General features: G+C 62.3%; 110 protein-coding genes and 6 tRNA genes (2 of these 116 cut by a window edge). 50 read left to right on the top strand and 66 right to left on the bottom strand.

The genetic code is table 11. From position 1 onward, the window contains the following. The 17 genes from R8871_RS13870 to R8871_RS13790 all read right to left on the bottom strand — a co-directional run. On the bottom strand, nucleotides 1–1100 hold the 5' portion of the coding sequence (locus R8871_RS13870; RefSeq protein WP_175050975.1) for a beta-ketoacyl-[acyl-carrier-protein] synthase family protein. It extends 130 nt beyond the left edge of the window; 1100 of the gene's 1230 nt are visible here — the first part of the coding sequence; the start codon lies at nucleotides 1098–1100; its stop codon lies beyond the left edge, outside the window. Beyond that, nucleotides 1097–2323: a beta-ketoacyl-ACP synthase gene (locus R8871_RS13865; RefSeq protein WP_175050974.1), complete on the bottom strand. Its 1227-nt coding sequence runs from the start codon at nucleotides 2321–2323 to the stop codon at nucleotides 1097–1099. The genes R8871_RS13870 and R8871_RS13865 overlap by 4 nt, the downstream gene beginning before the upstream one ends. After that, nucleotides 2323–3048, bottom strand: a complete 726-nt coding sequence (locus R8871_RS13860; protein ID WP_093639119.1) for a 3-ketoacyl-ACP reductase FabG2 — start codon at nucleotides 3046–3048, stop codon at nucleotides 2323–2325. Before R8871_RS13860 ends, R8871_RS13865 begins: the two co-directional genes overlap by 1 nt. Continuing rightward, complete coding sequence (locus R8871_RS13855) at nucleotides 3045–3530, bottom strand: hotdog family protein (RefSeq protein WP_175050973.1); 486 nt, start codon at nucleotides 3528–3530, stop codon at nucleotides 3045–3047. Before R8871_RS13855 ends, R8871_RS13860 begins: the two co-directional genes overlap by 4 nt. 8 nt (nucleotides 3531–3538) lie before the next feature. Next, nucleotides 3539–4735 (bottom strand): beta-ketoacyl-[acyl-carrier-protein] synthase family protein, encoded by a 1197-nt coding sequence (locus R8871_RS13850; protein WP_175050972.1) that lies wholly within the window; start codon nucleotides 4733–4735, stop codon nucleotides 3539–3541. After that, entirely contained in the window at nucleotides 4732–7143 is a 2412-nt protein-coding gene (locus R8871_RS13845) for an MMPL family transporter (RefSeq protein ID WP_175050971.1), read from the bottom strand. The genes R8871_RS13850 and R8871_RS13845 overlap by 4 nt, the downstream gene beginning before the upstream one ends. Next, nucleotides 7143–7826, bottom strand: a complete 684-nt coding sequence (locus R8871_RS13840; RefSeq protein ID WP_175050970.1) for a LolA family protein — start codon at nucleotides 7824–7826, stop codon at nucleotides 7143–7145. Before R8871_RS13840 ends, R8871_RS13845 begins: the two co-directional genes overlap by 1 nt. Next, the gene (locus R8871_RS13835) at nucleotides 7814–8245 is read right to left on the bottom strand and encodes an acyl-CoA thioesterase (RefSeq protein ID WP_175050969.1); all 432 of its coding nucleotides are present in this window, start codon (nucleotides 8243–8245) and stop codon (nucleotides 7814–7816) included. Before R8871_RS13835 ends, R8871_RS13840 begins: the two co-directional genes overlap by 13 nt. Next, nucleotides 8242–9849 (bottom strand): HAL/PAL/TAL family ammonia-lyase, encoded by a 1608-nt coding sequence (locus tag R8871_RS13830; protein WP_175050968.1) that lies wholly within the window; start codon nucleotides 9847–9849, stop codon nucleotides 8242–8244. Before R8871_RS13830 ends, R8871_RS13835 begins: the two co-directional genes overlap by 4 nt. Then, nucleotides 9836–11605 (bottom strand): glycosyltransferase family 2 protein, encoded by a 1770-nt coding sequence (locus tag R8871_RS13825; protein ID WP_175051305.1) that lies wholly within the window; start codon nucleotides 11603–11605, stop codon nucleotides 9836–9838. Before R8871_RS13825 ends, R8871_RS13830 begins: the two co-directional genes overlap by 14 nt. Then, complete coding sequence (locus tag R8871_RS13820; RefSeq protein WP_175050967.1) at nucleotides 11605–13329, bottom strand: AMP-binding protein; 1725 nt, start codon at nucleotides 13327–13329, stop codon at nucleotides 11605–11607. The genes R8871_RS13825 and R8871_RS13820 overlap by 1 nt, the downstream gene beginning before the upstream one ends. Further along, nucleotides 13326–13988, bottom strand: coding sequence for a COG4648 family protein (locus R8871_RS13815; RefSeq protein WP_175050966.1), 663 nt, complete (start codon nucleotides 13986–13988; stop codon nucleotides 13326–13328). Before R8871_RS13815 ends, R8871_RS13820 begins: the two co-directional genes overlap by 4 nt. Further along, a complete protein-coding gene (locus R8871_RS13810; RefSeq protein WP_093639096.1) occupies nucleotides 13988–14239 on the bottom strand; it encodes an acyl carrier protein in 252 nt (83 codons plus the stop codon). Before R8871_RS13810 ends, R8871_RS13815 begins: the two co-directional genes overlap by 1 nt. Nucleotides 14240–14241: 2 nt before the next feature. Then, a complete protein-coding gene (locus R8871_RS13805) occupies nucleotides 14242–14541 on the bottom strand; it encodes a phosphopantetheine-binding protein (protein ID WP_054037294.1) in 300 nt (99 codons plus the stop codon). Further along, nucleotides 14516–15310 (bottom strand): lysophospholipid acyltransferase family protein, encoded by a 795-nt coding sequence (locus R8871_RS13800; protein WP_093639093.1) that lies wholly within the window; start codon nucleotides 15308–15310, stop codon nucleotides 14516–14518. The genes R8871_RS13805 and R8871_RS13800 overlap by 26 nt, the downstream gene beginning before the upstream one ends. Then, complete coding sequence (locus R8871_RS13795; RefSeq protein ID WP_175050965.1) at nucleotides 15294–16010, bottom strand: beta-ketoacyl synthase chain length factor; 717 nt, start codon at nucleotides 16008–16010, stop codon at nucleotides 15294–15296. Before R8871_RS13795 ends, R8871_RS13800 begins: the two co-directional genes overlap by 17 nt. Nucleotides 16011–16753: 743 nt before the next feature. Continuing rightward, a complete protein-coding gene (locus tag R8871_RS13790; RefSeq protein ID WP_175050964.1) occupies nucleotides 16754–17452 on the bottom strand; it encodes a DUF4136 domain-containing protein in 699 nt (232 codons plus the stop codon). Between the two features lie 216 nt (nucleotides 17453–17668). On the opposite strand from R8871_RS13790, the gene pepN reads away from it, so the two are divergent. The 5 genes from pepN to R8871_RS13765 all read left to right on the top strand — a co-directional run bounded on the left by pepN (nucleotide 17669) and on the right by R8871_RS13765 (nucleotide 22585). Continuing rightward, complete coding sequence (gene pepN / locus R8871_RS13785) at nucleotides 17669–20365, top strand: aminopeptidase N (RefSeq protein ID WP_175050963.1); 2697 nt, start codon at nucleotides 17669–17671, stop codon at nucleotides 20363–20365. Between the two features lie 196 nt (nucleotides 20366–20561). After that, the gene (locus R8871_RS13780; RefSeq protein WP_175050962.1) at nucleotides 20562–20843 is read left to right on the top strand and encodes a type II toxin-antitoxin system RelE/ParE family toxin; all 282 of its coding nucleotides are present in this window, start codon (nucleotides 20562–20564) and stop codon (nucleotides 20841–20843) included. A 16-nt stretch (nucleotides 20844–20859) separates the two neighbouring features. Next, complete coding sequence (locus R8871_RS13775) at nucleotides 20860–21315, top strand: HigA family addiction module antitoxin (RefSeq protein ID WP_175050961.1); 456 nt, start codon at nucleotides 20860–20862, stop codon at nucleotides 21313–21315. A 122-nt stretch (nucleotides 21316–21437) separates the two neighbouring features. Next, nucleotides 21438–22454: a class 1 fructose-bisphosphatase gene (locus R8871_RS13770; protein WP_054037301.1), complete on the top strand. Its 1017-nt coding sequence runs from the start codon at nucleotides 21438–21440 to the stop codon at nucleotides 22452–22454. Between the two features lie 55 nt (nucleotides 22455–22509). Then, nucleotides 22510–22585, top strand: a tRNA-Thr gene (locus R8871_RS13765). A gap of 115 nt (nucleotides 22586–22700) precedes the next feature. Here the strand turns inward: R8871_RS13765 and R8871_RS13760 are convergent. Beyond that, nucleotides 22701–22901: a hypothetical protein gene (locus R8871_RS13760; protein WP_175050960.1), complete on the bottom strand. Its 201-nt coding sequence runs from the start codon at nucleotides 22899–22901 to the stop codon at nucleotides 22701–22703. Nucleotides 22902–23125: 224 nt separating this feature from the next. Beyond that, nucleotides 23126–24037, bottom strand: coding sequence for a LysR family transcriptional regulator (locus R8871_RS13755; RefSeq protein ID WP_175050959.1), 912 nt, complete (start codon nucleotides 24035–24037; stop codon nucleotides 23126–23128). 128 nt (nucleotides 24038–24165) lie between these two features. Between R8871_RS13755 and R8871_RS13750 the strand changes: the two genes are divergently transcribed. The 3 genes from R8871_RS13750 to R8871_RS13740 all read left to right on the top strand — a co-directional run bounded on the left by R8871_RS13750 (nucleotide 24166) and on the right by R8871_RS13740 (nucleotide 26834). Continuing rightward, nucleotides 24166–25281, top strand: coding sequence for an aldo/keto reductase (locus R8871_RS13750; RefSeq protein ID WP_175050958.1), 1116 nt, complete (start codon nucleotides 24166–24168; stop codon nucleotides 25279–25281). A gap of 509 nt (nucleotides 25282–25790) precedes the next feature. Continuing rightward, the gene (locus R8871_RS13745) at nucleotides 25791–25940 is read left to right on the top strand and encodes a hypothetical protein (RefSeq protein ID WP_028200145.1); all 150 of its coding nucleotides are present in this window, start codon (nucleotides 25791–25793) and stop codon (nucleotides 25938–25940) included. A 297-nt stretch (nucleotides 25941–26237) separates the two neighbouring features. Continuing rightward, nucleotides 26238–26834 carry a chorismate mutase gene (locus R8871_RS13740; protein ID WP_175050957.1) on the top strand — a complete coding sequence of 199 codons (597 nt, stop codon included), beginning with the start codon at nucleotides 26238–26240 and terminating at the stop codon, nucleotides 26832–26834. Nucleotides 26835–26937: 103 nt separating this feature from the next. On the opposite strand, the gene R8871_RS13735 is transcribed toward R8871_RS13740, so the two are convergent. Together R8871_RS13735 and R8871_RS13730 are read right to left on the bottom strand one after the other, a co-directional pair. Further along, complete coding sequence (locus R8871_RS13735; protein WP_175050956.1) at nucleotides 26938–28092, bottom strand: exonuclease domain-containing protein; 1155 nt, start codon at nucleotides 28090–28092, stop codon at nucleotides 26938–26940. A gap of 351 nt (nucleotides 28093–28443) precedes the next feature. Then, a complete protein-coding gene (locus R8871_RS13730) occupies nucleotides 28444–28647 on the bottom strand; it encodes a cold-shock protein (protein ID WP_054037310.1) in 204 nt (67 codons plus the stop codon). Between the two features lie 445 nt (nucleotides 28648–29092). Between R8871_RS13730 and R8871_RS13725 the strand changes: the two genes are divergently transcribed. Then, complete coding sequence (locus R8871_RS13725; protein ID WP_175050955.1) at nucleotides 29093–29341, top strand: hypothetical protein; 249 nt, start codon at nucleotides 29093–29095, stop codon at nucleotides 29339–29341. A 531-nt stretch (nucleotides 29342–29872) separates the two neighbouring features. Beyond that, nucleotides 29873–31021, top strand: a complete 1149-nt coding sequence (locus tag R8871_RS13720; RefSeq protein ID WP_175050954.1) for a porin — start codon at nucleotides 29873–29875, stop codon at nucleotides 31019–31021. A 51-nt stretch (nucleotides 31022–31072) separates the two neighbouring features. Here the strand turns inward: R8871_RS13720 and greB are convergent, their stop codons facing one another. After that, entirely contained in the window at nucleotides 31073–31651 is a 579-nt protein-coding gene (gene greB / locus R8871_RS13715) for a transcription elongation factor GreB (RefSeq protein WP_175050953.1), read from the bottom strand. A gap of 120 nt (nucleotides 31652–31771) precedes the next feature. Between greB and R8871_RS13710 the strand changes: the two genes are divergently transcribed. Together R8871_RS13710 and R8871_RS13705 are read left to right on the top strand one after the other, a co-directional pair. Continuing rightward, a tRNA-Arg gene (locus R8871_RS13710) sits at nucleotides 31772–31848 on the top strand. Between the two features lie 89 nt (nucleotides 31849–31937). Next, a tRNA-Arg gene (locus R8871_RS13705) sits at nucleotides 31938–32014 on the top strand. Nucleotides 32015–32122: 108 nt separating this feature from the next. On the opposite strand, the gene R8871_RS13700 is transcribed toward R8871_RS13705, so the two are convergent. The 5 genes from R8871_RS13700 to R8871_RS13680 all read right to left on the bottom strand — a co-directional run bounded on the left by R8871_RS13700 (nucleotide 32123) and on the right by R8871_RS13680 (nucleotide 37163). Then, complete coding sequence (locus R8871_RS13700; RefSeq protein ID WP_175050952.1) at nucleotides 32123–32614, bottom strand: phage protein NinX family protein; 492 nt, start codon at nucleotides 32612–32614, stop codon at nucleotides 32123–32125. A gap of 135 nt (nucleotides 32615–32749) precedes the next feature. Beyond that, a complete protein-coding gene (locus tag R8871_RS13695) occupies nucleotides 32750–35104 on the bottom strand; it encodes a RelA/SpoT family protein (RefSeq protein WP_175050951.1) in 2355 nt (784 codons plus the stop codon). A 91-nt stretch (nucleotides 35105–35195) separates the two neighbouring features. After that, the gene (gene rpoZ / locus R8871_RS13690; protein ID WP_006025620.1) at nucleotides 35196–35399 is read right to left on the bottom strand and encodes a DNA-directed RNA polymerase subunit omega; all 204 of its coding nucleotides are present in this window, start codon (nucleotides 35397–35399) and stop codon (nucleotides 35196–35198) included. A gap of 141 nt (nucleotides 35400–35540) precedes the next feature. Then, nucleotides 35541–36221: a guanylate kinase gene (gmk, locus tag R8871_RS13685; RefSeq protein WP_175050950.1), complete on the bottom strand. Its 681-nt coding sequence runs from the start codon at nucleotides 36219–36221 to the stop codon at nucleotides 35541–35543. An 18-nt stretch (nucleotides 36222–36239) separates the two neighbouring features. Further along, nucleotides 36240–37163 carry a YicC/YloC family endoribonuclease gene (locus R8871_RS13680; protein ID WP_097390147.1) on the bottom strand — a complete coding sequence of 308 codons (924 nt, stop codon included), beginning with the start codon at nucleotides 37161–37163 and terminating at the stop codon, nucleotides 36240–36242. 292 nt (nucleotides 37164–37455) lie between these two features. Here R8871_RS13680 and rph point away from each other — a divergent pair, with 292 nt between their 5' ends. The 5 genes from rph to R8871_RS13655 all read left to right on the top strand — a co-directional run bounded on the left by rph (nucleotide 37456) and on the right by R8871_RS13655 (nucleotide 41189). After that, nucleotides 37456–38196 carry a ribonuclease PH gene (rph, locus tag R8871_RS13675; protein WP_054037414.1) on the top strand — a complete coding sequence of 247 codons (741 nt, stop codon included), beginning with the start codon at nucleotides 37456–37458 and terminating at the stop codon, nucleotides 38194–38196. Next, a complete protein-coding gene (gene rdgB / locus R8871_RS13670) occupies nucleotides 38189–38836 on the top strand; it encodes an RdgB/HAM1 family non-canonical purine NTP pyrophosphatase (protein WP_175050949.1) in 648 nt (215 codons plus the stop codon). The genes rph and rdgB overlap by 8 nt, the downstream gene beginning before the upstream one ends. Further along, complete coding sequence (hemW, locus tag R8871_RS13665; RefSeq protein ID WP_175050948.1) at nucleotides 38833–40062, top strand: radical SAM family heme chaperone HemW; 1230 nt, start codon at nucleotides 38833–38835, stop codon at nucleotides 40060–40062. Before rdgB ends, hemW begins: the two co-directional genes overlap by 4 nt. A 55-nt stretch (nucleotides 40063–40117) precedes the next feature. Beyond that, nucleotides 40118–40207, top strand: a tRNA-Ser gene (locus tag R8871_RS13660). Between the two features lie 523 nt (nucleotides 40208–40730). Then, a complete protein-coding gene (locus tag R8871_RS13655; protein WP_175050947.1) occupies nucleotides 40731–41189 on the top strand; it encodes a hypothetical protein in 459 nt (152 codons plus the stop codon). 38 nt (nucleotides 41190–41227) lie between these two features. Here R8871_RS13655 and R8871_RS13650 read toward each other — a convergent pair whose 3' ends face one another. The 3 genes from R8871_RS13650 to R8871_RS13640 all read right to left on the bottom strand — a co-directional run bounded on the left by R8871_RS13650 (nucleotide 41228) and on the right by R8871_RS13640 (nucleotide 43359). Further along, the gene (locus tag R8871_RS13650; RefSeq protein WP_175050946.1) at nucleotides 41228–41632 is read right to left on the bottom strand and encodes a RidA family protein; all 405 of its coding nucleotides are present in this window, start codon (nucleotides 41630–41632) and stop codon (nucleotides 41228–41230) included. A gap of 87 nt (nucleotides 41633–41719) precedes the next feature. Continuing rightward, on the bottom strand, nucleotides 41720–41950 hold the full coding sequence (locus R8871_RS13645; protein WP_054037416.1) for a hypothetical protein: 231 nt from the start codon (nucleotides 41948–41950) through the stop codon (nucleotides 41720–41722). Nucleotides 41951–42138: 188 nt separating this feature from the next. Continuing rightward, nucleotides 42139–43359: a Bcr/CflA family multidrug efflux MFS transporter gene (locus R8871_RS13640; protein ID WP_154559923.1), complete on the bottom strand. Its 1221-nt coding sequence runs from the start codon at nucleotides 43357–43359 to the stop codon at nucleotides 42139–42141. Between the two features lie 251 nt (nucleotides 43360–43610). On the opposite strand from R8871_RS13640, the gene R8871_RS13635 reads away from it, so the two are divergent. The 4 genes from R8871_RS13635 (at nucleotide 43611) to R8871_RS13620 (ending at nucleotide 47386) form a co-directional block, all read left to right on the top strand. Further along, nucleotides 43611–44108 carry a hypothetical protein gene (locus R8871_RS13635; protein ID WP_175050945.1) on the top strand — a complete coding sequence of 166 codons (498 nt, stop codon included), beginning with the start codon at nucleotides 43611–43613 and terminating at the stop codon, nucleotides 44106–44108. A 101-nt stretch (nucleotides 44109–44209) separates the two neighbouring features. Beyond that, entirely contained in the window at nucleotides 44210–45493 is a 1284-nt protein-coding gene (gene hemL, locus R8871_RS13630) for a glutamate-1-semialdehyde 2,1-aminomutase (RefSeq protein ID WP_175050944.1), read from the top strand. A 72-nt stretch (nucleotides 45494–45565) separates the two neighbouring features. Beyond that, nucleotides 45566–46735 (top strand): bifunctional diaminohydroxyphosphoribosylaminopyrimidine deaminase/5-amino-6-(5-phosphoribosylamino)uracil reductase RibD, encoded by a 1170-nt coding sequence (gene ribD / locus R8871_RS13625; RefSeq protein ID WP_175050943.1) that lies wholly within the window; start codon nucleotides 45566–45568, stop codon nucleotides 46733–46735. A gap of 15 nt (nucleotides 46736–46750) precedes the next feature. Continuing rightward, nucleotides 46751–47386, top strand: a complete 636-nt coding sequence (locus R8871_RS13620) for a riboflavin synthase (protein WP_054037332.1) — start codon at nucleotides 46751–46753, stop codon at nucleotides 47384–47386. 92 nt (nucleotides 47387–47478) lie between these two features. Here R8871_RS13620 and ilvD read toward each other — a convergent pair whose 3' ends face one another. Continuing rightward, on the bottom strand, nucleotides 47479–49341 hold the full coding sequence (gene ilvD, locus R8871_RS13615; protein WP_175050942.1) for a dihydroxy-acid dehydratase: 1863 nt from the start codon (nucleotides 49339–49341) through the stop codon (nucleotides 47479–47481). A gap of 203 nt (nucleotides 49342–49544) precedes the next feature. Between ilvD and ribBA the strand changes: the two genes are divergently transcribed. From ribBA to R8871_RS13595, 4 genes are all read left to right on the top strand, one after another. Next, entirely contained in the window at nucleotides 49545–50681 is a 1137-nt protein-coding gene (ribBA, locus tag R8871_RS13610; protein ID WP_175050941.1) for a bifunctional 3,4-dihydroxy-2-butanone-4-phosphate synthase/GTP cyclohydrolase II, read from the top strand. A 50-nt stretch (nucleotides 50682–50731) separates the two neighbouring features. Beyond that, nucleotides 50732–51238, top strand: a complete 507-nt coding sequence (ribH, locus tag R8871_RS13605) for a 6,7-dimethyl-8-ribityllumazine synthase (protein WP_054037335.1) — start codon at nucleotides 50732–50734, stop codon at nucleotides 51236–51238. After that, nucleotides 51235–51669 carry a transcription antitermination factor NusB gene (gene nusB / locus R8871_RS13600; protein ID WP_054037337.1) on the top strand — a complete coding sequence of 145 codons (435 nt, stop codon included), beginning with the start codon at nucleotides 51235–51237 and terminating at the stop codon, nucleotides 51667–51669. The genes ribH and nusB overlap by 4 nt, the downstream gene beginning before the upstream one ends. 64 nt (nucleotides 51670–51733) lie before the next feature. Then, a complete protein-coding gene (locus tag R8871_RS13595; RefSeq protein WP_175050940.1) occupies nucleotides 51734–52939 on the top strand; it encodes a pyridoxal phosphate-dependent aminotransferase in 1206 nt (401 codons plus the stop codon). A gap of 116 nt (nucleotides 52940–53055) precedes the next feature. Here R8871_RS13595 and R8871_RS13590 read toward each other — a convergent pair whose 3' ends face one another. Continuing rightward, entirely contained in the window at nucleotides 53056–54237 is a 1182-nt protein-coding gene (locus tag R8871_RS13590; protein ID WP_175050939.1) for a lytic transglycosylase domain-containing protein, read from the bottom strand. A gap of 607 nt (nucleotides 54238–54844) precedes the next feature. On the opposite strand from R8871_RS13590, the gene R8871_RS13585 reads away from it, so the two are divergent. Both R8871_RS13585 and R8871_RS13580 read left to right on the top strand, forming a co-directional pair. Continuing rightward, nucleotides 54845–56413, top strand: a complete 1569-nt coding sequence (locus R8871_RS13585; protein WP_175050938.1) for a UbiD family decarboxylase — start codon at nucleotides 54845–54847, stop codon at nucleotides 56411–56413. Nucleotides 56414–56546: 133 nt separating this feature from the next. Further along, on the top strand, nucleotides 56547–57224 hold the full coding sequence (locus tag R8871_RS13580; RefSeq protein WP_175050937.1) for a LysE family translocator: 678 nt from the start codon (nucleotides 56547–56549) through the stop codon (nucleotides 57222–57224). Nucleotides 57225–57304: 80 nt separating this feature from the next. Here R8871_RS13580 and R8871_RS13575 read toward each other — a convergent pair whose 3' ends face one another. Together R8871_RS13575 and R8871_RS13570 are read right to left on the bottom strand one after the other, a co-directional pair. Then, entirely contained in the window at nucleotides 57305–58270 is a 966-nt protein-coding gene (locus R8871_RS13575; RefSeq protein WP_175050936.1) for a threo-3-hydroxy-L-aspartate ammonia-lyase, read from the bottom strand. A gap of 162 nt (nucleotides 58271–58432) precedes the next feature. Next, nucleotides 58433–58738: a hypothetical protein gene (locus R8871_RS13570; protein WP_175050935.1), complete on the bottom strand. Its 306-nt coding sequence runs from the start codon at nucleotides 58736–58738 to the stop codon at nucleotides 58433–58435. Between the two features lie 768 nt (nucleotides 58739–59506). On the opposite strand from R8871_RS13570, the gene R8871_RS13565 reads away from it, so the two are divergent. The 4 genes from R8871_RS13565 to R8871_RS13550 all read left to right on the top strand — a co-directional run bounded on the left by R8871_RS13565 (nucleotide 59507) and on the right by R8871_RS13550 (nucleotide 61783). Beyond that, entirely contained in the window at nucleotides 59507–60445 is a 939-nt protein-coding gene (locus R8871_RS13565) for a Rossmann-like and DUF2520 domain-containing protein (RefSeq protein WP_175050934.1), read from the top strand. A 77-nt stretch (nucleotides 60446–60522) separates the two neighbouring features. Continuing rightward, nucleotides 60523–60843: an EthD family reductase gene (locus R8871_RS13560; protein ID WP_054037420.1), complete on the top strand. Its 321-nt coding sequence runs from the start codon at nucleotides 60523–60525 to the stop codon at nucleotides 60841–60843. A 216-nt stretch (nucleotides 60844–61059) separates the two neighbouring features. Further along, a complete protein-coding gene (locus R8871_RS13555) occupies nucleotides 61060–61623 on the top strand; it encodes a YggT family protein (RefSeq protein WP_093638987.1) in 564 nt (187 codons plus the stop codon). An 86-nt stretch (nucleotides 61624–61709) separates the two neighbouring features. Then, nucleotides 61710–61783, top strand: a tRNA-Gly gene (locus tag R8871_RS13550). A 181-nt stretch (nucleotides 61784–61964) separates the two neighbouring features. Here the strand turns inward: R8871_RS13550 and R8871_RS13545 are convergent. Both R8871_RS13545 and R8871_RS13540 read right to left on the bottom strand, forming a co-directional pair. Further along, on the bottom strand, nucleotides 61965–62444 hold the full coding sequence (locus R8871_RS13545; RefSeq protein WP_175050933.1) for a hypothetical protein: 480 nt from the start codon (nucleotides 62442–62444) through the stop codon (nucleotides 61965–61967). A 3-nt stretch (nucleotides 62445–62447) separates the two neighbouring features. Next, the gene (locus R8871_RS13540; protein WP_175050932.1) at nucleotides 62448–62831 is read right to left on the bottom strand and encodes an aggregation-promoting factor C-terminal-like domain-containing protein; all 384 of its coding nucleotides are present in this window, start codon (nucleotides 62829–62831) and stop codon (nucleotides 62448–62450) included. A 397-nt stretch (nucleotides 62832–63228) separates the two neighbouring features. Here R8871_RS13540 and trmB point away from each other — a divergent pair, with 397 nt between their 5' ends. Further along, nucleotides 63229–64023, top strand: a complete 795-nt coding sequence (gene trmB / locus R8871_RS13535; RefSeq protein WP_175050931.1) for a tRNA (guanosine(46)-N7)-methyltransferase TrmB — start codon at nucleotides 63229–63231, stop codon at nucleotides 64021–64023. A gap of 84 nt (nucleotides 64024–64107) precedes the next feature. On the opposite strand, the gene R8871_RS13530 is transcribed toward trmB, so the two are convergent. The 3 genes from R8871_RS13530 to R8871_RS13520 form a co-directional block, all read right to left on the bottom strand. Further along, entirely contained in the window at nucleotides 64108–64944 is an 837-nt protein-coding gene (locus R8871_RS13530; protein WP_175050930.1) for an undecaprenyl-diphosphate phosphatase, read from the bottom strand. A gap of 79 nt (nucleotides 64945–65023) precedes the next feature. Then, nucleotides 65024–65617 (bottom strand): DUF1439 domain-containing protein, encoded by a 594-nt coding sequence (locus R8871_RS13525; RefSeq protein ID WP_054037362.1) that lies wholly within the window; start codon nucleotides 65615–65617, stop codon nucleotides 65024–65026. A gap of 94 nt (nucleotides 65618–65711) precedes the next feature. Then, nucleotides 65712–66041, bottom strand: coding sequence for a YkgJ family cysteine cluster protein (locus R8871_RS13520; RefSeq protein WP_175050929.1), 330 nt, complete (start codon nucleotides 66039–66041; stop codon nucleotides 65712–65714). Between the two features lie 234 nt (nucleotides 66042–66275). Here R8871_RS13520 and hemN point away from each other — a divergent pair, with 234 nt between their 5' ends. Beyond that, a complete protein-coding gene (gene hemN / locus R8871_RS13515; RefSeq protein WP_175050928.1) occupies nucleotides 66276–67661 on the top strand; it encodes an oxygen-independent coproporphyrinogen III oxidase in 1386 nt (461 codons plus the stop codon). Nucleotides 67662–67767: 106 nt separating this feature from the next. Then, nucleotides 67768–67852 (top strand) — tRNA-Leu (locus tag R8871_RS13510). A gap of 97 nt (nucleotides 67853–67949) precedes the next feature. Here R8871_RS13510 and R8871_RS13505 read toward each other — a convergent pair. Together R8871_RS13505 and R8871_RS13500 are read right to left on the bottom strand one after the other, a co-directional pair. Continuing rightward, complete coding sequence (locus R8871_RS13505) at nucleotides 67950–68174, bottom strand: DUF6900 domain-containing protein (protein WP_175050927.1); 225 nt, start codon at nucleotides 68172–68174, stop codon at nucleotides 67950–67952. Nucleotides 68175–68315: 141 nt separating this feature from the next. After that, nucleotides 68316–69701: an amino acid permease gene (locus tag R8871_RS13500; RefSeq protein ID WP_175050926.1), complete on the bottom strand. Its 1386-nt coding sequence runs from the start codon at nucleotides 69699–69701 to the stop codon at nucleotides 68316–68318. A gap of 214 nt (nucleotides 69702–69915) precedes the next feature. Between R8871_RS13500 and R8871_RS13495 the strand changes: the two genes are divergently transcribed. Then, the gene (locus tag R8871_RS13495) at nucleotides 69916–70869 is read left to right on the top strand and encodes an alpha/beta fold hydrolase (RefSeq protein ID WP_175050925.1); all 954 of its coding nucleotides are present in this window, start codon (nucleotides 69916–69918) and stop codon (nucleotides 70867–70869) included. Between the two features lie 32 nt (nucleotides 70870–70901). Here the strand turns inward: R8871_RS13495 and R8871_RS13490 are convergent, their stop codons facing one another. From R8871_RS13490 to R8871_RS13450, 9 genes are all read right to left on the bottom strand, one after another. After that, nucleotides 70902–71735 carry a M55 family metallopeptidase gene (locus R8871_RS13490; RefSeq protein WP_175050924.1) on the bottom strand — a complete coding sequence of 278 codons (834 nt, stop codon included), beginning with the start codon at nucleotides 71733–71735 and terminating at the stop codon, nucleotides 70902–70904. Next, nucleotides 71735–72871, bottom strand: coding sequence for a DmpA family aminopeptidase (locus R8871_RS13485; protein ID WP_175050923.1), 1137 nt, complete (start codon nucleotides 72869–72871; stop codon nucleotides 71735–71737). The genes R8871_RS13490 and R8871_RS13485 overlap by 1 nt, the downstream gene beginning before the upstream one ends. Beyond that, nucleotides 72868–73773 carry a glutathione ABC transporter permease GsiD gene (gene gsiD, locus R8871_RS13480; protein ID WP_054037373.1) on the bottom strand — a complete coding sequence of 302 codons (906 nt, stop codon included), beginning with the start codon at nucleotides 73771–73773 and terminating at the stop codon, nucleotides 72868–72870. Before gsiD ends, R8871_RS13485 begins: the two co-directional genes overlap by 4 nt. A 7-nt stretch (nucleotides 73774–73780) precedes the next feature. After that, nucleotides 73781–74701 (bottom strand): glutathione ABC transporter permease GsiC, encoded by a 921-nt coding sequence (gsiC, locus tag R8871_RS13475; protein ID WP_054037376.1) that lies wholly within the window; start codon nucleotides 74699–74701, stop codon nucleotides 73781–73783. Between the two features lie 108 nt (nucleotides 74702–74809). Then, nucleotides 74810–76372, bottom strand: coding sequence for a glutathione ABC transporter substrate-binding protein GsiB (gsiB, locus tag R8871_RS13470; protein ID WP_175050922.1), 1563 nt, complete (start codon nucleotides 76370–76372; stop codon nucleotides 74810–74812). Between the two features lie 117 nt (nucleotides 76373–76489). Further along, nucleotides 76490–78412 (bottom strand): dipeptide ABC transporter ATP-binding protein, encoded by a 1923-nt coding sequence (locus R8871_RS13465; RefSeq protein WP_175050921.1) that lies wholly within the window; start codon nucleotides 78410–78412, stop codon nucleotides 76490–76492. A gap of 100 nt (nucleotides 78413–78512) precedes the next feature. Beyond that, nucleotides 78513–79505, bottom strand: a complete 993-nt coding sequence (locus R8871_RS13460) for an isoaspartyl peptidase/L-asparaginase family protein (RefSeq protein ID WP_175050920.1) — start codon at nucleotides 79503–79505, stop codon at nucleotides 78513–78515. Beyond that, nucleotides 79502–80467: a MurR/RpiR family transcriptional regulator gene (locus R8871_RS13455; RefSeq protein ID WP_175050919.1), complete on the bottom strand. Its 966-nt coding sequence runs from the start codon at nucleotides 80465–80467 to the stop codon at nucleotides 79502–79504. The genes R8871_RS13460 and R8871_RS13455 overlap by 4 nt, the downstream gene beginning before the upstream one ends. 208 nt (nucleotides 80468–80675) lie before the next feature. Continuing rightward, nucleotides 80676–81935, bottom strand: coding sequence for an MFS transporter (locus R8871_RS13450; protein WP_175050918.1), 1260 nt, complete (start codon nucleotides 81933–81935; stop codon nucleotides 80676–80678). 94 nt (nucleotides 81936–82029) lie between these two features. On the opposite strand from R8871_RS13450, the gene R8871_RS13445 reads away from it, so the two are divergent. Further along, nucleotides 82030–82740, top strand: coding sequence for a pseudouridine synthase (locus tag R8871_RS13445; RefSeq protein WP_175050917.1), 711 nt, complete (start codon nucleotides 82030–82032; stop codon nucleotides 82738–82740). Between the two features lie 168 nt (nucleotides 82741–82908). Next, nucleotides 82909–83097 (top strand): hypothetical protein, encoded by a 189-nt coding sequence (locus tag R8871_RS13440; RefSeq protein WP_175050916.1) that lies wholly within the window; start codon nucleotides 82909–82911, stop codon nucleotides 83095–83097. Between the two features lie 115 nt (nucleotides 83098–83212). On the opposite strand, the gene R8871_RS13435 is transcribed toward R8871_RS13440, so the two are convergent. Then, entirely contained in the window at nucleotides 83213–84247 is a 1035-nt protein-coding gene (locus tag R8871_RS13435; RefSeq protein ID WP_175050915.1) for a Rossmann-fold NAD(P)-binding domain-containing protein, read from the bottom strand. A gap of 94 nt (nucleotides 84248–84341) precedes the next feature. Between R8871_RS13435 and R8871_RS13430 the strand changes: the two genes are divergently transcribed. After that, entirely contained in the window at nucleotides 84342–85373 is a 1032-nt protein-coding gene (locus R8871_RS13430) for a CDP-6-deoxy-delta-3,4-glucoseen reductase (protein WP_175050914.1), read from the top strand. 40 nt (nucleotides 85374–85413) lie between these two features. On the opposite strand, the gene R8871_RS13425 is transcribed toward R8871_RS13430, so the two are convergent. Further along, a complete protein-coding gene (locus tag R8871_RS13425) occupies nucleotides 85414–85680 on the bottom strand; it encodes a hypothetical protein (RefSeq protein ID WP_175050913.1) in 267 nt (88 codons plus the stop codon). A 67-nt stretch (nucleotides 85681–85747) separates the two neighbouring features. Between R8871_RS13425 and R8871_RS13420 the strand changes: the two genes are divergently transcribed. Continuing rightward, entirely contained in the window at nucleotides 85748–86932 is a 1185-nt protein-coding gene (locus R8871_RS13420) for an acetylornithine transaminase (RefSeq protein WP_175050912.1), read from the top strand. Between the two features lie 18 nt (nucleotides 86933–86950). Next, entirely contained in the window at nucleotides 86951–87418 is a 468-nt protein-coding gene (locus R8871_RS13415) for a GNAT family acetyltransferase (protein ID WP_175050911.1), read from the top strand. A gap of 102 nt (nucleotides 87419–87520) precedes the next feature. On the opposite strand, the gene R8871_RS13410 is transcribed toward R8871_RS13415, so the two are convergent. The 7 genes from R8871_RS13410 to R8871_RS13380 all read right to left on the bottom strand — a co-directional run bounded on the left by R8871_RS13410 (nucleotide 87521) and on the right by R8871_RS13380 (nucleotide 94550). Beyond that, nucleotides 87521–88237 (bottom strand): ABC transporter ATP-binding protein, encoded by a 717-nt coding sequence (locus tag R8871_RS13410; RefSeq protein ID WP_063497113.1) that lies wholly within the window; start codon nucleotides 88235–88237, stop codon nucleotides 87521–87523. Beyond that, on the bottom strand, nucleotides 88237–89010 hold the full coding sequence (locus R8871_RS13405; protein WP_175050910.1) for an ABC transporter ATP-binding protein: 774 nt from the start codon (nucleotides 89008–89010) through the stop codon (nucleotides 88237–88239). The genes R8871_RS13410 and R8871_RS13405 overlap by 1 nt, the downstream gene beginning before the upstream one ends. A gap of 16 nt (nucleotides 89011–89026) precedes the next feature. Beyond that, nucleotides 89027–90196 carry an ABC transporter permease subunit gene (locus R8871_RS13400; protein ID WP_175050909.1) on the bottom strand — a complete coding sequence of 390 codons (1170 nt, stop codon included), beginning with the start codon at nucleotides 90194–90196 and terminating at the stop codon, nucleotides 89027–89029. Nucleotides 90197–90209: 13 nt separating this feature from the next. Further along, nucleotides 90210–91160, bottom strand: a complete 951-nt coding sequence (locus R8871_RS13395; RefSeq protein ID WP_074282431.1) for a branched-chain amino acid ABC transporter permease — start codon at nucleotides 91158–91160, stop codon at nucleotides 90210–90212. Nucleotides 91161–91390: 230 nt separating this feature from the next. Then, on the bottom strand, nucleotides 91391–92590 hold the full coding sequence (locus tag R8871_RS13390) for a branched-chain amino acid ABC transporter substrate-binding protein (RefSeq protein ID WP_175050908.1): 1200 nt from the start codon (nucleotides 92588–92590) through the stop codon (nucleotides 91391–91393). 542 nt (nucleotides 92591–93132) lie between these two features. Then, on the bottom strand, nucleotides 93133–94092 hold the full coding sequence (gene ispH, locus R8871_RS13385; RefSeq protein ID WP_097390218.1) for a 4-hydroxy-3-methylbut-2-enyl diphosphate reductase: 960 nt from the start codon (nucleotides 94090–94092) through the stop codon (nucleotides 93133–93135). A gap of 2 nt (nucleotides 94093–94094) precedes the next feature. Next, nucleotides 94095–94550 carry an FKBP-type peptidyl-prolyl cis-trans isomerase gene (locus R8871_RS13380; protein WP_054042637.1) on the bottom strand — a complete coding sequence of 152 codons (456 nt, stop codon included), beginning with the start codon at nucleotides 94548–94550 and terminating at the stop codon, nucleotides 94095–94097. Between the two features lie 210 nt (nucleotides 94551–94760). Between R8871_RS13380 and radC the strand changes: the two genes are divergently transcribed. The 4 genes from radC to nadB all read left to right on the top strand — a co-directional run bounded on the left by radC (nucleotide 94761) and on the right by nadB (nucleotide 98123). Continuing rightward, complete coding sequence (gene radC, locus R8871_RS13375) at nucleotides 94761–95636, top strand: RadC family protein (protein WP_246287558.1); 876 nt, start codon at nucleotides 94761–94763, stop codon at nucleotides 95634–95636. A gap of 242 nt (nucleotides 95637–95878) precedes the next feature. Continuing rightward, nucleotides 95879–96112, top strand: a complete 234-nt coding sequence (rpmB, locus tag R8871_RS13370; protein WP_007180631.1) for a 50S ribosomal protein L28 — start codon at nucleotides 95879–95881, stop codon at nucleotides 96110–96112. 10 nt (nucleotides 96113–96122) lie between these two features. Next, on the top strand, nucleotides 96123–96290 hold the full coding sequence (rpmG, locus tag R8871_RS13365; RefSeq protein ID WP_006050116.1) for a 50S ribosomal protein L33: 168 nt from the start codon (nucleotides 96123–96125) through the stop codon (nucleotides 96288–96290). Nucleotides 96291–96524: 234 nt separating this feature from the next. Beyond that, entirely contained in the window at nucleotides 96525–98123 is a 1599-nt protein-coding gene (gene nadB / locus R8871_RS13360; protein WP_175050907.1) for an L-aspartate oxidase, read from the top strand. A gap of 85 nt (nucleotides 98124–98208) precedes the next feature. Here the strand turns inward: nadB and nadC are convergent, their stop codons facing one another. The 6 genes from nadC to purN form a co-directional block, all read right to left on the bottom strand. Beyond that, nucleotides 98209–99120 (bottom strand): carboxylating nicotinate-nucleotide diphosphorylase, encoded by a 912-nt coding sequence (gene nadC / locus R8871_RS13355; RefSeq protein ID WP_175050906.1) that lies wholly within the window; start codon nucleotides 99118–99120, stop codon nucleotides 98209–98211. Beyond that, nucleotides 99120–100259 (bottom strand): quinolinate synthase NadA, encoded by a 1140-nt coding sequence (nadA, locus tag R8871_RS13350; protein WP_175050905.1) that lies wholly within the window; start codon nucleotides 100257–100259, stop codon nucleotides 99120–99122. Before nadA ends, nadC begins: the two co-directional genes overlap by 1 nt. A 142-nt stretch (nucleotides 100260–100401) precedes the next feature. Next, nucleotides 100402–101538, bottom strand: a complete 1137-nt coding sequence (locus R8871_RS13345) for a DesA family fatty acid desaturase (RefSeq protein ID WP_175050904.1) — start codon at nucleotides 101536–101538, stop codon at nucleotides 100402–100404. A gap of 202 nt (nucleotides 101539–101740) precedes the next feature. After that, the gene (locus R8871_RS13340; protein ID WP_175050903.1) at nucleotides 101741–103096 is read right to left on the bottom strand and encodes a mechanosensitive ion channel family protein; all 1356 of its coding nucleotides are present in this window, start codon (nucleotides 103094–103096) and stop codon (nucleotides 101741–101743) included. Between the two features lie 74 nt (nucleotides 103097–103170). Then, complete coding sequence (locus R8871_RS13335; protein WP_093638896.1) at nucleotides 103171–104430, bottom strand: RsmB/NOP family class I SAM-dependent RNA methyltransferase; 1260 nt, start codon at nucleotides 104428–104430, stop codon at nucleotides 103171–103173. After that, a complete protein-coding gene (gene purN, locus R8871_RS13330; protein WP_093638893.1) occupies nucleotides 104427–105080 on the bottom strand; it encodes a phosphoribosylglycinamide formyltransferase in 654 nt (217 codons plus the stop codon). The genes R8871_RS13335 and purN overlap by 4 nt, the downstream gene beginning before the upstream one ends. A gap of 118 nt (nucleotides 105081–105198) precedes the next feature. Here purN and R8871_RS13325 point away from each other — a divergent pair, with 118 nt between their 5' ends. From R8871_RS13325 to dut, 6 genes are all read left to right on the top strand, one after another. After that, nucleotides 105199–106194 (top strand): bifunctional riboflavin kinase/FAD synthetase, encoded by a 996-nt coding sequence (locus R8871_RS13325; RefSeq protein ID WP_175050902.1) that lies wholly within the window; start codon nucleotides 105199–105201, stop codon nucleotides 106192–106194. Nucleotides 106195–106363: 169 nt separating this feature from the next. Then, entirely contained in the window at nucleotides 106364–109201 is a 2838-nt protein-coding gene (gene ileS / locus R8871_RS13320; protein ID WP_175050901.1) for an isoleucine--tRNA ligase, read from the top strand. Next, nucleotides 109201–109707, top strand: a complete 507-nt coding sequence (gene lspA, locus R8871_RS13315) for a signal peptidase II (RefSeq protein ID WP_175050900.1) — start codon at nucleotides 109201–109203, stop codon at nucleotides 109705–109707. The genes ileS and lspA overlap by 1 nt, the downstream gene beginning before the upstream one ends. A gap of 63 nt (nucleotides 109708–109770) precedes the next feature. Then, nucleotides 109771–110985 carry a bifunctional phosphopantothenoylcysteine decarboxylase/phosphopantothenate--cysteine ligase CoaBC gene (coaBC, locus tag R8871_RS13310; RefSeq protein ID WP_175050899.1) on the top strand — a complete coding sequence of 405 codons (1215 nt, stop codon included), beginning with the start codon at nucleotides 109771–109773 and terminating at the stop codon, nucleotides 110983–110985. Between the two features lie 75 nt (nucleotides 110986–111060). Further along, on the top strand, nucleotides 111061–112080 hold the full coding sequence (locus R8871_RS13305; RefSeq protein WP_175050898.1) for an LLM class flavin-dependent oxidoreductase: 1020 nt from the start codon (nucleotides 111061–111063) through the stop codon (nucleotides 112078–112080). Between the two features lie 14 nt (nucleotides 112081–112094). After that, nucleotides 112095–112541, top strand: coding sequence for a dUTP diphosphatase (dut, locus tag R8871_RS13300; protein WP_175050897.1), 447 nt, complete (start codon nucleotides 112095–112097; stop codon nucleotides 112539–112541). A gap of 128 nt (nucleotides 112542–112669) precedes the next feature. On the opposite strand, the gene clpA is transcribed toward dut, so the two are convergent. Further along, nucleotides 112670–113513, bottom strand: partial view of an ATP-dependent Clp protease ATP-binding subunit ClpA gene (gene clpA / locus R8871_RS13295; protein ID WP_074282414.1) — the 3' portion only. 1454 nt of this gene lie beyond the right edge of the window; only the last 844 of its 2298 coding nucleotides appear in the window; its start codon lies beyond the right edge, outside the window — the gene reads right to left on this strand; the stop codon is at nucleotides 112670–112672.

Here is a 113513-nt window from a genome sequence, read left to right as displayed (position 1 = left end):
TCCGGCGTCTCGATGCCCGCCGTACCCGCGATAAAACCGTCGCGCATCATCAGCAATGTGTAGATCGCCTCGTGCGCGCCGCATGCGCCGAGCGGATGCCCGGTCATACCCTTGGTCGACGAAAACGCCGGGACATCTGCGCCAAATACGTCAGTCAATGCGCGCAATTCCTCGACGTCGCCAAGCGGCGTAGACGGTGCGTGCGTGTTGACGTAGTCCGGACGCTTGCCCGCTTCGCCCAACGCGCCACGCATCGCCCGCGCGATGCCGGCCGCATGCGGCGTGACCATGCCCGCGCGGTCCGTGCAGTCGCCGAAACCGGTCAGCTCGGCGTAAATGCGGGCTCCACGCGCCAACGCATGATCGAGCGATTCGAGCACCAGCACGCCGCCGCCCGAGGCGATCACGAAGCCGTCGCGCGCCGTGTCGTAGGGCCGCGAAGCACGCTGCGGCGTATCGTTGAAGCCGCGCGACAGTGCACCCATCGCGTCGAACATCAGCGTCATGTTGTCGTGCAAGGACTCGCTGCCACCGGCCAGCACGATCTTCTGGCGACCGGTCCGGATCAGCTGCATCGCCTGGCCAATCGCGAGCGCCGAGGTCGTGCATGCCGACGACGGCGAATAGCTCACACCCTCGAGTCCGAACACCTGCGCGACATTGGCCGACGCGGTGCTGCTCATCGCATGCGGAACCGTATATGGCGGCACTTTGTCAACGCCGCGGGAATTCGCAATCGACATGGACACGTCGTAACTCGACATCGTGCCGACGCCTGAGCCGATCACCGTGCCGGCGTGCGGCGAGCGCAACACGGCGAGGTCGAGCCCGGCATCGTCGATCGCTTTCTTCGCTGCGTGGCACGCAAAGCGCGCCGTGTCGCCCATGAAGCGTTCGAGCTTGCGATCGAACGGCGGCTCCTCTCCGACCGACGCGACGCCCGCCACCTGTGAGCCGAAACCGCGCTCACGCCACGCGTCGATCCGCTCGATGCGCGAGCGGCCCGCGCGCAGCGCGGCGGACACATCGCCGAGCGTATTGCCGAGGCACGACACGATCCCCATGCCGGTGACGACCACGCGTTGCATCGGCACGCTCATCGAACGCGCCTGAAAATCAGCGACGTGTTGATGCCGCCGAACGCAAAGTTGTTGCTCATCACATGTTCGGCGTCGATCTCACGACCCGCGCCGACGATGTAATCGAGCGGCGCGCAGGCCGGATCGACATTCTCCAGATTCAAGGTCGGCGCATACCAGTTACGCTTCATCATCTCGATGGTCCACCACGCCTCCAGCGCACCGCATGCACCGAGCGTATGGCCGACATAGCTCTTGAGCGAACTGATCGGCATGCGCGCGCCGAAGGTCTGCGCGGTCGCATGGCTCTCGGCGATGTCGCCGCGGTCCGTGGAGGTGCCGTGCGCGTTCACGTAGGCAATCGCTTCGGGCGGCAGTTGCGCATCTTTCAAAGCAAGCTGCATGGCCAGCGCCATGGTTTCGGCAGTCGGCTGGGTCATATGCGCGCCGTCCGAATTGCAGCCGAAGCCAACGATCTCCGCATGAATCCGCGCGCCGCGCGCCATCGCATGTTCGTATTCTTCGAGCACCAGCGTCGCCGCGCCTTCGCCAACCACGAGGCCGTCGCGCGCGGCGTCGAACGGACGCGGCGTGAGATGCGGCTCGTCGTTACGCGTGCTGGTGGCGTACAGCGTGTCGAATACGGCGACCGCCGGACCCGACATTTCTTCCGCGCCGCCTGCCAGCATCAGCGTCTGCTTGCCGGCCTGGATCGCCTCATACGCGTAGCCGATCGCCTGACTGCCCGATGCGCACGCGCACGAGGTCGGGATGATCCGCCCTTTCAGATCCCAGAACAGGCTGACGTTGACGGCCGTGGTGTGCGGCATCATCTGCACATAGCTGTTCGACGTGACGTCGCTCATCGAGCCGGTTTCGAGCATCGTGCCGAACGCACGAATCGGCTGCACCGAGCCCGACGATGAGCCGTAGGCGACGCCCATGCGACCGTCCTTGATGGATGCGTCGTCGGCGAGGCCCGCGTCGGCGAGCGCCAGTTCGCTTGCTCGCACCGAGTACATGGACACCGGCCCCATCGAGCGGGTTTTCTTGCGCGGGTAATGCACAGGCGCCGTGAAGCCCGGCAACGGACACGCGAGCCGCGTATGCAGCGACTCGAAGTAATCCCACTCGGGCATGCGGCGCACCGCATTCACGCCGCGCTTCAGGCGTGCTTCGATTGCGTCCCAGTCGTCACCGAACGCCGTGACGCCCCCCATGCCGGTAATGACGACGCGTTTCATTACACCATCCCACCATTGACGCCGATCACCTGACGCGTGACATACGAGGCCGCATCCGACATCAGGAAGCTGACCACGGACGCCACTTCGGCAGGCTGGCCGACGCGGTTCATCGGCACCGTCTTCAATGCCTGCTCGAGCGGCATGTCGTCGAGCATGCCGGTATCGATCAAACCCGGCGCGACGCAATTGACGGTGATGTTGCGCGTCGCCAGTTCGACGGCGAGCGCCTTGGACGCGCCGATCAGGCCGGCCTTCGCCGCGCTGTAGTTGACCTGGCCGCGATTGCCCATCACGCCGGAGACCGACGCGATCGTGACGATGCGCCCGCCCTTCTTCGCCCGCACCATCGGCATGGTCAGCGGATGGACGACGTTGTAGAACGAGTCGAGACCGGTTTCGATGACGATGTCCCAGTCTTCTTCGGTGAGCGCAGGGAACGCGGCGTCGCGCGTTACGCCCGCGCTGCATACGATGCCGTAATAGGCGCCGTGCGCCACGACATCTACTTCGAGCACTTCACGGCACGCGGCGCGATCGCGCACGTCGAATTGCAGCACGCGCGCCGTCCCGCCTTGCGCTGCGATGCCCGTTGCCACGGCTTCGGCTTCGGTGCGGCCCGTGCGGCAATGCACGGACACCGCGAAGCCGTCGGCGGCCAACTTGTACGCAATCGCGCGGCCGATGCCGCGGCTTGCGCCGGTAACGAGAACACGCCGGCTCATGAACTGAAACTCCCTTCGATGAATGACTGAAAATCGCGCGGCTGAAAGACCTTGATGACCGCCTCGGCGCAACACACGTCGCCATGGTGGATCGTGCATTCGTAGGCGCCGTGGCCTTCTTCGCTACGCAGCAATTCTGTTGCGCGGACCAGTAACTGTGCACCGCCGGCAAACGACGGTTGCAAAGCGCGATAGCTGCGCGAGCCGAGCAGCACACCGGGGCGCGCCTGGCCACCGCCGCGCATGGCCAGCAGCGCGACGTGCGCCGCGATAGTCTGCGCCATCAACTCGATACCGATCCATGCAGGCATCGCGCCGTCGGTGTCGGCATACCAGGCGTCGGCATGGACGGTGGCGCGCGCACTCAGTGCCTCTTCGCTGAACGCGCTCACGGCGTCGATCAGCAGCATGGTGCCGCGATGCGGGATGATCGTTTCGATCGGTTGCAGGATGAGATCCTGAATGGAGAACGTCTGGGTCATCGCGCGCGTCACCGTCCGAGAATCAGGCTGACATTGCTGCCGCCGAACGCAAACGAGTTGCTCATCACATACTGCGGTCCCGCGCCTTGCGGCAGGAAGCGCTCGGTTTCGACCAGGTCGAGCACCGGCAAAGCGGGATCCGCCTCGCCGTCCCATAGATGACGCGGCAGCGGCACGGGTTGCGAGCCATTCGCGCCCGCCAGCGTGAGCCATGCGAAGGCGAGCTCGGTCGCGCCCGCCGCGCCGAGCTGGTGACCCGTCAGCGGCTTGGTGCCGCTCGTCGCCACGCCGTTGGGGAAGACACGCGCCATCAGCTTCGCTTCCATCTCGTCGTTCTTGCGTGTAGCGGTGGCGTGCAGATTCACATAGCCGATGGCTGACGGTGCGACGCCCGCGTCGGCCAATGCGGCCTGCAGGGCGAGTTCGCCGCCCACCCCTTTGGGGTCCGGCGAGGAAATATGATGGGCATCGCTCGATTCGCCAACACCCGCAAGCCGTACTGCCGCTTCTTCGCGGCTCATCAGGAACACGGCTGCGCCTTCGCCGACATTGATCCCGCAGCGATTGCGGCTCATCGGATTGGTGCGTACGCCACTGGTCGATTCGAGCGAAGCGAAACCCTGCACCGTCAACTCGCACAACGAATCGACGCCACCCACCACCACCGCGTCGCACAGCCGTAATTGCAGCAGACGGCGCGCCGACGCAAAAGCCTTCGCGCTCGAGGTGCACGCGGTCGAGATCGTGAAGGCCGGGCCTTGCACGCCGAGCGCGGCGGCGGCGAACGGCGCGGCGGTCCCGATCTCCATCTGCCGGTAATTGAAGTTTGCGGGCAGATTGCCCGCTTGCGCCTGATAGACGAACGCGGCTTCGGCCGCTTCGATACCCGACGTGCTGGTGCCGAGCACCACGCCGATCCGATGCGCGCCGTAACGCTCGCGCGCCGCGTCGACTGACGGCGCGATCTGCGTCAGCGCGGCCAGCAGCAAGCGGTTATTGCGGCAGTCGTAGCGTGCGAGCCCGGCGGGCGGCGCCAGATCGAGCGGCGCGAGCACGCTGCCGACAAACGCTTCGCCAATGCCGGTATGCGCGTGCGCCATACCCGGTGCGTGACCGGCGACAAGCGCCGGGACGATTGCATCGAGGTCGCCGCCGAGCGCATTGATCATGCCGAGCGCGTGCAAATAAACTGATGGCGCCTTCATGCGGCCCTCCTTGATTCCGATGGCATGCCGATCGGCGCGAGCAGCACCGATACGAGGATGCCGAGCGCAAGCGTGGCACCGAAACTCTTCAGCGCAGGCATCGCGCTCATGCCGAGCATGCCGAACGACAACAGCGTGGTGGCCGACGATAGCAGCACACCGGTCCACACCGCGCCGAGATCGGCGTCCGCGCGCAAGCAGCCTTCGCGCAGAAACACCGCATAGTTTGCGCCAACGCCGAGCACCAGCATCAGCGCGAGCCAGTTGAACAGATTGAGCGGCACGTGAGCGTAACCAAACACCGCAAGCGTGACGACGACCGCGAGCAGCACCGGTAACGTCACGGCAATGCCGCCGCGCGCGCGGTAGCGCAGCATCAGCAGGACGAGCACGAGCGCGAGCGCACCGCCGAGCCACCAGCCGCTATCCACGCGATACGCGCCGAATAGCTTCGAGACGCTCGCCGCCTTGTCGACGAATACGACGCCGGGCAGCGCCTGCGCCGTGGCGATCAGCGCGGGTTCGTTCTGCGGCGTCACGCCTTGTGGAATCACGACTGACGCATACGCTTTGGTGGCCGGATCGACTTCACCCAGCCACAGATGCCTGTAGGGCTGCGACCACGGTGCGCCGAGCCACGTCTCGACCGTAAGCAGCGGCTGCGGTTTTGCATACGCGGCGAGCCAGGCATCGGCGACTTCGTCTTTAAAGCCCGCTTGCAGCAGCGTGTCACGCAACGCCGCGGGATCGTTGAATACGTGCTGCGCCAGCAATGCACGGTCTGCGTTTTGCTGCTTCGCAGACGGCACGAATTGCGCCACGGACTGATAGCTGCCGACCTTGTTCGCGGTGCCGTTCAATCCGTCCAGCTTCACGCCCAGCGCTTCGGCGCGTTGCAAGACGATTTCCGGCGTCTCGCCGCGAACCACAAAAAATTGCGCGCTGTTATCGACACCCACCGCCGCGCGCACTTTGTCTTCCTGCGCGACCAGCGAAGGATCACGCTGGATCAGCAGATGGATATCGTCGTCGCTCGTCAGACGCAACCAGCCGGGAATCGCCACGATCAGCAACAACGCTGCGACGAACCACGCGCGCTTGCCGCCGATCGTGCGATGCCAGACTGTCAGCAGACGCGCGGCACCCGCGAACAGGTGCCGCGGGCCGCGCTTCGGCGGGCGCGTGAGCAACGCGGGCAGCAACCACAGCACGGAGGCATACGCCGTCACAATGCCTGCCATCGCGAAGCATGCAATCTGCTTGAGCGCGGGGAACGGCACCCACGTGAGAATCGCGTAGCCGAGCAGGCTGGTGGCAAGCGCGACCGTCAAGGCCGGGCGCACGGCACGCGCGCCACGACGCGAATCCCAATCGCGCTCCGCGCCGAGATAGACCACGAAATACTGAATCGAATAATCGACCGCTTCGCCGATCAGGCTCGCGCCAAACACCAGCGTCAGCAGATGCAATTGACCGAACACCAGCATCGTGACCGCAAGCGCACAGACGATACCGAGCGCCGTCGAAACGAAACCGAGCAGCAACAGACGAGGTGAGCGGAACACCCACATCATCAGCAACGCAATCCCGCACAGCGACGCGACGCCGATCAGATGCACCTCATGTTCCGACGCGCTACGGGCCGACTCCGCGTAGAACACCGCCCCGGTCCTCGCCACCGACACATCAGGGAACGCCTGCTTCAAGCTGCTTTCACCTTGCGCAAGCGCGGCGAGCACGGCGTGCTGCGTTTTCGACTCGTAGGCGGAGCCCGGCAACGTGGCGACGATCAGCACGCTGGTCGCGCTGCCGCGATGCGACACCAGCATGTTGTCTTCGAGTTCGAGATTCGACGTGGCGAGCGGCAAAGCGCCGAGCCAGTGTTCGAGCCAGCCGAACGGATCGTCGGCGAGCGGCGTGGTCAGGCCGCCGCGCAATGGACTGTAGATACGCTGCGCAAGTGCGTCGTGCAGCGTAGTGCTTGAAGCATTGCTTTGCGCGAGTGCCGTACGGTCAGCGGGCGCCAGCAAACCGAACCGATACGGCATATACAACGCGGCGATCTGCGACAGATCGAACGGCGGCAACTCCGCCGTCACCGAGCCGAACGCCCCGCTCTTCTGCAACGATGCGCTGAGTTGTTTCGCCGCCGTTTTGGCGTGCGCGTCATCGTTGCTGGTGACGAGAAAAACCGTGCGGTCGCCCAGCGCACTCGCGAGCGTATCGACCGCCTTCTCGGCGACCGGATCCGCTTCCGTGGCAGGCAGCAACGCCAACAGATTGGTCTGCAGCGGCGAGGGTCCCGCGAAACGCCAGCCGCAGTACAGCGCTGCGGCGAGCGCGAGCAGCAGCCACGCGGCGCGCATGCCCCACGCCTGTTTCGCGGATCGCTGTTGCAGCACGTGCATTACGGCGCTCCGAGCAGGCTGCGCTCAGCCGGCGTCGGTTCGGTCACTGCCGCGCTTTTCGCAAAGTCGAGTTTCGTGATGTCGCCGTTCGCGAGCGTGATGCGCAAGCCTTGGAGATAGTCGCCGCCGTTCATTTGCAAACCTTTGATCGACTGCGCGATCTGCGGCTGGTTCGGCGTGAGTTGCATGCGCCACTGCGCGGCGCTGCCTTCGGCCTGCACGTCGAATTGCGAGTACAGCGCCGACAGATCGCCGCCGAGCATCGCGCGCATCATCTTCGATACCTGCGCGACGCCGCGTGTGCCCTGGGCACTGTGCGCCGTCACGCGCTGGCCGTTGGCGTCGACTTCGGCGACGCCTGCGTCGGTGATCACGTAGGTGGCTTTGTACGGTGTGTCGATCTGCCAGATCACGCCACGATCGCGGAAGAACAGCAGCGAACCCGTGCTGACGAGCGGCTGCTTCATCGCGGCGAGCGTTTGCGTTTGCGTGAATTGCGCGCGAACACCCTTGGCCTGGGCGAGATGGGAGGCGATCTGCGAGACAAGCGCCGGGTTGCCGGCGGACTGTGCGGTTTCAGCCGCAGACGCCACTGTCGGCCATGCTGCCAGGCTCGTTACGCTTAGTGTGCCTAGCGCGAGCAACGCTACCGCTGCCACACCGCGCAAGCTCATCGTCCCCATACACGCTCCAGCTTTTCGAATACGACGGGCGGCGACACGAACTGCAATTCCTGCGTCGCGGCATCGACCGCGACCTGGATCGTGTAGCCCTTCGTCAATCGCGTACCGGATGCGCAGTCGACAATTTCATAGCCTATTTTCAGGCGGTTTTCGTGTTCGAGCAGTTGTGTGCGCACTTCGAGCGCCTGGCCGTAAGTCGCCGGGCGCACATACTTCAGATGCGCCTCGACGATCGGCCATACGTAACCTGAAGCCTGCATCTCGCGGTAGTCGTAGTCGAACGTGCGCAGGAGCGCCGCGCGGCCGATCTCGAAGTACTTCAGGTAGTGGCCATGCCAGCACACGTTCATCGCGTCGACGTCGTGAAACGGCACTTCGACCATCGCGCTGGCTGTCAGCACTTTAGGGGAGCCGCTCATGCGTTCGGGCCTCCGCGATAGTCGTCCAACAGATCGCAGGCGGCGATGCGCGCAGTCAGCGCGCGCAGGTCGCTTTCCAGCGCGCGGTCTTCGTCGACGAACGGCGACTGCGCCGTCACGCTATCGATGAAGGCCTGCAGCGGTGCGGGAACCGGCGTGGTGCTGTCGATCTTCAAGCGCAGACGCGCGGCTTGCACCGTCGCCAGCGTATGCGCGGCGGCGACCTGCTCGGTCAATTCCAGCACACGCAAACAGTCGCGCGCGGCGATCGTGCCCATGCTGACCTTGTCCTGATTGTGCGCCTCGGTCGAACGCGAGAACACGCTGGCGGGCAGCGTGTTCTTCAACGCTTCCGCCGTCCATGCAGACGACGAAATCTGCACCGCCTTGAAACCGTGATTGATCGCGGCACGCGCGGGAGCAGCGCCCGACAGGTTGCGCGGCAAACCGTTGTTGAAATTCACGTCGACCAGCAGCGCGAGCTGCCGGTCCATCAGATCGGCGAGATTGGCGACCGCGACTTTCAGCGAGTCCATCGCGAACGCGATATGGCCGCCGTAGAAGTTACCGCCGTGCAGCACGCGCTCGTTGTCGGGATCGATCAACGGGTTGTCGTTCGCGCTGTTCAGTTCGTTCTCGATATCGCGGCGCACCCACGACAAGGCATCGCGCGCAACGCCGATCACATGCGGCGCACAGCGAATCGAATAGCGATCCTGCAGACGATGCCCCGGCGTATCGTCGCGCCCGCTCAGATCGTCGCGAATCCACGCTGCGGCTTCGGCCTGGCCTGCATGCGGCTTCACTTCGAACAACATCGCGTCGAAGTGCGCGGCACGGCCGTCGAGCGCCACGGTAGAGAGCGCGGTGAGACGTGCGGTGAGGCGCGTGAGATGATCGGCACGCGCGAACGCGAGACAGGCGAGGCCCGTCATCACGGCGGTGCCGTTCATCAGCGCAAGACCTTCCTTCGGCGCGAGCGTCAGTGGCTCGTGACCCAGTTCGGTCCAGACCTCGCGCACGTTGCGCAGACTGTCTTCGAACATCACATCGCGCTCACCTGCGAGCGCGGCGGCCACGTACGAGAGCGGCGTCAGGTCGCCGCTTGCACCAACCGAGCCTTCCGACGGAATGCGCGGCAACACGCGATGATTGATCAGATCGGCAAGGCGTTCGAGCAACACCGGGCGCACACCGGAGAAACCGTAGGCCAGCGAGTTGAGTCGCGCGGCGATCACCGCGAGCGTTTGCGCGTCGTCGAGATACTGGCCCATGCCGCAGCCGTGGTAACGCGTCAACTGTAACGGCAACGCTTCGACGAGTTCCATCGGCACGTCGACCACGCACGCGTCGCCATAGCCGGTGTTGACGCCGTACACAGTCGCGCCCGACGCCAGATGCCGGCGCAGAAAATCCGCGCCGCGCTGAATGCGCGCGCGCCACGCCGGATCGGCGCTCAACGCAACCGGTGCGCGATGGTGGGCGATCGCGACAACTTCCTCGATCGTCAGTTTGCGGCCGCCGATCGTTACCGCCGCCGACTTTGTACCGGCGTTTTTTTGTGCGCTAACGTTCGGCGCCTCGATCAGATCATGTTCGGCCATGTGTGCCTCGCTTGGGGCTGGCCCAGAAATCGAAGAAATTGAACCATTGATAAGGTGCCTTGCGGCAATAGTGTTCGAGGCGCGCGGCGTAACGCTGCGCCCACGCGGCGAGATGCTGCGCGCGTTCGCGGCGCGGCAGTTCAATGCGCTCGGCGAACGGCTCGAAATACAGGCGATAGCCGTCGCGCTCTTTCAGGCAGAAGAACAGATAGACAGGGCAGCCCAACGCGTGCGCGAGCACATAGGGACCTTGCGCGAATGGCGCGGTCGAGCCGAGAAACTGCGCTTCGGTCGTGCGGCCCGCTTCGTGGGCCGGCACGCGGTCGCCGACGATCACCAGCAGCTCGCCCGCATCGACGCGCTCCTGCATCATCATCGCGGTCTCGGGACCGAAGTCGCTGACTTCGAGCAGATGCCGCGCGAACTGGCTATTCGCCGACGCGAGCACGCTGTTGAAACGCCGCGCGTGTTCGGTGTAGACGACGGCAGTGACTTTCGCGTAGGCGCCCTGCGCGGCGAGCGCGCGGGTCATTTCCAGATTGCCGAGATGCGCGCCGATCACGAGCGCACCTTTACCGCTTGCCACCAATGCTTCGAATGCCGAAGGATCTTCGAATTTGACGTCGGCATTGTTGACACGGCCGGACCATGCCGCGAGCTTGTCGAAACCCGATTGAGCGAACGCCAGCATGTGGCGATAGGCGGACAACCAACCCGGGCGCGGCGTATCGCCGTGCGGTGCGGCCTCGCCAAGACGCCTGAAGTAGTTGCTCGACGCCTCGCGTGCAGCGCGGCCCGTCAACAAAAAATACGCGACGATCGGATGCAGCCAGAGCGCCGTGAAACGGCGGCCGAACAGCTTGCAACTGAGCGCGAGCAAGGACATGCCCAGATGGCTGCCGCGTTCGGCGATTCGCCACCAGTCCTGAGGGCTGTGTTCGTTTTTTTCAGCGTGCTGGCCGGGTGCGTTCTGGTCGCCCTGCTTGACCGCCTCACTGGCGATCGCCGAACGGCGTGGCATCACTTTGTGCGCGAGCAGCATCGGCAAACGCAACAGCATGCCGAACACGAGGCGCGTGTGGCTGCGGCTGATGCGCACGTTGTCCCACAGCACGTCGAAATGCGAGACGCCATCGCTTGCATAGGTGACGCGCGTCGGAATCGAGCGGAACGCGGCGCGCCGCCAGTACAGGCGCACAAGAATTTCGATGTCGAAGTCCATGCGCGTCGGCAGTTGCACGCTGTCGATCAGCTCGCAGGCCAGCGCAAGCGGATACAGACGGAAGCCGCACATCGAATCGCGGATTGTCAGCGAGAGCGTTTCGATCCACACCCACACGTGTGTCAGATAACGGCCGTAGAGGCGCGATTTCGGCACGCTCTCGTCGTAGACCGGGCGGCCGAGAATCACCGCGCCCGGCTCGGCAAGCGCTGCATCGATAAAGCGCGGCACGTCAGCTGCATCGTGCTGGCCGTCGGCATCGATCTGCAGAGCGTGCGTGTACTTCGCCGCGCGTGCGGCGCGCAGTCCCGCCATCACCGCCGCGCCCTTGCCGCCGTTAACCGGCAAACGCAGCAGCGTGAGCTGCCCTGCGTATTGTTGCGCGAGCGAAGCGAGCACCTGCTGGGTCGCCTCATCGCTGCCGTCGTCGACCACAAAGATCGGCAAGCCGTGCACCGCGAGATGGGCAACGGTCGCGCCGATCGCGTCCTTGTGGTTATAAATCGGAATGACGATGCAAGGAGCGAAGCGCATCATGCGGGCTCCCGATACACGATCACGCCGGATGCGCATTCACGGCCGCTCAGCTGGTACGCGAACTGCACGCGGCCACGCGCGGCGTCGTGTGCGAGTGTGAGATTCAGCACCGCGCCCGGCGGCACCGGCGCCATGAATTTGAGGCGGTCGACCGATGCCAGCGTGCGCACGGCGGGCACGTGTTCAGCCGCCAGATGCATCGCCCAGTGCACCTGGACCACGCCCGGCAGAATCGGCAGACCGGGAAAGTGGCCGGCGAAATGCACGAGGGTCGGCGGCACGCGCAGTTCGTAGTGCAACGTGTCGGCACTGCGGGCTTCGGCGAGCACTTCCACGCCATCCGCGCGCGGCTCGAATGCCGCCGCGACGGCGGCCACCGGCAGCTTGCCTCGCGCGTCGAACGGCAACGTGAGGCGAAAACGCCAATGACGCGGCAGCACCACCACGTCGAAATATTCAGCGAGATGCCGGCGCAGGGTTTTCGCGATTTGCACGCGGCCTTCGTCGCGCAATGCCTCGCAGCCGGCTTCGGTCAGCGCCACGACGGCGCCGACGCGTTCGCGAGACGCGCCTTCCAGCGGCACAATCGCCGCTTGCGCGACATACGGATGCAGCGCGAGACGCGCTTCGAGTTCCGGCAGCGACACGCGCTTGCCGTCCAGCTTGAGCACGCGATCGAGGCGGCCTTGCAGGCGGAAGCGGCCATCGGCGTCGAACGCGATCTTGTCGTCCGTGCGATGCCAGCCAGTGTGATCGAGATGCGGCGAGCGGACATTCAGCGCGCCGTCGTCGTCGCGGCGCACTTCAATGCCGACCACCGGCTGCCAGGCATCAGTTTGATCCTGCCGACGCCACGCGATGCCACCGGTTTCCGTACTGCCGTAGATTTCGAGCGGCGCCGCGCCATAAGCAGCGGCATATTCCTGCGCGGCTTCCAGGGCGAGCGGGCCGCCCGAAGAAAAGAATGCGCGCGGCGCCGGCGTCAACGCGGCGAAGCCGGGCAACGCGGGCCAGCGCGACAGTTGCGCGGGCGTCGAGACAACCACCGTCGCGCCGCATTGCTCGATCTGCGTTTGTAGATGCAAAGGCTCGATGCTGATCGTGCGGTCGAACGCACGGCCCGCCGCAAGCGGCCACAACACGCGAAACAGCAAACCGTAGATGTGATGATGCGGCACGCTCGCGAGCATCGTCGCATCACCGACCAGAGCGCCCCACTGCTTTTCGAGCGTATGCACTTCGGCGTTGAATTGCGCGAGGGTCTTGCGGATCGGCTTGGGGGCGCCGCTGCTGCCGGAGGTGTAGAGCGTCAACGGAGCTTGCGGATCGATCGTGTGTGAGATGCCTCGGGTGTGTGTGGCGTCGGCGTCGGCTTCAGCGTCTTGCGCATCTTCTCGCACACCGCGCGGCAGATCGGCGTCGGTCAGCACGGCGTCGTACGCATCGGCCAGATCGGCGAGATAGCCAGGCGTCGCGTTGGCCGGAATCACCGGCTCCTTGCCGCACGCGAACAGCGCAAACAGCGCGCAGGCGAAATCGAACGGATCGTCGATACACAACGCATAGCGGCGCGCGTCCTGCGTTTGCATCAGCGTGACCAGCGCCGACACGCGGGCGCGAAACGCTGCGCGGTCGAGCACCGTAGCGCCGTCGCGGCACACCGGTGCATTCAAGACGGCGGCCCCATGGCCCGCCGACAACAGATCGTGCAAGGCAATCATGCCGCCTCCGAACGCGCGGCTCGCGGCAGCACCACCAGATAACGCCAGATGACCTCGGCGACCAGCAGCACGCCGATCAGCCCATAGGCGATCGCGCCGTTGTAGAGCGACCAGTTTGCGCGGCTCCAATAGAGCGCCGTATAAGCGGAGAACGCGCCGTTCAGCGCGAAGAATACGCACCACACCTGAGTCACGCGCCACGTATGGCGCACGGCGCCAGGCGGCAAATCCGGATTGCCCAGCCGCGCGAATTTTTCGATCATCGACGGCCCGCGCACGAGCGTCGCACCGAACGCGATCAGCAGCCCCAGATTGACGAGCGACGGATAGAGGCGCAGCAGCAACTCGCTGTTGGTGAACACGATTGCTGCCGATGCGCAGCTCAGCAAGCCGACCACGGTCCAGTCGATCGAGGAGAGCCGACGCAGCGAGGTCGCGACCGGACCGCTGCCGGCCCAGCGTTGCAGCCACAGAATCGCAAACAGCATGCAACCGACATAGCGCGGCGTGTCCCAGCGCCAGGCACACAGAATCAACGCGGGATACGCGAGTTTCAGCAGAACCTGCACCACCGTTTTGGCCCAGTGGCGCTCAGTGCCGGGCGATGCCCCGGCGGGCTGGCTCGCCTCCGCTTGCATTCGCGAGCGCACGGATGGCATCAGCCTTGTGCCGCCAACAGGGATTCGACCGCACCGATCACATCGCCGACCGTGCGCACCGACTTGAATTCTTCCGGCTTGATGCGGCGGCCGGTCATTTCCTGCAGTTTGATCGCGAGGTCGACGGCGTCGATGCTGTCGAGATCGAGGTCCTCGAAGAGATGCGCGTCTGGCGTCACGCGCTCCGGCTCGATCGCGAAGTTCTCTTTGAAGATGGCGCGGATGCGCTCAAGAATCTCTGCCTCGTTCACGATTAATCCCCTTTTCTTGTGGTTTCGTTCACAGCATGCGCCGTTTCGCGTTGACTCGCGACCAGCGCGGCCAGCGTGCTGATCGAGCGGAAATGCTCGCGGGTGCGTTCGTCGTTTGCGGCGATGGTCAGCTGGTATTGTTTGCGCAGCACGATGCCGATCTCGAGCGCGTCGATCGAGTCAAGACCGATGCCGTCGGTATCGAACAACGGTGCGTCGTCGTCGATATCGGCCGGGCTCAGGTCTTCCAGATCGAGGGCTTCGATCAGAAGCTGTTTAATTTCCAGTTTTAAAGAATCCATAATCGAACAGGTGCTGAGTAATGTGAGCTTCGATGGCGCTGGTCACGCTGCGCGCCGCGAGAGACGGTGAAGTGTCGTGGTCGGCGAGTTGCTCGACGCCAAGCGGCTCGAGCACGTTCACGCGGATCCGGAAAGCGCGCGCCGGCACGTCGTACCAGCGCATCTGCTTCGTGAACGCCGGCGGATCGCAGTCCATCAGCACCGGCACGATCGGCGCGCCGACCTTCAACGCCATGTGCGCGAACCCGCGTGAGAACGCATGCAGCCGGTTCGGCGCGGGGCTGCGCGTGCCCTCGGGAAAAATAATCATCGTGTAGCCCGCTGCCAGCTGCCGTGCGCCGGCTTCGACGAGCTCCGACGGATCGGCATTGCTCACATACTCTGCCGAGCGCACGATCCCCCAGAAACACGGGTTGCCCCAATGCGCGTTTTTCACCACGCAACAGGCGCGCGGCGTGAGCGACAACAACACCATCACGTCCAGGTAAGTCGGGTGATTGGCGACCACGATCGCCGGGCCGCCGGCGCGCAATGCCTGCCCACCCGATACCTCCAGCTCCATCACGCCGATGCGCTGCAACACCGCGACCAGCGCACGGAAAAACCAGTGAATCACAGTCGTCACCACGCGCTGACGCGACGCCCGGTGCGGCCACAGCCACGCGAGCGGGAACACCAGCACCGAAAACAGCACGCCGCAGATGCCGAACACCACGAAGGCCATGCCTGTCGCGCAGAACCGCCAAACGTAATCAAGCCGCGCGTTCATGCCACCTCCAATGCCAGGCCGCGCCAGCGGCTTGCCAGACGGCGGCCCTACCCGTTTCCAGACAGTGCTGCAGCGCCTGACTCTGGGTCGCGAAACTCTCTTCCGTGCCTGCTTCCTGCACGGCCAAGGCTACCTCCGGCTCACCTGCGCCGGACAACGTGCAGACCAGCTGCCCCGTCGCCGCTTCGTCGTTCAGCAGAATCGCGATCGCGCCGCCCTGCACTTCGTCTTCAATCGTGCCGTACGTCTGATCGGCCGGTTCGTCAGCGTACACCAGCAAGACTGGTGCCCCGGGCTGCGTCGCGTATTGCGCGTACGCTTCCAGCAGCGCATAGCCGAGCGTCTCAGCGCCGGCCGAGATCGCGCTGGCAGCGGAACGGTCGCCGCGCGCGATGCCGAACACGCCGGTCATGGCGTTCAGCACCGAGAGGCTGAAGGCGGTCGGCGAGACCGGCTCGCCCGCGCTGATGGTACGCAGGATGTCCGTGGTGCGCCGCAATTCGCCGTGGCGTGAAGCGAACACGACCCGGACCTCGTCTTGCGCCACGCAATCGTGTGCGACCTTCAGGGCGACTCTGGACAGCGTGCTCAGGCGACGCCGCACGATCGGCTCGATAAAGCCGATGTCGGGTGCGGCAGAAGCGGCAGCAGGCCAGCTAGACCAGCGAGCGACCGGAATGGTCCAGTGCAGATCGGGCATATCGGTGTTCGCGCGTAGAAGCGAGGAGAGGCTGAGGGCGCCTGACGGAATACGCAGCCGTCACAGCGTATGCGCGCCGCGCGGAACGACAATCTCCAGCCGGGGGTCAATCCAATCTTCTTATATAGGGTTCAGCGATTTAACGGCACTTGGCCCCGATTATTTAGGTGCCTTTGCCAATTAGTCTGATGGATTGACTCAGGCTCCCTGTAGTCGCCGGAATCATACTGAATATTGTGGATTAAATCAGCCACAAAAGACGTATCCATCTGTATCCGTATCGCGGGTGCGACGGAACCCTGGACAACGTCAAAATATAGGCCCGGCGGCCTTTGCGCGTCCATGAGCAGCCCGTAAAGCCGTTTGCAGCGAGCTCCGCGGGCCCGGTGGGCACAGCCACATCAGCAAACAGACACGAATACTTTCAATTAACTTTCTAAAAAAGTGTTTCGTTTCGGAACACTTCAACGCTTAGGGGCCGTTCTTAGGCCGTTCTGCTGAGTTAGATGCCGTGCATCTCTCAAATCTCACCCGCGACTTACGCTGGCTTACCGAAGCGCCGTTTTTTCCATATCGCGGCAGAGCCATCGGCTTCCGGTCAAAAATACGCTCGCGCGGACTGCAAAACAAAACGGCCTGGCAGGATGACCTGCCGGGCCGTTTTTGTTGCGCCGCAGCGTGAGCGGTTCGCCGTGAAGGCGCAGTGCCTATCGCACTTGTCGCACTTATTGCACCTACTGCACCTACTGCACGACCTTCGCACCCGGCGCCGAAGCCGGTGCGGCCGCGGGCGCGGGGCCCGTCGTCGCGACTTCGTTCGAGGCCCCGCCGTTCTTGTCGACGGGAAGCTTCACGGTATGGACCACGCCGTTACCGAGCGGGAAGTCCGCCAGCGCGCTACGCGCCAGATACGGCATGGCCCTCACCAGCGACGATTCTTCGTCCGAGTTGCGCGCCGTCACGTTATAGACCTCTTTACCACTGGCGCGCTCGGTGATCCGCACGCCGAGCAGGTGGGTGAAGATCGGGTAGCTCTGATTCACATAGGCGGTCGGAAACGCGCCCCACGGCCCCCACGGATCGAACGGCCGGCCCCAGTACGGCGCCGGCCAGGGGTTGTAATACACCGGCTGCGCGACCGTCACCATGTCGGAGCGAATTCCGTACGAAAGGCCCACCAGATAACGCGCCTGAGATTTGTCGACCTGACGGAACGCATGCGTGGCAAGCTCGTTGCCGACGAGGCGCTCGTAGGTGGTGAGTTCGAGATTGTTCTGCTGATCCCCCGCCCGCGTGAAGGCATAGGTACGGGTGGCGTCGTTGCCGCTCCAGTCGGAGAACGCCGTGACCTGGGAAGTCACGTAGCTCGTGCAGCCGGACAGCAGCACCGTCAGCGTGGCCAGCAGCAGCGTGGCGCGGCGGGTCCATCGATCGATTTTCATGGTCTACCTCGTGATGCCTGTTGTTGCCATTCTTGAGCGGGTTGGCTCATGCGCACCCTTTGCTGCGCAGAGCGGCCCCGATAATACGCTGACCAGGCGAATCGGTAAAAAGTTCGAGCCGCACAATCCGCCGAGCCTTTGTACAATGGCTCGACAAGCCCGGCTCGCGCGCCATAAGCACGCTTGACGGCTCGAGTCCCATCACTACAGAACGCCATGGCCGATACCGCAACGCCCAATGTGATCCGCCGCGCCGATTACGCGCCGCCTGCCTTCCTGATCGACACCGTCGCACTGGAGTTCGATCTGATCCCCGAACGCACCGTCGTCAGGAACACGATGCGGGTGCGCCGCAACCCGGACGCGTCCCACGCCGCGAATTTCGAACTGATGGGCGAACAACTCGAGTTCGTCAGCGCCACGATAGACGGCGCCCCGTTCGCCCACGCGCATGCGCACGAACACGGCCTCACGCTCGACAACGTGCCGGACAACTTCGAGCTTACGCTCACCAGCATCTGCAATCCGGCAGAAAACACCACGCTGTCGGGCCTGTATGTGTCGGGCGGCAACTTCTTCACGCAGTGCGAGGCCGAGGGCTTTCGCCGCATCACCTATTTCCTCGACCGCCCCGACGTGATGGCGACCTTCACGGTCACGCTGCGCGCCAGCAAGACGGATTACCCGGTGCTGCTGTCGAACGGCAATCTGCTCGAAGAAGGCGATCTGCCGGACGGCCGCCATTTCGCCCGTTGGGAAGATCCGTTCAGGAAGCCGAGCTATCTGTTCGCGCTGGTCGCGGGCAAGCTGGTCGCGCTCGAAGAACGCGTGAAGAGCGGTTCGGGCAAGGAAAAGCTGCTGCAGGTGTGGGTCGAACCGCACGATCTCGACAAGACGCAGCACGCGATGGATTCGCTGAAGCATTCGATCCGCTGGGACGAGGAACGCTTCGGGCTGGAACTGGATCTGGACCGCTTCATGATCGTCGCGGTGAGCGACTTCAATATGGGCGCAATGGAGAACAAGGGGCTCAACATCTTCAACACGAAGTACGTGCTGGCGAACCCCGAAACGGCAACGGACACCGACTTCGCGAACATCGAGGCGGTGGTCGGCCACGAGTACTTCCACAACTGGACCGGCAACCGCGTGACCTGCCGCGACTGGTTCCAGTTGAGCCTGAAAGAAGGCCTGACAGTGTTCCGCGATCAGGAGTTCTCGGCCGACATGGCAGGCGGTGCGACAGACGAAGCCGCGCGCGCCACCAAACGCATCGAAGACGTGCGCGTGTTACGCCAGATGCAGTTCGCCGAAGACGCGGGTCCGATGGCGCATCCGGTGCGCCCGGAGAGCTACGTCGAGATCAACAATTTCTACACGATGACGGTCTACGAAAAAGGCTCCGAAGTCGTGCGGATGTATCAGACGCTGTTCGGCCGCGACGGTTTCCGCAAGGGCATGGACCTGTACTTCAAGCGTCATGACGGTCAGGCCGTGACCTGCGACGACTTCCGTCACGCGCTCGCCGATGCGAACGGGCGCGATCTCGCGCAATTCGAGCGCTGGTACAGCCAGGCCGGCACACCGCGCGTGTCCGTGCGCACACAATACGACGCCGCACAGCAGCGCTACAGCGTGACGCTCACGCAAGGCTATGGCGATACCGCACCCGCCGCGCGTGAAACGCAAAAGGGCCCGCTGCTGATTCCGTTCGCGATCGGTTTGATCGGCAAGGACGGCCACGACCTGCCGCTGCAGCTGGATGGCGAAGCTAAAGCATCGGCCTCCACCACGCGTGTGCTGGAATTCACGCAGACCGAACAGACCTTCACGTTCGTCAACGTCGAGCAGGAACCGCTGCCGTCGTTGCTGCGTAATTTCTCGGCGCCGGTGATCGTCGAATACGACTACTCGGCCGATCAGCTCGCGTTCCTGCTCGCGCACGACAGCGATCCGTTCAACCGCTGGGAAGCCGGTCAGCGGCTCGCCACGCGCGAGTTGCTGACGCTCGCCGGGCGCGCCGCCACGGGCGTGCCGCTGCAGCTCGACGACTCGGTGGTCGCGGCGTTCGCGCGCGTGCTGACCGACGAGACGCTCTCGCCTGCTTTCCGCGAACTGGCGTTGATGCTGCCGTCGGAAGCGTATCTGGCCGAACAGATGGCCGAGTCGAATCCGGCTGCCGTACACGCCGCACGACAGTTCGTACGCAAGCGCCTCGCAAATGCGCTCAGAAAGGACTGGCTTGCCGTGTACGAAAAGCACCGCACGCCGGGCGCCTATGAAGCGACGCCGGAGGCTTCCGGTCATCGTGCGTTGAAGAATCTTGCGTTGTCGTATCTCGCGGAACTGGACGACCCGGCCGAAGCCGTGCGTCTTGCATCCGCGCAATACGACGCCGCCAACAACATGACCGACCGCTCGGCGGCGCTCTCGGCGTTGCTCAATGCGTCGGCGGCGAATGGCGGCAGCGTTGAGGCGCAGCAGGCGCTGGACGACTTCTACCGGCGCTTCGAAAAGGAGCCGCTCGTCATCGACAAGTGGTTCGCCTTGCAAGCCACGCAGCGCGGCAGCGCGCAGCGTCCGGTGATCGAGATCGTGCGCAAGCTGATGGCGCATCCCGCGTTCAACCTGAAGAACCCCAACCGCGCGCGCTCGCTGATTTTCAGCTTCTGCGCCGCGAACCCCGCGCAGTTCCACGCCGAAGACGGCTCGGGCTACGCGTTCTGGGCCGAGCAGGTGATCGCGCTCGACGCCATCAATCCGCAAGTGGCCGCCCGCCTCGCCCGCTCGCTGGAACTGTGGCGCCGCTTCACGCCGACTCTACGAGACGGCATGCGCGCGGCGCTGGAGAAAGTGGCTTCGCAGGTGAAGTCACGCGACGTGCGCGAGATCGTAGAGAAAGCGTTGGCGTGATGCTCATCTGAAAGCGCTTCGCGCATCGAAAAGCCGGCACGAGTTGCCGGCTTTTTTTCGTTCTGAATTTCGTGATGATGCGGCGTGCGGACGTCAACGTTAGCCGTCTGGACGACTGTTCGTATCGGCCTGGCGGGGTGAAAGTAAACGCATTCATTTAACGGTTTACGTTTAACGCGACGCGTTATATCATCCCATGATCACGACATTCGGCGACAAGGCAACGGCAGCAATCTTTCAGGGCAAGTTCGTGTATTCACTGCCGCTTCATATGCAGGCACTCGCACGGCGCAAGCTGCTCATGATCGACGCTGCCAGGTCCATCCGCAACCTGCACGCGCCGCCGGGCAACCGGCTCGAATCCTTGCAAGGCCAGCGCAGCGGGCAGTGGAGTATTCGCATCAACGCACAGTGGCGCATCTGTTTTCACTTTGTCGACGGTGAGGCGCTGAATGTCGAAATTGTCGACTATCACTGATTATTGGGAGACCGGCATGGTCATCAAACGCTCCGATCTGGGCAGCATCGATTTCTCCGACATCAGCACCGGCGAAAGCATCCCGGAAATTCACCCCGGCGAGATTCTGCGGTGCGAGTTCCTCGAGCCGCTCGGCATGTCCGTCAACGCGCTCGCCCTTGCGCTGCGCGTACCGGCGCCGCGCATCAACGACATCGTGCGCGGCAAACGCGCCATCTCGGCGGACACTGCGCTGCGGCTCGAACGCTACTTCGGCGCGAGTGCGCAGTTCTGGCTGAATCTGCAGATCGCCTACGACCTGCGGGTCGCCACCGCAGCGGCCGGCGAGCAGATCGAACGCGAGATCGAGCCGATGCCCAAGGCGAACCGGCCCAAAATGCCGAAGGTTCCCGCCGAACACGCCCGTGCCGCGGCGCTTGCCACCCGCGTGGCCGGCCATGTCACGGCCATCAAGGCTCGCCGCAAAGCCTGAATTTCGCGCGCCTTTACGGCGCCTGGCGAGACGGGCGCACGCCCTCGTATCTCAAAAGCACGGAACCGACACAGCGAGCGGTTAAAATCGAGACATTCCCCAAGCCTTCCCGGAGTACAGCAATGGCTTTGCAACGTCGTACCACTCTCACGAAGTACCTGATCGAGCAGCAGCGCGAAACCAACAACCTGCCGGCCGACCTGCGCCTTTTGATCGAAGTCGTCGCGCGCGCGTGCAAGGCGATCAGCTACCACGTCAGCAAGGGCGCGCTGGGCGATGCGCTCGGCACGGCAGGCAGCGAGAACGTTCAGGGCGAAGTGCAGAAGAAGCTCGACATCCTGTCGAACGAAATTCTGCTCGAAGCGAATGAATGGGGCGGCAACCTCGCGGGCATGGCGTCCGAGGAAATGGAGCAGTTCTTCCCGATCCCCGCCAACTACCCGAAGGGCGAATACCTGCTGGTGTTCGATCCGCTCGACGGCTCGTCGAACATCGACGTCAACGTGTCGATCGGCACGATCTTCTCGGTGCTGCGCTGCCCGGACGGCCAGCAGCCCACCGAACAGTCGTTCCTGCAACCCGGCACGCAGCAGGTCGCGGCAGGTTATGCGGTGTACGGCCCGCAAACGGTGCTGGTGCTGACCACCGGCAACGGCGTGAACTGCTTCACGCTCGACCGTGAACTGGGTTCGTGGGTGCTCACGCAAAGCGATATGCGCATTCCGGTCGAAACGCGTGAATACGCGATCAACGCGTCGAACGAGCGTCACTGGTATCCGCCGGTCGAGAAATACATCGGCGAGTTGAAGGACGGCAAGGACGGTTCGCGCCAGAGCGACTTCAACATGCGCTGGATCGCGTCGATGGTGGCCGATGTGCACCGCATTCTGAACCGCGGCGGCATCTTCATGTACCCGGCCGACAAGCGCACGCCGGACAAGCCGGGCAAGCTGCGCCTGATGTACGAGGCGAACCCGATGGCGTTCATCGTCGAGCAGGCAGGGGGCGCCGCGACCAATGGCGAGAAGCGGATTCTGGACATCCAGCCGAAAAGTCTGCACGAACGTGTAGCGGTGTTCCTCGGCTCGAAGAACGAAGTCGACCGCGTCACGCGCTACCATCTCGAAACAAAAAAGTGACCTCGGGGGCTTGCCAAGTTCCTGAAGAAGTCCCTATAATCTCGTTTCTCCTGATGCCGGAATAGCTCAGACGGTAGAGCAGCGCATTCGTAATGCGAAGGTCGGGGGTTCGATTCCTCTTTCCGGCACCACAAGATTCAAGCAAAAAGCCCAGTCCTTGCGACTGGGCTTTTTGCTTTCTGTTGGCGCTTTTCTGCGCGGTTCCCGCTTCAACCGACCGTCACAACGATCAACGGCAGCGCCCCTTCAGCCGCCAAAATCCAGTCGATCGCTTCGCGCGGTCACGCCGAGATTGCGAACGACCACTGCATCTTCGACGATCACGTTCTCAGCCGGCTTTGTGCCATATGCCAGCACGGCTTCCTGCGGCGCCGACGAAAACCACGAGATCCGGCCGGCGCATTCGATACCGACCTGACGTCCTTTCCAATAGACAGCGTTTTCCATGGCGAACTCTCTGAAGGGCGAAGACAGCCATCTTCCGCGCCGGTGCCGGCGCTTCCGTTATCCACCGCACCCTGTGCCGCAGATAGTCGCTTCAATGATAGTCGGCGGCGCGCTCGAGGCTAACGACAAACCAACGGCAGTTGCAGACACCACCCGGGGAGAGCCGCGCGACAGCCTGTCCGACGCAACGATTCGCAGCCTGAAGCTTCGGCAACACGCGAGGTCTATCGGACTTCGCGCTTCTCCCGTAGGAAATCGATCAGCGCGCGCAGCTTGAACGGCATCTGAGCACGGCTCGCCGTGTACAGATAAAAACCCGGAAAGCTCGGACACCACGCGTCCAGCACGCGGACCAGGCGACCGTCTTCGAGTTGCTCCTTCACGTAGTCGTCGATCACGTGAAGGAGACCTACGCCCTGCTCCGCCGCCCGCACCATCGTATGCAGATCGTTGGTGACGAGACTTCCGCGCGTCTCGACTTCGAACACACGCGACGGATCGTCAGGCTGCGAGAACTCCCATCGATAGATGCCGCCGCTCGTCGAGAAGCGGTAGCGCAGGCAATCGTGAGCGGCGAGATCGGCTGGCGTCGCCGGCGCTGGATAGCGTTCGAAGTAAGCCGGCGAGCCGGCTACGACAATGCGGATGTCGCCACCCAAGGGCACCGCCACCATGTCCTGCGCGACCCGTTCACCGAGCCGGATGCCTGCGTCGAAACCTTCGCCGACCACGTCAGCGAAACCATCGTCGAGTGTCAGATCGAGACGTATCTGCGGGTAACGGCTCGTGAACTCGGCCAGATGCGGCAACACCAGCAGCTCGCTTGCAACCCTGGGCAAATTGATGCGCAGCGTACCGGCAGGCTGGTCGCGGGTTTCATCGAGTGCCTCGAAGGCTGCCTCCAGTTCACCCAGCGCAGGCAGCACGCGGGCGAGAAATTGCGCGCCAGCTTCCGTCAGGGCAACACGCCGGGTGGTCCGGTTGAACAGGCGCACATTCAGCTGCGTCTCGAGCGAACGGATGCTTTGCGACAACGCCGAGGCCGTCACACCGGTTTCCGCGGCAGCGTGCGTGAAGCTGCCGTGGCGCGCCACGCTCGCGAACGCCATCAACGCCGGCAACTGGGCTGGGTCCATCGCGATCTCCATTATTAAGTCATACTTCACAATCCTTGCAGACAGACGGCATTTTTCCAAGTAAAGAATCAGCGCACGATAGCGCCATCGATTCAACGCTTCCCGCCTGACTGCTCAAGGAGACGGATATGACGATGGACCGCTACACCCTGCTCGGCCGCTCGGGCCTTCGCGTGAGCCCGATCGCACTCGGCACGATGACCTTCGGCACCGAATGGGGTTGGGGCACCGACGAACAATCGGCGCAACGCCTGTTCGATCTGTACGTGGATACCGGCGGCAACTTCGTCGACACCGCCGACCTGTACACCGAAGGCACCAGCGAGAAATGGCTCGGCAAATTCGTCGCAGCACGCGGTCTGCGCGACCGGCTCGTGATCGCCACCAAGTACGGCTACAACGCCGAGACCGGCAATCCGAATGCGGGCGGCAACCATCGCAAGAATCTTCTGCGCGCGCTCGACGGCTCGCTCAAGCGCCTGGGCACCGATTACATCGACCTGTATTACCTGCACACGTGGGACCGCGTCACCCCGGTGGACGAAGTAATGCGCGCGATGGACGACGCCGTGCGTGCCGGCAAGGTCCGCTACGTCGGCCTGTCGGATACGCCCGCGTGGTTCGCCGGGCGAGCGCAGACGCTGGCCGATTGGCGCGGCTTCGAACCGGTCGCGGCAATGCAGCTCGAATACTCGATGATCGAGCGCAACGCCGAAAACGAGTTCGCCGATCTCGCCGCCAATCTGGGCATGGGGCTCGTGCCGTGGAGTCCGCTGGGTATGGGCGTGTTGTCGGGCAAGTACCGTCCTTCGCAAGGCGGAGCGGCGAGCGCTGTTTCCGGCGACGGGCGCCTTGCGAGCATGGCCAGCGCGCCGCCGCCGGGATTCGACAAGCTGACCGAGCGCAACTTCCGCATCGTCGCGGAACTGGAGGCCGTTGCGAATCAGGCCGGGCGGCCGATGGCGCAAGTTGCGCTGAACTGGCTGCATCAGAAGCGCGGCGTGTCGAGCATCATCGTTGGCGCGACCCGGCCAGAGCAGTTGCAGGAGTCGCTCGGCTCGCTCGATTTCACGCTCGCGCCGGAATTGATCGCACGGCTCGACGCTGTCTCGGAACCTGCCCGTCCATTCCCGTACTACATGTTTGCCGACGGTCATCAGGCGCGGATTCACGGCCAGGTCGAAGTCGCCGACAAACCTGCGGCCTATTCCACACCCGTGAAAATTCCGGTACCGAACGCGTAAAAGTCGTCCACCTCGAGCGCCGCGCTTCGCTTCGCGCGCGGCGCTTTTTATTTGCGAAAAATATTCAAAAAAGTATTCCCATTCGTCAACGAAGTCGCGCAATCGTTCGTTTACAAACAATTAGGGGGCTGAATGAACGCGCTGAACCGATCGGTAATAAACGAACGTTCGGACTAACGCAGAGAAAATCCTTCCGATGCGGCAGTGCACAAAAACAACCGTGATTTGTTCATATCAACGGATATGAACACGCAATGCTGTGACGCAACAGAGATAATGCGCGGAAGGCGCATGGGGCAAGGCTGGGAGGGGAACGGAAGAGATATGGGACTGTTTTTGACTGGCCGCGGCAAATTCAGTTCTGCGCAGTCAACCGATAAATTCTATTCAAACATTCCGTTCCAATGTAAGGCTGTACCGTTAAAGCAACACACAACATGTGAGCCGCATCAGACGCTGGTGCAAAACGGGGACCGAGGCAGATAATCGGTTTGTAAAGGAGAGAGATCATGGATGCCAAACCACCGAAGATTCCGACCCCGGATAAAGTTTTTAGTCCGGATCCGGAACCCGCTGGCGTCGAGTTTCTGGGTGCCGAACTGCCTGAGCACGTTCGCGCATTTTTCGACGAACAACGTAAGTCGTGCGACTCGAAGTAATTGTGCAGTGGCGCGATGCAACATCGGCGTCCGCGCGTCCCGCGCGCGGCGAAGATTCGCACACGCCCCTACGATTGTCGTTTGCCACTTTCGCGGCGCGGGTTACGCCTGCCTGATTGCGACGCCTGGCTGATCCGGCCCGGCGCAAGTGATAGCGCTTGCCTCTGATAGGCGCCTTTGAGTCGCCTTTAAATATCCCCGCAGCCTGCTTTTCGATGGTTCAGCGCGCCCGCTTGATCCGCGCATCGTCTATTCTTCTGGTTTTTCTTCCGCGGCCACCGGCCACTCCCGCCTTCCATGAATCGCTCGTATCGCTTTGGAGCGTCATGCGCGCTCGCGTTGTTCGCCGCGCTTGCGTTCGCGCCCGCCCCTGCCGTCGCGGATGGCGACGACACCGCTCTCACCAATCTGATCGCACTGGCTTCGCAGCGCCTCGCGCTCGCGGAGCCCGTCGCGCGCTGGAAGTGGGCGAACCACCAGGCGATTACGGATACGCCGCGCGAGAATGCGTTGCTCGCCGATGTCGAAAAGCGCGCCGTCGCAGCGAACGTCGATCCAGCGTTTGCGCATGCCTTCTTCCAGGATCAGATCGACGCCAGCAAGGACGTGCAAAACGCGCTGTTTGACACATGGCGCAGCACGCGGCCACCCGAAGGCCCTGCGCCCGACCTCGCCAGCAGCACGAGGCCGCAGTTGGACCGGCTGACGCAGTCGCTCGTAGCCGGACTCGCACGGGTGCAACCGCTTCGCACGGCACAAGATTGTCCGTCGCGGGTGGCGCAATCGCTGGCTAACTGGAAATCGCTGACGCGCTATGACTCGGCCCATTCGAGCGCGTTGACGCGCGCTCTTGGCCATGTGTGCGAAGCCGGCGGTGTCGGTGCGACGGGCTGATCGGCTGGTGCGGTTGAACGGTGTCTGAAACGCCGATCGGTCCGCTGCTCTCAGGTGCGGATTAAAACCGCCCTGAGGAGCGGATAGCTGCACAAAACCCGCGTTAAGCCAGACTCGGCACAGGCGTGCCGCTGGAAACGCTCAACGGCATCACGCGCAAGCCGCGCGCCAGATGACTTTGCAGAAGCCGATAGGTCGAAAGTTCGAACGGTCCGCCCGTGCTCGACGCATACAGCTCCGCCGCTTGAGCGAGCGAGGGCGCATGCCCAAGGTAACGCCAGCGATCGACAACATGAAAAGCGCGCGCGTGCGACGCTTCTTCACGCTCCTCAAATACGATTGGACCTTCGAACGGCCAGGGGGCATCCACCGGATCGCTCTTCAAGACGCGCGGCACCCGGTTATGGCCGGGACGCAGCGTTGCGATCCATTGCGCCTCTGCGAGCATGGCGCCCAGCTCGCCACCGGTCGCGCGCCACTCGACACGGCGTACCTGTTGCGCAAGCCTCACGTCCTTCGACGAACGCCGCTCACCCGTTAAGTGCGAACGCAGCCGCTGACGCACACGCACGCTTCGCCCGACATAGAGCGGCAGATCGCCTTCTCCGTAGAACGCGTAGACACCGCATCCGGCCGGCGCCGTGTCGAGCAGATCTTCGGTGATGTCGCCTGCCAGCCGGTAGCGTCGCGTGGTGCGCTCGATCTGCGCCTGCAAAATGTCCAGCGGCACAAGACCGCCATGCAGACGTTGCCAGAACTGCCAGATCAGATCGGCGTCGGCCAGTGCGCGGTGACGATCGGACGGCACGAGACCATGACGCTCCACCAACGCATCGAGCCCATGGCGTTTTTCCGCGGGAAACAAGGCGCGCGACAGGCGCACGGTACACAGCACATCCGGATCGAAGGCTAGTCCAGCCCGGCGAAACTCCCCACGCAGAAAACCGCGATCGAAACTGGCGTTGTGCGCAACGAACAGTTTGCCGTTCAGGCGCTCGAACAAGGCCGGCGCGATGACGTCGAAAGTAGGCGCGCCTCGCACCATCGCGTTCGTGATACCGGTGAGCTGCTGAATGAAGGAAGGAATCGGCTGCTGCGGATCGACCAGGCTGCTCCAGCGCGACACGCCGGCCGGGCCTATTTCAACCACGCCGACTTCGGTGATGCGATGCTCACTGGTCGAGCCGCCGGTGGTTTCAAGGTCGACGAAGACGATCGGCACATCTAGGGCCGGTTGCGGCAGAAACTGTTCAGACATGGAAAAGGATACTTTGGACGCGTGGCTTTGCGGCAAGTATGCACCAGTTAGCCGCCGCGCACCCAGCCAGTATTGCTTTGCCCCTGTCGCCGTGCGGCACACAGACTGCATTTCTGCACGACTCGCGATTCACTCATAAAGCCGTTAATTATTATATTTTTATACTGATGGTTTTAGATTCCAGGTCGCAACTTTACCTTCTTGATGTTCCCCGGATTAATTCGAACCAGGTAGTTAATCGTTTCTGTCGCAATGATAATAACGAATGCCCATAAAAAAGCCTCCGCATCTTGCGAAGGCTTTTCGGCGATCAGGCTGCCAGGCGACGTACGCGAAGCAGCGCGGTGCGGCTTATAGCGGTTGAATGTTCGCCGCTTGCTTGCCCTTCGGGCCTGCCTTGACCTCGAAGGAGACCCGCTGGCTTTCCTTCAACGACTTGAACCCTTCGGTGCGGATCTCCGAAAAGTGCGCGAACAGGTCTTCGCCACCCGAATCCGATGTAATGAAGCCAAAGCCCTTAGCATCGTTGAACCATTTGACAATACCAGTTTCCATGTTCCAGCTTCCCTCGAGGATTTATCAAAATCGGGGCATTGCCCTCAAACTGCATTTCCTGGCCATTTCATCTGCGATCGGGCGTTTTTGAAGCCCTCAGCACTTTCATATCTGGCAATTGAAATTCAGCTTTGCTGTTATACGAGGAACGAAGAATCAACGTCAAGCGAATTTTGCATATTCACTTAGCACGCAGCGCGATAAGTCAATGCCAAATGAATCGGAAGAATTCCGACAGCATATTCAGCGGAAACCCGATAACTTTTCACGTCAAAATTACTCATTCGATATCAGCCACAAGCGATATCGGAAAAAATTTCGGCATATCCACGAGAATATGTAACAAAAGATGTTTTCAGTAAGTGTTTGTCCGAGTTGTTGCGCCGCACTCATGCCAGCATTATGGAAATCAGCACCGAGAAGTAATGCGCGTCAGGAGATCGCCATGCTGTTCAATGAATTCCGCCGCTTCGTCGCCCGTCTCATCCAATCGCACACAAAGACAATTCCCGCGCAATCCGAGTCGGTCGACTCGTCCCCCTCGGCCTTCGAGTTCGATCCGATGTGGCATGGGGACCACTGGCAAAACCTGCTCTCGTCCCCCATGGATGCGCGTCGCTACGTGATGGAAGATTGGAGCGTATCGGCGGCAACCGACTGGAGCGATGTGGATGGTGCGGCGCCGGCGCACTGACTAACGCCCGCGGATCAGCAACCGGCAGGCAAAAAAAAAGCGCGACTGGGAAGTCGCGCCGACAAAGGTTTGGAGATCTTTTTCGTCAACGAAAAAGTCTGCTTCGGAAAGCAGAGATTTCAGTATAACGGTTTGGTCGAAAACGATTATTCACATAATCGACAACCATCTATTGCTATAGCGACAACAATCCTTTTTTACGATTTATTGCGTTGTTTTTTTGCATCGATTACTGTAGCGAATGTGCAACGCGATTCAGTTGACTCATCTTCTCACGCCCCCTCAATAACGCCGCGAGCCTTTATCAGCAAGGCTTAAACGGTATTCGTATATCGTTTCATATCCAGTAATACTTTATTGCGAAAATCGGAACATCCGCTTTGCGAGCGTCTCTCTACACTCTGCGTAACCGGAAACCGGCGCGCGTGGCGTACAGCGCGCTTCTCATGCGGATTTCGCCTCTCGCAGCGCCCGCGTGATGGTCTCCTTAAGCCTGGGTTCAACGCCCACTCTAGCTCTCGGAGTTACAAGATGAAAAAGACTCTCATGGTCGCGGCCCTCACGGGCGTTTTTGCAACGGCAGCACATGCCCAAAGCAGCGTCACGCTGTATGGCTTGATCGACGCCGGCATCACCTATACCAATAACCAGCACGGCCACAGCAACTGGCAAGAAACGAGCGGCTCGGTGAACGGCAGCCGTTGGGGCCTGCGTGGTTCTGAGGATCTCGGTGGCGGTCTCAAGGCCATCTTCACGTTGGAAAACGGCTTCGGCATCAATGACGGCACGCTGAAACAAGGTGGCCGCGAATTCGGCCGTCAAGCGTTCGTCGGTTTGACGAGCGACCAGTTCGGCGCCGTGACCCTCGGTCGTCAATACGACAGCATGGTCGACTACGTGGGCCCGCTGGCACTGACCGGCACGCAATACGGCGGCACGCAGTTCGCGCACCCGTTCGATAACGACAACCTGAACAACTCGTTCCGCGTCAACAACTCGGTCAAGTACCAGAGCGTGAACTACGGCGGCTTCAAGTTCGGCGGCATGTACGGTTTCTCGAACCAGGCTGACGGCTTCGCCAACAACCGTGCGTACAGCGCGGGCGCATCGTATAACTGGGGCGGCCTGAACCTCGCTGCTGCTTACCTGCAACTGAACAGCAACGGCGCAACTGGCGCAGCTGCAGCGTTCAATTCGGGCGGCGCAGTGTCGAGCGACAACACCTTCTTTGCTGCTCGCCAGCAAACGTGGGGCGCAGGTGCTAACTATGCATTCGGCCCGGCTACTGTCGGCCTCGTGTACTCGCAAACGAATCTGTCGGGTCTGGCCGGCATCGGTGCAGGCGCATCGGGTCAATCGGCCGGTATCGGTGGCTTCGGCGGCAGCAGCGCGCACTTCCAGAACTTCGAAGCTAACGCTCGCTACGCGCTGACGCCGGCAGTGAGCATCGCCGGTTCGTACACGTACACCCGTGCAAGCCTGGCCGGCACGCGTCCGCACTGGAACCAGTTCAACCTGCAAACCGCGTATGCGCTGTCCAAGCGTACGGACGTGTACCTGCAAGGCGAATACCAGCAAGTCAACGAAAACGCCATCGTCGATGCCGACATCAACGGTCTGGGCGCTTCGAACAACAACAAGCAAATCGCTGTGACCGCAGGTCTGCGTCACCGCTTCTAAAGCAGCTGGCAACACCTGCAGTATCGAAGGCGCCGTTCGCGGCGCCTTTTTTTATGCTGCAGCGCCGCCGGTATCGGGCGGGGGATACTTGACGTCCAGGATGTCGATCGGCTGTGGGCCGGCCGGCGTGTACAACGTCACCGTATCGCCGATTTTGGCCTTGAGCAGCGCCCGCGCGATCGGCGAGATCCAGCTCACGTGGCCGACATCCAGATCAACCTCATCGACGCCGACAATCGTCAGGGAATGCACCTCGCCATCTTCCGTCGCATATTCGACGGTCGCGCCGAAGAAAACCTGATCGACGTTTTCCTGTTTGCTGCTGTCGACGATTTCAGCGATGTCGAGGCGCTTGGTCAGAAAGCGAATCCGCCGATCAATTTCTCGCAAACGGCGCTTGCCATAGATGTAGTCGCCGTTTTCCGAGCGGTCGCCGTTCGAGGCCGCCCACGACACCAGTCTGACCACCTCCGGCCGCTCGACATCGATCAGATGCAGCAGTTCGTCGCGCATCCGCCGGTAACCGGCAGGCGTGATGTAGTTTTTCGTACCCGGGGGGATTTCGGGCTGGGCGACGTCGAGATCGTCGTCATTCTCTTCGCTCGACTCTTTGACAAAGGCCTTGTTCATGATGGTCCGTTAACTGCAGCAAGCGACTGCCTATCAAGGGTACACGATCGGGGCAATGAGACAAATCGCAGTTACATGCTTCCCTTTTTGAAAACCTTTGCTATAATCTCGTTTCTGCGTGCGGCTGTAGCTCAGTTGGATAGAGTACTTGGCTACGAACCAAGGGGTCGTGGGTTCGAATCCTGCCAGCCGCACCACTTATTCGAGGGCCTCCCTCCGGGGAGGCCCTTACGTTTTACCGAGCCTCATTGCAGTATCATCGCATTTAGCGTCACCCGTTTCGCGTGCGGCTGTAGCTCAGTTGGATAGAGTACTTGGCTACGAACCAAGGGGTCGTGGGTTCGAATCCTGCCAGCCGCACCACCTATGAAGGGCCTTCCGATCGGAAGGCCCTTTGTTTTTGCGTGACCGGTTCCGCTTCAACCGGTCCACCCTGCCGCGGCCTCTCAGGCCTTGGCAGCGTCACCGCAGCTATCGCGGTATCGACTGAATATCACCGATCTGCCCATCGGGACTCGGCACATCCGCGAACGGCCTGTCCGCCGATTCCTCGCCGATCAGCACCGCGCGCTCGCCAGTCACAGCCTGCGCCTGCCGCAATACCTCGTCCACACTAGCGCCGAAACGGCTTTCAACAAACGCCCGCAGCAGCGCGATCCGCAACGAATCTCCCCGCCCTTCCACGGTTCGATGGCCGCCTTCGAACTCCGCGATGCAATGTGCCGCGCCATGCTCCTCGGTCCGCTCACGCACCTCCAGCCGTTGTGCGCGCTCCAGTACCGCAGCGGCAGCTTCCCATGACGAGGACGGCGTAAAGCGGCCATCCCACGGGCGGCCGCGGTCATTGCCTCGGATCGAAACGGTTTCGCCGCTGTCGGTAAAGTAGATTTCGCGCACGAAGTCGTGCAGGCTGCGGGCCACCCAATAATCGAGCGCCACGCCGGTGAGGTCAGCTACGTTCATAAGCGTTCTCCCTGAAGTTCCGGCGAGACTCGCTGGCTGGCAGGTGGGTTCAGATTCGAACGAAGGCCGCCTGATGTCGCCCGAGACGAGCAAACGTCCGAATGTGTAGTCGAGCAGACCCAGCCAGCCGTCAGATCAGTAATCCGCGCGCTCGCGGTCGATCCGCATCCCGCCGTCATGGCGGTGATGCCCGTCCTCGCTCGGCCGTTCGCGCGCAATACGCATCACGTCAGGATTCGTACGCACGCGGCGCATGACGTTGGCGAGATGGACGCGATCGCTGACCTGAATCACGAAGCGCAGCACCGTGGATTCCTGCGACAGGTCTTCGTCCATCGCGATGTGGACGATGTTCGCATCCGCCGATGTGATGTCGGCCGCCACGCGGGCAAATACGCCCTTGGTGTTCTTGACCAGCACCTTCACCGCGACGTCGAACAGACGCCCCGGCTGCGGCGCCCACGCCACATCGATCCAACGGCCCGGATCGCGGCGGTGGATACGCTGCGCAACGCGGCAGTCCGTGGTGTGGATCGCCATGCCGAGGCCGATACCGATGTAGCCCATGATGTCGTCGCCCGGAATCGGACGGCAGCACGCGGACAGTTGCACCGACATGCCTTCGGTACCGGTGATCACGACCGGCGGCGCATGCGAGGTTGTGCCGTCGCGCGAGCCATCGTCGTCCGCATCGCGGCCGCTCATCAGCACTTCGATACGCTTGGCCATGACCGCGGCGACACGGCGGCCGAGGCCGATATCCGCGAAGATTTCCTGACGGTTCTTGTTGCCCGTCCACTGCACCAGCTTTTCCCACGCCTCAGGCGTGACGTCTGACAACGCCAACCCATAGCCCTTCAGCGCCTGGTCGACGAGACGCTCGCCGAGCTGTACGGACTCGTTCAGACGCATGGTCTTCAGGTAGTGGCGGATCGCCGAACGCGCCTTGCCGGTGCGCACGAATCCCAGCCACGCCGGATTCGGCTTCGAATAGGGCGCCGTAATGACTTCGACGATATCGCCGCTCTTCAGCTCAGTGCGCAGCGGCAGCAGTTCGTTGTTGATCTTCACTGCGACGCACTGGTTGCCGAGGTCGCTGTGGATCGAATACGCGAAGTCGAGTGCGGTGGCGCCGCGCGGCAGCGCCATGATCTTCGACTTCGGCGTAAACACGTAGACCGCATCCGGGAACAGATCGATCTTGACGTGTTCGAGGAATTCGCTCGAATCGCCCGCTTCGCTCTGAATGTCGAGCAACGACTTCAGCCACTGGTGCGCGCGCTTTTGCACATCGTTCAGATCCGCGCCGCCGTTCTTGTACAGCCAGTGCGCGGCAACGCCCGCTTCGGCGATCTCGTGCATCTTGCGCGTGCGCACCTGGAACTCGATCGGCGCGCCGAACGGGCCGACCAGCGTGGTGTGCAGCGACTGATAGCCGTTCACCTTCGGGATCGCGATGTAATCCTTGAACTTGCCCGGCACCGGCTTGTAGAGCGCGTGCAGCGCGCCGATGCAGGTGTAGCACTCAAGCGCACTTTCGACCACCACGCGGAAGCCGTACACGTCGAGCACCTGCGAGAACGACAACTGCTTGTCGCGCATCTTCTTATAGATACTGAAGATGGTTTTCTCGCGACCGGTGACTTCGGCGTCGAGCTTCGCGTCGGCAATCGCGCGCTGCACCGACTCCAGAATCTTGCCGACCACTTCGCGCCGGTTGCCGCGCGCGGCCTTGACGGCTTTTTCGAGCGTGGCGTAGCGATGCGGGTTGAAGTTCGCGAAGCTCAGGTCCTGTAGCTCGCGATAAGTATTGTTCAGGCCAAGCCGGTGGGCGATCGGCGCGTAGATATCCAGCGTTTCGCGAGCCACGCGGCGGCGCTTTTCGTGCGGCACCGCACCCAGCGTGCGCATGTTGTGCAGCCGGTCGGCAAGCTTGACCAGAATCACGCGGACGTCGCGCGCCATCGCGAGGAGCATCTTGCGGAAGTTTTCCGCCTGCGCCTCTTCGCGATTGCGAAACTCCATCTTGTCCAGCTTCGACAAGCCGTCCACCAGTTCCGCGACCTTCGCGCCGAATCGCTCGGCGAGTTCGGCCTTGGTCACGCCCTGGTCTTCCATCACATCATGCAGCAGCGCCGCCATGATCGACTGGGCGTCGAGATTCCAGCCGGCGCAGATTTCCGCGACGGCAACAGGATGGGTGATGTAGGGCTCGCCGCTCTGGCGATACTGGCCAAGGTGGGCTTCGTCGCTGAAATGGAACGCCGCCTTGATGTCCTTGATTTCTTCCGGTTGCAGATAACCGGACAGAACGCCTGTCAGTTTGGCGATCGAAACGACGTCATGCCGGCGCGGTTGCTCCGGCGTGGCGGTCGGCCCGAACAGATGGCGAAACGACTGTTCGAGGACCGCGTCGATGTACTTCCGTGCAGACGAGGGCGAATCGGCGTCGTGTTCCACTTCCGTGGCGGTGGGCGGGGTAGTACTCAATTTCGCCTCCGTAGCGGTTAGGGTTGGACGCCGGTCTGTACGTTGATGCAATTACATGGCACGTGGGCAATCGAAAACGGAAGGGCGCGCCTTAGACAGGCACCTTCTTCAACATTTCGACGCCAACCTGGCCAGCTGCGATTTCGCGCAATGCGACGACCGTGGGCTTGTCGCGGCTTTCGATCTTCGGCGTGTGACCTTGTGCGAGCTGACGCGCGCGATAGGTCGCGGCAAGCGCGAGTTCGAAACGGTTCGGAATCTGTTTGAGGCAGTCTTCGACGGTAATGCGGGCCATGTTGGGTTCCTTCTTTCCAGAAAACGCTGGGCCGCCCCAAGTCTTCTTGTTGCCCTCGGGGGGCCTGGCGCGAAGCGGCAGGTCTGGGGGCGTTAATTGATGTTGCTTATTCTACCTTATGTGCTCGACATGCCGCCGCGTTCACGCGTGTGGCAGATGAATGCCGAGCTGCACGAAAAGCTGCGTGTGGCGCGCGTATTGCGACGCGAAGCGCGAACGCGTCGCCGCCACGAGGCAGCGCAGTTCGCCGAGCGCGCGATCGAAGTTGTCGTTGATCACGACGTACTCCGCTTCGGCCGCGTGCGCCATCTCGCTGCCGGCTGCGAGCAGACGGCGCGTGATCACGTTCGGCTCGTCCTGGCCGCGCTTTTTCAAACGCTCTTCGAGCGCATCCAGCGACGGCGGCAAGATGAAAATTTCAACGGCGTTGTGAAACTGTTTCTTCACTTGCTGCGCGCCTTGCCAGTCGATTTCGAGCAGCACGTCATGGCCGCTTTTCATCTGCTCTTCAATCCATACGCGCGAAGTCGCGTAGTAGTTGCCGTGCACTTCCGCGCTTTCCAGAAACTCGCCGGCCGCGTGACGCGTGAGGAAATCGTCGACCGTCGTGAAGTGATAGTGCTCGCCGTCCTGCTCCTTCGGGCGCGGCGGGCGCGTCGTGTACGAAATCGACAGACGGATCGCGTCGTCGCCGGCGAGCAGCGCGTTCACGAGCGTCGACTTGCCCGCGCCCGAAGGCGCGACCACCATGAACAGGTTGCCGGGATAAGCACCGGCGTAAGGGTTGCGCGGTGCGCTGTGCTCGCGTGTGTGGTCGGTCATGTTCGTTGTGCTCCAGCTTTATTCCAGATTCTGTACTTGCTCGCGCATCTGTTCGATGAGCAGCTTCAGGGTCATCGACGAATCGGCCAACTCCTTCGCCGCCGCCTTCGAGCCGAGCGTGTTCGCTTCGCGATTCAGTTCCTGCATCATGAAGTCGAGCCGCTTGCCGACCTTGCCGCCCTTCTCGATCACGTGACGCGTTTCGTTCAGGTGAGCCGTGAGGCGCGACAGTTCTTCGGCGATGTCGATGCGGATGCCGTACATCGTCACTTCCTGGCGAATCCGTTCGTTGATTTCTTCGCGCGAGACGCTCGTTGCCGCCGTGTCGGGCGCGGCGATGCCCAGCGCTTCCTGCAGACGTTCGACGATCTTCTGCTGATGCTTGGCGATCAGTTCCGGCACGAGCGGCGTGATCTTCGTGACGATCGCTTCCATCTCGGTGACGTTGGCGAGCAGCACCGCCGCCAGTTGCGCGCCTTCACGGGCACGCACGTCGATCAGATCGGTAATCGCCTGCTTGCCGCATGCGAGCACCGCATCGCGCAGCACGTCCGGCGCCACGCCGGTTTCAGCCAGCACGCCCGGCCAGCGCAGAATTTCTCCGGTGCGCAGACGCCCTGCTTCCGGGAACGTCGACAACACCGTGCGCTCGAGCAGCGCGAGCTGCGTCAGCGCATCGCGATTGACCGAGCCCGCGTTAGCCGACTGTTCGCTGCGTTGCAGGTTGATACGGATGTCGACCTTGCCGCGCGAGAGCTTGTTCATCAGCATTTCGCGCAACGTCGGTTCGCAGACGCGCACGTCTTCCGGCATCCGGAAGTTCAGATCGAGAAAGCGCGAGTTCACCGTGCGCAGTTCGACCGATACGCTCACGCCGCCTGTGCCTGAGGCCGGGACGAGTTCGCGCGTGGCGCTCGCATAGCCAGTCATGCTGTAGATCATCGTATTTCTCGCGATTGTGGCCATGCGTTTGACGATGGCCGGAGAGTCGAATCGCCCGGCGTGTACGAGACGCGGGGCGGAGAATCCGCATTATCCCATCTTTACCGACGAGACCGCTTCGTACACGAACAGCAGCCGGGCAACGCGGGCACCGCCATGCGCGACGTGCCACCCCCGCGCAAAGCCCCGGCCCATGCGGGCGGCCGTCCGATCGACAGGCCGCGCCGCGCCCGACGCGATCGGCGGTAAAATCGCGGTTTCCCTCCTGCTCTTCTTCCAGACCAATCCCAACATGACCGACAACACCCAACGCCCCAGCGGCCGCCAGGCCAATCAGCTGCGCGACGTGCGCATCACGCGCCACTACACGAAGCATGCGGAGGGCTCGGTGCTGGTCGAATTCGGCGACACCAAGGTCATCTGCACGGCGAGCATCGCCGAGAGCGTGCCGTCGTTCCTGCGCGATCGCGGCCAGGGCTGGCTGACCGCCGAATACGGCATGCTGCCGCGCGCCACGCACACCCGCAGCGACCGCGAAGCCGCCCGTGGCAAGCAAACCGGCCGCACCCAGGAAATCCAGCGCCTGATCGGTCGCGCCCTGCGCTCGGTGTTCGATCTCGAGAAGCTCGGCGCGCGCACGCTGCATATCGATTGCGACGTCATCCAAGCCGACGGCGGCACGCGTACGGCCAGCATCACGGGCGCATTCGTGGCGGCGCACGACGCGGTGGCCAAATTGCTCGCTACGGGCCGCATCGAAAGCTCGCCGATTACCGATTACGTCGCGGCGATCTCGGTCGGCGTGTACGACGGTCTGCCGGTGCTGGATCTCGACTACGACGAAGATTCGCAATGCGACACCGACATGAATGTGGTGATGACGGGCGCGGGCGGCTTCGTCGAAATCCAGGGCACGGCCGAAGGCGTGCCTTTCTCGCGCGACGAAATGAATTCGCTGCTCGATCTGGCGAGCGACGGCATCAACACGCTGATCGCGAAGCAGAAAGCAGCGCTGGAGCAAAAGAGTGAGTGAAGTTCGTCAAGGCAGCGGCGCGGTTGCGTCTGACTCGCCGTTGAAGAAAGTCGTCCTGGCGTCGAACAACGCGGGCAAGCTGCGCGAGTTCGCGGCGCTGCTCGGCGCGGCCGGCATCGAATTGATTCCGCAAGGCGAGTTGAACGTGCCGGAAGCGGAAGAACCGTATCCGACTTTCGTCGAAAACGCGCTGACCAAGGCGCGTCACGCGGCGAAGCTCACCGGCCTGCCCGCCCTCGCCGACGATTCCGGCTTGTGCGTGCGCGCACTGCGCGGCGCACCCGGCGTTTATTCGGCGCGCTACGCGCAACTCGCCGGCGGCGAAAAGAGCGATGCGGCAAACAACGCACAGCTCGTTTCAGCCTTGCAAGGCGAAACCGATCGGCGCGCGTATTACTACTGCGTGCTGGCGCTTGTGCGTCATGCGGAAGATCCCGAACCGCTGATCGCAGAAGGCCGCTGGCATGGCGAAATGCTGGATGCGCCGCGCGGCGCGCATGGCTTCGGCTACGACCCGTACTTCTTCCTGCCGTCGCTAAATGCAAGCGCCGCGGAACTCGAACCGGCGGTAAAGAACGCCAGCAGCCATCGCGCGATTGCCTTGCGTCACCTGCTCGCGCGTTTGACGGAGGAAGCGTGATTCCGATCAAACCGGCGCCTGCCGATATCGGCAACGGCGTCATCAAGGCCTTCACGTCGCCGGGCAGCATTCGCCTGACGTCGTTGCCGCCCCTGGCGTTGTACGTGCACTTTCCCTGGTGCGTGCGCAAATGTCCGTACTGCGATTTCAACTCGCACGAATGGAAAGGCGACACGTTTCCGGAGACCGAGTATCTCGACGCGCTGCGCGCCGATCTCGAGATGGCGTTGCCGCTCGTGTGGGGGCGCCAGGTGCATACGGTGTTCATCGGCGGCGGCACGCCCAGCTTGCTGTCGGCGGCCGGACTCGACCGCATGCTGTCCGACGTGCGTGCGCTGCTGCCGCTCGACGCCGACGCGGAAATCACGCTCGAAGCCAACCCGGGTACGTTCGAAGCGGCCAAGTTCGCGCAGTTTCGCGCGAGCGGCGTGAATCGCCTGTCGGTGGGCATCCAGAGTTTCAATGAAGCGCATCTGAAGGCGCTCGGCCGGATTCACGACGCGACGCAGGCCCGCCACGCAGTCGAAGTGGCCGCAAACACCTTCGACAACTTCAACCTCGATCTGATGTTCGCGCTGCCGCAGCAGACGCTCGCAGAGTGTCAGGCCGATGTGGAGACGGCGTTGTCGTTCGCGCCGCCGCATTTGTCGCTGTATCACCTCACGCTGGAACCGAACACGCTGTTTGCAAAATTCCCGCCCGCGCTCCCCGACGACGATGCGTCCGCCGACATGCAGGACTGGATTCACGAACGCACGACGGCCGCCGGTTACGAACGCTACGAAGTGTCCGCGTATGCGCAGCCGCATCGGCAGAGCAAGCACAATCTGAACTACTGGCGCTTCGGCGACTACCTCGGCATCGGCGCGGGCGCGCATACCAAACTGTCGTTTCCGAACCGCGTGCTGCGTCAGGTGCGCTACAAGCATCCCACTACTTTCATCGAGCGGGCATTGGCCGGCACGGCAGTGCAGGAAGAGAATGAGGTCGGGCCGCGCGATCTGCCGTTCGAATTCATGCTGAACGCGCTGCGGCTGGTGGAAGGGTTCCCCGTACATCGCTTTATCGAGCGCACCGGCCTCTCAATGACCTCCATCGAACCGGCTTTGCAGGAGGCGGAACGGCGCAAGCTGATTACGCGCGACCACGAAAAGATCGCACCGACGCCGCTTGGCCAGGCCTTCCTGAATGATCTGCAGGCACTGTTTCTGAAAGATCCGCAGTGATTGCAGCCCCGTCGAGCGCCGCAACGAGGATTTTTCAGGTTACAATTTAGGGCTTGGAGGTGTGGCCGAGCGGTTTAAGGCACCGGTCTTGAAAACCGGCGAAGGAGTGATCCTTCCGTGAGTTCGAATCTCACCGCCTCCGCCAGACAATCAATGAATACGGGCCTATCGGCCCGTTTTTCATTTCTGCACATCAAAGAACCCGCCAATCAGCGAATGCGCAACGTGTCGAACGGGTAAGCAACTGTAAATAAAACCCGCTAGCACCGCGGCTGCGTAATTTGCCGTCACAAGCCAGGCCGAACGAATGCTGCGCCCGGCTCCTCCAACTCATGAAGAGGGAGGAACCATGCTCAAGTTACTGTTAACGATAGGTTTCGCAGTGGGCCTTACCGGGTGTGTCGTCGCACCGCCCTATGGCTACGCCCCGGCATACGGATATGCGCCCGGCTACTACGCCGCCCCGAGCGTCAGCGTGGGTGTCGGCGTCGGCGGCTATTACGGTGGCCGCGGGCGGTGGTAATTTCCGGCCGGGCTGATTCCTGGCCAAGGTCGTATCGGTCAATCTCTCGGCAGCACCCGCACTAAGGGGAACCCCTCCCTCAACATCTCGCTCCCATGGTCGATATCAAGACTATCTGTGCCCTCAGCACGCCAGGGAGTTGCTCATGAAAGTCAGTTCTTTAGCCTGTGCACTAATTTGGGTTGCCGCGAGCACGGGCGCATCGTCCGCGCTCGCCGGCGCGTCAACGGCGCTGTCCGACGACGATAGCGCAGCGGTATTCGGCTCGGCCAGGCTGTCGAATCTGCAGGACGTCGGCGGCAGCGCGAAAGTAGGCGCGTCGGCCGCTGCCCTCGGCGCCAATACGCTGAGAGGCGCAAGCGGCAATATCGGCGTGAACGTCTCAGCCGGTGCGCTGAATGCTCAGTCCAATCAGATCATTCTCATCACCACACCGCAAGCCTCGATCAACTCGCAACAGAATGTGCATGCCGTCGCGCAAGTGACCGGCAGCGCCTCCGCCAAACTCGGTGCCGGCTCACTGGCGGCGGTGAGCGGCAATGTCGGCGTGAATATCGCGTCCGGTGTGGGCAATGCGCAGTTCAACGGGCTCATCATTCACTGAGTCGCAACGCCTCGCATCGCAACGAATCAAGCACCGACTTAAACCAGCGCGGTCGCTTCGACCTCGACCTTCAATCCGTAATGCAGGTGCGGAACCGGCACGACGGCCCGCGCCGGCCGTGCCTCACCTGCCCAACGCGCGTAGATCTGATTGAAGCTCGCCCAGTGTTCGACATCGGCGATATAGACGCGCACCTGCACCAGTTGCGCAATGCTGCTGCCGGCGCCTTCGAGCGCGGCTTGAACATTCGCCAACACCTGCTCGGCCTGGACCTCGAACGAGGCGTCAGCAAGCTTCTCGCCCTGTGAGTTGATCGGCAACTGTCCCGAGATGAAAACAAAACCATTCGCAATCGCGACGTGACTGTAATGGCCACCCGGTTTTGCCAAACCAGCGGGATTGTCCGTGTGCGGCAGATGCGTGTCGTGCTGGCTAACAGCCATGAATGCAACTCCAAAGTGGATGGCGCCTTCGCGGCGCGTGACTATGCACGGGACGCTGCGTGCCGCTCATCGCGCACGTCAGACGCGTCACACGCTAAGCGCATCCAGCTTCTCACGCGCATCGGCGCAACGACGATTCAGGTCGCGATGCATCAACTGGCTGTCGAGCAGCGCCGATACATCAGACAAACCGTAATCAAAGCGCAAGACGTATTCGATGTCTGTGTAATCGTGATAGGCGCCGCTGTCTGCCAGCTTCTGCGCTTCAGCGAAAGCGGCATGTTGCCGTTCGCCATTCATCAAATCTCTGATCGCCATGATTGCCGCTCCGAGGAACAGTGACTCCATCATAGCAACGCAAATCAAAACGCACGGTCGCGCGCACGCAACACCTGGTGTTTTCCGTAGACACGTTGTTCGCGCAGGACGAAGAAGCAGGCAGGCCGCGCGTTTCGGCTAAGGAACAATGATCCGCGTCCGGCGAAGAATGCCTGCTTGCGATGCCATCAAACAGCAGCGACAGGTACCTTCATCCCGTGCCATTTGACTACCAGAATCCGCCCGACGTAACACAGCACGCCCGCGACGCCCACGACGATTCCCATGCCCTTGGGCGAGCCGTCCTGCCAGAGTCCGACAGCGAGGCTCGCCAACGCGCCGAGCGCCAGCTGCACCGCGCCGAACACGGCCGCTGCGGCGCCGGCATTCAACGGATACCGATGCATAAGATCGGTCGTGCAGTTAGCGGACAACAACCCCACTACGCCAACCACGAAGAACAAACCGAAGACGATCGACCACAACCCGCCCCACCCCGTCAGCGAGACGAGACAGACGAACAGGGACGCGATGCAACTCACGGTCGCGGCGAACGAAATGATCGGCAGCGAACCGAGCCGGCCGACGAGACGTGTATTCATCAGATTGCCGAACATGATGCCGACGATATTCAGCGCGAACAGAAAGCCATAGTGCTGCGCCGATACATGGAAATATTCGATGTACACGAACGGCGTCGCGGTGATGTACGCGAACATCGACGCGAACGCCATGCCGCCGCACAGCATGTGCCCCCACGCGACCGGGTCGCGCAGCAATTTTCCATAGGCGCCGAACGATTTCAGCAGCGCTGAATGCGCCCGCTTTTCGGGCGGCCACGTTTCCGGCACCTTGAGGAATGCGGTCACGGCGCACACCGTACCGAACAGCGTCAGCACGATAAAGACGACACGCCAGCCGCCGAGCAACAGCAACTGCCCGCCGATCAACGGCGCGAGCAACGGCCCGATCGACGTGACGATGGCGAGCATCGACAGCACGCGCGCGGCATCGGTCGGCCCGTGCGCGTCGCGAGCGATCGCGCGCGCCAGCACCGAGGCCGCGCCCGCACCGAGCGCCTGCACGAAGCGGAATATCACCAGCGATCCGATCGAAAACGACAGCGCACAGGCCACGCTTGCCAGCGCATACATGATGATGCCGCCGAGCAGCACGGGCCGGCGGCCATAGGTATCCGACAGCGGACCATAGAGCAGCATGCCGATCGAAAAGCCGAACATGAAGCTGGTGAGCGTGGTTTGCGCGGCGCCGTTGCTGATGGCGAATGCCTGCGAGATAGTCGGCAGGCTCGGCAAATACATATCGATCGAAATCGGCCCGCATGCGGCAAGCGCACCGAGCAACAGAATCAGCCGGCCATCGGGCCGGCTTCGGGTGACGTGAGACATGGGAATCCAGATGAAGCGCCGCGCCTTTGTCGGCAGCGAAACGCGGTGAAACAGGGAAAGCAGCAACTTGACGACCTCGATTGTACGCGACAGCCAAACCGTCCGAGGCGTCCAGGTCCGAATCAGCACAGGCCCTTCATGCCCCGCGACAAGCGCGCCGGCGATCGGTTAAGCTGCCGCCAGAACGCTTCGGGGCGTGACACAAACCTGTCCGCTACGCCCTCCACACTGCCTTGTTCCGACCTTTTGTCATGACTGCCTTCCTGTTGATCTGGAGCCCCAAGAAATGGCCGTGGCCCGAGCTGCCCGACGTGGCGAAGCGTGTCGCCGCAGGCGTAGCGGTGGCTGATGTCTGGGGTTGCGGATTTGCCCGCAGCATCCTGCCGGGCGACCGCGTGTTTCTGCACCGTGTCGCGCGGGAACCCAAGGGCATTTTCGGCTCGGGCTACGTAACGCGCGCGCCGTACGTGGTCCCCGACCCGGAGACGAAGCGCGGCTACCGGTTGTGCATCGACTTCGTCTACGACTGGGTGGTCGACGCCCACGAGGGTGTCGTGATTCCACGCGAGATGCTGCGTGCGCATCCGTTTTCGGTGCAGACATGGGACGCGCAGAGTTCGGGCACCGTGATCAAGCCCATGGCGGAAGGTGCGCTGGAGAAGCGCTGGGCCGAGCTCACGGGCAAACGCAAGCGGCCAAAGCTCGACACATCCGCCGGCCTGGGCATACCCAGAACCTCTTCACGCTGACTCCGGTACAATTTCTGTACTCATCCCAACGCCGCGCCAGCCGCCTCCAGGCTACCCGCGCCGCTGCGCAACCCAATTTCCAGCCATCGCCATGTCCAACCATGTCCAATAATCAGACCCTCTTCGAACGCGCGCAACGCACCATCCCCGGCGGCGTGAACTCGCCGGTCCGCGCCTTCCGTTCGGTAGGCGGCACGCCGCGCTTTATCGAACGCGCCGAAGGCGCGTACTTCTGGGACGCGGACGGTCAACGCTATATCGACTACATCGGCTCATGGGGCCCGATGATCCTCGGCCACGTCCATCCGGAAGTGCTGGAAGCCGTCCAGCGCGTGCTGGCAAACGGCTTCTCGTTCGGGGCGCCGACGGAATCCGAAATCGAAATCGCCGAAGAAATCTGCAAACTGGTCCCGTCGATCGAACAGGTCCGCATGGTCTCGAGCGGCACTGAAGCGACCATGAGCGCGCTGCGTCTCGCGCGCGGCTTCACGAACCGTAGCCGCATCGTCAAGTTCGAAGGCTGCTATCACGGCCACGCCGATAGCCTGCTGGTCAAAGCCGGCTCGGGCCTGCTCACGTTCGGCAATCCGACCTCGGCGGGCGTGCCGGCCGATATCGCCAAGCACACCACGGTGCTCGAGTACAACAACGTTGCTGAACTCGAAGAAGCGTTCAAGGCGTTCGGCAGCGAAATCGCCTCGGTGATCGTCGAGCCGGTGGCCGGCAACATGAACCTCGTGCGCGCCACGCCTGAATTCCTGCAAGCCTTGCGGCGCCTGTGTACCGAGTACGGCTCGGTGCTGATTTTCGACGAAGTGATGTGCGGTTTCCGCGTCGCCCTGGGTGGCGCGCAAGAGGTCTACGGCATCACGCCGGATCTGACGTGTCTGGGCAAGGTGATCGGCGGCGGCATGCCGGCGGCAGCCTTCGGCGGCCGGCGCGACATCATGGCTCACCTCGCGCCGCTCGGCGGCGTCTACCAGGCTGGCACGCTGTCGGGCAACCCGATCGCGGTCGCCGCGGGTCTGAAGACGCTGCAACTGATCCAGGCACCGGGCTTCTACGACACGCTCGCCGCCCGCACCACGCGTCTTGCGCAAGGTCTTGCGAATGTCGCGCGTGAAGCGAAGGTGCCGTTCGCGGCCGATTCGCTCGGTGGTATGTTCGGCCTCTACTTCACCGAGTCGGTCCCGACCAGCTTTGCCGAAGTCACGAAGAGCGACGTGCCGCGCTTCAATGCGTTCTTCCACAAGATGCTCGACGCGGGCGTGTACTTCGCACCGTCGGCCTATGAAGCGGGCTTCGTGTCGATCGTGCACGACGACGCGATTATCGACGCAACGATCGACGCGGCGCGCGGCGCGTTCGCCTCGCTCGCGGCCTGAAGCCGGCAAGACGTGCAAACCACCTGAACCCAGGTTCAATACTGCCTAGCCACCGTACCCGACCGGACACCGATGTTTTCGCAAACCGACTTCGTCCATATGGAACGCGCGCTCGCGCTTGCCAAGCGCGGCATGTACACGACCGACCCGAATCCGCGCGTCGGTTGCGTGCTCGTCAAGAACGGCGAGGTGATCGGCGAAGGCTTCACGCAACCGGCCGGTCAGGATCATGCCGAGGTTCGCGCATTGAAGGACGCGCGTTCGCGCGGCCATGATCTGCGCGGCGCCACGGCCTACGTGACGCTCGAACCGTGCAGCCATTTCGGCCGCACGCCGCCGTGCGCGAACGCGCTGATCGAAGCACAAGTCGAGCGCGTGGTCGCGGCGATGGAAGACCCGAATCCGCAAGTCTCCGGGCGTGGCCTCAAGATGCTGCGCGACGCCGGCATTGAAGTGCGTTGCGGACTGCTCGCCAACGAAGCGCACGAACTGAACATCGGCTTCGTGTCGCGCATGACGCGCGGCCGCCCGTGGGTGCGCATGAAAGTGGCCGCCTCGCTGGATGGCCGCACCGGTTTGCCGTCGGGCGTCAGTCAATGGATTACGGGCGAAGCGGCGCGCGCCGACGGTCATGCGTGGCGCGCCCGCGCGTCGGCGATTCTGACGGGCATCGGCACTGTCAGGGAAGATGATCCGCGCATGACCGTGCGTGCCGTCGACACGCCGCGCCAGCCGCAACGCGTGCTGATCGACAGCCAGCTCGACGTGCCGCCTGATGCGCAGATTCTGGCCGGCGCACCCACACTGATTTTCTGCGGCAATCTCGACGAGCGTCACACCGAGCGAGCCGCCGCACTGCGCGATCGCGGCGCGGAGATCGTGCAACTGGCGAACGCGTCCGGCAAGGTCGACTTGCCCGCCATGCTGAAAATACTCGGCGAGCGTAACGTCAACGAACTGCACGTCGAGGCGGGCTACAAGCTGAACGGCTCGCTGCTGCGCGAAGGCTGCGTCGACGAACTGCTGGTCTATCTCGCGCCCAGCCTGCTTGGCGTAGACTCGATGAGCATGTTCAATCTTAACGCGCCGGAAACGCTCGACGGCCGCACGCAACTGAACTTCCACGCAGTCGAGCGGATCGGCGACGATCTGCGGATTCTTGCGCGCTTTGTGCCTCGCGCCGTGCCGGATCCGGCACCCGAAGCCGGCACCGAGCCCGCACCCCAACCAACTTCGAATTGATCAAGGACTAGCACGATGTTTACAGGAATCGTCGCGGCGGTGGGCCGCATCGAATCAGTCAAACCCCTCGGCACGGATGGCGACGCGGGCGTGCGCCTAAACGTCGAAGCCGGCGGCCTCGATCTTGAAGATGTACAGCTCGGCGACAGCATCACGATTCAGGGCGCCTGCATGACGGTGGTGGAAAAAGCCGCGCACTCATTCGAAGTGGACGTGTCGCGCGAAAGCCTGAATTGCACGGTCGGTCTCGGCGAGCCGGGCGAAGTCAATCTCGAGAAAGCACTGCGTGCGCACGACCGGCTCGGCGGCCATATCGTCTCCGGCCACGTGGACGGTCTCGGCACGGTCACGCGTTTCGCGCCGGTCGGTGAATCGCATGAGCTGCGCGTGCTCGCGCCGCGCGAGATCGGCCGCTATCTGGCTTATAAAGGCTCGATCACGGTCAACGGCGTGAGCCTGACGGTCAACTCGGTTCAGGATCGTGACGACGGCTGCGAATTCTCGATCAATCTGATTCCGCACACGGTGCAGGTGACGTCGCTGAAGAATTTGCGCGAAGGTTCGCAGGTGAATCTGGAGATCGACCTGATCGCGCGGTATGTGGAGCGGATGCTCTCGGCATCGCAGGACGGACAACAGCCTTTGAAGTAATCGGATTGACGGGCGGCGTCCGTTGCGGACGCCGCCCAGCCGCCTCACGGCTCCTGTTTCAGCGAGCCGGTCAGCCAAGCTTCAACTACGCCTTACTTACGCTTCAATTGCGAGAGGTCCCGCACGGCGCCACGGTCCGCGGAAGTCGCCAGCGCCGCATAAGCCTGCAACGCCTGCGACACCACACGTTCACGATCCACCGGCATCCACGCCTTGTCACCGCGAGCCTCCATGGCTTCGCGACGGCGCGCCAATTCCTCGTCCGACACCACCAGGTGCATCTTGCGCTTGGGAATGTCGATCTCGATCACATCGCCATCTTCCACCAGACCGATCGTGCCGCCTTCGGCTGCTTCCGGCGACGCATGCCCGATTACGAGCCCTGAGGAACCGCCGGAGAAACGGCCGTCGGTGAACAGCGCACAGGTCTTGCCCAGCCCCTTGGACTTCAGATACGACGTGGGGTACAGCATTTCCTGCATGCCGGGGCCGCCCTTCGGACCTTCGTAACGGATCACGACCACGTCACCCGCCACTACCTTGTCGCCCAGAATGGCTTCGACAGCGTCGTCCTGGCTCTCGAAGACGCGCGCGCGCCCGGAGAAGATCCACTGCGATTCGTCGACACCCGCGGTCTTGACGATGCAGCCCTTCTCCGCGAGGTTGCCATAGAGCACGGCGAGGCCGCCGTCTTTCGAATACGCGTCCTGCTTGCTGCGGATGCAGCCGGTCTTGCGGTCGGTATCCAGCGAGGCGAACGTGGCCTCCTGGCTGAATGCGACGGTGGTCGGAATGCCGCCCGGTGCCGCGCGGAAGAACTTCTGCGCTTCTTCACCCGCGCCACCCGCGACGTCCCATTTGGCGATGGCATTGCCCAGCGTGCCGCTATGCACGTTACCGCACGACAGGTCCAGCAGTTCCGCGCGGGCCAGTTCACCGAGAATGCCGAGGATGCCGCCGGCGCGGTGCACGTCTTCGATATGGTATTTGTCGGTGGCGGGTGCCGCTTTGCACAGGCACGGCACTTTGCGCGAGATACGATCGATGTCGGACATCGTGAAATCGACGCCGGCCTCCTGCGCCGCGGCCAGCAGGTGCAGCACGGTATTGGTCGAACCGCCCATCGCCACGTCGAGCGCCATGGCGTTCTCGAATGCCTGCTTGCTGGCGATGCTGCGCGGCAGGACCGACGCGTCTTCTTCCTGATAGTAGCGGCGGCACAGGTCCACCACGAGGCGGCCGGCCTGTTCGAACAGGCCTTTACGCCATGCATGCGTGGCGACGATCGTGCCGTTGCCCGGCAACGCGAGACCAATCGCCTCGGTCAGGCAGTTCATCGAGTTCGCGGTGAACATGCCCGAGCAGGAACCGCACGTCGGGCAGGCGCTGCGCTCGACTTCGGCCACTTCCGCGTCGCTGATTTTGGGGTCGGCGGCCTTGATCATCGCGTCGATCAGGTCGATCTTGGCGATGACCTGGCCGTCTGTCGGCGATTTGACCTTGCCCGCTTCCATCGGACCGCCTGACACGAACACGACCGGAATGTTCAGGCGCATGGCGGCCATCAGCATGCCCGGAGTGATCTTGTCGCAATTGGAAATGCAGACCATGGCGTCGGCGCAGTGCGCGTTGACCATGTATTCCACCGAGTCGGCGATCAGCTCGCGCGAGGGCAGCGAATACAGCATGCCGCCGTGGCCCATCGCAATGCCGTCGTCAACCGCGATGGTGTTGAATTCCTTGGCCACACCGCCGGCCGCTTCGATTTCCTTCGCGACCAGCGCACCCAGATCGCGCAAATGCACATGGCCCGGCACGAACTGGGTGAACGAGTTCACCACCGCGATGATCGGCTTGCCGAAATCGTCGTCTTTCATTCCGGTGGCGCGCCACAGGGCGCGGGCGCCGGCCATGTTGCGGCCATGAGTCGATGTGCGTGAGCGATAGTGCGGCATGATCTTTCTCGAACGGGTTTAGCGGGGAAATGGTTTTCTGGAGGCGGCCTTCGCGGGCGCGACGGATTATAGCAACGCCGCCCTGTCAAACCGCCGCCAGACAGCCCTGAGTGCCTCGCCAAACGGCCTATGCCATCCGGCCCAGGCGACTTGCGGGCGCGCGTGGCGTAAAATACGCGCTTTCTTCGAAAAACTCCGCCAACATGACGCTCGCCTCCACTCAAGAGATCATTGCCGAACTGAAAGCAGGCCGGATGGTGATCCTCGTCGACGAAGAAGATCGCGAAAACGAGGGCGACCTTGTGATCGCCGCCGAATTCGTCACGCCGGAAGCGATCAACTTCATGGCCCGCTACGGCCGCGGCCTGATTTGTCTGACGCTTACGCAGGAACGCTGCAAGCTGCTGAACCTGCCGCTCATGACCTATCGCAACGGCACGCAGTACGGCACGGCGTTCACCGTCAGCATCGAAGCAGCCGAAGGCGTGACCACGGGCATCTCGGCGGCCGACCGCGCCCGCACGATCGCCGTGGCGGTCGCACCGGACACCAAGGCCGAGCACATCGTGCAGCCGGGACACGTGTTCCCGATCATGGCGCAGCCCGGCGGCGTGCTGGTGCGCGCCGGCCATACCGAGGCCGGCTGCGATTTCACCGCGCTGGCAGGCCTCACGCCGGCCGCGGTGATCTGCGAAGTCATCAAGGACGACGGCACGATGGCGCGCCTGCCGGACCTGATGGAATTCGCCAAAGAGCACGATCTGAAGATCGGCACGATCGCGGACCTGATTCACTACCGCAGCCGCACTGAATCGATCGTCGAGCGCATTTGCGAACGCACCATGCAAACCGCGCACGGCGCGTTTCGCGCGGTGATGTACCTCGACCAGCCGAGTGGCCAGCCGCATATCGCACTGGTGCGCGGCACGCCGAACCCGGAGCAGGAAACGCTGGTGCGCGTGCACGAGCCGCTGTCCATGCTGGATTTGCTCGAAGTCGGCAAATCGACTCACTCATGGACGCTGGATGCGGCGATGAAAGAAATCGCCGAGCGCGACCTCGGTGTGATCGTGCTCCTGAACTGCGGCGATTCGAAGGATCATCTGGTCGACGTGTTCAAGGCGTTCGACTCGAAGGAAAAAGCCGAGGCGCTCAAACGCCGGCCGGTCGACTTCAAGACGTACGGCATCGGCGCGCAGATCCTGCGTGAGCTGGGTGTCGGCAAGATGCAGGTGCTGTCGAACCCGCGCAAGCTGGGCAGCATGTCGGGCTACGGTCTGGAAGTCACCGGCTTCGTGCCGATGCCGGGCAGCACCGCACAGGCTCCGCAACAAGGCTGATCCGACCATTCACGCGCTTAAGCGCCAACTCAAAACACTACGGAATTCACATGGAAATCGGACAATACCAACCGAATCTCGACGGCGACGGACTGCGTATCGGCATCGTCCAGGCGCGTTTTAACGAACCCGTCTGCAACGGCCTCGCGGATTCGTGCATCGAAGAACTCGAACGCCTCGGCGTGACCGGCGAAGACGTGCTGCTGGTCACCGTGCCGGGCGCACTGGAAATCCCGCTGGCGCTGCAAAAGCTTGCCGAAAGCGCGCAATTCGACGCACTGATCGCGCTGGGCGCCGTGATTCGCGGCGAGACGTACCACTTCGAACTGGTGTCGAACGAAAGCGGCGCGGGCATCACCCGCATCGGCCTCGACTTCGGCATTCCGGTCGCGAACGCCGTGCTGACCACCGAAAACGACGAACAAGCCGTCGCGCGCATGACCGAGAAGGGTCGTGACGCAGCGCGCGTGGCCGTCGAAATGGCGAACCTCTCGGTCGCGCTCGAACAGCTCGGTGGTGACGACGAGGAAGAAGACGAAGAAGAGGAAGAGGCATGAAGAGCGCACGCCGACGCTCCCGCGAACTGGCCACGCAGGGGCTTTACCAGTGGCTTCTGTCGGGTTCGCCCGGCGGTGAAATCGACGCGCAACTGCGCGGCGCGCAGGGCTTCGACAAGGCCGACCACGAACATCTGGACGCCATCCTGCACGGCGTGATCCGCGATTCGGAAGCACTCTCGGCCGATATCGCACCGTGCCTCGACCGCCCGATCGACCAGCTCTCGCCGGTCGAACGCGCCGTGCTGCTGGTCGCCGCGTTCGAGTTGAAGAATCACGTCGATATCCCCTATCGCGTGGTCATCAATGAAGCAGTCGAACTCGCCAAGACGTTTGGCGGCGCGGACGGCTACAAGTACGTGAACGGCGTGCTGGACAAGCTGTCGGCGCAGTTGCGCGCTGCCGAAACGCAGGCAGCCCGCAAGCATTGAGCTTGAGGCGGGACGGGCGCGCCATGCGCCGTCCCGCTGTTGCTTCTGAACTGGATTTGATCGTATGAACTCCGTGACCGAACCCTTGGTGCGGCTTGCTGCCCGCGTTGACGCCATCCAGCCTTTCTATGTGATGGAACTGGCCAAGGAAGCCGCGCTGCTCGAGCGCGATGGGCGCGATGGGCGCGACATTATCCACATGGGAATCGGTGAACCCGATTTCACCGCACCCGAGCCGGTCATCGAAGCGGCCGCGAGCGCCCTGCGCCGCGGCGTCACGCAATACACGAACGCACTTGGCCTGCACGCGCTGCGCGAGGCGATCTCGGCGCATTACGCTGACTTCTACGGCGTCAACGTCGATCCGGCGCGGATCGTCGTCACCGCCGGTGCTTCCGCTGCGTTGCTGCTGGCTTGCGCCGCGCTGGTCGATCGCGACGATGAAGTGCTGATGCCCGACCCATGCTATCCGTGCAACCGCCACTTCGTGATCGCAGCGGAAGGCAAGCCGGTGATGGTGCCGAGCGGGCCGGCCGAACGCTTTCAACTGACCGCCGCCGACGTCCAACGCCTGTGGAACGAGCACACCCGCGGCGTGCTGCTGGCGTCGCCGTCTAACCCGACCGGTACGTCGATCGAACCGGCTGAGCTCGAACGCATCGTCAAGGCCGTGCGGGCGCGCGGCGGCTTTACGATCGTCGACGAGATCTACCAGGGCCTGAGCTACGACGCGAAGCCTGTCTCGGCGCTCTCGTTTGGTGACGACGTCATTACCGTCAACAGCTTCTCGAAGTACTTCAACATGACCGGCTGGCGTTTGGGCTGGCTGGTGGTGCCGCCCGGCATGGTCGGCGCGTTCGAAAAGCTCGCGCAGAATCTGTTCATCTGCGCGTCGGCGCTCGCACAGCACGCGGCGCTGGCGTGCTTCGAACCGGACACGATCGCCATCTACGAAGCGCGCCGCCTCGAATTCAAACGCCGCCGCGACTTCATTGCGCCGGCGCTCGAATCGCTGGGTTTCTCGGTGCCGGTGATGCCGGATGGCGCCTTCTACGTGTACGCCGATTGCCGCACGGTCGCGCATCAGGCGGCCGGGGACAGCGCGGCGCTCACCAAAGCGATGCTGCACGACGCGGGCGTGGTGCTCGTGCCCGGTATGGACTTCGGCACGCACGCGCCGAAGGACTACATCCGGCTCTCGTATGCAACCGCCCTGCCGAAGCTGGAAGAGGCGGTCGAGCGGCTGGCGAAGCTTTTCGGACGGCACTGACTGGATAGAGGCATCAGAGTACGGACGCAAGCCACAAAAGAAAAAGGACACCCGCGGGTGTCCTTTTTTTGTATCCGGCCGCTCTCGCGTGCCGGGCAAACCGGGTTACGTCAACCTCAAGCGCCCAGCTCCGAGGCCGATGCCACGTGCTTGGTCGCATTGGAACTGGCGTCGTCCTGCTCGGACACCGGCGTCTTGACCGGCGCTGCCGCGCTCAGCGGATGACCGGCATCGAGCGTCATCTGCACGCGCTTGCCGTTGGTGGATGCCGTTGCAGCCGGAGTCGTGTTCGACGCCGTCAGAACCGGAGCCTGCGGTGCGTTGATCGGCACCTTGCGGCCACGCGCCACATCGCGCAGACGGCCACGCTCGGCCATCACCTTGGCGCCGTAGCCGCCGTCGTCCTGCGAGGTCGAGCCAACGTAGAGACGCAAACCGCCTGGCAGCGAACCGCCGCGTGCGATGCAATCCTTCAGCACCAGCGCGCCCACCTTGATGTTCGCAACCGGTTCGAGCGCCGCGCTCTGGCCGCCGAAATACTGGAATTTGTCCGAGTGAACCTTAGACATCACCTGCATCAGGCCCTGCGCGCCCACGCCGCTCTCGGCGTACGGGTTGAAGCCCGATTCGATTGCCATCACGGACAGCAGGAGAAGCGGGTCGAGACCGACTTCGCGGCCGGTGTCGAACGCAGCCTTCACGAGCTCGCTAACGGGCTCCTGAGCAACGCGATAGCGCCGCGCGAGGTAAGACGAAACCAGATCCTGCTCGCGGGTCGAAACGAGCACACGATCGTCGCGTGCATCAGCCGAGACGCGCTGCGCCGGGATCAGCCGTGCCAGCGCGGAGACGCTCTGCATGGTGCGCGGGTCGAGGCCGTTCAATGCAGCCACGCCCATACCGGACGTGCCGGTGCCGTCGAAGGCGCCGTCGTAGCTGGTATTGCTGGCGGTGACGCCGTTGTTGCCGTTGTTCGCACCGCTCGCGGCATCACTGCTGGTCGAATTCGCGGACAGCGAGTCGTCAGAGGACGCGCCAGGGGGCCCGAAAGCCGGCAGCGGGTGGCCCTGCAGCAGACGGGCGGGACCGGCTTGCACAGCGGCGGCAATGACCGGCATCAGCTTGGCGGCAAGGGTGCCGCGCAAGGCCGGCATCAGCCACAGCGTGAGCGCCAGCACGACAGCGATTCCGCCGACAATGCTGAACAGGTGATGACTCATTCGCGTCCCGCGACGCAACGCACCACGCACAACTTGCGCAATACGTTCATCGGGACGCCACGATAACCAGGCGTTCATTCAGATCTCCCATGTTGCATGATCCGCGAACTCCGCCAGTCGAACAGGCGGTAACACACATTCGCAGAGTCAAGACATCGCGCGCTCTGTCTGGTTAGGGCAGCAGCGACGTCGGGAAAACGGCAAATACCGTTTGTGGGGAGCCATCTTGAAAAGAGGCCCGCGGCATGCCAAAAAAACATGCAGGCGGAGGCTCCCACGCGAAAAACCAGCGTCAACAGGCGCTGGCGAGGACTTCAGTAAGACCGTCAAATACCGTGCAGGGAGTCGGTAAGCGGTGACGCGTTGCGTCTGAAGGGACCGGGGCGGCGGTAAAAACGTTCACGCCCTGCAACCAATGTGGACGGATTCTATGCAGGGTTTTATAGATCGTCAACACTATAGATAGGCAAATGTATAACTAATTGTAATAATGAACAGTGTTCAGTCCGTTAAGAACCGCGCGGTGCGCGCTTCTTGAGCTATCTCAATTAGTCTTCCCGAAGTCGGCCGTTTGGCCAATCTACGTGCGGCTGCCAACACAGGTAAAATCGACAATCGTTCTGGCACCGCGAAGCCCTGCGGCGCCCTACCTTTTTGCCGCTTGCGCGGCTCTCTACCGCACTAGATGAAATACAAAGACCTGCGCGATTTCGTCGGCCGTCTCGAAACGATCGGTGAACTGCGCCGCATCTCGCAAAACGTCTCGCCCGTCCTGGAAATGACCGAACTGTGCGACCGCGTCCTGCGCGCCGGCGGTCCGGCGATATTGTTCGAGAGCCAGCAGCAGCACGCGTTTCCGGTCCTCGGCAACCTGTTCGGCACGCCGCGCCGTGTGGCTCTCGGCATGGGGATCGACGCGCAACCAGGCGAAGGCGATGGCGCCGCACTGGAGTCGCTGCGCGACGTCGGCCGCCTGCTCTCCGCATTGAAGGAACCGGAGCCGCCGAAGGGGCTCAAGGACGCCGGCAAACTGTTCTCGCTCGCGAAGGCGGTGTGGGATATGGCGCCCAAAACGGTGAGCGCGCCGCCATGCCAGGAAATCGTCTGGGAAGGCAACGACGTCGACCTCGCAAAGCTGCCGATTCAGACCTGCTGGCCGGGCGACGCAGGGCCGCTGATCACATGGGGCCTGACCGTCACAAAAGGCCCGAATAAGAGCCGACAAAATTTAGGCATATATCGCCAGCAACTAATCGGGCGTAACAAACTGATCATGCGCTGGCTCGCGCATCGTGGCGGCGCACTCGATTTCCGCGAGTTCGCGCTGCAGAATCCGGGCAAGCCGTATCCCGTGGCCGTGGTGCTGGGCGCCGATCCGGCGACCATCCTCGGTGCGGTGACGCCGGTGCCCGACACGCTCTCCGAATACCAGTTCGCCGGGTTGCTGCGCGGCGGCCGCACCGAACTCGCGAAGTGCATCACGCCGGGCGTCGACGGTTTGCAGGTGCCCGCGCGCGCGGAAATCGTTCTGGAAGGCTTCATCTATCCGCAGGAAGGCACGCCTTCGCCTGCTCCCGCTGGCGCGCCGCCGCGTCCAGCCAAGGGCGCGTCCGCCGCTTACGAACACGCGCTGGAAGGCCCCTATGGCGACCACACGGGCTACTACAACGAGCAGGAGTGGTTTCCCGTCTTCACGGTCGAGCGCATCACTATGCGGCGCGACGCGATCTATCACTCCACCTACACTGGCAAACCGCCCGATGAGCCCGCCGTGCTCGGCGTCGCGCTCAACGAAGTGTTCGTGCCGCTGTTGCAGAAGCAGTTCACCGAGATCACCGACTTCTATCTGCCGCCCGAAGGATGCAGCTACCGGATGGCGATCGTGCAGATGAAGAAGAGCTACCCCGGTCACGCCAAGCGCGTGATGTTCGGCGTGTGGAGTTTCCTGCGGCAATTCATGTATACGAAGTTCATCGTCGTGGTCGACGAGGACGTGAATATCCGTGACTGGAAGGAAGTGATCTGGGCCATCACCACGCGTATCGATCCTGCGCGCGATACCGTACTGGTCGATCGCACGCCGATCGACTATCTGGATTTCGCCTCGCCGGTGGCAGGTCTCGGATCGAAGATGGGACTCGACGCCACCAACAAATGGCCTGGTGAGACCGATCGCGAATGGGGCCGCCCGATCGAGATGGACGGCGCGGTCAAAAAACGCATCGACACCTTGTGGAGTGAGTTGGGGCTGTAAAAACAGGCCCCGAATCACACCGGTCACACCGTTGAATTCCTGATTCTGTCGGCATCGAAGCGATCCGTTCACCAGCCGGATCGCTCGCGCCTGAACAAGTCTGAATAACAAAACTGATGGAGCAGTTGCGCGGATGCATGCCTTTTCAATGATGTCGGATGGCTTTTTTCTGTCGTTGTCGTTGTGTCTGGACATCGGTCTTGTCAACGTCGCGATGATTTCGCTGACGCTGTCGCACGGCTTCAAACCGGGCTTCTGGCTGGGCCTGGGTTCCTGTTTCGGCGATCTCGTTTACGCGGCGCTCGCGCTCGCGGGAATGGCTGCGCTGCTGCAGTTCGAATCGGTACGCTGGGTCGTGTGGATCGGTGGCGCGGCGGTCCTGCTGTTTCTCACATGGAAGATGGCGCGTGAGGCGCTGTTCCCCGCGACGGCGCCTGCAGTTGCCGGCGAAGCGGATGCCAATGCGCCGCATCTTTCCCCGTGGCGCGGTTTCTTGCGCGGCGCGTTGCTGGCAATGTCATCGCCGTCAGCGATTCTGTGGTTCGCCGCAGTCGGGGGTGCGCTGATCGCAAAAGCCGGCGCCACCAGCGCGACGACTGCACCGGTATTTCTCGGCGGCTTCTTCCTCGGCGGCTTGTGCTGGACGATCTTTATCTGCGGACTCGGCAGCCATGGACGCAAACGCGCCGGCACCGGTTTGCTGCGCGCGTGCCATGTGTTGTCGGCGCTGCTGTTCGCGTACTTCTCGTATAGCGTGATCGTGAACGGCTATCGCGATCTGATTGTGCAAACCGCACAGGTGGCCAGCTAGAAAAAACGGCTCGCCTTCGCGAGCCGTCTTCCCTCAATTTCAACGTGCGCAGTGCAGCGCAATAACGATCAAGCAGCGTATCAGGCGAGATACTGCGCCAGCTTCGCCAGATCGACGTTGCCCCCGCTCACCACCACACCCACGCGCTTGCCCTTCACCGGCACGATGCCGTTGAGCACGGCGGCCGCGGCGAGGCAACCAGTCGGCTCGACCACGATCTTCATGCGCTGCGCGAAGAAACGCATGGTCTCGATCAACTGTTCGTCGCTGACCGTTTCGATCTGCGCGACCAGCTTCCGGATGATCGCGAACGTGTAGTCGCCGAGATGCGTGGAAGCAGCGCCGTCGGCAATCGTGCGCGGCGTGTCGATATGCACGATCTCGCCGCGTGCGAGCGATTGCTGACCGTCGTTGCCCGCTTCGGGTTCGATGCCGATGACGGTGCACGCCGGACTCAATGCAGCCGCCGACAACGCGCTACCGCCAATCAGTCCACCGCCGCCAAGACACACGAACAGCATGTCGAGCGGGCCGGTTTCGTCGATCAACTCCTTGACCGCCGTGCCCTGCCCGGCGATCACGTGCGGATGGTCGTACGGCGGAATCAGCGTCATGCCGCGCTCTTCGGCGAGCCGCCGGCCGATCTCTTCGCGATTCTCAGTGTAGCGGTCGTAGCTGATCACTTCGCCGCCATAGCCCCTGGTCGCCGCGACTTTGGCGGCGGGCGCGTCGTGCGGCATGATGATCGTGGCGTGAATCCCGGCAAGACGCGCCGACAGCGCGATCGCTTGAGCGTGATTGCCCGACGAGTACGTCAACACCCCCGCTTTACGTTGCTCCGCGTCGAAGTGCGAAATCGCGTTGTAGGCGCCGCGAAACTTGAACGCGCCCATGCGCTGAAAATTCTCGCACTTGAAGAACACCGACGCGCCCGTGCGCTCGTTGAACGTGCTTGAGGTTAGAACGGGGGTGCGGTGGGCGACGCCTTCGAGACGCGCAGCGGCGTCGAGTACGTCGTCGAAAGTGGGAGCGGGAAGCGCTTGCATTGACGAAACTCTCCAGAGCGGTGGCGAAACAGCCATTCTCCCAGCTTCGACGATGCTTTGATATGCCGCTCGGTATGTCGCAGCAGTAGAAACACAAACGGCGTAACCCGGCGATCAAGCCGGCGTTACGCCGTCAAAACATCTCTGCGCGCTTTCTTGCGATTAGCGGCGATAGTAGCCGTGGCCGTAGTAACCGCGACCGTAGTAGCCGTGGTGATAATAAGGACGGCCATAGCCACCGTAGTACCCACCCACCACGACTGCCGGCGGCGGTGCGTAGTAGCCCGGCGCATACACTACCGGCGGAGGCAGCGGCGCGTAATAGACCGGTGGCGGCGCGGCATAAACCGGATACGCGGGTGCCACCGGAATGCCAATACCGATACCTACGGAAACGTGCGCCTCAGCAGCAGTAGCGAACCCCACGCCGAGCGCGGCGGCAACGACAAACGGAACGATCTTTTTCACTTTTATTCTCCTGGCGCGGCCCACTAAGGTCGCCGACTTCGCATGCCTTGCATGCTATGAATTCAATGTATCGAAAAAGACCATGCATAGATGTTCGCATTTGTTGCAAATTGCAATTGGCGGCAATAGGTCGGAAAGTCCGCCGACGCGAGGCCGCCAGCGCACGCCGCGCAACAGACTGAGAACTAAGGGTTTGCCAGCGGTGAAACGCGCGTGAACCCACTGCCTTGCGGGTCTTGCGGCTCCCGTTTCTCACTTGTCAGTAATCTTTGATTACAAATTAGCTTCAATCCTGACGGCCCAAATGAAAAATGCCCGGTGCAATCGCACCGGGCATTTCTTACCCATCAGCAAACGGTATTGTCAGCCTACCTTCACATAGGCGAATTCTCGGGAGACGTTGGGCGGAACGTACGCGCCACTGATGCGCACGCGTGGCGTCAGGCGCTTTTTCTGATCCCACCAGCGACGGCGCTGCGAGTGCGTCAGGAACCGCAAGTGCTTTCGGTAAGAAAAAATATTCATCGTTACCTCCCGAATCTGACTGCGAGACGAAAAACCCAGAACAGCAACTGCAAAACCGGCTCATGAAGGAAATTGTGAGCAGTTTTCGGACCCGCGGGGCGTGTGTGGCCGGATGACCGACCGGACGCGCCATATCGCGCGCGGACTGATCAGAGGAATACCCACACCGGGACACACTACTGCCGGACGGATGCGCGATACTGCAGCATTCCCGTTCAAGTATCCCGCCTGGAGCACGCAACTATGTCCCAGCCCTCCCTGCCGCGCCTCGGCTTCATCGGTGCGGGTCGGCTCGCGCGTTGTCTCGCGCTGAGCTTTTCACGCGCCGGCTATCCGGTCACGGCGGTGGCGAGCCGCTCGGCGGCCTCGGCCGGCCGACTCGCCAGTCAAATCGAACATTGCGCTGCGTTCGACGATCCACAACAGGTTGTCGACGCAGCCGATATCGTCTTTTTAGCCGTTCCCGACGACAGCATCGGTACGACAGCGCACACACTGCGGTTCGCGGCAGACGCGGCAAGCGGCTCATACGGCAAAGCGCTCGTGCATTGCAGCGGCGCCTCGCCCGTGGAACTGCTGGCTCCGGCGCGCGACCAGGGTGCCTCAATCGGCGGCTTTCACCCACTTTACCTCTTTAGCGGCGATCTCGCCGACATGGAGCGGATCGCCGGCTGCTCGGTGACGATCGAGGCCGACGGCGCGCTCATGGAGGCGCTGACGGCGCTGGCCGTCGCCCTGCGCTGCCATCCGCTGTCGATTCCAGCGGGCGGCCGCATGCTGTACCACGCCGCCGCACATTACGCCGCCAGCTTCGCGCTGTGCAGCCTCGCTGAATGCGTCGCGCTGTGGCGCACGCTGGGTTTTGCCGAAGACGACGCGCTACGCGCGCTACTGCCGATGCTCTCCGGCACCATCGAAACCGCCCGCGACAAAGGCCTGCCCAACGCGCTCGCCGGCCCCGTGTCGCGCGGCGATACGGGCGTTGTGGAAAAGCAGTTGGCGTTGCTCGAAGGCCTTGGCGGCGATCATGCCGCGCTGTACGGTTTGCTGACGCGGCGCGCGGTCGGACTGGCCGAACGTCGCGCGAAACCGCCCGCTGCGATCGAGACGATTGCCGAGGCAGTGGAAGAATCGCTTAACCGGTCGCTGAATCAGGCCGCAGCAGGTGCAAGCGTCAAGTAAGCCGTGATAATGTGACGTCCGGCGCCGCGCGCAATCCACCAGCGCCGCGCTTCGGGACCAACAGACGAGAACGCACAATGATCAAGGTCAGCATCCTTTATCCGTATCGGGAAAACGGCCACTTCGACGTGGACTATTACTGCGTCACGCACATGCCGCTCGCGGCCAGGTTGTTCGGGCCGTCGCTGAGAGGCTGGTCGGTCGACGTCGGCATCAATGCCGGGCCGCCGGGAACGCCGCCGCCGTATGTCGCCGCAGGCCACTTCCTGTTCGATAGCACGGACGACTTCTACAAAGTCTTCAAGTCGGCCTCGGAGCAGCTGGTTGCCGACATCCCGAATTACACCGACGGCGGCAACGGTACGATTCTGATCAGCGAAATCAAGATTTCTGTGTGATATCCCGTGCGGGTGTGGTCTGGCGGCATGCAGTTCGCCGATTGGCCTACTCGAGCATCTGGAAATTGAAGCACTGCGTCCCCATTTGTGACGCGTAACGCGCTCTCCCCCGGGAACGGCGCAGGCAATCCAAATGAACCCGCCGGCGCACCGATCGGTCAGCGCCGGCACCCTGCGGCCGATCGACGGCCGCCTTCCGAAGGATAAGGACACGAGATGTTTGGCGATATCGCCCGTTTTCTGCTCAATACCGTCTTTACGCTGTTCGGCGCCGCGCTGCTGCTGCGCGCATGGCTGCAGGTCGTGCGCATGCCGCCGTACAACCCCGTGACGAACGCCGTGCTGCAAGCCACCAACTGGATCGTGCTGCCTTTGCGGCACATTCTGCACAGCACCCGCAACATCGACTGGGCGAGTCTCGTCGCAGCGCTGATTGCTGCCATCGTTTATGTGGTGCTGATGGTGGTGCTCACGGGCGCCGATCCGCTCACGCTCGTGCCGACGCTGCTGATCGTTGCTGTACTGACCGTCATCAAATGGGCGCTGAACCTCATCATCTGGATGACGATCCTGATGGCGCTGCTGTCGTGGCTCAATCCGCGCTCGCCGGCCATGCCGATTCTGTATCAGCTGACCGCGCCGTTCCTGAATCCGCTGCGCCGTGTGGTGCCGCAACTCGGCGGGATCGACCTCTCGCCGATCCTGCTGTTCGTGATCGTGCAGGTGCTGCTGATGGTGGTCACGCGTGCGGCCGTTCAGTTGACCTACTTCGTGATCTGAACGGCGCGCCGTGCGCCTTGTGGAACAAGGGTGGTGGCAGCGCGATTTGCGCTAACCGCCCCTTCCCGAGTAGAATCGTGCGCTCTGCGGGCGTCGTATAATGGTAATACCCTAGCTTCCCAAGCTAGAGCCGTGGGTTCGATTCCCATCGCCCGCTCCAGATTCTTTTCAGCCAGCCTGGCAATTGACCGGGCGATTTTGCGAAAGGATCTGAATCTGCCGCACATTGCAGCGATTGCTGCATTCCCCACCCGCTACTCCTTCCCCGTGTGCCATTCGAGAAGCCGCACAAGCGCAAGATGAGCCCGCGTGGCGTCAACGCGCCATCGCACGAGCCGCCGCTAGTTCTTCGCTGCCTTCTCGACCGCCTTGACCAGCTTGAATTCGTCTTTGTCCAACGCGTAGTAGTACGTCCCGCTACCCGCTTCATTCCTGCTGCCGTGAACCACCAGCAGGCGGCTGCCGCGCCGGAATTCGATCGGTTCCTGCACATCCACGTCCCAGCAGCACACCGTAAACGGCAGCCACGTGACGCGACCGGTCTTCGCGTCGATCGCCACGCTGGACACGCAGGACGCCCCGCAGCCCCAGCTTGCCAGCACGTAGTGCCCGGCAAAATTCGGCTTCTGCCGGCTGGCTTCGCGGATACGGGTCGCATATTCCTTGTCGTCCGCGGATACGAGCCGTACTTTCGCCGCCTTGCCCGTAAAGGTGTCGCTGACCGCGAAGTCGTCGAAACGCGGCACGCCGGCATCAGCGGCTTGCGCGACACCCACCCAGCACATGGCCGAAACGAAGCCCATCAATAGAAACTTGTTCAATTCTCAACACCAGTGGTTTGCTTCCCATACGAGCCGCGCTGATGCAGCGGTGTGATATCGCCCGAGAATATAGCGAATCCCGCCCTGACATTCTTCAACCGCATTCCCGAAAGATTTTTCGCCATTCGGATTCAATTCATATTGGGGCGGCAACAGTTGGTACATCCCGCGTGCGCACAGCTTCTCGTTGCGCGCGTCCACCATGCCACCGGACTCCTGCGCCATTAACCACAATAAATCGTTGAATTGCGTGAGCGCCACGCCTTCAACGGCCATGGCTTTGCGAAGTGCATTCTGAGAGGTAGTTGGAACGGCAGTTGGATCGACGGCAACCCAAGCGGTTTTGGCGGGTTTAGCCTGACGATGATTGTGTGCGTGTTTGCCCATAGTGGATTTTCGCTTTGATAATCGCTGCAACTGGTTGACTTACAACGCGATTAAATCATACGAATAGCTGTCATAGTTATGAAAATGTAATATTCATGCCAGTTTCCACGCCAACCGAAGCCAGCCACCGTCTGGACGCACCCTTTTCGGGTGTGCTACCTTACGCGCACTTGCAACGCCCGCTCCACCTTCCTGCTGAACCGTCAGCAGAATCCAGCACGAGCCGCCTCCCATGAAGGCGGCTTTTTTGTAGTGGCAGCGGCCCAGCATAGCGAGTCGAGCAAACCGCGCCTGCGAACAGCGGCTCATGCCGCGCAAGCGTAAGCACAAACGCAAAAAGCGCCTCGCAACACGCCATGCAAGCCGCCAAGCCCTCACCCTAGTAGCAGTATCGACAATGATCCACGATCCAAACGACGCCGGCCTGCCCGACGAACTCCCGCCGCCTTCCACCGAAGCAGAAGGCCAATCGACCGACGCCGACGCGACTGCCGACACCCGGCAAGAAGAAACCCTGCATCGACGCCGCATCCGCAGCTTCGTCACGCGTGCTGGCCGCGTATCGACCGGCCAGCGTCGCGCAATGGACGAGCTCGGTCCGCGTTTCGTCGTGCCCTTCACGCCGGAACAACCCGACTGGAGTAGCGTGTTCGGCCGCGCCGCGCCGCGTGTGCTGGAAATCGGCTTCGGAATGGGTGCGACCACCGCGGAGATCGCCTCGCACCGCCCCGACGACGACTTCCTCGGCGTCGAAGTACACGAGCCAGGCGTCGGCGCGCTGCTGAAGCTGATGGGTGAGCAGACGCTCTCCAACATCCGCATCATTCAGCACGATGCGGTCGAAGTGCTTGAGCAGATGATCGCGCCGGACAGCCTCGACGGCGTGCATATCTTCTTTCCCGATCCTTGGCACAAGGCGCGCCACCACAAGCGCCGGCTGATCCAGCCGAAGTTCGTCGCGTTGCTGGTTTCGCGTCTGAAGCCGGGCGCCTATCTGCATTGCGCGACCGACTGGCAGAACTACGCCGAGCAGATGCTCGAAGTACTGGGCGCCGATCCTGCGCTGGAAAATACCGCGGACGGCTACGCGCCGCGTCCCGAGTATCGTCCGGTGACGAAGTTCGAGCGCCGCGGGCTGCGACTCGGGCATGGCGTGTGGGATCTGGTGTTCAGGAAGCGCGGCGCGGCATAAAACTACGCTGTAGTTGCGCTCAACATAAGCAAAAAGGTCCGCAAACGCGGACCTTTTTTCATGACGCGAAAGATAAACGGAGACTCAATCCGCCCAGCTCAACGCGCCGCTGTAACCCACCAGCAGGATCAACAGTCCGAAGGCGATCCGGTACCACGCGAACACGGTGAAATCGTGCGCGGCGATGTAGCGCAGCAGCCAGCGCACGCAGGCGAACGCGCTGATGAAAGCCGCCACGAAGCCGAGCGCGAAACTGCCAAGCGCGTCGACGGACAGCAGATGCCAGTCTTTGTAGAGCTCGTAAGCCGTCGCGCCGAAGATGATCGGAATCGCGAGGAAGAAAGAAAACTCCGTAGCAACGCGCCGGTCGAGACCAAACAACATCCCGCCGATGATCGTCGAACCCGAGCGCGACATACCCGGGATCAACGCAAAGCATTGAGCGAGGCCGACTTTCAACGCATCCAGCGGGCTCAGATCGTCGACGTGCTGAACCCGTGCCGCCACGTCGCCTCGCGTGCGCTGACGCGCTTCCGCCCACAGAATCACCACCCCGCCCGCCACTAACGCGAACGCGACCGGCACGGGCGAAAACAGTGCCGCCTTGATCGCTTTCTCGAACAGTAAACCGAGCACGACCGCCGGAATCGTCGCGATGATCACGTTCAGCGTAAAGCGCCTTGCGTCGGGTCGGCTGGGCAAGCCGACCACCACGCTGCCGATGCGGCGCCGGAACTCCCAGCACACGGCCAGAATCGCGCCGAGCTGGATCACGACATCGAAGGTTTTCGCGTGTTCATCCGTGAAATTGAGCAGACTGCCCGCGACGATCAAATGGCCGGTGCTCGACACCGGCAAAAATTCCGTCAACCCTTCGACGACGCCCAGAATCAGCGCCTTGCAAGCCAATAGCCAGTCCATCCGTGACCCTCATCGCTGTAGTTAGTCGAAACGAACAGGGTCAGCACGGTGTGCGCGGCCCCGCCGGCCGCGCGCAGCGTCATTTCTCGACGATTTGCACGCGTATGCCGTTTGTAAGGATGGTGATTGTACCGGGTTCGTAATTCACCCCGGCAAATTGCAGTTGTTCGGGTTTGAAGGTGTAGATCGGATAGTTGGTCAGCAACTGCGTGGCGAGCACGGCTGCCGCGGCATTGATCTGCTGCGTGTAGGCCTGCGCCTGGCCACTCACGCTGACGTTGTCGACGCTCGGCGACTTCAGCACGACCGATTTGCTGGCGGCGTCGTAGGCCAGTTCGCTCGACAGCGTGAATACGCCGTCGACCGGCTGCGGCATGAATGGGCTCGCGAGCCTGGCGTCGAGCTTCACCGAGACGCGGTTCGCGTCCGGAAGGAAGCCGACCACCGGATTGGTCAGCGCGACGTCGAACACTTGCGAAACCGTGCGCTGATAGGGGAATTTGCGCTGCACCGCGTCCTGCACCTGCTGCTGCGAGAACGTGTAATGCGAGGGGATGAACGGGAAAGTCGAGGTCGCGCAGGCCGCCAGCGACACGGTGATGCCAAGCGCGGTGCAGCCTGTCAGCGCGGCAAGCAGGAAGCGGCGCCGGGTCGGCGCAGCGGGTCGAGTCATGCGAAATCTCCTGTGGAAGCCTTCTCGAGCATGCGGTTGTGTTGGGTCGTTCTGATTCAGATCAATGAACGACGCTGCGGTTCGTTGCCGCGCGCTATCGGCGCACCGCCGGCTGCGGTTGAGTCTGCGTTTCAAGCTGGGTGAGCCACGCGAGCGCCTCGTTGCGGTTCGTGCCGCACATTTCCATCTGCGGTTGCAGACCGGAACAGCACGCAGGCCGCTCCGGCTGACCGAAGATCGCGCAGCGCAGATCATCGCCGAGTTGCACGCAGCGCACGCCCGCCGGTTTGCCATTCGGCATGCCGGGGATCGGGCTCGAAATCGACGGCGCAATACAGCACGCGCCGCAATCGGGGCGGCACGCATGACCGGCCACATGGAACGGGGACTCGCGCTTCACAACGCTGTTCGGCACATCACTCACGACATTTTTCCTGAACTCGAAAACAGGCGACACAACATACAACGCAGCGCCAGACCCGCATTGTGCCATCGCATCCCGTGCGACCTTTTTACACAATTACGCGAAGGGTCACTCACGTAAACTTGCTGGATACGAAAGGCCACGCTCAAGAGGCGTTTGCGCTGTTCGAACCGGTGCTGCGAACCGCCTCCGGCTCTCGCCTCTTCCACGGTGGCCGTCAAACTTGAGCCACTCATGACCACCGCCAACACACTATTCCGCCCGGACCTGCTCGCCAAATACAGCGCGAACAGTCCACGGTATACGTCCTATCCCACCGCCTTGCAGTTCCGCGACGATTTCGATCCCGCCGGCTATCTACGCGCCGCCGCAGACCCGGGCGCTTCCTCCACCGATCTCTCGCTGTACTTCCACATCCCCTTTTGCGACACCGTGTGCTTCTACTGCGGTTGCAACAAGGTCGCCACAAAAAACCGCGCGCACGCGCGGCCCTATGTCGAGCGCCTGAAGCGCGAAATGGCTTTGCAGGCAGCGCATTTCGACACGCGACGGCCCGTATCGCAATTGCATTGGGGCGGCGGCACGCCGACGTTCCTCTCACACGATGAAATGGCGGAACTGATGGTCGCGGCGCGCGAGCACTTCACCTTGCTTCCCGACACCGAAGGCGAATATTCCATCGAAGTCGATCCGCGCGAAGCCTCGCCTGAGACCATTGCGCATTTGCGCACGCTCGGCTTCAACCGGCTCAGTCTCGGTGTGCAGGATTTCGATCCGGTGGTGCAGCAGGCAATCAATCGCATTCAGCCACTCGAGATGACTGCGTCGGTGATGCAAGCCGCACGCGATACCGGCTTCCACTCGATCGGCGTCGATCTGATTTACGGGCTGCCGCATCAAACGGTCGATAGCTTCAGCCGCACGCTCGACACAATGATCGAACTCGCACCCGATCGTCTTTCAGTGTTCGCGTATGCGCACATGCCACAGCTCTTCAAGATGCAACGGCAGATGGATGAGGCCACGCTGCCTTCGCCTGCCGTACGCCTCGCGATCCTCCAGCGAGTAGTCGAGCGCCTGACCGACGCGGGCTATGTCTACATCGGCATGGATCACTTCGCGCTCCCCACCGACGAACTTGCGCGCGCACAGGCACGGCGCACGTTGCATCGGAATTTTCAGGGGTATAGCACACGGGCGGAATGCGATCTGATCGGCTTCGGCGCGTCGTCGATCGGCAAAGTCGGCGACGTGTACGCACAGAACGCGAAGGATCTGCCAGGTTACGCAGCGGCTATCGATGCGGGCAAGTTCGCGATCACGCGCGGCATGCGCCTCACTGCGGACGACCGTCTGCGTCGCGATGTAATCACGCAACTGATGTGCAATCTGGAATTGCGCTTCGATGAATTCGAAGCGGCCTACGGCATCCGCTTCGCCGATACGTTCGAGCCGGAACTGGAGCGCTTGCGCGGCTTCGAGCAGGATGGGCTGGTGTCGGTGAGCGGCAGCAAGCTCGAAGTGCAGATGGCCGGACGCATGCTCGTGCGCAACGTCGCGATGGTGTTCGACCGCTATCTCGGTCAGCAAACGCTCGAACGTTTTTCACGCACGGTTTGAGGGCGGAGCATGCGAAGGAAGCGACCGGCTTGCCCGTCGTCGAATTTTCCGCCATAATCTGCGTCTTCGCCGCGAGCCATACTCTGGCGCGTGCGCTGCAAGACCTGCCCAGGTGGTGAAATTGGTAGACGCAGGGGACTCAAAATCCCCCGCCGCAAGGCGTGCCGGTTCGATTCCGGCCCTGGGCACCAAAAGAAATTCCAGCAGTACCGTATAAAGATCAAAAAACCCCGCCCAGTCATGCTGCGCGGGGTTTTTTGTTGTCTTCTGCGAAGCGGCTAAAGCGCACTACTGAAGATGGTCGGCCGGACATTTATTCGAGCTCACTCGATGACCGACCATGAGGCCGGCATCGTAGGCCGCTTCCAGCGCTCTCGCGAGACTATCGACACGCACGACGCGTAAGTCGGCGCTCGGCTTGCCGCTCAATTCGAACGTCCCGATGCCGAGCGTTTCATGCGCGATCGACAGCAACAATTCCAGACGTGCGTCGTGTTCGATGGTGGTGTTCATATTCGGCTCCTGACGTGCGACATTGCACTTATCAGCTTAGGCAATAATTGCTTAAGCAATATGTGACGTTCCGCCGCATATTGAAGCTCTTCTCGACATTGGGCGGTCCGGCGCAAACAGCGCCGGCGCCCACATCCAGCCTTACCGCCCCGCCACCTGCGCACCGCCATGCGTCGCCGCACGCCGGCGCTTGAACACGTAGCCGGCCCACATCACGATCAGCCACGCGGGCACAAGCCATACCGAGACCGACAGACCCGGCGTCATCGCCAGAATCACGAGGATCAGCGCCATGAACGCGAGGCAGATCCAGTTGCTAACCGGGAACCAGAACGACTTGAACACGAGCGTCTCGCCCGCTGCCACCATCGCCTTGCGCGACTTCAGATGCGTCAGGCTGATCAGCGCCCAGTTCAGCACCAGCGCGGCCACCACCAGCGCCATCAGCAGGCCGAGCGCTTCGGCGGGAATCAGATAGTTGATGATCACGCAGGTGAACGTAGCAAGCGCCGACAAACCGATCGCCATATACGGCACGCCGCGCCGGTCGACCTTCATCAGCGCGCGCGGTGCGTTGCCCTGTTCGGCGAGACCGTAGAGCATGCGGCTATTCGCATACACGCCGCTGTTGTAGACCGACAGCGCCGCCGTCAACACCACCACGTTGAGGATGTTCGCCGTCAGTGTCGAGCCGATCTGCGAGAAGATCATCACGAACGGGCTGCCGCCAGCCGCGACCTGATTCCACGGATACAACGAGAGCAGCACCGCCAGCGAGCAGATGTAGAAAATCAGAATCCGGTAGATCACCTGATTCACGGCCTTCGGAATGCTCTTTTGCGGATCGGCCGCTTCAGCAGCCGTAATGCCGATCAGCTCGAGCCCGCCGAACGAGAACATGATGACCGCGAGCATCATGAACAGGCCATGAAAACCGTGCGGGAAAAAGCCGCCGTCGGCCCAGAGATTGGTGATCGACGCCTGCGGACCACCATGGCCACTGATCAGCAGATAGCCGCCGAACAGGATCATGCCGATCACCGCCACCACCTTGATGATCGCAAACCAGAATTCAGTTTCGCCGTACGCTTTGACGTTGGCGAGATTGATCGCGTTGATGACGGCGAAGCACACCAGCGCCGATACCCACGTAGGCACGCCCGGCCACCAGTAATGCACGTAGGTGCCGACCGCGGTCAGCTCGGCCATGCTCACGAGCACGTACAGCACCCAGTAGTTCCAGCCGGACAGAAAGCCGGGAAAGTCACCCCAATACTTGTACGCGAAGTGGCTGAACGAACCGGCAACCGGTTCCTGCGCGACCATTTCGCCGAGTTGGCGCATGATCATGAAGGCGATGATGCCGCCGATCGCGTAGCCGAGAATCATCGACGGGCCGGCAGCCTTCAACACGCTGGCGGAGCCGAGAAACAGGCCCGTGCCGATCGCCCCGCCCAGCGCGATCAGCTGGATGTGACGATTTTTAAGCCCGCGCTTCAGGCCGTCTTGCTGCTGTGCACTATTCAAAATTGCGCCCCAGTGTATGGATATCGATCGCCCGACCAGACTTATGGTCTGCCCCGGCAGAACCTGAAATTTTACCGCGGCCGATATTCTCTAAATACTGGGACCAACCCGCGCTTGGTTCTGCGCCGCACTTAACGGCGAGGATAGTGATTGTCACTGGCGTGGGGCTTCTGTATGTTGCCCTAGTCGAGGTTTCTGCCTTCGGAGATTCAACATGTCGCCCAAACGTTTGCTTTGCGCCGCTGCTTTGTCTCTCTGCTTCGCGGCGGCAGGTGCCTTCGCGCAAACCGCGGCGCCCACGGCAGAACCCGCCGCCGAACCGGCCGACATGCCTGGCATGGAGTCGAGCGCACCGGAAGCGCCGGAGCCGCCCGCGGCACCGGCCGCAACACCCCCGACTCCGGCCGTCGCCCCCACGCCTGCTACTCCAAAAGCGACTGCCACCAAACCACCCGCAGCACCGATGACCGGCCCTGTTCGCAACGTCGTGCTGGTTCATGGCGCGTTCGTCGACGGCTCGAGCTGGAACGGTGTAGTCGCGAAATTGCAGCAGAAGGGTTATCACGTGAGTTCGGTGCAGAACCCGCTCACGTCGCTCGCCGACGATGTCGCCGCCACCCGCCGCGTTCTCGCGCGTCAGGATGGCCCGACGATCCTCGTAGGACATTCATGGGGCGGTGTCGTAATCACTGAAGCGGGCGCGAACGCGCCCAACGTCGCCGGTCTCGTCTATGTGGCGGGCATTGCACCGGACCTGCACGAATCGACGATGGACCTGATGAAACGCGCGGCGCCGGCGCCCGCGAGTCAAGGCATCACCGCGGACCCGACGGGCTTCCTATGGCTCGACCGCAGCAAATACCACGCCGATTTCGCCGCCGACGTACCCGAGAATCTGACGCGCGTGCTCTCCGCCGCGCAACAGCCGATCGCCGCCAGGGCGTTCAGCGAGACGGTCAGCCAGGTGGCGTGGCGGGAAAAGCCTTCGTGGTACATCGTGACAACGAGGGACCGTGCGATACCGCCTGAACTCGAGCAGTTCATGGCCAACCGGATGGGCGCGAAGATCGTGCCGATCTCATCGAGCCATCTCGTGCCGGTGTCGCATGCGGGGGCAGTTGCGGATGTGATCGATCGTGCAGCGCGGGAGTTGAGCCGGCAACAGTAGGACGTCGCCGGTCGCGCACTCCGTCATACGGCTCAGCGCAGCATGAACGACATCGCCGAGAGACAGTTCAGCATGCGCACTGCATGTTCCGCCGACTCCGCTCCAAAACGCAACGTAACGGCGTCGACGCGCGTGAGCGCCGGCCATTGGCAGAACAGATCGGCAAGCGCGGTAGTTTGCACGCGCAACTCGCATTCGACAGGCTTCGCGGCAACGCGCGTGGCTTGCGGCGGATGACCCTTGTCGATGTAATGCCGAACCACTTCGCGTGCGGCACTTTCGATCGCATCGCGAGCGCTTGCCGGTGTTTGCGTAACGCCGCTCGCATGCCCCGTCGCGCTCTTGGTGACCACGAAACGCGCGCCGGTAAAGCGCGGCGCGGTTTCCTCGGCGAATACATCGTCGCCAGATAAAAGCGCTACCTGTGCACCATATTCTTCCGCCAGCGCGCCGTACAATCCCGCCTCGCCGACTTCGACCCCGTTCAGCGATACACGTGCGAACGCGAAGCTGTTGATCGTGTGCGCGAGGATGCCGTGCGTTTGCGACCTGGCGTGATAGCCGATCATGAATACCAGCGCCGCGCCGTATTCAAGGCCAGCCATCATGCCAAGCGTGCGTGGTTTGCCAAGTACGATCTGGGCGCGTGCATCGAGCAGATCGGGCAGCAGATTGCGAAAGCCGCCATGCGAATCGTTGACCCACACGTGCGTGGCGCCACCTGCGAACGCGCCTTCGATCGCGGCGTTGGCTTCGAGCGTCATCCAGCGCCGTGCGGCTTCGTATTCGCTGTTGCCTGCACGGGTTTGCTCGGGATGGAATACGCCGGCCACGCCTTCGATGTCGGCGGAAATCAGGACTTTCATCAGGAAGATTGTTTGAGAAGTTGAGCGAGATCGGGTGCCGCGTCGTGCAGCGACAGGCGACGATGGCCGTCGCGGCCGGTCACCGACGTGGCGCTCCATAACGCATCGACGATCGCTTGCTCGACGCTGTCCGCACAGGCACGGAATAGCGGATCGAGGCGTGCGTCGGCGAGCATGGGCGGCAACGCCACAAAGTCGGATTCGTGCGGAACGGTGTAGGCCGTTGAAAACGCCAACGCGATGTCGCCGCTGCCGTGGCCGTACACCGAACCGGTCCGTGCGAGACCGGCCGCGGCGCGCAATGACAGACGCTTGAGTTGACGAGCGTCGAGCGGCGCGTCGGTGGCGACGATCATGATGATCGAGCCTTGTTCGGGTTTTGAGGGGGGCGCTGATGTCGCTGACGTCTCTGCGTTCGCCGAAGTTGCCAAGGTCGCTGCGCTAGCGGCGACAGCTTCGGCCGCGCGTTCGGCGAGCACGCGACCGAGCGGCATGCCGTCGATCGTCAACATCGGCAGTCGGCCGAAGTTCGCCAGCACCAGCGCACCGACCGTATAACTCCGCCCTGCTACTTCAACAACACGTGACGCATTGCCAATCCCGCCTTTCAGATCGAAGCAGGACATACCGCGGCCTGCGCCAACCGAACCGCTCGCAACGTCAACGCTTGCCGCCTCGTACGCATCGTTGTAATGCCGTTCGTTTACCGCAAAAGCCTGAATATCGTTCAGGTATCCATCATTACATTCGAACACCAGCGGATTGACCGTCGACCATTCGCGTCCGATTTTCGAATTGCCTTGAATCGCCGCACGAATCTGCGCTTGTGCGACAGCAGCGACGCCAAAGGTATTGGTCAACGCAATCGGCGTCTCCAGCACGCCGAGTTCCTCAACCTGCACGAGCCCGACGCTTTTCCCGAACCCGTTGATCACCGAAGCCGCAGCCGGCACCTTGCTCACAAAAGGATCGCCACAATGCGGACGAATCACGGTCACGCCGGTTTGCACAGCGCCTTCATCCAGTGTGCAATGTCCGACCGTCACGCCTTCTACGTCGGCAATCGATCCACGCGGGCCACTCGGCAACACACCGATATACGGAGCGCTTTCATCTACCGTCTCAGTCAAACTCATGGCCGGTCAAGCTTCGGATCGAGCGCATCGCGCAAACCGTCGCCGAGCAGATTGAACGCCAGCACGGTGAGGAAAATCGCCAGACTCGGAAACAGCGCGATATGCGGCGCGGTGACCATATCCGCGCGCGCTTCGTTGAGCATCGCGCCCCACTCCGGCATCGGCGGCTGCGCGCCGAGTCCGAGAAACGACAGGCTCGCCGCCGTGATGATCGATGTACCGATCCGCATCGTGAAGTACACGACGATCGACGAAATCGTCCCCGGCAGAATATGCCGCACGATGATGGTCCAGTCCGACGCGCCGATACTGCGCGCCGCTTCGATATAGGTAAGTTGCTTGAGCATCAGCGTATTGCCGCGCACAAGCCGCGCAAACGCCGGGATGCTGAAAATCGCCACCGCGCAGATCACATTGATCATGCCGTTGCCGAGAATCGCGACCACGCCGATCGCCAGCAGAATGCCGGGGAACGCAAACAGCACATCGGCAACTCGCATCGTGATGCGGTCCCACCAGCCCTCGTAATATCCAGCCAGCAAACCGAAGAACGTACCGATCACCGCGCCGATCGCCACCGACAGAAAACCGGCCTCGAGCGAAATACGCGAACCCGCCAGAATGCGGCTGAAAATATCGCGGCCCAGCGAATCGACACCGAACCAGTGCGCGGCTGAGGGCCCCGCGTTCAACGCGTCGTAGTCGAAGAAATTCTCCGGATCGTACGGCACGATATGCGGCGCGAGAATCGCAACCGCAACCAGCAGCAGCACGAAAATGCCGGCGCCGAGCGCCACATGCTGCTTACGGAATTTGCGCCAGAATTCGCTCCACGGCGTGCGAATCGCGTTTTCTACGAGAGCGGCCTTGGCCGCATTCGCCTCGGTGGCAGAGATGCTCATGCGGGCCTCACTTGAAACGGATAGTCGGGTTGATGACGGCGTACAGCACGTCCACAACCAGGTTGATGATGATGAACTCAAGCGAGAACAACAGCACTTCGGCCTGAATCACCGGATAGTCGCGCATCGCCACGGCATCCACCAGCAGGCGTCCGAGACCCGGCCAATTGAATACCACTTCGACCACGATCGAGCCGCCCAGCAGAAAACCGAACTGCAGGCCCATCATCGTGATGACGGGAATCATTGCGTTGCGCAGGCAGTGTTTGATGATCACGAGTCGTTCGGGCACACCTTTGGCGCGCGCGGTACGCACGAAATCTTCATTCATCACCTCGACAAACGAAGCACGCGTGAAGCGCGCCATCACAGCCGCGACTGCCGCGCCGAGCGTGAGCGACGGCAGCACGTAGCTCTTCCACGACCCATCGCCGACAATCGGCAGCCAGCCGAGCTTCACTGAAAAGATTTCCATCAGCAGCATGCCGAGCGCGAACGCGGGAAACGAAATGCCCGACACCGCGAGCGTCATGCCGAGCCGGTCCGGCCAACGATTGCGCCAGACCGCCGAGACGATGCCGATCCCCATGCCGAGCACCACCGCCCACACCATGCTCGCGAGCGTAAGCAGCAGCGTCGGCATGAAGCGCTCGCCGATTTCCTGGCTGACCGGCCGCTTGCTGCGCGTGGACGTGCCGAAGTCGCCGTGCGCGATCTTCACGAAGAAGTTGGCGAACTGCTGCGGCATCGGCTTATCGAGGCCGAGATCGGCACGCACTAATGCAACGGTCGCCTCATCCGCTTCGGGACCGGCCGCGAGACGCGCCGGATCGCCGGGCAACAGATGCACGAACAGAAACACCAGCACGGCGACGATGAAGAGCGTCGGCAGCAGGCCAAAGATACGTTTGACGAGGAAGTTCAGCATGAAACCCAATCCGGCAATGATGCGGGCAACGAAAGATCTTTCTGAGCAGTACGCAACCGTCCGGGCCGTGCGTTAGTAAAGAACACACGGCGCCGGACGGTCCGCTCATCACTTGATCGCGATCTCGTCGAAATTGAACGAGCCGTCCGGTGCGACATAGGCGCCCGACAAGCGCTTGCTGCGCGCGTACACAACCTTCTCCTTGACGAGGAAGATCCACGGCGCGTCGGCCCAGATGCGTTTTTGCGCGTCGGTGTAGAGCGCGGCCTTCTGCGTGCGGTCGGTGGTTTCGAGCGCCTGCTTCAGATCGCTGTCAACGGTGTCGTTCTTGTAGTACGCGGTGTTGACCATTTTCGGCGGGAACGAGACCGAGCCGAGCAGCGGCGTGATCGCCCAATCCGCTTCACCCGTCGACGACGACCAGCCCGCGTAGTACATCCGCACCGGCGCAGTTGCCGGGTCCTGTGCGCTTTCCACCTTGGCGACGCGCTGACCTGCTTCAAGCGCTTCGACCTGCGCCTTGATGCCGACTTGCGCCAGTTGTTGCTGCACGAACTGGATCACCTTCTGCGCGGTCGAGTAGTTATACGCGGACCACAGCGTCGTTTCGAAACCGTTCGGATAGCCCGCTTCCTTCAGCAGTTCACGCGCCTTGGCCGGATCGTACGGCCAGGGGCCGAGCTTCGTTGCGTACTCGACGCCTTGCGGCACCACGCCCTCAGCCGGCGTCGCGTATCCGGCGAACGCAACCTTGATCAGCGCATCCTTATTGACCGCGTAGTTCAGCGCTTCACGCACCTTCGGATTGTCGAACGGCTTCTGGTTGACGTTCATGCTGATATAGCGCTGGATGATCGACGGCGAAGCAATCAGATCGACCTTTGGGCTCGACTGCAATTGCGCCGCCTGTTCGAACGGCACCTGGAACGCGAAGTCCGCTTCGCCGGTGCGCATCAACGCAGCACGCGTGTTGTTGTCGACCACCGGTTTCCAGTCGATCGCGTCGACCTTCGGGTAGCCCTTCTTCCAGTAGCCTGCGAACTTCTTCACGGTCAGGTCGCCAGCCGGGTCCCACTTCACCAGTTCGAACGGACCTGTGCCGACCGGATGGAACGCGATGTCCTTGCCGTACTTCTTCAGTGCGTCAGGCGAAATCATCACCGCCGACGGATGCGCCAGCACGTTGACGAATGCCGAGAACGGCGCCTTCAGGGTGATCTTCACCGTGTACGGATCGACCACTTCGGTCTTCTCGATACGGTTGAACATGTTGTAGCGCTTGAGCTTGTTCGCCGGATCGGTCACGCGGTCGAAGTTCGCTTTCACCGCCGCGGCGTTGAAGTCGGTACCGTCCTGGAACTTCACGCCATGACGCAGCTTGAACGTGTAAACCTTCGCATCCGGGCTCGCTTCGTAGCTGTCGGCCAGCACGTTGACCAGCTTCATGTCCTTGTCGAAACCGAACAGACCTTGATAGAACGACTTGGCGACGGCTTGCGACAGCGTGTCGTTCGCATCGTACGGATCGAGCGTCGTGAAGGTCGACGCAACGGCCATCACGGCCGTCGTATCGGCGTGCGCCACACTGCCCGCGAGCATCGCGAACACCACCGCGCCGCCGCTGACCAGCGCGCGCAAACGAAACGGAGAAGACGGGACCAGCAGGTTCATGAGGTTGGCTCCAGGCTGCGAATTGAAACAGGGTTATGTGCTGCGAGAGAAAATGGTTTTGCTACAGGTTTAGTGCTTCGTTCAGGTCTGTGCTCGGGCTTGTGTTCGCCTCTCGTTCTAGTAAGCGCCACCGACTCGATGCTGAGCGACGAAATGGTCGGGTCCCACCGCAATCAGCGGTGCTACGCTCGGTTCGTCGTTCAGCGCGCGGATCGGGCTCGGAATCTCGTCGGCGGCGAGCATGCGTTTCGCGTGACGGCGCGCCGGATCGGCGACCGGCACCGCGCCCATCAGCTTCTTCGTGTACGGGTGCTGCGGCGCTTCGAACACCGCGCGGCGCGGACCGATCTCGACGATCTGGCCGAGATACATCACCGCTACACGATGGCTGACGCGCTCCACCACCGCCATGTCATGCGAAATGAACAGATACGCGACACCCAGTTCGCGCTGCAGATCGAGCATCAGATTGACGATCTGCGCCTGCACGGAAACGTCCAGCGCGGAGACGGATTCGTCTGCGATGACGACTTTCGGATTCAGTGCCAGCGCACGCGCAATCGCGATGCGTTGCCGTTGGCCACCTGAAAATTCGTGCGGATAGCGGCCTGCGGCCTCGCGCGGCAAGCCGACCTTTTCGAGCAGCCACGCAACGCGTGCCTGTGCTTCCGCGCCTTGAGCGACGCCGTGCACAAGCAGCGGCTCCATGATCGAGAAGCCGACCGTCAAACGCGGATTCAGCGAAGCGAACGGGTCCTGGAAAATAAACTGGATATTGCGGCGAAGCGCTTGCAACGCCGGGCCCGTGAGCGAGCTGATTTCCTTGCCGTCGAATTCGATCGAGCCGCTCTGGCTTTCGACGAGACGCAGCAATGAACGGCCCGTTGTCGATTTACCGCAGCCCGACTCGCCGACCAATGCGAGCGTTTCGCCCGGGCGCAGATCGAAGCTGACTTTTTCGACAGCATGCACGCGACCCGTCAAACGACCGAACACGCCGCTCTTTACCGGAAAGCGCGTAACCAGATCGCGCACGCGCAGAATCGGTGGCGTGCTGTCGTGGATTAGCGGTTGGGTTTCTTGCGCGACGGCCGCAGCGGAACGCACGGCCTCATCGGTGCCATTCAAGGCCGCCTGCTCGACGGTCAGAATCGGAAACTTGGCGGGCTGATCGGTGCCCTGCATCGCGCCAAGGCGCGGGACCGCCGCAAGCAATGCCTTTGTATAAGGATGCGAAGGCGCGGCGAACAGCGTATCCGACGCACCCTCTTCCACTTTCTCGCCGCGATACATCACCAGCACGCGATCGGCTACCTCGGCCACCACACCCATGTCGTGCGTGATGAAAATCACGCCCATGTTCATCTCGTCCTGCAGGCCACGAATCAATTGCAGGATCTGCGCCTGAATTGTGACGTCGAGAGCCGTGGTCGGTTCGTCGGCGATCAACAGTGCGGGCTTGCACGAGAGCGCCATTGCGATCATCACGCGTTGGCGCATACCGCCGGATAGCTGATGCGGAAAACGTGCGGCTACCCGGCGCGCTTCCGGAATGCGCACGAGTTCGAGCAGACGCAGTGTTTCAGCGTGTGCGGCGGAACGGCTCTTCCCTTGATGCAAGGCAATCGCTTCGCTGATCTGATCGCCCACCGTGAACACCGGATTGAGCGACGTCATCGGCTCCTGGAAGATCATCGCGATGTCGGCGCCGCGAATCGAACGCATCGTGCCGGACGACGCTTTCGCGAGGTCGAGCACGCTGCCGTCGCGGCGCCGGAAAGCGATGCTGCCGCCAGCAAGGCGCCCACCGCCATGCTCGATCAGCCGCATCAACGCGAGCGATGTCACTGATTTGCCGGAACCCGATTCGCCGACGATCGCCAGCGTCTCGCCGCGCTCGACGGTCAGCGAGAGATTGCGCACCGCGTTGACGGTCTTGTCGCCGCTGCGGAATGCGACCGACAGATCGTCGACTGCAAGCACGCGTTGCGGCGGCAAGGTTTCGATAAGCGGACGAGCGGTGTGCGATGAAGTCGGCACGATGGTTCCTTTGGATTCGGACGCGGCTAACAGTGGTTCAAACGAAAACTTATGCGGCAACTCAAGCGGCAAGTTCAGGCGACAGCGCAGCAAGACCGCATCAGCGATAGATCGCCGTCACCGGCGTCTCACCGATCCGTGCGAAACCGCGATACATGCCCTCGGTGTTGAACGGCAACGTGACGTTGCCGCGTGCATCGACGGCGATCAGACCGCCGCGTCCGTCGATCTTCGGCAAGCGGTTCATCACCACGTCGTGCGCTGCTTCTTCGAGCGAGACGTTGCGGTAGGCCATCTGCGCGGCAACGTCGTAGGCGGCCACCATGCGCATGAACATCTCGCCGGAACCGGTGGTCGAGACCGCGCAGGTTGCGTCGTCCGCGTAACAACCCGCGCCGATCAGCGGCGTATCGCCGACCCGGCCGACCTGCTTGTTGGTGACGCCGCCCGTCGAAGTCGCAGCGGCCACGTGGCCATGCTGATCGAGCGCGACCGCGCCCACCGTGCCGAACTTGCGATTCGGATCGATCGGCTCGTGCGGCGTGGGATCGTCATCGTTCGACGATGACGTGGAGGCCAGCGTCGCGCCATCGTGATCGAGCATCGCTCGCTGCTGACCGCGTGCGAGTTGCCATTGGCGATGACGCGCTTCGGTGTGGAAATACTCGGGCTCGACGAATTCGAGTCCTTGCGCGGCCGCGAAGGCTTCCGCGCCTGCGCCGGTGAACAACACGTGTTCGCTGCGCTCGAGCACGCGGCGCGCCGCCAGAATCGGATTGCGTACGCGCGTCACGCAGCAGATCGCACCGGCGTCGAGCGTGCTGCCGTCCATGATGGCCGCGTCGAGTTCATGCGTGCCGGCCGCCGTGTAGACCGCGCCACGGCCTGCGTTGAAGAGCGGACAGTCTTCGAGCAAACGGACGGCTTCGCTGACGGCGTCGAGCGCGCTGCCGCCATCGGCGAGCACGCGCTGTCCGGCGCTCAGCACAGCGTTCAACGCAGCGTGATAGTCGGCTTCGGCGCTAGCCGACATCGACGCGCGCAGGATCGTGCCTGCTCCGCCGTGAATGGCAATGACTGCGTTGGTGTTCATTTTTTGGCTTTGGTAGTGCGGGGGATACGAGTGGAAGCGCTCACGGACTGCTCACTTGTGCTGGCGACAGCCGCTTGCGGATCGGTGAGCCACGGCAGTACGAATTCGGTGACTTCAGCGGCAGCCTTCACCGAGCGTTTCGCCCGGTAGGCAACTGCGTCGCACAGCGCTTCGATAACGGCCAGTACGGCTGAATCGGCATTAGCCGCGAGCCGCCGCTCGGAGCGGATATAGAGCGAGAGATCGGCGAATTGCGCGAGCGGCGAGCGCGGGCTGTCGGTCAGCGCAAGCACGCGTGCCCCGCGGCTTGCCGCGCGTCGCGCGAGTTCGATCGTGTCCTCGACGTAACGCGGAAACACGATCCCTATCACCAGATCGCCTTCATTCGAAGCGAACAGACGCCGCGCGGCATGCGAGGGTCCGCCGACTAACGCGAGCGACTGCACGTTGTCGTGATACGGCATCAGGCCGTGCTCCATCAACCCAGCGAGGAACGCGCTCGAACCCGCGCCGAGCACAAAGACGCGACGCGCGGAGATGATCGCTTCTACAGCGGCCTCAGCGGCGGCACTGTCGATCGCTGAGCGAGTGGATTGCAGATTGGTGGCGGCCTGTTCGAGCGACGCGTCAATCACATCGTCGCCGGAAGCGAGCGATTCCTGCGCGCTACGCAGCCGTTCTACCGGCGCAAGCGTCGCTTCGAAACCGCGCACGAGCGCCTCGCGAAACTGCGGATAACCGTCGAAGCCGAGCGCGCGTGCGAAGCGATTCGCCGTCGCCACCGACGCACCGACCACGCTCGCCAGTTCGTCGATCCGCATGGTCGCTGCGCGAAACAGATTCGCCAGCACGTATTCGCCCATGCGCCGATGGATCGGCGTCAGGGTCGGCATCGCTGCGGTGATGCGCGCGGCGATGGCCTGCTCAGCGGGGTTCGAAGCAACGGACAAGTGATGGATCATGCGAGCAAGGCGGCCTGGTAACTGCCCTCAGAGAGGACTTCCTTCGGGTGTCCCCCAGGAGGGCTTCTTCCTGGGCGTAAGCGAAATGAATGAAAGTATATTTACATAGAAATCTCGCCGAAAAAAATTCATTTTCATTTTCGAGGGTTTTCACGGACGCCACGGTCATGTCGGCATGCAACGCATGCCATCCGATGAAAACCAGTTTTCATTGAGCGACCGCTGCTCCCTCGGGAATGTCCGCGAGCCGCGCCGCCGGCGACATGACGATGATCAACGCCTGCACAAGGAAAGCCGCTGCAGCCGCGACCAGACACGCGTCCATCCCCCAGCGCGCGCTGATCGCCGCACCGAGCAACGCGCCCAGCGGCCGCGCGCCATAGGTCGCGGTGCTGTTGAGCGCCGAGACGCGGCCCATCATCCGTTCAGGTGTGATCGCCTGACGCAGCGTGGTCGAGCCGACCACCCACAGAATCGGTCCGGCGCCGAGCAGGAAGAAGCTCAGCATCGCGAGCCAGAACGACGGCGTGACGATCGTCGCCACCATCACGAGCGATGCGAGCAATCCGCACGACGGTCCGATGATAAGCACGCGGCCGAACGCAAGACGCCGCGCGATGGCCGGTGCAGCGAGCGCGCCGCACACCATGCCGACACCGTACGCACCGAGCGTCACACCGACCATCGAAGCGCTCAGGCCCAGGCGATGCACGGCATACGGCACATACACCGCCTGCAGCACGAAGAAACCGAGGTTGAAGAAGATCGCGGTAGCGAGCATCGGACGCAGCAACGCGTCGCGCAGTACAAAGCGCGTACCGTCGCGCAGTTCCAGCAGGAAGTGACGCTGGGGAGCAGCCGCGCGCGGCGGTTCGCGCAGCCCCGCGAGTAAGGCGACGGCCAGCGCCGACAGCCCGGCCGCGCAGCCATACGCCCATCCCGCGCCGATCCAGCCAACCAGCAGTCCGCCGAGCGCCGGTCCCGCCGAATACGCGACGCTGCGCGCCAGTTCGAGCCGGCCGTTGGCCTGGGCGTAGGCCTCGCGCGGCACGATCGACGGCACCAGCGAAGGCGCCGCGACGTTATAGGCAACGGTGCCGGTCGCGGCAACGAAACCGAGCGCGGCGAGCAGCGGCAAGCTCAGCGCATGCGTCATCAGGAGCAGCAGCACGCACAGCATCGCGATCACGCGCACGCTTTCGGCAAGCGTCATCAACGTGCGGCGCGAGCGGCGGTCGGCCCATACGCCGAGCGGGATCGACAACAACAGGAACGGCAAAGTCTGCGCGGTTTGCAGCAGACCGGTCTCGCGTGCGCCGGCGCCGAGCGCGAACACGGCGACGAGCGGCGCGGCGGCAAGGCTGATCTGCTCAGCGGATTGCGCGACCAGATTCGACCATGCGAGCCGCTGGAACGCGGCGGGCAGACGAAGTGCGGATGAAGACGGCGAAGAGGAAGCGGCGTGCATCGATGAACTCCTGCGACGGGATGAGGAAAGACCATCGTCGTCGCTATGGCGCAGCGCGGCGCTCCGCTTCTTGCGGTGTTATTCTTCGCTCGCCATGAATCTCGAAAGCATCCTCTTCACACAAGGTTTCGGCTCGCGCCGCCAATGCCGGGCGTTGATCGGCGACGGCCGCGTGAGCGTCGGCGGCTCCGTCTGCGCCGATGCCGACGCCGATTTCCCAACCCATGACAGCACGTTCTGCTTCAGCGTGGACGGGGTCGTCTGGCCGTATCGCGAGCACGCCTATCTGCTGCTGAACAAACCCGCCGGCTACGAATGTTCGCGCGATCCGCAGCATCATCTGAGCGTGTTCAGCCTGTTGCCGCCGCAGTTCGCCGAGCGCGGCGTGCAGTGCGTGGGCCGCCTCGATCAGGACACGACCGGCCTCCTGCTGCTCTCCGACGACGGCAAGTTCGTGCACATGTTCACATCGCCGAAACGCAAAGTGCCGAAGCTGTACATCGCGACCACACGGCACCCCATCGACGACGCCCAGTTGCACGCCTTGCGCGACGGCGTGTTACTGCACGGCGAGCCCAAGCCGATCGTCGCCGTCGACGCAGAGGCGCGCGGTGAGCACGCGCTGGCCCTCACGGTGATGGAAGGCAAATATCACCAGGTCAAGCGGATGATCGCGGCAGCGGGCAACCGCTGCGAAGCGCTGCATCGCGAGCGGATCGGCGGACTCGCATTGCCCGCGACGCTCGCGGAAGGTGCGTGGCAATGGCTCGACGAAACCGACCTCGGATCTTTACGGAGCGGGTAAACAGGTAGGTCCCGTTTAGAGCCTTGATGCGTCAGGAGAATCGTGTGCGCCCCCACACATAGGCTCTCGCGGACATCCGATTACACGCTGCATCGCAGCATGCTCTTCCTTACAAGTCGCTCTATACTCGTTTAAACAAAGACTACAAAGGTCTCAGGGAGGGGCGCCATGGTCATCCACGACACAATTGAAATTTCGTCCGTGATGATTGCTTTCACGTGTCTCGGGATCGTCCTGGTCGGCGGACTGCTGGTCATGATGCGGCTGCGGCATAAATATCATCCGAACCTGATCGGCGCGCTGATCGGCGCAATGCTGTGCTTCCTGTTGCTGGAGGCGTTGCCGGCGCTGACGTAAACCAACGGCGGCAGGGCATCGCCGACGCGAGTGAATCTGACCGGGCGATACCTCGCGCGGCTCGCATTTGCTCGTGGCCGAATACCTTGAAAACGCGCCGTCTATCGGCGCGTTTTCAATTTTCACGCTTCGCGAAAAAATCCCCGACACTCGGATACTGCAGACGCACGCGCAACTCTTCTTTGAGGCGCCGATTCACGAGGCGCCTCGATTCGCGCATGAAGGACAACAAGGTCGGCTCGATCTGCTGCTCCGCCTCCGCGCGCGTGATGCGAGGCGCGCGCTCGAGACTGAACGCATCGGCCACCGCATCGAAGTACTCTCCCATTTTCAGCGACGTATCGTCCGATGCGTGAATCACGCGCCCGGGCCGCCCGTGTGTGGTGAGCCGCACGAGGATCGCGGCGAGGTCGTCGGCGTGGATATGGTTGGTGTAGACGTCGTCGGCGTCGTTCAGGGCCGGCGTGCGCTTTTCCAGCCGCGCGAGCGGCAGGCGGTTGCTCGCATAGATGCCCGGAATCCGCGCGATGCTGGCAGCGATCACACCGCGCGCCGTGGCGCGCCGCAATTGCCGCTCGGCCGACACGCGTCGCTTGGCGCGCGCATTGGCCGGCTGCGCCGCACGCGTCTCGTCGATCCACGCGCCGCCACAATCACCGTAGACGCCTGTCGTGCTCGCGTACACCAGCCTCACAGGCACGTTCGCAGCGGCGGTCCAGCGCACCCTGTCGGGTACAATATTGGCTGCTTCAGATTCCGCCCATGAGGCACTCATGTTGCGCAACCCACGGCGCAGCCGCCCTACCGGCGCCACCGCGCCGCGCGCGGCGCGCATCGCCCGATCACGGCGTGTGCTCAACGTAGCGAGCAAGGCACGGGTGCGGCGGTCATCGTCGCCGGTCTTTTGCGGTGGCGCGAGATGCAGCACCGTCGGCGCGAGGCCGGCAAGCCGTTTCAGGCTGTGGCGCGCGTCGAGGTCGCCGACCAGCGGCGTGACGCCGGCGGCGCGCAATTCGGCGCTGCGCCCGGCGTGGCTGGTGAGCGCGAAGACATGCGCGTGTGGCCGCAACAGGGGCACGCAGCGCATGCCGACGTCACCGCAGCCAACAATCAACACGCGCGGCCGGCGTAAATTTCGTGTCGCTTTCATGGTGGACGCATTGTAGCCGCCAGGCGCGGCAGGTACCGCACAGTTGCACAGCGGGTCCGATAACGATTACCGACTTTTCGATTTCGAACACTCTATGGCATTTAACGTCACGCTCCGGCAAAGCGGCCGGCAGTTTCAGGTGGAACAGGACGAACCGGTCCTGATCGCGGCTTTGCGCCAGGGCATTGGTCTGCCGTACGGTTGCAAGAACGGCGCCTGCGGTTCGTGTAAAGGGACCGTGGTCAGCGGTCAGGTCGAGCAGCGTCAGCATTCGTCGTCGGCTTTGTCGAACGATGAGAAGACGCGCGGCATGGCCCTCTTCTGCTGCGCAACGGCATGCTCCGATCTTGAAGTGGATATCCGCGAAGTAGCCGGCGTAGGCGACGTGCAAGTCAAGAAACTGCCGTGCCGCGTGAACGCGATCGAACGCAAGGCCGACGACGTCGTCGTTCTGAAGCTGCAATTGCCCGCTAACGAGCGTCTGCAATATCTGGCCGGCCAGTACCTCGAATTCATTCTGAAAGACGGCAAACGCCGCAGCTATTCGATGGCGAGCGCGCCGCACACCGAAGGCCCGATCGAATTGCACATCCGTCATATGCCGGGTGGCGCATTCACCGACCACGTGTTCAACACGATAAAGGAGCGCGACATCCTGCGCTTCGAAGCCCCGCTCGGCACCTTCTTCCTGCGCGAAGATTCGGACAAGCCGATCGTGCTGCTCGCCTCGGGTACGGGCTTTGCGCCGCTGAAGGCGATCGTCGAACATGCGGTGTTCAAGAACCTGAACCGCCCGATGACCCTTTATTGGGGCGCGCGCCGCAAGAAGGACCTGTACCTGCTCGAGCTTGCTGAACAATGGGCTCGCGAGATTCCGAACTTCAAGTTCGTGCCGGTGCTGTCGGAACCGGACGCGGGCGACGCGTGGACGGGTCGCGTTGGCTTCGTGCATCGCGCGGTGATCGAGGATCTGCCGGATCTGTCGCCGTACCAGGTGTACGCCTGCGGCGCACCGGTGATGGTCGAGTCGGCACAGCGCGATTTCACCCAGCATCATGGGCTGCCGGAAGACGAGTTCTACGCGGACTCCTTCACGAGCGCGGCGGATCTGGCGAACGCGGTTTGAGGCAATGAACGGGCTGATCGTCATCCGCTCAACCCGTTCATCAAAACGAAACAGACACGCTGGCAGACTTGCACAAATCCGGGTTGACGCGGATTTGTGCAAATTCATGGTTTACACCAGCGCTTTTCTTGTCGTATTCTTTCGCGCATGAACCGCATCCAGTCCGAACTCCGACGTCGCCGCTCGCCGCTCCCTTAGGGGCGCCGCTGGCTTCGTCACGGATTCGCGCCGCACAACGGCGCAAGCAGTTCGAATCATGAAAGCCACGGCATGCCGTGGCTTTTTTGTTTGCTTTTTTTGTTTTCACCGGCCGCTGCTTCATTTGAGGCCAACCGCTCACTCACCCTTCACCCCGCTGTCTGGAGCTTGCCGTCATGAATTTCAATGAGTACCCGATCGAGTCGCTGATGTACATCACGAACCGGCCCGAAATCGTTTTCACGCACGGCAAGGGCTCGTGGCTCTACGACAACAACGGCAAGCGATATCTGGACTTCATCCAGGGCTGGGCGGTCAACAGCCTCGGCCATTGCAACGACGGCATGATCGAAGCGCTGAACACGCAATCGAAGCTGCTGCTCAATCCGTCGCCGGCGTTCTACAACGAGCCGATGGCGAAGCTCGCCGGATTGCTCACCGAGCACAGCTGTTTCGACAAGGTGTTCTTCGCGAACAGCGGCGCTGAAGCCAACGAAGGCGCAATCAAGCTCGCGCGCAAGTGGGGCAAGAAGTTCAAGGACGGCGCGTTCGAAATCATCACGTTCGATCACAGCTTCCACGGCCGTACGCTCGCCACCATGTCGGCAAGCGGCAAACCGGGCTGGGACACCATCTACGCACCGCAGGTGCCGGGCTTCCCGAAGGCGGATCTGAACGACATCGCGTCGGTCGAAAAGCTGATCAATGCGAAGACCGTCGCGGTGATGCTGGAGCCGATTCAGGGCGAAGGCGGCGTGATTCCCGCCACGCGCGAGTTCATGCAGCAACTGCGCGAACTGACGAAGAAGCACAACCTGCTGCTGATCGTGGACGAAGTGCAAAGCGGTTGCGGCCGCGCCGGCACCTTGTTCGCGTACGAACTGTCGGGTATCGAGCCGGACATCATGACGCTCGGCAAGGGCATCGGCGGCGGCGTGCCGCTCGCAGCGCTGCTCGCCAAAGCCGAAATCGCCGTGTTCGAAGCGGGCGATCAGGGCGGTACGTACAACGGCAATCCGCTGATGACCGCGGTCGGCTACTCGGTGATCTCGCAACTGACCGCGCCGGGCTTCCTCGAAGGCGTGCGCGCACGCGGCGAGTATCTGCGCGCCAAACTGCTCGAACTGTCGGAAGAACGTGGTTTCGAAGGCGAACGCGGTGAAGGCCTGCTGCGCGCGCTGCTGCTCGGCAAAGACATCGGCAACCAGATCGTCGAGAAGGCTCGCGTGATGCAACCCGACGGCGTGCTGCTGAACGCGGCGCGTCCGAACCTGCTGCGTTTCATGCCGGCACTGAACGTCACGAATGAAGAAATCGACCAGATGATGGCGATGCTGCGTTCAGTTCTCGACACGCTGTAATCACCCAGGAAAGCGCGTATGACGACGACCGCAACGCTATCGATCCGCCGCTTCGAAGCGAGCGACACCGACGCCGTGGTCGCGCTGTGGCAGGAAGCGTTCCCCGAGTATCGGGACGTGACGAGGCCGCAGCGCAATCCGCATCTGTCGATCGCCAACAAGCTGGCGACGCAACCGGAACTGTTCTTTGTCGCGGTGTTCGGCGAGCGTATCGTCGGCACGGTGATGGGGGGTTACGACGGGCACCGAGGCTGGCTGTATTCGCTCGCGGTGGATGAATCGTTGCGACGTCACGGCATCGGCACGCGCCTCGTCGCACATGTCGAAAACGCGCTGACCGAACGTGGCTGCCCGAAGCTGAATTTGCAGGTGCTGTCCGCGAAGGACGATGTGCGCGCGTTCTATGAAGCGCTCGGTTATCGCGCGGATGCTGTGATCAGTCTCGGTAAGCGCTTGGGCGAACTGGCGGAAGCGCCGGCGGTTTAAACGCAGGCAATCGCTTGAATAGAGAAAGGCCGCATGCGTGATTAAAACGCATGCGGCCTTTTTTGCGTCTACGGCAAACCTAGTCCGGGTTATTCACCCAGCTTATTCACCCAGATAAGCTGCCCGCACCTTCGGATCATCCAGCATCTGCTTCGCGTCGCCGGACATCGTCACCAGACCCGAGTCCATCACGTAGCCGCGGTTCGCCGCCTGCAACGCGAGACGCGCGTTCTGCTCGACCAGCAGCACCGTCATGCCTTCAGCCGAGATCGCCCGCACCACTTCGAAGATCTTCTCGACCATGATCGGCGACAGACCCATCGACGGCTCATCGAGCAACAACAGCTTCGGTTTGCTGATGATCGCGCGCGCCATCGCCAGCATCTGCTGTTCGCCGCCCGAGAGCGTGCCCGCATATTGCGTCGCCCGTTCCTTCAGGCGCGGGAAGAAGCCGAACATACGATCGACGTCTGCCTTGATGGCGTCGGTATCGTTGCGCAGATACGCACCCATCTGCATGTTCTCGACGATCGACATGCGCGAGAAAATGCCGCGGCCTTCTGGCACCATCGCGAGACCGCGCTTGAGCAGTTCGTGCGCCGGGATGCCCTTGATCGACTGCCCCATGTACTCGATGTCGCCTGCCGAGTACGGCTTCAGACCCGTGATCGCCTTCATCGTCGTGGTCTTGCCCGCACCGTTCGCGCCGATCAGCGTGACCAGTTCGCCCTGCGCAACTTCGAGATCGATACCCTTGACTGCCTGAATGCCGCCGTAATTGACCTGCAGGCCCTTGATTTTCAACATTGCCGTTGCCATTAGTGGACCCCCGCACCCAGATAAGCTTCGATCACCTTCGGATCCTTCTGCACGTCTGAAGGTAGACCTTGCGCAATCACCTTGCCGTAGTCGAGCACCGTCATCTGGTTGCACAGACCCATCACCAGTTTCACGTCGTGCTCGATCAGCAGAATCGTCTTGCCGTCGCTGCGGATCTTGTCGAGCAGCTTGGTCAGCTCGACCTTTTCCGTTGCGTTCATGCCGGCAGCCGGTTCATCCAGTGCGAGCAGCTTCGGATCCGTTGCCAATGCGCGGGCGATTTCCAGACGGCGCTGGTGACCGTACGACAGATTGCGCGACGTGTAATCCGCGTACTGCGCAATGCCGACGTATTCCAGCAGTTCGATCGCGCGCTCCTTGATCTCGCGCTCTTCCTTGCGCTCGGCCGGCGTCTGGAACACTGCGCCGATCAGGCCGTGCTTGGTACGCACGTGACGGCCGACCATCACGTTTTCCAGCGCGGTCATGCCGCCGAACAGACGGATGTTCTGGAACGTACGCGCAATCCCCGCCTTCGCCACCTGATAGACGGCGGTCGGCGTGTACTCCGTGCCGTCGAGCTTGAACTCGCCCGAATCCGGCGTGTACAGACCCGTGATCACGTTGAAGAAGGTCGTCTTGCCGGCGCCGTTCGGGCCGATCAGGCCGTAAATCTGGCCCGACTTGATCAGCAGGCCGACATCGGACAACGCCTGCAGGCCGCCGAAGCGCTTGTTCACGCCCTTGACGGACAGTCGAATGTTATCGCTCATATTTTTCTCCTGTCCTTTAGGCACGCACCGGCTTCTTGCCGCTGCGCTTCGCCAGTTTCGCAATCTTGTCTTCGTGCTTCGGCGACGGCCACAGGCCTTCCGAGCGGTACAGCATGATCACGACCATCGCGAGGCCGTACAGCAACTGACGGATCACTTCGGTATCGACGATTTCATGACCGAAGATCGCGTTCTGCAGCGGACCCATCGTCGAGCGCAGGAATTCCGGGAACACGGCGAGCAGCACCGCACCGAGAATCACGCCAGGGATGTGGCCCATACCACCCAGCACCACGCAGGCCAGCACCACGACCGATTCCCAGAACGTGAACGATTCCGGCGACACGAAGCCCTGGAACGAACCGAACATCGCGCCCGACAGGCCGCCGAACGACGCGCCCATTGCGAATGCCAGCAGCTTCACGTTACGGGTGTTGATGCCCATTGCCTTGGCGGCGATTTCGTCTTCACGAATAGCGGCCCATGCACGGCCGATCCGCGAGTGCTGCAAACGCGTACAGGTCCAGATCACGAACAGCGCGCAGAGCACGAACAGGTAGTAGTACGAGTACACCGATGGGAACTGCAAGCCGAACAGCGAGTGGGTTTGCGCGAGACTGAAGCCGCCCACCGACACCGGGTCGATCCCCGTGATCCCCTTCGGGCCATTGGTGATGTTCACCGGACGGTCGAGGTTGTTCATGAAGATCCGCACGATTTCCCCGAAACCCAACGTCACGATAGCGAGGTAGTCGCCACGCAGACGCAAGGTCGGTGCACCGAGCAGCACGCCGAAGGTCGCGGCGAGCGCCATGGCGATCGGCACGATGATCCAGATCGGCACATGCAGGCCGTTCGGCGCCAGATGCGCGATCCACTCGAACTGCGAGGTCAGATGCGGCGAGCTCAGGAGAGCAGCAACGTAGGCGCCGATTGCGTAGAACGCGATGTAGCCCAAATCCAGCAGGCCGGCGAAGCCGACCACCACATTGAGGCCCAGCGCGAGCATCACGTACAGCATCGCGAAGTCGAGCACGCGAACCCAGTAGTTGCCGCCAGCCGCGCCGATGATCATCGGCGCCGCGATCACCAGGATCGCGGTGATGATGCCGACGGTCAGCGTCTTCGTCAGGTTCTTTTCAGGGATGAGCGTCGTGGACGGCTCGATCGGTTGAATTGAGGTCATGTCTGTCTACTCCTTATGCTCGATCAGCAACACGTTCGCCCAACAGGCCCGACGGACGGAACACCAGCACGATAATCAGCACGATGAATGCGAACACGTCCTGGTAGTTACTGCCGAATACACCGCCCGTGAGGTTGCCGATGTAACCCGCCCCCAACTGTTCGATCAGGCCGAGCAGCACGCCGCCCACCATTGCCCCGCCGAGATTGCCGATCCCGCCCAGCACCGCCGCGGTAAAGGCCTTCAGACCTGGGATGAAGCCCATATAGAAGTGTGCGTTGCCGTATTCGGACGCGATCATCACGCCGGCCAGAGCTGCAAGCGCCGAGCCGATCATGAAGGTCGCCGAGATCACGAAGTTCGGGTTCACGCCCATCAGGCTGGCAACGCCCGGGTTCTCAGCGATCGCACGCATCGCGCGGCCGAGCTTGGTCTTGTGAACCAGCAGCAGCAGACCGCCCATCACGAGGAACGCCACCACGATGATCACGATTTCGGTCATCGAGATCACGGCGCCAGGCGTCGTGTCGGTGGCCTTGATCACGTTGATCGGGTCAGTAGGCAACAGCTGCGGGAACGGCAGCGGGTTGCGCGACCAGATCATCATCGCGAGGGTTTGCAGCAGGATCGACACGCCGATCGCCGTAATCAGCGGGGCGAGACGCGGTGCTTTACGCAACGGCCGGTAGGCCACGCGCTCAATCGTGTAGCCGACCAGCGAGCAAACCACTGCCGCGATGATCAGCGCGATGATGAGCGTCGGCACATTGCCGAGGCCGGGGAAGTGGTTCTGAAGCACGCCTATGGCTGAGAGCGCAACCATCGCGCCCACCATCAACACATCGCCGTGCGCGAAGTTGATGATGCCCAAGATGCCGTAAACCATCGTATAGCCCAGTGCGATGATGGCGTAAACGCTGCCAAGCACCAGCCCGTTGAGGACCTGCTGGATGAAGATATCCATTTAATGCTCCTTAGCCCGTGCGACTGGATTCGCGTTCTTCATCAGCCGGTGGGCGGTGATGCGGTACGCCAATCTCAACGGCACTGCGGGTACTGATGTAAAAGACCGGTAAGGGTTATCCGCTGCCCGTTTCGTCTTACGACTGGGATGCAGTCGGGGACGAATCGATGGCGGATGCAAAAACGGCACCGTTGGGTGGTTTCGGTGCCGTCAGGCTGTACGTCCCGTCATCACATCTTCACGACGTCGAGAACCGCTTTCTTGCCGTCCTTGAAGTCGTAAAGCGTAATGGCGCCCTCTTTCAAATCACCCTTGTCGTCGAACGCGATGTGGCCGATTACCCCGTTGTAATCGGTGGACGGCATCGCAGCCAGCACCTTGGGCGCCTCGATCGAATTAGCGCGCTTCATTGCATCGACAATCACGTACACAGCGTCATACGTGAACGGTGCGTAAATCTGCACCGGTGTGTGGAAGCGGTCCACGTACTTCTGTTCGAAGTCCGCTCCCTTGTCCATTTTCGAAAGCGCAAGTCCCGCCTCCGAACAGACCAGGTTTTGCACGGCGGTTCCCGCCAGCTCACCCACCTTGTCGGTACACACACCGTCGCCGCCAAGGATTTTTGCCCTGATACCGAGCGCCGCCGCCTGTTTGGCAAACGGTCCGCCCGTTGCGTCCATGCCGCCGAACATGATCACGTCCGGCTGAACACTCCTGATCTTTCTAAGGACGGCCTGAAACTCCGTAGCCCTGTCATTCGTGGCTTCACGCGCGACGATCTTCGCCCCGCTCGCCTGTACCGTCTTCGCGAACTCGTCGGCCAGTCCCTTACCGTATACCGTCGAGTCGTCGACGATCGCGATGCGTTTCGCGCCGAGCACTTTCGTCGCGTAGTTGGCCAGCGCCGGGCCCTGCTGGGCATCGGTCGCGACCACCCGATAAGTCGTCTTGAAACCTTGCTGCGTGTACCCCGGATTTGTCGACGACGGCGAGATCTGCACGATCCCGGCATCGCTATAGATCTTCGACGCCGGAATCGAGACCCCTGAATTCAGGTGGCCGACCACGGCGACAACGTGATCGTCGACAAACTTTTCAGCGACCGCCGTACCCGTTTTCGGGTCCGCTGCATCATCTTGTGCGTCGAGCTCCAACTGGATCTTGTGACCGTCGATGGTCAAGCCCTGTTTATTGATTTCCTCGACCGCCAGACGCGCGCCGTTTTCATTGTCCTTGCCAAGATGCGCAATGCCGCCCGTCAATGGGGCCGCATGACCGATTTTCACGACAGTTGCTTCACTCGCCGGTGCTGCCGCCGCCGTGGCAGCTGATGCACCTGCTCCCGCCTCTCCATCCTGCTTTTTGCCGCACGCGGTCAACATCGCAACCGCGGTCACGATGGACACGGCGTAAGCAAACTTGACTCGCATTAAGTAGGTCTCCTGCGCCTTGCAAAATCTATTGTTCGGGACCCGGAGGCCTTGAGAACGCGCGCATTGTAACTCCAATTATGCGACGGGCAATATTGTTGAAACGGTGGGGTTTTCCTGCATTGCAACCTTATTTTGAGAGAGGAATTCCACAAAAGGCGCAACCCGGTTGCGACTATTTTTCGTGCATCAGTTGCACCATCGTTGCACCCAATGGCATCAAGTGTTGCAGCGATCTGGCCCGATCCCTGATTGCACCGTGGTTCGCGTTAAGTATTACGTTTTCATTGACAGTAGGAGGCGCGCGCTATTTTAGTGCGTCAAAAATCGGGGTAGCGCGTTTGAAATCGTTTAAACGGGGCCACATCGTCGAAAATTTGCTTAAAAGCCAAATCACAATTCAAAGGAATTTGTGTGGGAGAACACTTAAAACGGCCCAACACATTGATCTGGCACTTTATTCAGGACGGCCTCACGAATCTCCGGGCGTAAAAAAAGCGCGCCCTTGGGCGCGCTTTTCTTTCAGAAACGTCGGCTGATTGTCAGGCAGGCAGACCCAGCCCGCGCGGCAGCGGAAACGCGATGTTTTCCTCGATGCCGTCGAGCGCGCGCACGTTGCGCACGCCGAGCTCACGCAACCGGCCGATCACCGCTTGCGCCAGCGCTTCCGGCGCCGAGGCGCCCGCCGTCACGCCGATGCGGCGCTTGCCTTCGACCCACACCGGATCGATCTGGTCCGGCGAGTCCACCATATAGGAAGGCACGCCAAGCTTTTCGGCCAGCTCGCGCAACCGGTTCGAGTTCGAACTATTCGGGCTGCCAACCACGATCACGACGTCGCATTGCGGCGCCATGAACTTGACCGCGTCTTGCCGGTTTTGCGTGGCGTAGCAAATGTCCTGTTTCTTCGGCTCGCGAATCGCCGGATATTTCGCCTTCAGCGCGCCAATGATCTCGGCTGCGTCATCGACTGACAAGGTGGTTTGCGTCACGAACGCGATCCGCTCGGGATCGGCCAGCTGCAAGGCCAGCACGTCTTTGATGTCTTCTACCAGATGCATGCCCTCGCCCGCCTGCCCCATCGTGCCCTCGACTTCAGGGTGGCCTTTGTGGCCGATCATCACGATGTCGAAGCCGTCCTGACGCATCTTCGCGACTTCGATATGCACCTTGGTCACGAGCGGGCAGGTGGCGTCGTACACCCGCAGGCCACGCGACTCGGCTTCCGAACGCACCGCTTTCGACACGCCATGCGCGCTGAAAATGACCGTATTGCCGGCCGGCACTTCTTCCAGTTGCTCGATGAAGATTGCACCCTTCTTGCGCAAATCCTCGACGACATAGGCGTTATGGACGATTTCGTGGCGCACGTAAATCGGCGAGCCGTGCAGCTTGATGGCCCGCTCTACGATTTCAATGGCCCGATCGACGCCGGCGCAGAACCCACGCGGCTGTGCCAGCAGGATCTCGGCTTCGGCAAGAGTCGTATCCGTGATGCTCATGTTTACAGAATCCCGATGATTTTCACTTCAAACGCCAGCGCCTGGCCGGCAAGCGGATGGTTGAAATCGAACAACGCCGACGTCTCGCCAACTTCCTTGAGGACGCCCGCGTAGCGGCCGCCACCCGGCGCGTTGAATTCGACCAGGTCACCCGGCGAAAAATCCTCGCCGATCATGCTGTTTTCGCGCAGCGTGGCCAGCGAAACCCGCTGGATCAGCTCCGGGTTGCGCGGACCGAACGCCTGACCCGGCGTTAGCTGAAAGGTCGAATGGTGGCCCACCTTCAAACCCAGCAGAATGTCTTCCAGCGGCGGCGCCAGTTGACCCGCGCCGAGCAGCAGCGTGGCTGGATTGTCGGTAAACGTATTGATGACTTCGGCGCCATCGGCAAGGGAAAGCCGGTAGTGAAGCGTGACGTGTGAACCGGGTTTCACTTCGGAAATGTCGATGATGCTCATGCAATGCTCGCTCAGTCGAAGCGCGCTGCACGCGTGCGCCGCGGGCGCAGTTGACGCCGCAGTTGACGCGTATGGCAAACCCTCGGGGTGCCGTGCGCAAAGCGTCTATTGTAAGCCACATAGCGGGCGGCGGCTTGGCCGTTGCGCGCATCGCGGCACGGCCGCGCACCGCGCACCGCCACAAACCCGAACTGGAGGATACATATCTATATGGCTGACTATGTCTGCACGATGGACGAAGCGACACTTGAAGCGCCGTTGCCGGAGCCTGCTGCGCCCGGCGCCGCGGCACTTGCGGCACTCACCCCGGCGTCGCCACGCGCGGGCGCCGCGGCTGGCCATACCGCAGCCAACGCCGGCGCCAGCTCCGCCGAAGCCGCCGCGGACGGTGCCACACCTCCGGGCCGGCCGCTTGTACGCGACAAATGGCACAAAAACGACATGCCGCGCGAGCGGCTGATCGAGGAAGGGCCAGGTGTCCTATCCGACACCGAAATGATCGTACTCGTACTCGGCACGGGCTTGCCGGGCCACGACGTGTTCGACGTCGCGCGCACCCTGCTCGGTCGATTCGGCTCGCTACGCGCCATGCTCGACGCAACTTACTCGGATTTCGACGATCTGCGCGGCATCGGGCCGGCGAAAAAGGCGCAGCTGATGGCCATCATGGAAATGGCGCGGCGTTCGCTGGTCGATAAAATGCGGGACCGCTCGTTGATGAACTCGCCTGAAGCCGTGCAAGACTATCTGCGCCTGCGCATCGGCGGAAGTCCCCACGAAGTCTTCGTGTCGCTCTTTCTCGACGCCCGCCACCGGCTGATCCGCTGTGAGGAGAGCGCACGGGGCACGCTCACGCGCATGGCCGTCTATCCGCGCGAAATTGTGCGGCGGGCATTGAGCCTGAATGCGGCCAGCCTGATCGTCGCGCATAATCACCCTTCCGGCGCCGTCCAGCCGAGCGCGAGCGACTGCCGGCTGACACATACGCTGCGCGAAGCCCTTGCGCTGATCGACGTACAATTAATCGATCATCTGGTGATTGGCGCGGATCGCACGTACTCGTTTGCCCGCGCCGGCTGGCCCTGACACGGCGCCAACCAGGGTCGCGACAACGTCATGCCGAGTTCAGCATCGCAAATAAGGTTTGATTTTGCGGCTTTTTTTCTGCTAGAATTCCGGTTTGCCTATTTCCAACCCCCCTGTTCCGAAGCCACCAAGGCGTTCCGGAAAGGAAACGTGCCTCGAGTTTCAATAAACTCTCAGCGCGGCTCTTTTCGGGAAACTTTCACGGCGTTCGAACTCAGAATTAGCGTATTAGGAGTGCTCTCATGGCACGCGTATGCCAAGTAACTGGGAAAGCGCCGATGAGCGGCAACAACGTTTCCCACGCGAACAACAAAACCAAGCGCCGGTTCCTGCCGAACCTGCAAAACCGCCGTATTTGGGTGGAAAGCGAAAACCGTTGGGTGCGTCTGCGCGTTTCGAACGCCGGCCTGCGCCTGATCGACAAGAACGGTATCGACGCTGTGCTCGCAGATCTGCGCGCACGCGGTGAAGCCTAAGGAGTAAATCATGGCGAAAGGCGCACGCGACAAGATCAAGCTGGAATCGACCGCAGGCACGGGTCACTTCTACACGACGACGAAGAACAAACGCAACATGCCGGAAAAGATGCTGATCAAGAAATTTGATCCGGTCGTCCGTAAGCACGTTGACTACAAGGAAACCAAGATTAAATAAATCTTGGCTCCTGCCTGACGAAGGCAAAAAGATTTGCAAAAAAGCCTCGCATTCGTGCGAGGCTTTTTCGTTTTCAACTTCCCAATATCGCGCTGATTAGCGGTCCTTTGCCTACCCAGGACAGTCTTATCCCGTCCGGCCAGCTTTCCCTCATTCGTCGCGACGCGTATCCTTTCTCGTTTTAGCGGCACACAGCGTGCCGTCATGGCAAAACGAAAGACGGAGATGCAGGCGATGGAATTCGATGTAGCGATTGTCGGTAGCGGTCTGGCGGGCTTGAGCGTCGCGCTCAACCTCGCGGAGACCCGGCGGGTTGCGGTGGTCGCGAAGCGATCGATGACCGAAGGCGCGAGCGATTGGGCGCAAGGTGGAATCGCCGCCGTGCTTGATTCGGCAGACAGCATCGAAAACCATGTCCGCGACACGCTGATCGCCGGTGGTGGCCTATGCGATGAGGCGGCGACGCGCTTCATCGTCGAGCATGGGCGTGCTGCGATCGAATGGCTAATCGCGCAAGGCGTGCCGTTCACCAAAGACGACGCCGCCGAACTCGGCTTTCATCTGACACGCGAAGGCGGCCACAGCCATCGCCGGATCATTCATGCAGCGGATGCAACGGGCCATGCAGTTGTCACCACGCTCAGCGAACGAGTACGCCGCCACCCGAACATCACCCTGCTCGAGGACCACTACGCGATCGACCTGATCACGTCCGACCGCCTCGGTCTGCCGGGGCGCCGCTGCCACGGTTTGTATGCACTCGATCTGCAAAGCGGCCGCACCGTGACGATCGAAGCGCCGCATACCGTGCTCGCCACCGGCGGCGCCGGCAAGGTCTATCTCTACACCACCAACCCCGACACCGCGACCGGCGACGGTATCGCGATGGCCTGGCGCGCCGGCTGCCGCGTGTCGAACATGGAATTCATCCAGTTCCATCCCACCTGCCTGTTCCATCCTTATGCGAAGTCGTTCCTGATCTCGGAAGCGGTACGCGGAGAAGGCGGCATTCTGAAGCTGCCGGACGGCACGCGCTTCATGCCGAACCACGACGAGCGCGCCGAACTCGCGCCGCGCGATATCGTCGCGCGCGCAATCGACTTCGAGATCAAGAAACGCGGCATCGACTGCGTCTATCTCGACATCAGCCATCAGTCGCCCGAATTCCTGCGCGAGCACTTCCCGACGATTCTGGCCCGCTGCCTGGAATTCGGCATCGACATCACCAAAGAGCCGATTCCGGTTGTGCCCGCCGCGCACTACACGTGCGGCGGCGTCGTAACGGACCTGGCCGGCAGGACTGATCTCGCCGGTCTCTATGCGGTCGGTGAAACGTCATGCACAGGCCTGCACGGTGCGAACCGGCTTGCCAGCAATTCCTTGCTTGAGTGTCTCGTGATCGGGCGCTCCGCCGCGCAGGCGATCGAGGAAGAAGGCTTCAGCGCCGCCGTTCATGCGCCGCTGCCTGACTGGGACGAAAGCCGTGTGTCCGACCCGGATGAAGAAGTGGTGGTCGCGCACAACTGGGATGAGCTGCGCCGCCTGATGTGGAACTACGTCGGCATTGTGCGTACCGACAAGCGGCTGGCGCGAGCCAAGCATCGGCTTGCCTTGCTCCGTGACGAGATTCACGAGTATTACGCGAACTTCAAGGTGAGCCGCGATCTACTTGAACTGCGCAACCTGGTCGACGTGGCGTCGCTGATTGTCGAAGGCGCTCGCTCACGACGTGAAAGCCGCGGCTTGCACTTCAGCCGCGATTGGCCCGCCACGCTGCCTAAGGCACTGCCGACAGTGTTGTCGCCGGAACATGTGCGCAACCGCAACGTGTAACTGCTGAAGCTGAAGTAAAAAAGCCATCGCCGGTTTCCCCAGCGATGGCTTTTTCATTGATTGCGAAGGCTTAGGCGCGCGCGGTTCAGACGACCCGCATCGAGTAATCCGTTGCACGCACATCTTTGGTCAACGCGCCGATCGATACGCGGTCGACTCCCGTTTCCGCAATGGTACGCACCGTCTCGAAGTTCACACCGCCAGACACTTCCAGCACCGCTCGCCCTGCCGTGATACGCACTGCTTCACGCATCGCGTCGAACGAAAAATTGTCCAGCAGAATGGATTGGGCGCGATGCGCCAACGCGGTTTCCAATTGCGCGAGCGTTTCGACTTCGATCTGGATCGACACGCCTGCATTCAGCGCGAGCGCCGCATCCATTGCCGCACCGACGCCGCCTGCTGCAGCGATGTGGTTTTCCTTGATCAGAATGCCGTCGTACAACGCAAGCCGCTGATTCGCTCCGCCACCCACGCGCACCGCGTATTTCTGCGCGAGCCGCAAGCCCGGCAAGGTTTTACGTGTATCGAGGATGCGCGTTTGAGTGTGAGCGATTGCGTCGACATAGCGGCGCGTTGCACTCGCCACGCCTGACAGCAGTTGCAGGAAATTCAATGCATTGCGTTCAGCAGTCAATAGCGCACGGACAGGGCCGCGCAGCTCGCAGACCGGCGTATCCGCTGTCATCCGATCGCCCTCGCGATAACGCCACTGCACATCGATGCGCGGATCGACCTCGCGCATCACCGCATTGAACCAGAGCACGCCACACAGCACGGCATCTTCGCGCACGATGATGCGCGCATCACGCACGTCGTCGGCAGGAACAAGACGACCTGTCTGATCGCCTGCGCCAACATCTTCGGCCAGCGCGTCAGCGACGTTGCGCGCCAACGCCGCATCGAATGCCGCGCCGTACTGCGCATGAATCTCCGCGAACAGCGGCGACACCGCCTCAATCTGATTGCGCTCCACTGCCCCTTCAACCGCCCCCATTACGCCGCTCCCACGTTCGAATACAGTTGCGCGTCGCGTGCGAGATCACCGCTGGCTTGCACGCGCTTCTTGTGACGCGCCGCGAAGTCGAGCATCCGGTCGATCGGCAGACGCGCCCGCTCGCCGATCGCCCGATCGACGAAGATTTCGTTGTGGCCGCGTTCGAGCACCTCGGCCAGATTGGCGAGGCCGTTCATCGCCATCCACGGGCAATGTGCGCAGCTCTTGCAGGTTGCGCTATTGCCGGCCGTGGGCGCGGCAATCAACGTCTTGCCCGGCGCGGCAAGTTGCATCTTGTGCAGAATGCCGAGATCGGTCGCCACGATGAAATGCGTCGCGTCGAGTTTTTGCGCGGCGTCAATCAACTGGGTGGTCGAGCCAACCACGTCCGCTTGCGCAACCACGTTAGCCGGCGACTCCGGATGCACCAGCACCTTCGCGCCCGGATACTCGGCGCGCAGCAGATCGAGTTCGATGCCCTTGAATTCGTCGTGCACGAGACACGAGCCCTGCCACAGCAGCATGTCCGCGCCGGTCTTGCTCTGGATATAGCTACCGAGATGCCGATCCGGCGCCCAGATGATTTTTTCACCGCGTGCGTGCAGATCGGCAACGATTTCCAGCCCGATCGACGACGTCACCATCCAGTCCGCGCGCGCCTTGACCGCCGCGCTGGTGTTCGCGTACACGACCACCGTACGATCCGGATGCGCGTCACAGAACGCCGAGAACTCATCGACCGGACAGCCGAGGTCGAGCGAACAGGTCGCGTCGAGATCCGGCATCAGAATGCGCTTGTCCGGACTCAGGATTTTTGCGGTCTCACCCATGAAGCGCACGCCCGCCACCACCAGCGTCTGGGCCTCGTGATCGCGGCCGAAGCGCGCCATTTCCAGCGAGTCGGCCACGCAACCGCCGGTTTCGTCGGCGAGTTCCTGCAGTTCCGCGTCAACGTAGTAGTGCGCGACGAGCACAGCCTTCTCGCGCTTAAGCAATGCGCGGATGCGCTCTTTCAGCGCCACCTTCTGTTCCGCCGACGGCACGTCGGGCACCTTCGCCCACGCCTGCCCGATCCCGCAAGTCGTGCCCTGCGCCTGTGGCCGGTCGTATTCGACGGTCCTGATCACTTGCTGATCCATGATCTCCTCTGCCTTCGCTCTGCCGCCGCGGACTGTCAATCGCGTGTCGTTGAAATTGCCGCGGCCCAAAAAGCAAAACCCCGCCAACGCGGGGTTTTGTGACGTAACGAAATTTTAATAGATTTCGCGCTAAGGCATGCGATCAAGCATAACGGCGCAGGCGCATCGCAAAGTCTTGCAGTGCTTTGATACCGCTCTGCTCCGCCCGATGACACCAGTCTTGCAACTGAACCAGCAGTTGGTCGCGCGACGCATTCGAGCGTTCCCACATCGCCGCGAGTTCATTGCGCATGTCGATGTAGGTCTTGAGCTTCTGGCTATTCGCGAAGATCTGCGGCAACTGGCGCTTCTGCGGCTCATCGAGACCCGCTTCTTCCTTGTGGAACCAGCTACGCGCACCGCGCATCACCTGATACTTCTCGCGCGCGCCCACTTCCTTCAGATGCGCCAGCTCCTGGCGATAAGCGCGCTTGAGCGCCTTACCGTAACGCGCCATCACTTCGTAGCGGTTTGCCAGCACGGCTTGCAACGTGTCCTGATCGAGTACCAGCTTGCCGGTGGTCAGACGCGGCGTAGGCGCGATCTTCTTCACCTTGGCCAGACGGAACGCCGACATGATGCGGATGTACATCCAGCCGATGTCGAACTCGTACCACTTGTTCGACAGCTTGGCCGACGTCGCATACGTGTGGTGATTGTTATGCAGCTCTTCACCGCCGATGATGATGCCCCACGGGAAGATGTTGGTGCTCGCATCCGACGAGTTGAAGTTGCGGTAGCCCCACCAGTGCGCGAGGCCGTTCACGACGCCGAACAGCGCGACGTTCAGCACCATCATCAGGCTCACGCCGAGGATCGGGTACTTGGTGTAGACGTTGCGTTCCATCCAGTCATTCGGCGTGCCGTGACTGAATTTGCGCATCGTTTCTTCATTCTTGGCTTCGGAACGGTACAGTTCCGCGCCTTCGAGCAGCACCTTCCAGATGCCGCGCGTTTGCGGGCTGTGCGGATCTTCTTCGGTCTCGCACTTGGCGTGGTGCTTACGGTGAATCGCGGCCCATTGGCCGGTCAGCATGCCTGTGGTCATCCACAGCCAGAAGCGGAAAAAATGACTGACGATCGGATGCAGCTCCAGCGCGCGGTGCGCCTGGCAGCGATGCAGATAGACCGTTACGCCAATGATCGTGATGTGCGTCGCGACCAGCGTGTACAGCACAAGTTGCCACCACGAGAAGTGCAGCAGACCGTGAGCAAGGAAATCGAGCAAGGAATTCAACAAGGCAATTTACCTGTGGAACAAGAGACGCCAGACACACGCGAAATGCGCGTGTCAAGAAAGTGAAAGCATACAGCGGGATTGGACGATATTCTACTTGAAGCGTTCCAAGTGTTTGTAACAAATAGGGATTTTTTGTGCGCTATCAACCAGATGGAACGCGCCGGAGGTCTTTTTTAGACCTCTGCCGCGTTCGAAGTGCCCGTCAGTGGGCGCTGTCCGCCTGATTGGCCGCCGGGGCGGTCATTGTTACCGCTTGCGGCATTGCGTCGCTGACATTGCCGACGATTCGCACTTCGCGTTGCGCGAAAGGAATTGCGATGTCGTGTTCGGAGAACAGACGCCAGATGTTGCGATTCACGGCCGAGCGCACGCCTGACGTGCCGGTCGCCGCGTCTTCGATCCAGAAGCCTAGTTCGAGATTGATGCCGTCGGGGCCGAAGCCGACGAGATAAGGCGTAGGCGCCGGCTCCTGCAGCACCCGCGCGACGCCCTGTGCGGCGTCGGCGAGCAACGCCATCGCCCGCTCGACGTCGGTGGAGTAGGCCACCTGCACGGCCGCCTTGGCGTAGCCGCGCGTCAGATAGGACGACTGGTTCTGCACCACGTCCGTAATCAGCTTTTCGTTCGGAATCAGCGTTTCGATGCCGTCGAGGCCGCGCACGACCGTATAACGCGTGCGGATCTGCGTGACCATGCCCTGCAAGCCGCTGACATTGATGGTGTCGCCGATGCGCAGCGAGCGGTCGATCAGGATGATGAAGCCCGAGACGTAGTTGCTGGCGATCTTCTGCAAGCCGAACCCGAGCCCGACACCCAGCGCGCCGCCGAACACGCCCAGCACCGTGATGTCGATGCCGACCAGCGACAGGCTGATCAGGATGGCCGCCAGCACGAACGCAGCACGCCCGACTCGCGCCACCACCACCTTTAAGTTGGCATCGAGCGTCTTGGAGCGCATCAGACGATCTTCGAATGTGGCGCCGAGCCACATCGCGACGATCATCGTCACGCACACCCACAGCAGCCCCGTGGTAAGCGAAAGCAGCGTCATATGCGCATTCGCGACCCGGAAGCGCACGCTTCCCATCCAGGTAATCACGTCGTCCTGGATGCCCATCACGGTGAGCACCATGCCGATCCAGACGACCAGCGAAACGATTTTCTCGACGAGGAACAACCACGGATGGTTCGCGCCGTCCTGACTGAAAACCCGCCGCGCGAAGAAAAACACGATGTAAATGAGGCCGATACCGAACAGCGGCACCAGCGCGAGATCGAGCAGCGCCGTGTGCATGAACTGGCCGGTGATCGCTTGCGCAAGCCACACGAGCGCCGCGCCGATCAGCGGGAAGAACGCGCGGTTCAGGCTTTCAGCACCGAACCGCAAGGTCTGGTACCTCGTCTGACGCCGCAGGTCGAGCGTGCGTCGCAACAGGCGCGCGACCAGCCATGCAATGGCGAGCGTCACGAGCAGGACGCCGACCTGCCACAGCATCACCGGCTGGCCGAAGTCGCGCGCGAGGTCGCCGAACATATGAGGAAAAATGCGGTTTTGCATGATGTCGCCGAAATCGCCGGCGCAGCGGGGTTCAGCATAGGAACCCGGTTGCGCCGGCAGATAGCCGGTTGCGTTTAGCTCTGGCGTTCCAGAACGGCTGCGAAGAAGCCATCGGTGGCGTGGCGGTGCGGCCACAGCGACAGGTAATCACCCATTTCCAGCTCGATGCGCTGCTCAGCGAGCACGTCGCGCGCCGGCACCAACGCGAAGTCCGGGTGGTCGGCGAGGAATTGCTGCACGACGGCTTCGTTTTCGGCTTCCAGAATCGAACAGGTTGCGTAGACGAGACGGCCGCCCTTCTTCACCAGACGCGAGGCGCTGGCCAGAATCGACGCCTGCTTCGGCGCCAGTTCAGCGACCGATTCCGGCGACTGGCGCCACTTCAGATCCGGGTTACGACGCAGCGTACCCAGACCGCTGCACGGCGCGTCGACCAGCACGCGGTCGATCTTGCCGGCCAGACGCTTGATCTTGGCGTCGTGTTCACTGTCGATCAGCACCGGATTCACGTTCGACAGCCCGCTGCGCGCGAGGCGCGGTTTGAGCTTGGCCAGACGCCGCTCGGAGACGTCGAAGGCGTAAAGACGTCCGGTGGACCGCATCGCCGCGCCCAGTGCCAGCGTCTTGCCGCCGGCGCCCGCGCAGAAGTCCACGATCATTTCGCCGCGCTTGGGCGCGACCAGCGAACACAGCAACTGGCTGCCCTCGTCCTGGACTTCGACCCAGCCGTGCTGGAACGCATCCAGCTTGGTAAGCGGCGGCTTGCCGACCACCCGAACGCCGAACGGTGCGAAAGGCGTCGCGCCACCTTCGATGCCGGCCTTCGACAACGCGTTCAGCACGTCGTCGCGGCTTGCCTTGATCGGGTTCGCACGCAGGTCCAGCGGCGCCGGATAATTCAGCGCGGCGGCCAATTGCGCCAGCTCCGCAGGTTCGAAGCGCTTGGAAAGCGCCTGATAGATCCAGTCGGGCAGATTCAGGCGAATCCGCAGCGGCAGGCTTTCCGGGTCGATCTTCGCGACGTGTTCGAGCCAGTGCGATTCGGTGTCGGTCAAGAACGGCTTGAGGGCCGTGCGGCCGGCCGTCTGCATCAGTCCCAGCAAGGCCATGCGGCGCGCCGGGCTGCCCGCGCCGCCTTCGGCCAGATGGGCGAATTCCATCCGGCGGCGCAGCACGGCGAAGACCGCCTCGGCGATCACGCCGCGCTCGCCGTGCCCGAGCTTCGGATGCGCGCGGAAAAAGCGGCTCGTCGTGGCGTCGGCCGGGCCGTTCAGCTTCAGGACTTCAGCCAGCAAAGTCTCGGTTTGTCCAATCAAAAAACCATGTAATCTCATGCGCCCTCTCCGGCGGTGTGACCGGCAAAGAGCCATTGCGGCTCCGGCGGCGTAAGCGTGACACGCAAGCCGTCGAGAGCAAGACGCCCTTCGACGAACCAGCGCACCGCGCGTGGATAGATAATGTGTTCGGTTGCCAGCACGCGTTCGGCGAGCGTGGCAGGGGTGTCGCCAGCCTCAACGGGGACGGCCGCCTGCGCGACGATCGGCCCGTGATCCAGCTGCGACGTGACAAAATGCACCGACGCGCCGTGCAGCCGCACGCCGGCGTCAAGTGCCTGTTGATGGGTTTTCAGGCCCGGAAAGCTCGGCAGCAACGACGGATGCACGTTCAGCATGCGTCCAGCGTAATGGTCGACGAAACCGGCCGTGAGCACCCGCATGAAGCCGGCGAGCACGACGAGATCAGGTGCGAAGCTGTCGATTTCTTGCGCCAGCGCGGCGTCGAAGCTGTCGCGATCGGGAAACTGGCGGTGGTCGACCACCGCCGTGGCAATGCCGTGCGACGCTGCGAACGCAAGGCCCGCGGCGTCAGGACGGTTGGCAATCACAGCGGCGACTTGCGCCGCCCAGCCTTCGTCCGCGCAGGCGCGAATGATAGCTTCCATGTTGCTTCCCCGTCCGGAAATCAGGATGACGAGTTTTTTCATCCGCGGATTTTATCATTCGGGGGACACTGAAACGGCGACGCGCCGCCGTCTCGTGCGCTGAGCGTTTATAATCGTTTGTTTTGCGGCATATCGGCCGCCCTACCTCAAACCCGCTATCGTGAGAGTCTTCCGCGGTCTTCCCAATGCCGAAAGCCGTGCGCCCTGCGCACTGACCATCGGCAACTTCGACGGTGTCCACCGCGGCCATCAGGCTTTGCTCGCCCACGTCCGGGCCGCAGCCGATGCACGCGGCCTGCCCGTCTGCGTGATGACCTTCGAGCCGCACCCGCGCGAATTCTTCAACCCCGCTGGCGCGCCGCCGCGAATCGCCATGCTGCGCGACAAACTCGAAGCGCTGCGCACCAACGGCGTCGACCGGGTCGTGGTCGAGCATTTCAACCACACCTTCGCGAGCCAGTCGCCGGATGCGTTTGTCGAACGGATCATCGTCAACGGCCTGCATGCCCGTTGGGTGATGATCGGCGACGACTTCCGCTACGGCGCGAAGCGCGCGGGCGATTTCGCCTCGCTCAAGGCCGCGGGTCAACAACACGGTTTCGAAGTCGAGCAGATGGCAACGGTGGCGGATCCGTCCGGCGCGCGCATTTCCAGCTCGGGCGTACGCGCGGCGCTGGTGGCAGGCGATCTCGACTCCGCGCGTGCCGCGCTGGGCCGCGATTACCTGATCAGCGGCCACGTCGTGCATGGCATGAAGCTCGGCCGCGACCTCGGCTTCCCCACGCTCAATCTGCCGATCGCGCACAAGCGCCCGGCACTGGCCGGCATTTTTGTAGTGCGCGTGCATGGCGTGGCGGACGAGCCGTTGCCGGGTGTCGCCAGCCTCGGCCTGCGCCCCACCGTCGACGATTCCGGCCGCGTACTGCTCGAAGTGCATCTGCTCGACTGGCACGGCGACGCGTACGGCAAGCTCGTGCGCGTCGAATTCCTGAAAAAGCTGCGCGACGAGGAAAAATACGTCGACCTCGAAACGCTGACCGCCGCCATCGCGCGCGACGTCGCCAATGCGCGCGCGTGGTTCGCGGCTGTCGGCGCCGGCACGCCGGGCAGCCGCTCCACCGGTTTCGCCACCTCGGCCACCGACCGAATTAGATAACCGCCGCGGTACATGCGAGCGCCCCAAGTGCTGCATGTACCCACTGCTGCGCGCATCGAAGGGCGTCCGTGGATTACGCGACATGCCTGCCGGGCGCGCCCAACGCCCTGCGCTTCATGCGCATACCGCAGCCTCGCTGCGCTTAGAAAGAATTCACCGCGACCTCATCATGAGCAATAAGAAAGCCGATTCGAAACCGCAGTCACGCTATCCGGTCAACCTGCTCGACACGCCGTTCCCGATGCGTGGCGACCTGCCCAAGCGCGAGCCGCAATGGGTCAAGGAATGGCAGGAACGCAAGGTCTACGAGACGATCCGCGCGGCCAGCAAAGGCCGTAAGAAGTTCATCCTGCACGACGGCCCGCCGTATGCGAACGGCGACATCCACCTCGGCCACGCGGTGAACAAGATCCTCAAGGACATGGTCGTCAAGGCGCGCAACCTGGCGGGCTTCGACGCGGCCTACGTGCCGGGCTGGGATTGCCACGGCATGCCGATCGAAATCCAGATCGAAAAGCAGTTCGGCAAATCGCTGCCGGCCGCTGAAGTCATGCAGAAGGCGCGCGCCTACGCGACCGAACAGATCGAGAAGCAGAAGGTCGGCTTCCGCCGTCTGGGCGTGCTCGGCGACTGGGACAACCCGTACAAGACGATGAACTTCACGAACGAGGCGGGCGAAATCCGCGCGCTCGCGAAGATCCTCGAAAAGGGCTATGTGTTCCGCGGCCTGAAGCCGGTCAACTGGTGTTTCGACTGCGGTTCGGCATTGGCCGAAGCGGAAGTCGAATACAAGGACAAGACCGATCCGACTATCGACGTGCTGTTCAGCTTCGCCGAGCCGGAAAAAACCGCGCAGGCGTTCGGCCTGAATGCGCTGCCGCGCAACGAAGGCGGCATCGTGATCTGGACCACCACGCCGTGGACCATCCCCGCCAACCAGGCGCTGAACCTGCATCCGGAAATCGTCTACGCGCTGGTCGATACGCCGCGCGGCTTGCTGATCCTCGCGGAAGAACGCGTTGAAGCCTGCCTGAAGCAATACGGCCTCGAAGGCACGATTGTCGCCACCACGCCGGGCGCGAAACTCGTCAACCTGCGCTTCAATCATCCGCTCGCATCCGCTCATCCGAGCTACAAGCGCACGGCGCCGGTTTATCTCGGCGACTACGTGACGACTGAATCCGGTACGGGTGTGGTGCACTCGTCGCCGGCATACGGCGTGGAAGACTTCGTGTCCTGCAAGGCGCACGGCATGGCCGATTCGGACATCATCAACCCGGTGATGGGCGACGGCCGTTATATCGAATCGCTCGCGCTGTTCGGCGGCCTGTCGATCTGGGCGGCCAATCCGCAGATCGTCGAAGCCCTGCAGGCAGCCGGCTCGCTGCTGCGCACCGAGAAGTACACGCACAGCTACATGCACTGCTGGCGCCACAAGACGCCGATCATCTACCGTGCGACCTCGCAATGGTTCGCCGGCATGGACGTGAAGCCGAACGACACCGACAAGACGTTGCGCGAAACCGCGCTCGAAGGCATCGAGAACACCGCCTTCTATCCGTCGTGGGGCAAGCAGCGCCTGTTCAGCATGATCGCGAATCGCCCGGACTGGACGCTGTCGCGTCAGCGCCAATGGGGCGTGCCGATGGCGTTCTTCGTCCACAAGGAAACCGGCGAGCTGCATCCGCGCACGCCGGAATTGCTCGAAGAAGTCGCGCAACGCGTCGAGAAAGCCGGCATCGAAGCGTGGCAAACGCTCGACCCGCGCGAACTGCTCGGCGACGACGCCAACATGTACGAAAAGAACCGCGATACGCTCGACGTATGGTTCGATTCGGGCACCACGCACTGGCACGTGCTGCGCGGCTCGCACAAAGACGAACTCCAATTCCCGGCTGACCTGTATCTGGAAGGCTCGGACCAGCACCGCGGCTGGTTCCACTCGTCGCTGCTGACCGCTTCGATGCTCGACGGCCGCCCGCCGTACAACGCGCTGCTCACGCACGGCTTCACGGTCGACGGCGAAGGCCGCAAGATGAGCAAGTCGCTCGGCAACGGTATCGACCCGCATGAAGTGGCGAACCGCCTCGGCGCGGAAATCATCCGTTTGTGGATCGCCTCGACCGATTACTCGGGCGAGCTGGCGATCTCCGAGGAAATCCTGAAGCGCGTCACGGAAGGCTATCGCCGTATCCGCAACACGCTGCGCTTCCTACTCGCCAACCTGTCGGACTTCGACTTCGCGCAACACGCGCGTCCGGTCGAAGACTGGCTCGAGATTGATCGTTACGCGGTGGCTCTGTCGGCGAATCTGCAGAACGACATCCTCTCCCACTACGACAAGTACGAGTTCCATCCGGTGGTCGCGAAGCTGCAGACGTTCTGCTCGGAAGACCTGGGCGGCTTCTATCTGGACGTGCTGAAAGACCGTCTGTACACCACGGCCGCTGATTCCGTCGCCCGCCGTTCGGCTCAGACCGCGCTGTATCACATCGCCCACGGTCTGCTGCGCCTGATGGCGCCGTTCCTGTCGTTCACAGCCGAAGAAGCGTGGAAGATCTTCTCGCCGAACAGCGAAACGATCTTCACCGAGACGTATCACGCGTTCCCGGCAGTGCCGCAAGCCGGCGAGCTGCTCGACAAATGGACGCTCCTGCGCTCCGCGCGTAGCGACGTGACCAAGGCGCTCGAGGAAGCACGCGTTGCGAACCTGATCGGTTCGTCGCTGCAGGCGGAAGTTGAAATCCGCGCGAGCGGCGCGCGTTACGACGCGCTCACGAGCCTCGGCGACGACCTGAAGTTCGTGCTGATCACGTCGGCGGCGACCGTCGTGAAGGTCGACAGCGAAGCGGACGAAAGCGTCGAAGTGATCGCCTCGAAGTATCTGAAGTGCGAACGCTGCTGGCACTACCGCGCGGACGTCGGCGCCAACGCCGAGCACCCCACCCTGTGCGGCCGCTGCTTCAGCAATCTGTTCGGCAACGGTGAAGCGAGGAGCGCGGCATAATGGCGAAAACCATGTCGAAATCGTCAGCTGCCGGTGGTTCGCTGGCGCCGTGGCTCGGTGTCGCGCTGATCGTGATCCTGTTCGATCAGCTCACCAAGATCGCGATCCAGAAGGTGTTCGCCTACGGTGTTCCGCATGAGGTCACGCCGTTTTTCAACCTGATCCTCGTGTACAACCGTGGCGCCGCCTTCAGCTTCCTCGCGATGGCGGGCGGCTGGCAGCGTTGGGCGTTCACCGCACTCGGCGTGGTCGCGGCGCTGGTGATCTGCTATCTGCTCAAGCGCCACGGCGGGCAGAAAATGTTCTGCACCGCGCTCGCGCTGATTCTGGGCGGTGCGCTCGGCAATGTGATCGACCGGCTGGCGTACGGCCATGTGATCGATTTTCTCGATTTTCACGTACGCACGTGGCATTGGCCGGCGTTCAACCTCGCCGACAGCGCGATCACGATCGGCGCGATCCTGCTCGTACTCGACGAGTTGCGGCGCGTGCGCGGCTCGCGGTAGTTTGAAGGCCGGTGGCGGTGGACTGTGCCACCACCGGCCACCACGCTTTGTCGGAGGCTTTCGTTGGCAACCGCAGAACTCGCAGGAAAACACCTCGTCCTCGGCATGACGGGCGGCATCGCCTGCTACAAGATCGCCGAACTCACGCGTCTGTTGACCAAGGCCGGCGCGACCGTGCAGGTCGTCATGACCGAAGCGGCCACGCAGTTCATCACCCCCGTCACGATGCAGGCGCTGTCCGGCCGACCGGTCTACACGAGCCAGTGGGACGCTCGCGTGCCGAACAACATGGCGCACATCGATCTCTCGCGTGAAGCCGACGCGATCGTCATCGCGCCCGCCTCCACCGATTTCCTCGCCAAACTCGCGCACGGCATGGCCGACGATCTGCTCTCCACACTCTGTGTCGCGCGCGATTGTCCGCTGCTAGTCGTGCCGGCGATGAACCGGCAGATGTGGCAAAACCCGGCTACCCAACGCAACGTCACGCAGCTGCGCGCGGACGGCATCGAAGTGCTCGGCCCCGATTCGGGTCCGCAAGCGTGCGGCGAAGTCGGCGACGGTCGCATGCTCGAAGCGGCAGCGACTTACGAAGCGATCGCGTCATTCTTCTCACCGAAGATCCTGTCCGGCCGTCGTGTATTGCTTACCGCCGGGCCGACCTTCGAGCCGCTCGATCCAGTGCGCGGCATCACCAATCGTTCGAGCGGCAAGATGGGTTTTGCGCTGGCGCGTGCCGCGCAACAAGCCGGCGCCGAGGTACATCTGATCGCCGGTCCGGTCGCGCTGGAAACACCGTGGGGCGTATTCCGCCAAGACGTGCAAACGGCGCAACAAATGCATGACGCGGTGATGCACTCGGTCGCGGACGCCGACATCTTCATCGGCGTGGCCGCGGTAGCCGACTGGCGCGTCGATCACGCCAGCGAGCACAAGATCAAGAAGACCGCCGAGCGCACCTTGCCCACCTTCACGTTCGTCGAGAATCCGGACATTCTGGCCTCGGTCGCCAGGCTGCCGCATCCACCTTTCGCAGTCGGTTTCGCAGCGGAAAGCGGCGACCTCGAAGTGCATGGTGAGGAAAAGCGCGCGCGCAAGAACGTGCCGCTTCTGATCGGCAATCTCGGCCCACTCACTTTCGGACTCGACGACAACGAGGTCATCCTGTTCGAAGCAGGCGGTGCAACCAAACTGCCGCGTGCCGACAAGCAGACGCTCGCGCGCGCCTTGATCGTGGAAATTGCCAGACGTCTGCCCGACCCAAGTCTGATCCGCTAAAGCTATGCGCGGCGGCGCAAGCTGCGTTCGCCGCGAGCGCCTTTGGCGCACCGAATTATCTGGAGCAGTACTGACATGACGCTACTTTCCGTGCTCGATCAAACGCCCGTGATCGGCGGGCACTCGGTGGCGGACGCAATTGCCGCCACCGTCGAACTCGCGCAACTGGCTGACGATCTCGGCTACACGCGCTACTGGTGCGCCGAGCATCACGGCTTGCGTGGCGTATCGAACCCGTGCCCCGAGGTGATGCTGGCGCGCCTCGGCAGTGTCACCCAACGCATTCGTCTGGGCTCCGGCGGCGTGATGCTGCCGTACTACAGCCCGTTCAAGGTCGCCGAGCAGTTCATGATGCTCGAGGCGCTATTCCCGAATCGGATCGACCTCGGCGTAGGCCGCGCGCCGGGCGGCGACATGCAAACGGCGCAGGCGGTCGCAGCCGGCGCCTACAACCGCGGTGACATTTTCCCGCAGCAGGTTGCCGATCTGGTCGGCCTGATGCACGGCACGTTGCCCGACGATCACATTGCGCACGGCGTGCTGCTGCAGCCGCAGATCGCGACACGCCCGCAACTGTGGATGCTCGGCTCGAGCGAATTCGGTGGCCTGCTGGCGGCACAACTCGGTATCCGCTTCGCGTTCGCGCATTTCATCAATGCGCATTTCGGGCACCAGGTGGCGCTTGCCTATCGTGAGCGCTTCAAAGCCAGCCTGGAAACGCAGCAGCCGTATCTCGCCGCCGCCGTCTTCGTAATTTGCGCGGACACTGAACAGGAAGCCGCCGATCTGGAAAAGGCTGTCGACCTGCGTCGTGTGCAAATGGCCTATGGCCTGAACGAACCGATCCCAACGATCGAACAAGGCATCGCGCAGGAGTACGGCGAACGCGAGCGGCTGGTGATCGACCGCGAAAAGCCGCGCAGCATCATCGGCACGCCGGAAACCGTCACTGAACGGCTGCATGCTTTGCAGGAGCAGTTCCAGGCTGACGAATTGATCGTGCTCACCGTTGCGGGTAGCTATCGCGCCCGGCTACGCTCCTATGAACTTCTCGCCGACGCGTTCCAACTCGGACGCCCGGCCTCCACTCCTTAAACCTTCGACCCTGCATGAAACTCGACCTGAAGATTCTCGATGCGCGCATGCGCGAACAACTCCCGGCCTACGCAACCACCGGCAGCGCGGGGCTCGACCTGCGCGCCTGCCTCGACGAACCGTTGACCCTCAAACCCGGCGAAACCGCATTGGTGCCAACGGGTCTGGCGATTCACGTCGGCGATCCGGGGTATGCGGCGTTGATTCTGCCGCGTTCGGGTCTGGGTCATAAGCACGGCATCGTGCTCGGCAACCTGGTCGGGTTGATCGATTCAGATTATCAAGGGCAACTGATGATTTCGACGTGGAATCGCGGCGAGACCACGTTCGTGCTGAATCCAATGGAACGCCTTGCGCAACTGGTGATCGTGCCGGTCGTGCAAGCCGAGTTCAATATCGTGGATGATTTTGCGGAAAGCGAGCGTGGTGCCGGCGGTTTCGGCAGCACGGGCAAGCACTAAGGATGCCGTATCACTTTGCGGCATAAACCGCAAAGTGACGCAATCCAGAGCGCAAAAAGCAGAACGGCGCGGGGTTCAACCCGCGCCGTTCTGCTTTCAGATGAGACTGAAACGCTTACTCGACCGACTTATTCAACCTCAACCGCTTCCGGATTCGGATTACGCGGCGCCGGATGCTCGTCGAAGGTCAACTGCACCTTGTCTTCCGCATCCACGTCGACCGTCACACGACCGCCGTTCATCAGCTTGCCGAACAGCAGCTCGTCGGCCAGCGCACGACGGATCGTGTCCTGGATCAGACGTTGCATCGGCCGCGCGCCCATCAACGGATCGAAACCGTGTTTCGCGAGGTGAGCACGCAGCGCGTCGGTGAAGAGCGCGTCGACCTTCTTCTCGTGCAACTGATCTTCCAGCTGCATCAGGAACTTGTCGACCACGCGCATGATGATTTCTTCATCGAGCGAGCGGAAGCTGATCGTTGCGTCCAGACGGTTACGGAACTCCGGCGTGAACATGCGCTTGATATCGACCATTTCGTCGCCGGTTTCCCGACGATTCGTGAAGCCGATCACCGCCTTGCCCATTGCCTCGGCGCCCGCGTTCGTCGTCATGATGATGATGACGTTGCGGAAATCCGCCTTGCGGCCGTTGTTGTCCGTCAGCGTGCCGTGGTCCATGACCTGCAGCAGCACGTTGTAGATGTCCGGATGCGCCTTCTCGATTTCGTCGAGCAGCAGCACGCAATGCGGCTTCTTCGTGACAGCTTCGGTCAACAGACCGCCCTGGTCGAAACCGACATAGCCCGGCGGCGCGCCGATCAAACGGCTGACCGCGTGACGCTCCATGTATTCCGACATATCGAAGCGGATCAATTCGATCCCCAGCGTGAACGCCAGTTGCTTCGCCACTTCCGTCTTGCCGACGCCGGTGGGGCCGGAGAACAGGAATGCGCCGATCGGCTTGTCCAGCTTG

Origin of the sequence: Paraburkholderia sediminicola (assembly GCF_902859805.1) — a bacterium.
GTDB classification, from domain to species: domain Bacteria; phylum Pseudomonadota; class Gammaproteobacteria; order Burkholderiales; family Burkholderiaceae; genus Paraburkholderia; species Paraburkholderia sediminicola.
The sequence above is the reverse complement of the archived record's forward strand: the minus strand, read 5'-3'. Positions and strand labels throughout refer to the sequence as shown.

Excerpts from the sequence above, each read along its gene's own strand:
- R8871_RS13865 (WP_175050974.1), bottom strand. The coding sequence starts at position 2,323 with ATGAAACGCGTCGTCATTACCGGCATGGGGGGCGTCACGGCGTTCGGT.
- R8871_RS13860 (WP_093639119.1), bottom strand. The coding sequence starts at position 3,048 with ATGAGCCGGCGTGTTCTCGTTACCGGCGCAAGCCGCGGCATCGGCCGC.
- R8871_RS13855 (WP_175050973.1), bottom strand. The coding sequence starts at position 3,530 with ATGACCCAGACGTTCTCCATTCAGGATCTCATCCTGCAACCGATCGAA.
- R8871_RS13850 (WP_175050972.1), bottom strand. The coding sequence starts at position 4,735 with ATGAAGGCGCCATCAGTTTATTTGCACGCGCTCGGCATGATCAATGCG.
- R8871_RS13845 (WP_175050971.1), bottom strand. The coding sequence starts at position 7,143 with ATGCACGTGCTGCAACAGCGATCCGCGAAACAGGCGTGGGGCATGCGC.
- R8871_RS13840 (WP_175050970.1), bottom strand. The coding sequence starts at position 7,826 with ATGGGGACGATGAGCTTGCGCGGTGTGGCAGCGGTAGCGTTGCTCGCG.
- R8871_RS13835 (WP_175050969.1), bottom strand. The coding sequence starts at position 8,245 with ATGAGCGGCTCCCCTAAAGTGCTGACAGCCAGCGCGATGGTCGAAGTG.
- R8871_RS13830 (WP_175050968.1), bottom strand. The coding sequence starts at position 9,849 with ATGGCCGAACATGATCTGATCGAGGCGCCGAACGTTAGCGCACAAAAA.
- R8871_RS13825 (WP_175051305.1), bottom strand. The coding sequence starts at position 11,605 with ATGCGCTTCGCTCCTTGCATCGTCATTCCGATTTATAACCACAAGGAC.
- R8871_RS13820 (WP_175050967.1), bottom strand. The coding sequence starts at position 13,329 with ATGATTGCCTTGCACGATCTGTTGTCGGCGGGCCATGGGGCCGCCGTC.
- R8871_RS13815 (WP_175050966.1), bottom strand. The coding sequence starts at position 13,988 with ATGCCATCCGTGCGCTCGCGAATGCAAGCGGAGGCGAGCCAGCCCGCC.
- R8871_RS13805 (WP_054037294.1), bottom strand. The coding sequence starts at position 14,541 with ATGGATTCTTTAAAACTGGAAATTAAACAGCTTCTGATCGAAGCCCTC.
- R8871_RS13800 (WP_093639093.1), bottom strand. The coding sequence starts at position 15,310 with ATGAACGCGCGGCTTGATTACGTTTGGCGGTTCTGCGCGACAGGCATG.
- R8871_RS13795 (WP_175050965.1), bottom strand. The coding sequence starts at position 16,010 with ATGCCCGATCTGCACTGGACCATTCCGGTCGCTCGCTGGTCTAGCTGG.
- R8871_RS13790 (WP_175050964.1), bottom strand. The coding sequence starts at position 17,452 with ATGAAAATCGATCGATGGACCCGCCGCGCCACGCTGCTGCTGGCCACG.
- pepN (WP_175050963.1), top strand. The coding sequence starts at position 17,669 with ATGGCCGATACCGCAACGCCCAATGTGATCCGCCGCGCCGATTACGCG.
- R8871_RS13780 (WP_175050962.1), top strand. The coding sequence starts at position 20,562 with ATGATCACGACATTCGGCGACAAGGCAACGGCAGCAATCTTTCAGGGC.
- R8871_RS13775 (WP_175050961.1), top strand. The coding sequence starts at position 20,860 with ATGGTCATCAAACGCTCCGATCTGGGCAGCATCGATTTCTCCGACATC.
- R8871_RS13770 (WP_054037301.1), top strand. The coding sequence starts at position 21,438 with ATGGCTTTGCAACGTCGTACCACTCTCACGAAGTACCTGATCGAGCAG.
- R8871_RS13760 (WP_175050960.1), bottom strand. The coding sequence starts at position 22,901 with ATGGAAAACGCTGTCTATTGGAAAGGACGTCAGGTCGGTATCGAATGC.
- R8871_RS13755 (WP_175050959.1), bottom strand. The coding sequence starts at position 24,037 with ATGGACCCAGCCCAGTTGCCGGCGTTGATGGCGTTCGCGAGCGTGGCG.
- R8871_RS13750 (WP_175050958.1), top strand. The coding sequence starts at position 24,166 with ATGACGATGGACCGCTACACCCTGCTCGGCCGCTCGGGCCTTCGCGTG.
- R8871_RS13745 (WP_028200145.1), top strand. The coding sequence starts at position 25,791 with ATGGATGCCAAACCACCGAAGATTCCGACCCCGGATAAAGTTTTTAGT.
- R8871_RS13740 (WP_175050957.1), top strand. The coding sequence starts at position 26,238 with ATGAATCGCTCGTATCGCTTTGGAGCGTCATGCGCGCTCGCGTTGTTC.
- R8871_RS13735 (WP_175050956.1), bottom strand. The coding sequence starts at position 28,092 with ATGTCTGAACAGTTTCTGCCGCAACCGGCCCTAGATGTGCCGATCGTC.
- R8871_RS13730 (WP_054037310.1), bottom strand. The coding sequence starts at position 28,647 with ATGGAAACTGGTATTGTCAAATGGTTCAACGATGCTAAGGGCTTTGGC.
- R8871_RS13725 (WP_175050955.1), top strand. The coding sequence starts at position 29,093 with ATGCTGTTCAATGAATTCCGCCGCTTCGTCGCCCGTCTCATCCAATCG.
- R8871_RS13720 (WP_175050954.1), top strand. The coding sequence starts at position 29,873 with ATGAAAAAGACTCTCATGGTCGCGGCCCTCACGGGCGTTTTTGCAACG.
- greB (WP_175050953.1), bottom strand. The coding sequence starts at position 31,651 with ATGAACAAGGCCTTTGTCAAAGAGTCGAGCGAAGAGAATGACGACGAT.
- R8871_RS13700 (WP_175050952.1), bottom strand. The coding sequence starts at position 32,614 with ATGAACGTAGCTGACCTCACCGGCGTGGCGCTCGATTATTGGGTGGCC.
- rpoZ (WP_006025620.1), bottom strand. The coding sequence starts at position 35,399 with ATGGCCCGCATTACCGTCGAAGACTGCCTCAAACAGATTCCGAACCGT.
- gmk (WP_175050950.1), bottom strand. The coding sequence starts at position 36,221 with ATGACCGACCACACACGCGAGCACAGCGCACCGCGCAACCCTTACGCC.
- R8871_RS13680 (WP_097390147.1), bottom strand. The coding sequence starts at position 37,163 with ATGATCTACAGCATGACTGGCTATGCGAGCGCCACGCGCGAACTCGTC.
- rph (WP_054037414.1), top strand. The coding sequence starts at position 37,456 with ATGACCGACAACACCCAACGCCCCAGCGGCCGCCAGGCCAATCAGCTG.
- R8871_RS13655 (WP_175050947.1), top strand. The coding sequence starts at position 40,731 with ATGAAAGTCAGTTCTTTAGCCTGTGCACTAATTTGGGTTGCCGCGAGC.
- R8871_RS13650 (WP_175050946.1), bottom strand. The coding sequence starts at position 41,632 with ATGGCTGTTAGCCAGCACGACACGCATCTGCCGCACACGGACAATCCC.
- R8871_RS13645 (WP_054037416.1), bottom strand. The coding sequence starts at position 41,950 with ATGGCGATCAGAGATTTGATGAATGGCGAACGGCAACATGCCGCTTTC.
- R8871_RS13640 (WP_154559923.1), bottom strand. The coding sequence starts at position 43,359 with ATGTCTCACGTCACCCGAAGCCGGCCCGATGGCCGGCTGATTCTGTTG.
- R8871_RS13635 (WP_175050945.1), top strand. The coding sequence starts at position 43,611 with ATGACTGCCTTCCTGTTGATCTGGAGCCCCAAGAAATGGCCGTGGCCC.
- hemL (WP_175050944.1), top strand. The coding sequence starts at position 44,210 with ATGTCCAATAATCAGACCCTCTTCGAACGCGCGCAACGCACCATCCCC.
- ribD (WP_175050943.1), top strand. The coding sequence starts at position 45,566 with ATGTTTTCGCAAACCGACTTCGTCCATATGGAACGCGCGCTCGCGCTT.
- R8871_RS13620 (WP_054037332.1), top strand. The coding sequence starts at position 46,751 with ATGTTTACAGGAATCGTCGCGGCGGTGGGCCGCATCGAATCAGTCAAA.
- ilvD (WP_175050942.1), bottom strand. The coding sequence starts at position 49,341 with ATGCCGCACTATCGCTCACGCACATCGACTCATGGCCGCAACATGGCC.
- ribBA (WP_175050941.1), top strand. The coding sequence starts at position 49,545 with ATGACGCTCGCCTCCACTCAAGAGATCATTGCCGAACTGAAAGCAGGC.
- ribH (WP_054037335.1), top strand. The coding sequence starts at position 50,732 with ATGGAAATCGGACAATACCAACCGAATCTCGACGGCGACGGACTGCGT.
- nusB (WP_054037337.1), top strand. The coding sequence starts at position 51,235 with ATGAAGAGCGCACGCCGACGCTCCCGCGAACTGGCCACGCAGGGGCTT.
- R8871_RS13595 (WP_175050940.1), top strand. The coding sequence starts at position 51,734 with ATGAACTCCGTGACCGAACCCTTGGTGCGGCTTGCTGCCCGCGTTGAC.
- R8871_RS13590 (WP_175050939.1), bottom strand. The coding sequence starts at position 54,237 with ATGAACGCCTGGTTATCGTGGCGTCCCGATGAACGTATTGCGCAAGTT.
- R8871_RS13585 (WP_175050938.1), top strand. The coding sequence starts at position 54,845 with ATGAAATACAAAGACCTGCGCGATTTCGTCGGCCGTCTCGAAACGATC.
- R8871_RS13580 (WP_175050937.1), top strand. The coding sequence starts at position 56,547 with ATGCATGCCTTTTCAATGATGTCGGATGGCTTTTTTCTGTCGTTGTCG.
- R8871_RS13575 (WP_175050936.1), bottom strand. The coding sequence starts at position 58,270 with ATGCAAGCGCTTCCCGCTCCCACTTTCGACGACGTACTCGACGCCGCT.
- R8871_RS13565 (WP_175050934.1), top strand. The coding sequence starts at position 59,507 with ATGTCCCAGCCCTCCCTGCCGCGCCTCGGCTTCATCGGTGCGGGTCGG.
- R8871_RS13560 (WP_054037420.1), top strand. The coding sequence starts at position 60,523 with ATGATCAAGGTCAGCATCCTTTATCCGTATCGGGAAAACGGCCACTTC.
- R8871_RS13555 (WP_093638987.1), top strand. The coding sequence starts at position 61,060 with ATGTTTGGCGATATCGCCCGTTTTCTGCTCAATACCGTCTTTACGCTG.
- R8871_RS13540 (WP_175050932.1), bottom strand. The coding sequence starts at position 62,831 with ATGGGCAAACACGCACACAATCATCGTCAGGCTAAACCCGCCAAAACC.
- trmB (WP_175050931.1), top strand. The coding sequence starts at position 63,229 with ATGATCCACGATCCAAACGACGCCGGCCTGCCCGACGAACTCCCGCCG.
- R8871_RS13530 (WP_175050930.1), bottom strand. The coding sequence starts at position 64,944 with ATGGACTGGCTATTGGCTTGCAAGGCGCTGATTCTGGGCGTCGTCGAA.
- R8871_RS13525 (WP_054037362.1), bottom strand. The coding sequence starts at position 65,617 with ATGACTCGACCCGCTGCGCCGACCCGGCGCCGCTTCCTGCTTGCCGCG.
- hemN (WP_175050928.1), top strand. The coding sequence starts at position 66,276 with ATGACCACCGCCAACACACTATTCCGCCCGGACCTGCTCGCCAAATAC.
- R8871_RS13505 (WP_175050927.1), bottom strand. The coding sequence starts at position 68,174 with ATGAACACCACCATCGAACACGACGCACGTCTGGAATTGTTGCTGTCG.
- R8871_RS13495 (WP_175050925.1), top strand. The coding sequence starts at position 69,916 with ATGTCGCCCAAACGTTTGCTTTGCGCCGCTGCTTTGTCTCTCTGCTTC.
- R8871_RS13490 (WP_175050924.1), bottom strand. The coding sequence starts at position 71,735 with ATGAAAGTCCTGATTTCCGCCGACATCGAAGGCGTGGCCGGCGTATTC.
- R8871_RS13485 (WP_175050923.1), bottom strand. The coding sequence starts at position 72,871 with ATGAGTTTGACTGAGACGGTAGATGAAAGCGCTCCGTATATCGGTGTG.
- gsiD (WP_054037373.1), bottom strand. The coding sequence starts at position 73,773 with ATGAGCATCTCTGCCACCGAGGCGAATGCGGCCAAGGCCGCTCTCGTA.
- gsiC (WP_054037376.1), bottom strand. The coding sequence starts at position 74,701 with ATGCTGAACTTCCTCGTCAAACGTATCTTTGGCCTGCTGCCGACGCTC.
- gsiB (WP_175050922.1), bottom strand. The coding sequence starts at position 76,372 with ATGAACCTGCTGGTCCCGTCTTCTCCGTTTCGTTTGCGCGCGCTGGTC.
- R8871_RS13460 (WP_175050920.1), bottom strand. The coding sequence starts at position 79,505 with ATGAACACCAACGCAGTCATTGCCATTCACGGCGGAGCAGGCACGATC.
- R8871_RS13455 (WP_175050919.1), bottom strand. The coding sequence starts at position 80,467 with ATGATCCATCACTTGTCCGTTGCTTCGAACCCCGCTGAGCAGGCCATC.
- R8871_RS13450 (WP_175050918.1), bottom strand. The coding sequence starts at position 81,935 with ATGCACGCCGCTTCCTCTTCGCCGTCTTCATCCGCACTTCGTCTGCCC.
- R8871_RS13445 (WP_175050917.1), top strand. The coding sequence starts at position 82,030 with ATGAATCTCGAAAGCATCCTCTTCACACAAGGTTTCGGCTCGCGCCGC.
- R8871_RS13440 (WP_175050916.1), top strand. The coding sequence starts at position 82,909 with ATGGTCATCCACGACACAATTGAAATTTCGTCCGTGATGATTGCTTTC.
- R8871_RS13435 (WP_175050915.1), bottom strand. The coding sequence starts at position 84,247 with ATGAAAGCGACACGAAATTTACGCCGGCCGCGCGTGTTGATTGTTGGC.
- R8871_RS13430 (WP_175050914.1), top strand. The coding sequence starts at position 84,342 with ATGGCATTTAACGTCACGCTCCGGCAAAGCGGCCGGCAGTTTCAGGTG.
- R8871_RS13420 (WP_175050912.1), top strand. The coding sequence starts at position 85,748 with ATGAATTTCAATGAGTACCCGATCGAGTCGCTGATGTACATCACGAAC.
- R8871_RS13415 (WP_175050911.1), top strand. The coding sequence starts at position 86,951 with ATGACGACGACCGCAACGCTATCGATCCGCCGCTTCGAAGCGAGCGAC.
- R8871_RS13410 (WP_063497113.1), bottom strand. The coding sequence starts at position 88,237 with ATGGCAACGGCAATGTTGAAAATCAAGGGCCTGCAGGTCAATTACGGC.
- R8871_RS13405 (WP_175050910.1), bottom strand. The coding sequence starts at position 89,010 with ATGAGCGATAACATTCGACTGTCCGTCAAGGGCGTGAACAAGCGCTTC.
- R8871_RS13400 (WP_175050909.1), bottom strand. The coding sequence starts at position 90,196 with ATGACCTCAATTCAACCGATCGAGCCGTCCACGACGCTCATCCCTGAA.
- R8871_RS13395 (WP_074282431.1), bottom strand. The coding sequence starts at position 91,160 with ATGGATATCTTCATCCAGCAGGTCCTCAACGGGCTGGTGCTTGGCAGC.
- R8871_RS13390 (WP_175050908.1), bottom strand. The coding sequence starts at position 92,590 with ATGCGAGTCAAGTTTGCTTACGCCGTGTCCATCGTGACCGCGGTTGCG.
- ispH (WP_097390218.1), bottom strand. The coding sequence starts at position 94,092 with ATGAGCATCACGGATACGACTCTTGCCGAAGCCGAGATCCTGCTGGCA.
- R8871_RS13380 (WP_054042637.1), bottom strand. The coding sequence starts at position 94,550 with ATGAGCATCATCGACATTTCCGAAGTGAAACCCGGTTCACACGTCACG.
- radC (WP_246287558.1), top strand. The coding sequence starts at position 94,761 with ATGGCTGACTATGTCTGCACGATGGACGAAGCGACACTTGAAGCGCCG.
- rpmB (WP_007180631.1), top strand. The coding sequence starts at position 95,879 with ATGGCACGCGTATGCCAAGTAACTGGGAAAGCGCCGATGAGCGGCAAC.
- rpmG (WP_006050116.1), top strand. The coding sequence starts at position 96,123 with ATGGCGAAAGGCGCACGCGACAAGATCAAGCTGGAATCGACCGCAGGC.
- nadB (WP_175050907.1), top strand. The coding sequence starts at position 96,525 with ATGGAATTCGATGTAGCGATTGTCGGTAGCGGTCTGGCGGGCTTGAGC.
- nadC (WP_175050906.1), bottom strand. The coding sequence starts at position 99,120 with ATGGGGGCGGTTGAAGGGGCAGTGGAGCGCAATCAGATTGAGGCGGTG.
- nadA (WP_175050905.1), bottom strand. The coding sequence starts at position 100,259 with ATGGATCAGCAAGTGATCAGGACCGTCGAATACGACCGGCCACAGGCG.
- R8871_RS13340 (WP_175050903.1), bottom strand. The coding sequence starts at position 103,096 with ATGCAAAACCGCATTTTTCCTCATATGTTCGGCGACCTCGCGCGCGAC.
- R8871_RS13335 (WP_093638896.1), bottom strand. The coding sequence starts at position 104,430 with ATGAGATTACATGGTTTTTTGATTGGACAAACCGAGACTTTGCTGGCT.
- purN (WP_093638893.1), bottom strand. The coding sequence starts at position 105,080 with ATGAAAAAACTCGTCATCCTGATTTCCGGACGGGGAAGCAACATGGAA.
- ileS (WP_175050901.1), top strand. The coding sequence starts at position 106,364 with ATGAGCAATAAGAAAGCCGATTCGAAACCGCAGTCACGCTATCCGGTC.
- lspA (WP_175050900.1), top strand. The coding sequence starts at position 109,201 with ATGGCGAAAACCATGTCGAAATCGTCAGCTGCCGGTGGTTCGCTGGCG.
- R8871_RS13305 (WP_175050898.1), top strand. The coding sequence starts at position 111,061 with ATGACGCTACTTTCCGTGCTCGATCAAACGCCCGTGATCGGCGGGCAC.
- dut (WP_175050897.1), top strand. The coding sequence starts at position 112,095 with ATGAAACTCGACCTGAAGATTCTCGATGCGCGCATGCGCGAACAACTC.